This window comes from Mucilaginibacter sp. Mucisp73, from assembly GCF_059491465.1.
Genome location: NZ_CP168507.1, coordinates 4,036,868 through 4,152,210, shown reverse-complemented (window position 1 = coordinate 4,152,210; position 115,343 = coordinate 4,036,868). Strand labels below are relative to the sequence as shown.

General features: G+C 41.9%; 108 protein-coding genes and 4 tRNA genes (2 of these 112 running past the window's edge). 49 read left to right on the top strand and 63 right to left on the bottom strand.

The features are described from left to right. From ACEN82_RS17345 to ACEN82_RS17335, 3 genes are all read left to right on the top strand, one after another. Positions 1 to 830, top strand: the 3' portion of a protein-coding gene (locus ACEN82_RS17345; protein WP_413319297.1) for a glycoside hydrolase family 9 protein. Its footprint begins 1,576 nt before the window's first position; the window shows 830 of its 2,406 coding nt (coding positions 1,577–2,406); its start codon lies off the left edge, out of view; the stop codon is at positions 828 to 830. Positions 831 to 834: 4 nt separating this feature from the next. Then, entirely contained in the window at positions 835 to 2,421 is a 1,587-nt protein-coding gene (locus ACEN82_RS17340) for an AGE family epimerase/isomerase (RefSeq protein ID WP_413319295.1), read from the top strand. A 198-nt stretch (positions 2,422 to 2,619) separates the two neighbouring features. Further along, positions 2,620 to 2,985, top strand: coding sequence for a hypothetical protein (locus tag ACEN82_RS17335; protein WP_413319293.1), 366 nt, complete (start codon positions 2,620 to 2,622; stop codon positions 2,983 to 2,985). 152 nt (positions 2,986 to 3,137) lie between these two features. Here the strand turns inward: ACEN82_RS17335 and ACEN82_RS17330 are convergent, their stop codons facing one another. Further along, entirely contained in the window at positions 3,138 to 3,557 is a 420-nt protein-coding gene (locus ACEN82_RS17330) for an OsmC family peroxiredoxin (RefSeq protein WP_090523343.1), read from the bottom strand. A gap of 159 nt (positions 3,558 to 3,716) precedes the next feature. Further along, positions 3,717 to 4,787: an NADH:flavin oxidoreductase/NADH oxidase gene (locus tag ACEN82_RS17325; protein WP_413319291.1), complete on the bottom strand. Its 1,071-nt coding sequence runs from the start codon at positions 4,785 to 4,787 to the stop codon at positions 3,717 to 3,719. Positions 4,788 to 4,991: 204 nt separating this feature from the next. Here ACEN82_RS17325 and ACEN82_RS17320 point away from each other — a divergent pair, with 204 nt between their 5' ends. Then, a complete protein-coding gene (locus ACEN82_RS17320; RefSeq protein WP_413319289.1) occupies positions 4,992 to 5,528 on the top strand; it encodes a GNAT family N-acetyltransferase in 537 nt (178 codons plus the stop codon). 61 nt (positions 5,529 to 5,589) lie between these two features. Then, positions 5,590 to 6,159 (top strand): tetratricopeptide repeat protein, encoded by a 570-nt coding sequence (locus tag ACEN82_RS17315; RefSeq protein WP_413319287.1) that lies wholly within the window; start codon positions 5,590 to 5,592, stop codon positions 6,157 to 6,159. A 153-nt stretch (positions 6,160 to 6,312) separates the two neighbouring features. On the opposite strand, the gene ACEN82_RS17310 is transcribed toward ACEN82_RS17315, so the two are convergent. The 4 genes from ACEN82_RS17310 to ACEN82_RS17295 all read right to left on the bottom strand — a co-directional run bounded on the left by ACEN82_RS17310 (position 6,313) and on the right by ACEN82_RS17295 (position 10,572). Then, positions 6,313 to 7,200: an alpha/beta hydrolase gene (locus ACEN82_RS17310; RefSeq protein WP_413319285.1), complete on the bottom strand. Its 888-nt coding sequence runs from the start codon at positions 7,198 to 7,200 to the stop codon at positions 6,313 to 6,315. Positions 7,201 to 7,261: 61 nt separating this feature from the next. Next, the gene (locus tag ACEN82_RS17305; protein WP_413319283.1) at positions 7,262 to 8,146 is read right to left on the bottom strand and encodes an alpha/beta hydrolase; all 885 of its coding nucleotides are present in this window, start codon (positions 8,144 to 8,146) and stop codon (positions 7,262 to 7,264) included. A 19-nt stretch (positions 8,147 to 8,165) separates the two neighbouring features. Beyond that, entirely contained in the window at positions 8,166 to 9,128 is a 963-nt protein-coding gene (locus ACEN82_RS17300) for an MBL fold metallo-hydrolase (RefSeq protein WP_413319281.1), read from the bottom strand. A 349-nt stretch (positions 9,129 to 9,477) separates the two neighbouring features. Continuing rightward, a complete protein-coding gene (locus ACEN82_RS17295) occupies positions 9,478 to 10,572 on the bottom strand; it encodes an AI-2E family transporter (protein ID WP_413319280.1) in 1,095 nt (364 codons plus the stop codon). A gap of 327 nt (positions 10,573 to 10,899) precedes the next feature. Between ACEN82_RS17295 and ACEN82_RS17290 the strand changes: the two genes are divergently transcribed. Next, positions 10,900 to 11,076, top strand: a complete 177-nt coding sequence (locus ACEN82_RS17290) for a DUF6496 domain-containing protein (RefSeq protein WP_413319278.1) — start codon at positions 10,900 to 10,902, stop codon at positions 11,074 to 11,076. 90 nt (positions 11,077 to 11,166) lie between these two features. Here ACEN82_RS17290 and ACEN82_RS17285 read toward each other — a convergent pair whose 3' ends face one another. From ACEN82_RS17285 to ACEN82_RS17275, 3 genes are all read right to left on the bottom strand, one after another. Further along, entirely contained in the window at positions 11,167 to 12,138 is a 972-nt protein-coding gene (locus ACEN82_RS17285) for a Gfo/Idh/MocA family protein (RefSeq protein WP_413319276.1), read from the bottom strand. Positions 12,139 to 12,261: 123 nt separating this feature from the next. After that, entirely contained in the window at positions 12,262 to 13,254 is a 993-nt protein-coding gene (mgrA, locus tag ACEN82_RS17280; protein WP_413319274.1) for an L-glyceraldehyde 3-phosphate reductase, read from the bottom strand. A gap of 81 nt (positions 13,255 to 13,335) precedes the next feature. After that, entirely contained in the window at positions 13,336 to 13,683 is a 348-nt protein-coding gene (locus tag ACEN82_RS17275) for a winged helix-turn-helix transcriptional regulator (RefSeq protein ID WP_112652263.1), read from the bottom strand. Positions 13,684 to 13,789: 106 nt separating this feature from the next. Between ACEN82_RS17275 and ACEN82_RS17270 the strand changes: the two genes are divergently transcribed. Continuing rightward, complete coding sequence (locus ACEN82_RS17270; protein ID WP_413319272.1) at positions 13,790 to 14,308, top strand: lipocalin-like domain-containing protein; 519 nt, start codon at positions 13,790 to 13,792, stop codon at positions 14,306 to 14,308. 96 nt (positions 14,309 to 14,404) lie between these two features. Here ACEN82_RS17270 and ACEN82_RS17265 read toward each other — a convergent pair whose 3' ends face one another. The 7 genes from ACEN82_RS17265 to ACEN82_RS17235 all read right to left on the bottom strand — a co-directional run bounded on the left by ACEN82_RS17265 (position 14,405) and on the right by ACEN82_RS17235 (position 24,126). Continuing rightward, positions 14,405 to 15,742: a bifunctional folylpolyglutamate synthase/dihydrofolate synthase gene (locus ACEN82_RS17265; protein WP_413319270.1), complete on the bottom strand. Its 1,338-nt coding sequence runs from the start codon at positions 15,740 to 15,742 to the stop codon at positions 14,405 to 14,407. A gap of 133 nt (positions 15,743 to 15,875) precedes the next feature. Then, on the bottom strand, positions 15,876 to 16,694 hold the full coding sequence (locus ACEN82_RS17260; RefSeq protein WP_090523406.1) for an energy transducer TonB: 819 nt from the start codon (positions 16,692 to 16,694) through the stop codon (positions 15,876 to 15,878). A gap of 227 nt (positions 16,695 to 16,921) precedes the next feature. Next, positions 16,922 to 17,323, bottom strand: coding sequence for an ExbD/TolR family protein (locus ACEN82_RS17255; protein WP_090523411.1), 402 nt, complete (start codon positions 17,321 to 17,323; stop codon positions 16,922 to 16,924). Further along, on the bottom strand, positions 17,320 to 18,033 hold the full coding sequence (locus tag ACEN82_RS17250) for a MotA/TolQ/ExbB proton channel family protein (RefSeq protein WP_090523416.1): 714 nt from the start codon (positions 18,031 to 18,033) through the stop codon (positions 17,320 to 17,322). Before ACEN82_RS17250 ends, ACEN82_RS17255 begins: the two co-directional genes overlap by 4 nt. Continuing rightward, positions 18,030 to 19,097, bottom strand: coding sequence for an HU domain-containing protein (locus ACEN82_RS17245; RefSeq protein WP_413319267.1), 1,068 nt, complete (start codon positions 19,095 to 19,097; stop codon positions 18,030 to 18,032). The genes ACEN82_RS17250 and ACEN82_RS17245 overlap by 4 nt, the downstream gene beginning before the upstream one ends. Positions 19,098 to 19,137: 40 nt before the next feature. Next, positions 19,138 to 21,006: a porin family protein gene (locus ACEN82_RS17240; protein ID WP_413319265.1), complete on the bottom strand. Its 1,869-nt coding sequence runs from the start codon at positions 21,004 to 21,006 to the stop codon at positions 19,138 to 19,140. A gap of 27 nt (positions 21,007 to 21,033) precedes the next feature. Further along, positions 21,034 to 24,126, bottom strand: coding sequence for a tetratricopeptide repeat protein (locus ACEN82_RS17235; protein WP_413319263.1), 3,093 nt, complete (start codon positions 24,124 to 24,126; stop codon positions 21,034 to 21,036). Positions 24,127 to 24,397: 271 nt separating this feature from the next. On the opposite strand from ACEN82_RS17235, the gene ACEN82_RS17230 reads away from it, so the two are divergent. From ACEN82_RS17230 to ACEN82_RS17210, 5 genes are all read left to right on the top strand, one after another. Further along, positions 24,398 to 25,495 carry a hypothetical protein gene (locus ACEN82_RS17230; protein WP_413319262.1) on the top strand — a complete coding sequence of 366 codons (1,098 nt, stop codon included), beginning with the start codon at positions 24,398 to 24,400 and terminating at the stop codon, positions 25,493 to 25,495. Positions 25,496 to 25,682: 187 nt separating this feature from the next. Then, a complete protein-coding gene (locus tag ACEN82_RS17225; RefSeq protein WP_413319260.1) occupies positions 25,683 to 26,717 on the top strand; it encodes a LacI family DNA-binding transcriptional regulator in 1,035 nt (344 codons plus the stop codon). 108 nt (positions 26,718 to 26,825) lie between these two features. Next, a complete protein-coding gene (locus ACEN82_RS17220; RefSeq protein WP_413319258.1) occupies positions 26,826 to 27,875 on the top strand; it encodes a glycoside hydrolase family 43 protein in 1,050 nt (349 codons plus the stop codon). A gap of 228 nt (positions 27,876 to 28,103) precedes the next feature. Further along, entirely contained in the window at positions 28,104 to 28,961 is an 858-nt protein-coding gene (locus ACEN82_RS17215; protein ID WP_413319256.1) for an SDR family oxidoreductase, read from the top strand. Positions 28,962 to 29,028: 67 nt separating this feature from the next. After that, positions 29,029 to 29,610 carry a Crp/Fnr family transcriptional regulator gene (locus tag ACEN82_RS17210; RefSeq protein WP_413319254.1) on the top strand — a complete coding sequence of 194 codons (582 nt, stop codon included), beginning with the start codon at positions 29,029 to 29,031 and terminating at the stop codon, positions 29,608 to 29,610. Here the strand turns inward: ACEN82_RS17210 and ACEN82_RS17205 are convergent. Beyond that, the gene (locus tag ACEN82_RS17205; protein WP_413319252.1) at positions 29,607 to 30,197 is read right to left on the bottom strand and encodes an HD domain-containing protein; all 591 of its coding nucleotides are present in this window, start codon (positions 30,195 to 30,197) and stop codon (positions 29,607 to 29,609) included. The two genes, ACEN82_RS17210 and ACEN82_RS17205, sit on opposite strands and share 4 nt — an antisense overlap. A 167-nt stretch (positions 30,198 to 30,364) precedes the next feature. Here ACEN82_RS17205 and ACEN82_RS17200 point away from each other — a divergent pair, with 167 nt between their 5' ends. After that, entirely contained in the window at positions 30,365 to 30,805 is a 441-nt protein-coding gene (locus ACEN82_RS17200; protein ID WP_091163120.1) for a hypothetical protein, read from the top strand. A 23-nt stretch (positions 30,806 to 30,828) separates the two neighbouring features. Here the strand turns inward: ACEN82_RS17200 and ACEN82_RS17195 are convergent, their stop codons facing one another. The 3 genes from ACEN82_RS17195 to ACEN82_RS17185 are packed head-to-tail and all read right to left on the bottom strand — an operon-like array spanning position 30,829 to position 33,604. After that, the gene (locus ACEN82_RS17195; RefSeq protein ID WP_413319250.1) at positions 30,829 to 32,376 is read right to left on the bottom strand and encodes an FAD-dependent monooxygenase; all 1,548 of its coding nucleotides are present in this window, start codon (positions 32,374 to 32,376) and stop codon (positions 30,829 to 30,831) included. 57 nt (positions 32,377 to 32,433) lie between these two features. Beyond that, positions 32,434 to 32,673 carry a hexameric tyrosine-coordinated heme protein gene (locus tag ACEN82_RS17190; protein WP_176623248.1) on the bottom strand — a complete coding sequence of 80 codons (240 nt, stop codon included), beginning with the start codon at positions 32,671 to 32,673 and terminating at the stop codon, positions 32,434 to 32,436. Between the two features lie 58 nt (positions 32,674 to 32,731). Then, positions 32,732 to 33,604 (bottom strand): AraC family transcriptional regulator, encoded by an 873-nt coding sequence (locus ACEN82_RS17185; RefSeq protein ID WP_413319247.1) that lies wholly within the window; start codon positions 33,602 to 33,604, stop codon positions 32,732 to 32,734. A gap of 655 nt (positions 33,605 to 34,259) precedes the next feature. On the opposite strand from ACEN82_RS17185, the gene ACEN82_RS17180 reads away from it, so the two are divergent. From ACEN82_RS17180 to hmpA, 7 genes are all read left to right on the top strand, one after another. Next, positions 34,260 to 35,081, top strand: a complete 822-nt coding sequence (locus tag ACEN82_RS17180; protein WP_413319245.1) for a sensor histidine kinase — start codon at positions 34,260 to 34,262, stop codon at positions 35,079 to 35,081. A 256-nt stretch (positions 35,082 to 35,337) separates the two neighbouring features. After that, positions 35,338 to 35,652 (top strand): hypothetical protein, encoded by a 315-nt coding sequence (locus tag ACEN82_RS17175; RefSeq protein ID WP_495643988.1) that lies wholly within the window; start codon positions 35,338 to 35,340, stop codon positions 35,650 to 35,652. Positions 35,653 to 35,663: 11 nt separating this feature from the next. After that, positions 35,664 to 35,996, top strand: coding sequence for a hypothetical protein (locus ACEN82_RS17170; RefSeq protein WP_176623254.1), 333 nt, complete (start codon positions 35,664 to 35,666; stop codon positions 35,994 to 35,996). A 22-nt stretch (positions 35,997 to 36,018) separates the two neighbouring features. Continuing rightward, positions 36,019 to 37,137 (top strand): PAS domain-containing sensor histidine kinase, encoded by a 1,119-nt coding sequence (locus tag ACEN82_RS17165; RefSeq protein ID WP_413319241.1) that lies wholly within the window; start codon positions 36,019 to 36,021, stop codon positions 37,135 to 37,137. A gap of 86 nt (positions 37,138 to 37,223) precedes the next feature. After that, positions 37,224 to 37,661 (top strand): RrF2 family transcriptional regulator, encoded by a 438-nt coding sequence (locus tag ACEN82_RS17160; RefSeq protein WP_091163129.1) that lies wholly within the window; start codon positions 37,224 to 37,226, stop codon positions 37,659 to 37,661. 371 nt (positions 37,662 to 38,032) lie between these two features. Further along, positions 38,033 to 38,419, top strand: coding sequence for a group III truncated hemoglobin (locus tag ACEN82_RS17155; protein ID WP_413319239.1), 387 nt, complete (start codon positions 38,033 to 38,035; stop codon positions 38,417 to 38,419). Positions 38,420 to 38,461: 42 nt separating this feature from the next. Continuing rightward, entirely contained in the window at positions 38,462 to 39,676 is a 1,215-nt protein-coding gene (gene hmpA / locus ACEN82_RS17150; protein WP_413319237.1) for an NO-inducible flavohemoprotein, read from the top strand. A gap of 77 nt (positions 39,677 to 39,753) precedes the next feature. Here hmpA and ACEN82_RS17145 read toward each other — a convergent pair whose 3' ends face one another. From ACEN82_RS17145 to ACEN82_RS17115, 7 genes are all read right to left on the bottom strand, one after another. Further along, entirely contained in the window at positions 39,754 to 41,094 is a 1,341-nt protein-coding gene (locus tag ACEN82_RS17145; RefSeq protein WP_413319235.1) for a polysaccharide deacetylase family protein, read from the bottom strand. A 469-nt stretch (positions 41,095 to 41,563) separates the two neighbouring features. Next, entirely contained in the window at positions 41,564 to 42,118 is a 555-nt protein-coding gene (locus ACEN82_RS17140; RefSeq protein ID WP_413322373.1) for a carboxymuconolactone decarboxylase family protein, read from the bottom strand. Between the two features lie 17 nt (positions 42,119 to 42,135). Continuing rightward, on the bottom strand, positions 42,136 to 42,681 hold the full coding sequence (locus ACEN82_RS17135; RefSeq protein WP_413322374.1) for a carboxymuconolactone decarboxylase family protein: 546 nt from the start codon (positions 42,679 to 42,681) through the stop codon (positions 42,136 to 42,138). Between the two features lie 66 nt (positions 42,682 to 42,747). Continuing rightward, the gene (locus ACEN82_RS17130; protein WP_413322375.1) at positions 42,748 to 44,037 is read right to left on the bottom strand and encodes an MFS transporter; all 1,290 of its coding nucleotides are present in this window, start codon (positions 44,035 to 44,037) and stop codon (positions 42,748 to 42,750) included. Between the two features lie 6 nt (positions 44,038 to 44,043). Continuing rightward, positions 44,044 to 46,812, bottom strand: coding sequence for a TonB-dependent receptor (locus ACEN82_RS17125; protein ID WP_413322376.1), 2,769 nt, complete (start codon positions 46,810 to 46,812; stop codon positions 44,044 to 44,046). Between the two features lie 35 nt (positions 46,813 to 46,847). Further along, on the bottom strand, positions 46,848 to 47,408 hold the full coding sequence (locus ACEN82_RS17120) for a carboxymuconolactone decarboxylase family protein (protein WP_413322377.1): 561 nt from the start codon (positions 47,406 to 47,408) through the stop codon (positions 46,848 to 46,850). 189 nt (positions 47,409 to 47,597) lie between these two features. Continuing rightward, on the bottom strand, positions 47,598 to 48,146 hold the full coding sequence (locus tag ACEN82_RS17115; RefSeq protein WP_413322378.1) for a hypothetical protein: 549 nt from the start codon (positions 48,144 to 48,146) through the stop codon (positions 47,598 to 47,600). A gap of 279 nt (positions 48,147 to 48,425) precedes the next feature. Here ACEN82_RS17115 and ACEN82_RS17110 point away from each other — a divergent pair, with 279 nt between their 5' ends. Continuing rightward, entirely contained in the window at positions 48,426 to 48,902 is a 477-nt protein-coding gene (locus ACEN82_RS17110; protein WP_413322379.1) for an organic hydroperoxide resistance protein, read from the top strand. A 97-nt stretch (positions 48,903 to 48,999) separates the two neighbouring features. Here the strand turns inward: ACEN82_RS17110 and ACEN82_RS17105 are convergent, their stop codons facing one another. The 5 genes from ACEN82_RS17105 to ACEN82_RS17085 form a co-directional block, all read right to left on the bottom strand. Beyond that, positions 49,000 to 49,680, bottom strand: a complete 681-nt coding sequence (locus tag ACEN82_RS17105) for a metal-dependent hydrolase (protein WP_413322380.1) — start codon at positions 49,678 to 49,680, stop codon at positions 49,000 to 49,002. A gap of 26 nt (positions 49,681 to 49,706) precedes the next feature. Then, complete coding sequence (locus tag ACEN82_RS17100) at positions 49,707 to 50,129, bottom strand: hypothetical protein (RefSeq protein ID WP_413322381.1); 423 nt, start codon at positions 50,127 to 50,129, stop codon at positions 49,707 to 49,709. Between the two features lie 233 nt (positions 50,130 to 50,362). Beyond that, positions 50,363 to 51,163 (bottom strand): DUF1223 domain-containing protein, encoded by an 801-nt coding sequence (locus ACEN82_RS17095; RefSeq protein WP_090523536.1) that lies wholly within the window; start codon positions 51,161 to 51,163, stop codon positions 50,363 to 50,365. 285 nt (positions 51,164 to 51,448) lie between these two features. Further along, positions 51,449 to 52,210 (bottom strand): LytR/AlgR family response regulator transcription factor, encoded by a 762-nt coding sequence (locus tag ACEN82_RS17090; RefSeq protein WP_413322382.1) that lies wholly within the window; start codon positions 52,208 to 52,210, stop codon positions 51,449 to 51,451. Beyond that, on the bottom strand, positions 52,191 to 53,213 hold the full coding sequence (locus tag ACEN82_RS17085; protein ID WP_413322383.1) for a sensor histidine kinase: 1,023 nt from the start codon (positions 53,211 to 53,213) through the stop codon (positions 52,191 to 52,193). Before ACEN82_RS17085 ends, ACEN82_RS17090 begins: the two co-directional genes overlap by 20 nt. Before the next feature lie 391 nt (positions 53,214 to 53,604). On the opposite strand from ACEN82_RS17085, the gene ACEN82_RS17080 reads away from it, so the two are divergent. The 8 genes from ACEN82_RS17080 to ACEN82_RS17045 all read left to right on the top strand — a co-directional run bounded on the left by ACEN82_RS17080 (position 53,605) and on the right by ACEN82_RS17045 (position 70,465). Next, entirely contained in the window at positions 53,605 to 54,144 is a 540-nt protein-coding gene (locus tag ACEN82_RS17080; RefSeq protein WP_413322384.1) for an RNA polymerase sigma-70 factor, read from the top strand. 247 nt (positions 54,145 to 54,391) lie between these two features. After that, a complete protein-coding gene (locus ACEN82_RS17075; RefSeq protein ID WP_413322385.1) occupies positions 54,392 to 55,459 on the top strand; it encodes a FecR family protein in 1,068 nt (355 codons plus the stop codon). A gap of 195 nt (positions 55,460 to 55,654) precedes the next feature. Beyond that, positions 55,655 to 59,023, top strand: coding sequence for a TonB-dependent receptor (locus tag ACEN82_RS17070; RefSeq protein WP_413322386.1), 3,369 nt, complete (start codon positions 55,655 to 55,657; stop codon positions 59,021 to 59,023). Between the two features lie 7 nt (positions 59,024 to 59,030). Further along, a complete protein-coding gene (locus ACEN82_RS17065; protein ID WP_413322387.1) occupies positions 59,031 to 60,509 on the top strand; it encodes a RagB/SusD family nutrient uptake outer membrane protein in 1,479 nt (492 codons plus the stop codon). Positions 60,510 to 60,593: 84 nt separating this feature from the next. Further along, entirely contained in the window at positions 60,594 to 62,789 is a 2,196-nt protein-coding gene (locus ACEN82_RS17060; RefSeq protein WP_413322388.1) for an alpha-N-acetylglucosaminidase, read from the top strand. 238 nt (positions 62,790 to 63,027) lie between these two features. Next, complete coding sequence (locus ACEN82_RS17055; RefSeq protein ID WP_413322389.1) at positions 63,028 to 65,985, top strand: beta-galactosidase; 2,958 nt, start codon at positions 63,028 to 63,030, stop codon at positions 65,983 to 65,985. A gap of 13 nt (positions 65,986 to 65,998) precedes the next feature. Next, complete coding sequence (locus ACEN82_RS17050) at positions 65,999 to 67,126, top strand: acyltransferase family protein (RefSeq protein ID WP_413322390.1); 1,128 nt, start codon at positions 65,999 to 66,001, stop codon at positions 67,124 to 67,126. A 105-nt stretch (positions 67,127 to 67,231) separates the two neighbouring features. After that, positions 67,232 to 70,465, top strand: coding sequence for a GH92 family glycosyl hydrolase (locus tag ACEN82_RS17045; protein WP_413322391.1), 3,234 nt, complete (start codon positions 67,232 to 67,234; stop codon positions 70,463 to 70,465). Positions 70,466 to 70,508: 43 nt separating this feature from the next. Here the strand turns inward: ACEN82_RS17045 and ACEN82_RS17040 are convergent, their stop codons facing one another. From ACEN82_RS17040 to ACEN82_RS17025, 4 genes are all read right to left on the bottom strand, one after another. Continuing rightward, the gene (locus ACEN82_RS17040) at positions 70,509 to 71,537 is read right to left on the bottom strand and encodes a LacI family DNA-binding transcriptional regulator (protein WP_413322392.1); all 1,029 of its coding nucleotides are present in this window, start codon (positions 71,535 to 71,537) and stop codon (positions 70,509 to 70,511) included. Positions 71,538 to 71,695: 158 nt separating this feature from the next. Then, positions 71,696 to 71,768: transfer RNA gene (locus ACEN82_RS17035), tRNA-Lys, on the bottom strand. An 87-nt stretch (positions 71,769 to 71,855) separates the two neighbouring features. Then, a tRNA-Lys gene (locus tag ACEN82_RS17030) sits at positions 71,856 to 71,928 on the bottom strand. A gap of 133 nt (positions 71,929 to 72,061) precedes the next feature. Further along, a complete protein-coding gene (locus tag ACEN82_RS17025) occupies positions 72,062 to 73,084 on the bottom strand; it encodes a WD40/YVTN/BNR-like repeat-containing protein (protein ID WP_413322393.1) in 1,023 nt (340 codons plus the stop codon). A 140-nt stretch (positions 73,085 to 73,224) separates the two neighbouring features. Here ACEN82_RS17025 and ACEN82_RS17020 point away from each other — a divergent pair. Both ACEN82_RS17020 and ACEN82_RS17015 read left to right on the top strand, forming a co-directional pair. Further along, positions 73,225 to 73,308: transfer RNA gene (locus ACEN82_RS17020), tRNA-Leu, on the top strand. 63 nt (positions 73,309 to 73,371) lie between these two features. After that, positions 73,372 to 73,455, top strand: a tRNA-Leu gene (locus ACEN82_RS17015). 19 nt (positions 73,456 to 73,474) lie between these two features. On the opposite strand, the gene ACEN82_RS17010 is transcribed toward ACEN82_RS17015, so the two are convergent. The 14 genes from ACEN82_RS17010 to ACEN82_RS16945 all read right to left on the bottom strand — a co-directional run bounded on the left by ACEN82_RS17010 (position 73,475) and on the right by ACEN82_RS16945 (position 89,910). After that, a complete protein-coding gene (locus ACEN82_RS17010) occupies positions 73,475 to 73,726 on the bottom strand; it encodes a hypothetical protein (protein ID WP_413322394.1) in 252 nt (83 codons plus the stop codon). 517 nt (positions 73,727 to 74,243) lie between these two features. Further along, positions 74,244 to 76,796, bottom strand: a complete 2,553-nt coding sequence (locus ACEN82_RS17005) for a GDSL-type esterase/lipase family protein (RefSeq protein ID WP_413322395.1) — start codon at positions 76,794 to 76,796, stop codon at positions 74,244 to 74,246. Then, a complete protein-coding gene (locus ACEN82_RS17000) occupies positions 76,796 to 77,410 on the bottom strand; it encodes a DUF6712 family protein (RefSeq protein WP_188833088.1) in 615 nt (204 codons plus the stop codon). Before ACEN82_RS17000 ends, ACEN82_RS17005 begins: the two co-directional genes overlap by 1 nt. Positions 77,411 to 77,587: 177 nt before the next feature. Continuing rightward, positions 77,588 to 78,871, bottom strand: a complete 1,284-nt coding sequence (locus ACEN82_RS16995; RefSeq protein ID WP_413322396.1) for a hypothetical protein — start codon at positions 78,869 to 78,871, stop codon at positions 77,588 to 77,590. Then, positions 78,868 to 79,116: a hypothetical protein gene (locus tag ACEN82_RS16990; protein WP_413322397.1), complete on the bottom strand. Its 249-nt coding sequence runs from the start codon at positions 79,114 to 79,116 to the stop codon at positions 78,868 to 78,870. Before ACEN82_RS16990 ends, ACEN82_RS16995 begins: the two co-directional genes overlap by 4 nt. Positions 79,117 to 79,201: 85 nt before the next feature. Beyond that, the gene (locus ACEN82_RS16985; RefSeq protein ID WP_413322398.1) at positions 79,202 to 79,789 is read right to left on the bottom strand and encodes a hypothetical protein; all 588 of its coding nucleotides are present in this window, start codon (positions 79,787 to 79,789) and stop codon (positions 79,202 to 79,204) included. Positions 79,790 to 79,937: 148 nt separating this feature from the next. Beyond that, entirely contained in the window at positions 79,938 to 81,146 is a 1,209-nt protein-coding gene (locus ACEN82_RS16980) for a hypothetical protein (RefSeq protein WP_413322399.1), read from the bottom strand. A gap of 114 nt (positions 81,147 to 81,260) precedes the next feature. Further along, positions 81,261 to 81,857: a hypothetical protein gene (locus ACEN82_RS16975; protein WP_413322400.1), complete on the bottom strand. Its 597-nt coding sequence runs from the start codon at positions 81,855 to 81,857 to the stop codon at positions 81,261 to 81,263. A 73-nt stretch (positions 81,858 to 81,930) separates the two neighbouring features. Then, positions 81,931 to 82,461, bottom strand: a complete 531-nt coding sequence (locus ACEN82_RS16970) for a head maturation protease, ClpP-related (protein WP_413322401.1) — start codon at positions 82,459 to 82,461, stop codon at positions 81,931 to 81,933. A gap of 322 nt (positions 82,462 to 82,783) precedes the next feature. Continuing rightward, positions 82,784 to 83,023 carry a hypothetical protein gene (locus ACEN82_RS16965; protein ID WP_413322402.1) on the bottom strand — a complete coding sequence of 80 codons (240 nt, stop codon included), beginning with the start codon at positions 83,021 to 83,023 and terminating at the stop codon, positions 82,784 to 82,786. Between the two features lie 344 nt (positions 83,024 to 83,367). Continuing rightward, positions 83,368 to 85,926 (bottom strand): hypothetical protein, encoded by a 2,559-nt coding sequence (locus ACEN82_RS16960; protein ID WP_413323006.1) that lies wholly within the window; start codon positions 85,924 to 85,926, stop codon positions 83,368 to 83,370. A gap of 446 nt (positions 85,927 to 86,372) precedes the next feature. Next, a complete protein-coding gene (locus ACEN82_RS16955) occupies positions 86,373 to 86,939 on the bottom strand; it encodes a hypothetical protein (protein WP_413323007.1) in 567 nt (188 codons plus the stop codon). Between the two features lie 208 nt (positions 86,940 to 87,147). Continuing rightward, a complete protein-coding gene (locus ACEN82_RS16950; protein WP_413323008.1) occupies positions 87,148 to 87,717 on the bottom strand; it encodes a hypothetical protein in 570 nt (189 codons plus the stop codon). Between the two features lie 456 nt (positions 87,718 to 88,173). Next, positions 88,174 to 89,910, bottom strand: coding sequence for a hypothetical protein (locus ACEN82_RS16945; RefSeq protein WP_413323009.1), 1,737 nt, complete (start codon positions 89,908 to 89,910; stop codon positions 88,174 to 88,176). Positions 89,911 to 90,016: 106 nt separating this feature from the next. Between ACEN82_RS16945 and ACEN82_RS16940 the strand changes: the two genes are divergently transcribed. Beyond that, positions 90,017 to 90,466 carry a hypothetical protein gene (locus tag ACEN82_RS16940; protein ID WP_413323010.1) on the top strand — a complete coding sequence of 150 codons (450 nt, stop codon included), beginning with the start codon at positions 90,017 to 90,019 and terminating at the stop codon, positions 90,464 to 90,466. Positions 90,467 to 90,471: 5 nt separating this feature from the next. Here the strand turns inward: ACEN82_RS16940 and ACEN82_RS16935 are convergent, their stop codons facing one another. The 6 genes from ACEN82_RS16935 to ACEN82_RS16910 all read right to left on the bottom strand — a co-directional run bounded on the left by ACEN82_RS16935 (position 90,472) and on the right by ACEN82_RS16910 (position 95,796). Beyond that, a complete protein-coding gene (locus ACEN82_RS16935; protein ID WP_413323011.1) occupies positions 90,472 to 92,577 on the bottom strand; it encodes a hypothetical protein in 2,106 nt (701 codons plus the stop codon). 23 nt (positions 92,578 to 92,600) lie between these two features. Beyond that, on the bottom strand, positions 92,601 to 93,041 hold the full coding sequence (locus ACEN82_RS16930; RefSeq protein ID WP_413323012.1) for a hypothetical protein: 441 nt from the start codon (positions 93,039 to 93,041) through the stop codon (positions 92,601 to 92,603). Positions 93,042 to 93,110: 69 nt separating this feature from the next. Further along, positions 93,111 to 93,311, bottom strand: a complete 201-nt coding sequence (locus tag ACEN82_RS16925; protein WP_143020699.1) for a hypothetical protein — start codon at positions 93,309 to 93,311, stop codon at positions 93,111 to 93,113. Beyond that, a complete protein-coding gene (locus ACEN82_RS16920; protein WP_413323013.1) occupies positions 93,254 to 93,973 on the bottom strand; it encodes a hypothetical protein in 720 nt (239 codons plus the stop codon). The genes ACEN82_RS16925 and ACEN82_RS16920 overlap by 58 nt, the downstream gene beginning before the upstream one ends. Positions 93,974 to 94,019: 46 nt before the next feature. Then, the gene (locus tag ACEN82_RS16915; protein ID WP_413323014.1) at positions 94,020 to 95,279 is read right to left on the bottom strand and encodes a PBSX family phage terminase large subunit; all 1,260 of its coding nucleotides are present in this window, start codon (positions 95,277 to 95,279) and stop codon (positions 94,020 to 94,022) included. A gap of 49 nt (positions 95,280 to 95,328) precedes the next feature. Beyond that, complete coding sequence (locus tag ACEN82_RS16910) at positions 95,329 to 95,796, bottom strand: terminase small subunit (RefSeq protein ID WP_413323015.1); 468 nt, start codon at positions 95,794 to 95,796, stop codon at positions 95,329 to 95,331. A 176-nt stretch (positions 95,797 to 95,972) separates the two neighbouring features. On the opposite strand from ACEN82_RS16910, the gene ACEN82_RS16905 reads away from it, so the two are divergent. From ACEN82_RS16905 to ACEN82_RS16880, 6 genes are all read left to right on the top strand, one after another. Beyond that, positions 95,973 to 96,476 (top strand): Xre family toxin-antitoxin system antitoxin, encoded by a 504-nt coding sequence (locus ACEN82_RS16905; RefSeq protein WP_413323016.1) that lies wholly within the window; start codon positions 95,973 to 95,975, stop codon positions 96,474 to 96,476. 97 nt (positions 96,477 to 96,573) lie between these two features. Then, positions 96,574 to 97,038 (top strand): RES family NAD+ phosphorylase, encoded by a 465-nt coding sequence (locus ACEN82_RS16900; protein WP_167516197.1) that lies wholly within the window; start codon positions 96,574 to 96,576, stop codon positions 97,036 to 97,038. A gap of 83 nt (positions 97,039 to 97,121) precedes the next feature. Next, complete coding sequence (locus ACEN82_RS16895; protein WP_090523743.1) at positions 97,122 to 98,366, top strand: BamA/TamA family outer membrane protein; 1,245 nt, start codon at positions 97,122 to 97,124, stop codon at positions 98,364 to 98,366. A 274-nt stretch (positions 98,367 to 98,640) separates the two neighbouring features. Further along, the gene (locus ACEN82_RS16890; protein ID WP_090523746.1) at positions 98,641 to 99,237 is read left to right on the top strand and encodes a hypothetical protein; all 597 of its coding nucleotides are present in this window, start codon (positions 98,641 to 98,643) and stop codon (positions 99,235 to 99,237) included. Between the two features lie 145 nt (positions 99,238 to 99,382). Beyond that, positions 99,383 to 99,673 carry an RNA recognition motif domain-containing protein gene (locus tag ACEN82_RS16885; protein WP_090523751.1) on the top strand — a complete coding sequence of 97 codons (291 nt, stop codon included), beginning with the start codon at positions 99,383 to 99,385 and terminating at the stop codon, positions 99,671 to 99,673. Positions 99,674 to 99,990: 317 nt separating this feature from the next. Beyond that, positions 99,991 to 103,737 (top strand): T9SS type B sorting domain-containing protein, encoded by a 3,747-nt coding sequence (locus ACEN82_RS16880; protein ID WP_495643987.1) that lies wholly within the window; start codon positions 99,991 to 99,993, stop codon positions 103,735 to 103,737. Between the two features lie 35 nt (positions 103,738 to 103,772). Here ACEN82_RS16880 and ACEN82_RS16875 read toward each other — a convergent pair whose 3' ends face one another. The 3 genes from ACEN82_RS16875 to ACEN82_RS16865 all read right to left on the bottom strand — a co-directional run bounded on the left by ACEN82_RS16875 (position 103,773) and on the right by ACEN82_RS16865 (position 105,756). After that, positions 103,773 to 104,120, bottom strand: a complete 348-nt coding sequence (locus tag ACEN82_RS16875) for a hypothetical protein (RefSeq protein ID WP_413322404.1) — start codon at positions 104,118 to 104,120, stop codon at positions 103,773 to 103,775. A gap of 212 nt (positions 104,121 to 104,332) precedes the next feature. Further along, entirely contained in the window at positions 104,333 to 104,845 is a 513-nt protein-coding gene (locus tag ACEN82_RS16870) for a GNAT family N-acetyltransferase (RefSeq protein ID WP_413322405.1), read from the bottom strand. Positions 104,846 to 105,054: 209 nt separating this feature from the next. Then, a complete protein-coding gene (locus ACEN82_RS16865) occupies positions 105,055 to 105,756 on the bottom strand; it encodes a S24 family peptidase (protein ID WP_413322406.1) in 702 nt (233 codons plus the stop codon). A 206-nt stretch (positions 105,757 to 105,962) separates the two neighbouring features. Between ACEN82_RS16865 and ACEN82_RS16860 the strand changes: the two genes are divergently transcribed. Beyond that, on the top strand, positions 105,963 to 106,157 hold the full coding sequence (locus ACEN82_RS16860) for a hypothetical protein (RefSeq protein WP_090523764.1): 195 nt from the start codon (positions 105,963 to 105,965) through the stop codon (positions 106,155 to 106,157). Between the two features lie 67 nt (positions 106,158 to 106,224). Further along, positions 106,225 to 106,641: a hypothetical protein gene (locus ACEN82_RS16855; RefSeq protein WP_413322407.1), complete on the top strand. Its 417-nt coding sequence runs from the start codon at positions 106,225 to 106,227 to the stop codon at positions 106,639 to 106,641. A gap of 52 nt (positions 106,642 to 106,693) precedes the next feature. On the opposite strand, the gene ACEN82_RS16850 is transcribed toward ACEN82_RS16855, so the two are convergent. Together ACEN82_RS16850 and ACEN82_RS16845 are read right to left on the bottom strand one after the other, a co-directional pair. Next, positions 106,694 to 107,041: an alpha/beta fold hydrolase gene (locus ACEN82_RS16850; protein WP_413322408.1), complete on the bottom strand. Its 348-nt coding sequence runs from the start codon at positions 107,039 to 107,041 to the stop codon at positions 106,694 to 106,696. Positions 107,042 to 107,174: 133 nt separating this feature from the next. Beyond that, positions 107,175 to 107,513, bottom strand: coding sequence for a hypothetical protein (locus ACEN82_RS16845; RefSeq protein ID WP_091163246.1), 339 nt, complete (start codon positions 107,511 to 107,513; stop codon positions 107,175 to 107,177). Positions 107,514 to 107,710: 197 nt separating this feature from the next. On the opposite strand from ACEN82_RS16845, the gene ACEN82_RS16840 reads away from it, so the two are divergent. Together ACEN82_RS16840 and ACEN82_RS16835 are read left to right on the top strand one after the other, a co-directional pair. Beyond that, positions 107,711 to 108,046 carry a hypothetical protein gene (locus tag ACEN82_RS16840; RefSeq protein WP_413322409.1) on the top strand — a complete coding sequence of 112 codons (336 nt, stop codon included), beginning with the start codon at positions 107,711 to 107,713 and terminating at the stop codon, positions 108,044 to 108,046. A gap of 171 nt (positions 108,047 to 108,217) precedes the next feature. After that, positions 108,218 to 108,580, top strand: coding sequence for a helix-turn-helix domain-containing protein (locus ACEN82_RS16835; protein WP_090523778.1), 363 nt, complete (start codon positions 108,218 to 108,220; stop codon positions 108,578 to 108,580). 108 nt (positions 108,581 to 108,688) lie between these two features. Here ACEN82_RS16835 and ACEN82_RS16830 read toward each other — a convergent pair whose 3' ends face one another. Both ACEN82_RS16830 and ACEN82_RS16825 read right to left on the bottom strand, forming a co-directional pair. Next, a complete protein-coding gene (locus tag ACEN82_RS16830; protein WP_413322410.1) occupies positions 108,689 to 110,923 on the bottom strand; it encodes a tetratricopeptide repeat protein in 2,235 nt (744 codons plus the stop codon). A 204-nt stretch (positions 110,924 to 111,127) separates the two neighbouring features. Beyond that, entirely contained in the window at positions 111,128 to 111,349 is a 222-nt protein-coding gene (locus tag ACEN82_RS16825) for a hypothetical protein (protein ID WP_139159906.1), read from the bottom strand. A gap of 312 nt (positions 111,350 to 111,661) precedes the next feature. Between ACEN82_RS16825 and ACEN82_RS16820 the strand changes: the two genes are divergently transcribed. From ACEN82_RS16820 to ACEN82_RS16790, 7 genes are all read left to right on the top strand, one after another. Then, positions 111,662 to 112,252 carry a TetR/AcrR family transcriptional regulator gene (locus ACEN82_RS16820; RefSeq protein WP_188833106.1) on the top strand — a complete coding sequence of 197 codons (591 nt, stop codon included), beginning with the start codon at positions 111,662 to 111,664 and terminating at the stop codon, positions 112,250 to 112,252. A gap of 4 nt (positions 112,253 to 112,256) precedes the next feature. Continuing rightward, positions 112,257 to 112,640 carry a VOC family protein gene (locus tag ACEN82_RS16815; protein WP_413322411.1) on the top strand — a complete coding sequence of 128 codons (384 nt, stop codon included), beginning with the start codon at positions 112,257 to 112,259 and terminating at the stop codon, positions 112,638 to 112,640. A gap of 39 nt (positions 112,641 to 112,679) precedes the next feature. Next, positions 112,680 to 112,961 carry a YciI family protein gene (locus ACEN82_RS16810; RefSeq protein WP_413322412.1) on the top strand — a complete coding sequence of 94 codons (282 nt, stop codon included), beginning with the start codon at positions 112,680 to 112,682 and terminating at the stop codon, positions 112,959 to 112,961. Between the two features lie 106 nt (positions 112,962 to 113,067). Next, complete coding sequence (locus tag ACEN82_RS16805) at positions 113,068 to 113,283, top strand: hypothetical protein (RefSeq protein ID WP_090523792.1); 216 nt, start codon at positions 113,068 to 113,070, stop codon at positions 113,281 to 113,283. 654 nt (positions 113,284 to 113,937) lie between these two features. Next, positions 113,938 to 114,564 carry a porin family protein gene (locus tag ACEN82_RS16800; RefSeq protein ID WP_413322413.1) on the top strand — a complete coding sequence of 209 codons (627 nt, stop codon included), beginning with the start codon at positions 113,938 to 113,940 and terminating at the stop codon, positions 114,562 to 114,564. 85 nt (positions 114,565 to 114,649) lie between these two features. Continuing rightward, on the top strand, positions 114,650 to 115,021 hold the full coding sequence (locus tag ACEN82_RS16795; RefSeq protein ID WP_091163254.1) for a DMT family protein: 372 nt from the start codon (positions 114,650 to 114,652) through the stop codon (positions 115,019 to 115,021). Positions 115,022 to 115,188: 167 nt separating this feature from the next. After that, positions 115,189 to 115,343, top strand: the 5' end (the start) of a protein-coding gene (locus ACEN82_RS16790; protein WP_413322414.1) for a GNAT family N-acetyltransferase. Its footprint extends 244 nt past the window's final position; 155 of the gene's 399 nt are visible here — the first part of the coding sequence; its start codon is at positions 115,189 to 115,191; its stop codon lies off the right edge, out of view.

The window sequence follows — 115,343 nt, the reverse complement described above, 5'->3', positions numbered from 1 at the left end:
CTAACCCTGTATTGAAAACGCCCGCGGCGGCTGATGACCGCTGGGTGTTTACCGAGGAAAACCCTGGCCGTGCGTTAGAAACAGCCGCCGCCTTGGCTGCTGCAAGCCGTGTAATGAAGGGCTATAATGATACGCTTGCTACGCAATGCCTGCAAATAGCACAGGAAGTTTGGAAAAACACACCTGACCATACTTTGCGCCATCGCGTTGCTTTGGCGGTAGAATTACTCATCGCCACAAAAGATAAAACCTATGCCGATTACCTGGTAAACAATACCGATGCGATAGCCAATAGTATTGATAACACCGGCTGGCTGGTTGGCCGTACCATGGGGTTGATCAATGATGCAAATTATCATGATAAAATAACCGAAGCAGTAAAAAAACTATATGCTCAAATTCAGCAGCAGGGAACTAAAACCCCTTATGGAGTTCCGTACGAACCCAATATTTGGGGAGCGGGATGGGGTATCCAGAATTTTGGTTATAAACAATACTTTTTATACTCCGGTTTTCCGTCTGTTTTTAGCGACACCTATATGCTGCACGCCATTGATTTTGTGCTGGGCTGCCATCCAGGTTCTAATACGGCTTCGTTTGTATCGGGCGTAGGTTCAAAATCAATGACAACAGCCTACGGCTTTAACCGGGCCGACCGCTCATATATTCCCGGTGGTATTACCTCCGGCACGGCGCTTATCCGGCCTGATTTTCCCGAACTGCTTAACTGGCCTTACCTATGGCAACAGGGCGAATACGTTTTGGGCGGTGGCACAACCGACTACCTGTTTTTAGTTTTAGCGGCCGATCATGTTTTAAATAAAAAGTAAGCTTATGAAATTGAAGATCAGTTTGCTATCGGCTTTAACCAGCGCCGTGTCGATTGTATTTGCGCAAAATAATCAGAGCGAAAAGCAAAAGATAGCCCATGAAATGCAAATATCCATGGTTGATGAACTGCTTAAGCCCTGGTACCCGGCCGCTTTTGATACTGCCGATGGTGGCTTTTTAAGTGCTTTCACCTATGATTTCAAGCCAACAGGTAACCAGGATAAAATGATAGTAACCCAGGCACGCCACGTTTGGAGCAACAGCAAAGCCGCTGAGCTTTTCCCCGCAAAAAAATATTATATAGAGGGGGCCCGCCATGGCTATGAGTTTTTGCGGGATAAGCTGTGGGATAAGCAATACGGAGGCTTTTACATTTTTACGGATAGACAAGGCAACCCCAAACAGGGTGGTTTTGCTCCTAAAGAAGCTTATGGTAATTCTTTTGCAATTTACGCGCTTGCAGCATATTACCAGGCCTCGGGCGATACCAGTGCATTAAATTTGGCTAAGCAATGTTTTTGGTGGTTGGAAAAACACACTCACGATCCGGTTTATAAGGGTTACTATCAGCACATGCAGCGTGATGGAACACCAATTGTGAGGGATGCAACCATAAAATCTACTGCCGAAACGGGTTATAAAGATCAAAACTCATCCATCCATCTGCTGGAGGCGTTTACTGAATTATACAGCGTGTGGCCGGATGAATTGCTTAAAATCCGCCTGAAAGAAATGTTAATGCTGGTGCGTGATAAGATCACTAATGATAAGGGAAATCTTATCCTGTTTTTTCAACCCGATTGGACACCGGTATCTTACCACGATTCTACCCTCGCCGTTTATAAGCAGCATCATAGCCTTGACCATATTTCGTACGGACATAATGTAGAAACGGCTTATCTGATGCTCGAAGCTTCACATGCTTTAGGTATTGAAGGGGATGTCAAAACCTTGCAGGTGGGCAAAAAAATGGTTGATGATGCGTTGGATAATGGCTGGGATAATAAAGTGGGCGGTTTTTACGATGAGGGCTATTACTTTAAAGATAAGCCCGGACTTACCATTACTGAGGATACCAAGAACTGGTGGGCGCAGGCAGAAGGGCTCAACACGCTGCTCATTATGGCTGCCAGGTATCCGCAGGATAAGCACCAGTACTTTGAAAAGTTTAAAACCCTGTGGCAATACACGCAAACCTACCTCATTGACCATGAACATGGCGACTGGTACCAGGGCGGCATAGATAAACAACCACAGTATAAAACAGCTCTCAAAGGCCAGATCTGGAAGGGAACTTACCACACTTTCCGCGCGCTGATGAACTGTGTGACGCAACTTGACCCGGATAAAATACCACCCACTACCCCAAAGCAGGTAAAACTGGCTAAAGCTACCGGTACCTTAAAATGGCAGACATCTAAGGATAATAAGCGCGTGTTGGGTTATAATATTTACAATAATGGCAAACGGATAGGTTTTACGCCGTTAAATTATTTTATGGTGGATAGGAGTGCGGCTGGTAAAGGCAAGTTAACAGTGAGAGCGGTTGATTTAGAGGGTAATCAGTCTGCTTTGAATAAAGCTTTTTAATTTAGTAATCAATAGCTTATGGCAATGCTATTGTGAGTTGGTTAATGTTCAAATGTCTTAACCCGGTTTTTATTAGGGTCCACTTTTGCTGTTAGCCTTCAGCTTTTGAAAGTGACCACGATCATTTTTTTAACGCGCCATGGTCATGTTACAGGTAAGCGGTACCAGCCATCTTTGTATCATTAAAAGATAACAATCATGGCAACTTTAAAAATAAATGCTCCTGAATGGACCGCTGAAAATACCAATACCGTTAACACCGCTAATACTAAAGCCGGCAACAATGCCTGGAATAAGTTAATGGCCTTTGCCGATAGCCAGGCCCCTAATAAAACAGTTTGGTTCATGTTTTCACTTGTTTCACAAGGTGTGCTCTTTTTACCTGTACCTGCTTTCCTGCTGTATTATTACAACGCTCCGATAGCCGTGCTGGCAGTAACTCTTGTGTTATTCTTTGCCAACATTATAGCCGGCATGGGCGGCTCCGGTATCCGTACACTGCTTGGCTTTTTCGCATTCAGCGTTCTGGTCCATATTGCCATGTTGCTTGTGTTTATGCTGTAATATAATTTATTGACCCCCTAATTTAATATGTGCTGAAAAGTCGCCGGTTTGCCGGCGGCTTTGTTGTTTAAAAAAGGAGTGGATAGGGGATGAGTCAACAAAAAGGGGATTGTGCTGTGTACGATCCCCTTTTTGTATTTTGTAAAATGTAATTAAGCGTAAGTAACACTTAAAGTAATTGGCACGCTCAGTGCTTTTGAAATAATGCAGTTAGCTTTTGCGCCTTCGGCAATTTCTTTGAATTGTTCTTCAGAAACACCATCAATTGCTGATCCTTTTATTTCTAAATGGATGCCTGTAACTTCTAAGGCCTGCATATCAAGGTCAAGAATTGCATCGGTAGTTAAATCATTAGGAGTAAAGCCTGCCTGGGTTAAAGCAGCGCCAACGGCCATAGTAAAGCAGCCTGCATGAGCAGCAGCTAATAACTCTTCGGGGTTAGTACCGATGCCATCGGCAAAGCGGGTTTTAAATGAATACTGGGTTTTGTTTAATACAGTGCTCTGGGTAGTGATCTCTCCCTGGCCTGCCTGTAATGTACCGTTCCAATGGGCGTTTGCTGTACGTTTCATAGCGTGTGGTTTTTGTTTTTTGGTTATTTAGTCCATAGACCATGGTCTATAGTTTTATTATTATTTAGTCCATAGGTATGGTCAATGGTCTATAATTTATAGTCTTAATAAGTGCAGCTTCTATGGACCATCGACCATAGACTATCGACTATTGACCAATCAATGCCATTTAGCGCGTTCATACTGAACAGGCCATTTTATTTCCTCGCCAAGCTCATGTGCCGCGCGCAGGGCAAAATGTGGATCACGAAGCATTTCCCTTGCAAAAAACACAAGATCGGCACGTTCGTTTTCTATAATTTCATTAGCTTGGTCCGATTTGGTGATCAAACCTACCGTACCTGTAAGTATACCGCTTTCTTTTTTAACTTTTTCGGCAAATTCAACTTGATAACCCGGTGTTAACGGGATTTTAACATTTGGTATGTTGCCGCCTGTTGAGCAGTCAATCAGATCAACACCTTTTCCTTTTAAAATATTGGCTAATGCAACAGAATCACCTGCCGTCCAGCCGCCTTCTACCCATTCGGTTGCCGAAATCCGTACAAACAGCAGGTTCTCTTCAGGCCAAACTTCCTTAACACTTTCAATTATTTCGAGGAGTAAACGAATGCGGTTTTCAAAACTTCCGCCATATTCGTCTGTACGTTGGTTACTGAACGGTGAAAGAAATTGATTGATCAGGTATCCGTGTGCACCATGCAATTCTATCACTTGAAAACCGGCATCAACAGCCCGTTTAGCAGCGGCTTTGAAATCGGCTTTTACTTTTTCAATACCTGCTTTATCTAAAGCTATGGGTGGTTCTTCATTTTCAAAAAAGGAAATGGCACTTGCCGAAACACTTTGCCAGCCGTTTGGCTGATCGGCAGGGACCTGTTTGCCGCCGTTCCATGGTTCCTGGTGACTTGCTTTACGCCCTGCATGGGCCAGCTGTGTACCCGGAACAGCGCCCTGAGCCTTTATAAAATCAGTGATCTGTTTTAGTTTTTCAACATGTTCGTCTTTATATAAACCCAGGTCGGCGAAGGTAATGCGGCCTTCGGGTGATACTGCGGCGGCTTCGGTAATGATTAACCCTGCACCGCCTGTAGCAAAGCTTCCAAGGTGTACCAGGTGCCAGTCGTTGGCAAAACCATCCTGGCTTGAATACTCGCACATAGGCGATACTACGATGCGGTTTTTTAGTTCGATGTTTTTTATTTTAAGGGGAGAGAATAGTGTAGACATGTTTTTTGTTTTTGCAAATATGCGTACTAACAAGCAGTGTGTATGTACTGTTTTTGTAAAATGATATTGCAGTGAGAGGAAAGAGGCGTTTTGTGCCAGGCGGAATTGTCCGAATCAGAATTACAGAATTATTCAATTTTCAGAATAAGGTCATTCTTTAATAGTGCAGGTTGTGCTATTTACTAAAACGTTACATTTACCACCATGTCTGCCATTACAACCCGCTTAGCAACTTTTAATGATATCCCCGAATTGCAGGGGCTAATCGCTCTTTCTGTCCGCGGATTAAGCACTAATTATTATAATCAGCAGCAAATTGAAAGTGCTATTAAGTACATTTTTGGAGTGGATACCCAATTGGTTACCGATGGTACTTATTATGTAGCCGAAATAGACGGCGTTACCGTAGGCTGTGGCGGCTGGAGCAAACGCAATACTCTTTACGGTGGCGATCAGCATAAAGAAATTGAAGACCCATTGCTTGATCCCAATCATGATGCTGCCAGGATCAGGGCTTTCTTTGTTCATCCGGATTATGCCCGGAGGGGTATAGGTAGTTATATCATAAAGGTTTGCGAAACTGCTGCACAAAACAACGGCTTTAAAAGCCTGCAATTAGGAGCTACACTACCCGGCGTGCCGCTTTACGAAGCTATGGGGTACAAAGCCACGGAAAATATTGATCAGCCGATGCCTGACGGGGTAATATTGCCTTTGGTTAAGATGTTTAAGGTTTTATAGTTATGGGTTTCATATTAAACCCTCCGTTTCAGCGTTATAGCTTAGAACCAAGCCCGGAATCATGCCCAGGAAAATACTGACGGTAGTAATCTTATTAATGGCTGTTACCTTAACACAGGCCCAAACTGCTGAAGATACCTACAACAAATACCTCGACTTTAATTTGGCGCGTTTGCAGGGTGAACAGGATAAGGCAATGGAATTATCCCGGCAAATTATGCAGGATACGGCGAGGCTATCAGCCAAAGTTAAGATCAATTTTTTCAATTCACTGGCCAGGCTTTATGAAGATGACAATCAAAGTGTAAATGCAATACCCTTATACGAGCGCGTAGTTGCTGCCGAACCTGATTATTATGTGGCCCACCGGGCTTTGGGATACTTGTATCTCAAAAATATCCCCGATGCTGATAAGCCTTTGAATACCCCATCTACAGATGCCGAATACGTTAAGGCTGTAAAAAAAGCCCTGCCTCAATTGGAGAAGGCACAGGCCTGCGATGCTGACGACAATACTTTAGCCCTGATTAAAACGCTTTATAAAAACATAGGTGATGATGCCGGGTTGACTGGACTGAATAACCGGTTAAAGATTTTGAAAGGAAAGTGTGAGGATATTTTGGGTGATTAATATAATATATATCAATAGAGAGGAGCTTGCCGGGATAGTGCCATAGGCGCGACGCGGAAATCTCTTCGCTTGAAGGTGCTATGTGTTGAAGTATCTGTATAGCAAGCGATTGCCACGCCATCGCTTGCTATGACAAGGTTTGGTTAGCACACCCTACTTTTGCCTAAAGCTATCACCAATAAATGCTAATGCATCGGTGATGCCGGTGCGCCAGTAGGTCCAGTTGTGGGCTCCGTCGCGGATGCGGAATTCATGTGGCACTTTCTTTTCTGTAAGGGCTATATGCAGCAGGCTGTTCCCTTTGCTTAGCGCGTCATCATCACCGCAATCTATCCAGTAGCGCACATTTTTCAGATCCTCGGTTGTTTTGCTTTGTACCAATCCCAGTATGGAGTTAGCCTGCCAGGTAGCATTAAGGCGTTCTTTTCCTTTAAGATCGGGGCCAAATACCTTGCTATATACATCCTTCCAGCGCTCGTCGGGTATCGCCATAAAATCATCATCGCTACGTACCGCAGCACTCAAAGCCGCCGCTGCTGAGAACATATCAGGATGTTTAAGGCTATATACCAGTGTGCCAAAGCCTCCCATGGATAACCCCGCCACGCCGCGGTATTGTTTAATACCTTTTATACGGTATTCTTTTTCGATAGATGGTATAAACTCCTTGAAAAAGAAGTCCTCATAGTTTAGTTTGCCCTTGTATGCATTGATAAAGAAGCTTGTGCCCCCGTCGGGCATTACAATGATCATCGGTGGAATGGTACCATCGGCAATAGCTTTATCGGCATAGCGGTTAACTTCACCAAATTGCAGCCAGCCGGTATGGTCATCCCCATAACCATGCAACAGGTATACTACGGGGTAGGTCCGGTTTGATGTTTCATAATCAGCAGGGAGGTATACTGCGTATTTTACATTATGATTTAAAATATCGCTTTTTATATATTGCTCTTCAATCACCTTACCGGTAGTTTGCGGAAATACATTTGCCGAAATCAGCAATAAACAAACCAGCAAAATCCTTTTTATAATACTCATATTCTAATTGATTCAATTAATCGTCATTTACACATCCGCATATCTGAAAACAGCGCATCTGCTACTTTTGCCTGAAACTATCACCAATAAATTGCAGTGCGTTGGTGATCCCTGTGCGCCAGTAGGTCCAGGTGTGGGCGCCATCGCGCATGCGAAATTCATGCGGTACATTTTTTTCGGTAAGGGCAATATGCAACAGGCAGTTGCCTTTGCTCAGAAAGTCGTCGTCGCCGCAATCTATCCAGTATCTTACAGATTTTAACTCATCGGTAGTTTTGGTTTGCACCAGGTTTAAAACCGAATTATTTTGCCAGGCATTGTTAACCCTGTCTTTCCCCTTTAAGCCCCGGCCGTAAAGCTGTGCAAATATTTTTTCATAAGTATCATCAGGAGTGTTTACGAGTTGATCGTCGGGAAATACAGCGGCACTTAAGGCCGCACCGGCTGCAAACAGATCGGGATGTTTAAGTGTATAGATCAGCGTTCCATAACCGCCCATTGAAAGGCCTGCAATTCCCCGGTATTTTTTTTCAGCCTTGATGCGCAATGCCTTTTCAATATAAGGCATAAACTCTTTGATGAAAAAGTCTTCATATTTTTCCTTACTGTCATAAGAGTTGATGTACCAGCTCGAATCGGCATTTGGCATTACAATGATCATGGGCGGGATAGTGCCATCGCTAATAGCTTTATCGGCATAGCGGTTAACTTCGCCAAATTGCAGCCAGCCGGTATGGTCGTCGGTATAGCCGTGCAGGAGGTAAACTACAGGGTAGGTGCGGTTAGCCGTTTCATAATCCGGAGGTAGATAAACCGCGTAATTTACATTGCGCTTTAAAATTTTGCTTTTGAGGCTTTGCTCTTCAAGTACCTTGCCCTGCTGCGCAAATAAATTGAAGCCGCTTACCAGCAGCAGGAATAAAAAAACAGGTTTAAGTATTTTCATGGTAATGGATGTTTCAGGTTTAAAAATTAAGGGCCTTTCCCTGTTGCGGATATACCAGGTTTAGCTGTAATTTATTAGCAGCTTTTAACTGAGTTTTGATTTTGCTGATGCTGGTCATTGGCGGCTTTAAATGAGTTATTACAATGTTTAAGCCTTTTATAGCATCTGTGCCGGTAAACGAGGCCAGTTTATCCATCTCGGCCATTAACCATTTTGGCGTAAGGTGACCGAACAATGTTTTATCCGGCTGCTCATTTGGGAAAGATACCTCTATTAAAATAGCCTTTAATTTTTTACTTTTTATCAGCGGAGCAGCGGCCTGCCACAGGTTTTGCATGTTGCTGCTTTTTTCTATCTCGTCGGGGCCGGTATCACCTAAATAAAGCAAATAATTGTTATTGCTATTCACCAAAAAAGCAGTACTGGTTAAATTGGAGTGACTGAGTGGGAAAGCCCGGATCTTAAGGTCAGTATTTTCGATAGCTGTTTCGGTACCGGGTTCCAGTACTTTATAGTGATATTTTTTCAGTGCTGGTGTTTCGCCCTGGTCAGCAAAATTGGCCCAGCTTTTCCAGGTAAAATAGTGCGTTTTTATGGTTTCAATGCAATCATTAAGTGCATAGATGCTTTTGGTGCTGTCCTCGGGTGAATTAATGATGAGCCCGGCGATATGGTCAAGATGTGAATGGGATATAAAATAGCCTTTAATATATTGCCTGAGCACAGTATTGGCGGGCACCTTAAAGCTTTTACACGTTACAGCTTTTTCAATGCCGTAATGTATTGTGCCTGCATCAAGGCAGATATAGTTATTGCTGCCTTTGGGTGCAAGCATATAGGCCGATAGGTTGCTTTCATCAATCCCCCCCAGTACACCTAAGGGTACCAGCCTGAAAGTTGAGGCCTTTGGAGTTTGTGCAACCAAAATTACAGGGAAAAGGAAAATATATAAAAATGGCAGTAATTTATACTTGAGGTTCATTTTAGGCAGATTTAGCTTTAGTATGCTACGCTACTAAATTAAGGATATGCATAAATAATTAAAGTAAAATACTGCCTGTTTTTATGAACAGTTACATTACATAACGGGTTTTAAGGCATCGTTCACAAAAAAATTTGCGAACGGGAAGCCAAAACAGGGTGATTTTTAATGCAAGGCTACGCCTACGCCTGGTTTTTAAAGGCTCATTACATTTTTTACACCTGTAAATAGCACGTGGCGTATCTCTTACAATTTCCATTGTTAGGGGGGAGCAACAGTTTCTGCAAAATTAAAGTTCAGTATATTTAAACGAAAATTTACAGGTTTAGGTTTGCCTTTTTTTGCGAATTTATTCTGTTTTTATTGCCTTCGCAGCAGGTTTTTTATATTCATAATCGCCACCTAACAAATACCCCCATGGTTTAAGTGTTTCAATGCGGTCAAATATGATCTTGAATATGGCAATAACAGGAATAGAAAGGAACATGCCCGAAAGGCCCCAGATCATTTCGCCTAAAATAATGCCTATAAAAGAGATGAGGGCATTGAGCCTAACCTTTGAACCGACTATAGTGGGCAGCAAAAAATTAGCATCAACTGCGTGAATGCCTATAACACTAACAGCCACCGCTACAGTGTTACTGATACTGCCTGTAGCAAAAGTTATAACAGTACTTAAAAGCAAGGCAGTGAAGATCCCGATGTATGGAATAATATTGAAAAGACCGACTATAATGCCCAGCAAAGCGGCATATTTTATACCAATCATCCAAAAAACGGTAATGGCTACTCCGGCTACTATTACCATTTCTAACAGTAACCCCAATATATATTGCCTCAAAATACTTTGAATATTTTCAACAATATCCATTACCACGTGCTCATTTTCATCTCTGAAAACCCATACCATAAAGCGGATGAGCAAACGCCTGTATAACAGTATAAAAAAGGTGAAGATCAGGATGAACACATAAAACAGCATGATCGATGAGATGGCCCCAAAAGTAGTGCCCAGTACATCAGTGCCCGACTCCATGAGTTTTTTGGCGGTGTCATCAACATAAGCCATTTGCTTGGCAGCGTTAACATGAAACGCGTGTTGAATCCATTCCTGCAGGTCCCGTATGGATTGCGTAACCTGTTTTTTAAGCATTGGCCAGTCGTTAGCCATGTTTGAGATCTGTGACCCTACCAGGTAGAGGATCCCCCCAACAACACCAACCAATAATAATATAGAAACCAGCGATGCCATACTGCGGGGTAATCTCAGCTTATTTTCCAGAAAATTACAAACGGGAAGCAACAGTATGGCGAAAATAAAACCAAAGATCATGGGATCAAGCAGATCCTTGCCCATAATAATCAGGTAACCCAGGGCCATAAAACCAATAAGTACTAAAGCAAGACGTTCGTAAAATGGAGCGATGAGTTTTTTTGTTGGCATATGGGGCAAATGTAGGGGGATTTATGATGGCTTAACACGTAATTACTTCAGAAGTTTGAAGATAAGTAATAATCGGGAACAGACAGGATGAAAAATGCGAAAGGTTTAAATCATGCCGGATTGAGCAGCAGTTGCAGTTTTACTTAGCAGCAGGAACAGTTGGTGTACTTGCTATTACAGTCGTTAAAGCTGTTACTATATGCTGCAATTGCCGCTCAGTAACTGCTACTAAAATTGTCGCTGCTATTATTAAAAAACTACTACTGATTTTATGTTTTGGCAAATATTTTGCATTATAATATTATCATTTACTTAAAAAGTAACATTATGGCAAAGTATTCAGAAAAAGCCGGAGAGAAGGTTGAGAAAACCATGCACGAAATGAAGGAAGGCAAGCTGAAAAGCGGCAGCGGCAAAAAAGTAACCAGCAAAAAGCAGGCAGTAGCTATAGGCCTTTCAGAAGCGCGAAAAGACGGCGCCAAAGTGCCGAAGAAGAAAAGTTAATGGTTAGTTATAAACCGGAAAGAATTTCGGCACCTGTCGAAGTTTGATGAATTTAAACACCATGCTTCGACAGGTTTTGGCCTGATTTTTTTACTTCTTTAATGTAAACGCGTCGATGATATCCATCAGCGTTACAGCTTCATCAATGGAGCAGGGGTTGGGCCCTTCACCATTAAAGTAAGCTACTATTTTGGTTATGAAAGGCTGCTGGATATGCTCGGGATGAGTGAAAGTTATGGTGTCTTCTTCACTATCAGTTTTCCAATTGATGTAATTGCCAAAAAACGGGAAGGTGATTTTTCCTTTTGTGCCTATGATCTCGCAGGTATCGGTGGTTTCACTTTCGGCTACATTAAAACACCAGGAGCCATTTACTACCACCTTGTTTTTAAACAGGATCTGCCCGCAAACATGATCGTCGGCGGGTGTTGAGTTTGATTGATTGAGCGAAAAACCATGATACATTTCAGGCTCGCCGAAATAATACAGCATCAAATCGAGCTGATGCGGGGCAAGATCATGGAAGTAGCCGCCGCCTGATAATTCGGGCAGTACTCGCCAGTTGGTTTCCACGTCGGCAATCAAAGTTGGTTTGCGGCTTTGCCACATCCTGATCTGCACGGTACGGATCTCGCCAATCAACTGCGTGTCAATTAATTCTTTAACCTTTAAAAACATAGGTAAAGCCCGGCGGTAATGGGCAACCGTAAGTTTTGAACTGCTCCCCTTCACAGCCGCTGTCATAGCCCGTGCTTCGGTCGAATTACGGGTTACCGGTTTCTCGACATAAACGTTTAACCCTTTTTTTAATGCGGTAAGTGCATAATCGAGATGAGACGCGGGAGGGGTGGCTATGTAGATCGCGTTTAGCTCCTGGTCGTTCAGTAATTCACTGGCAGCGCTGTACCATTTACCTACGCCATGGCGTGCAGCATAATCGGCCGCTTTTTCTGCATCGCGGCGCATAACGGCCACAAGATTACTTCCCGCCACTTTTTTAAATGCAGGCCCGCTCTTTTTTTCAGTTACGTTGCCGCAACCTATAATACCCCAGTTTATCATTGTTAGCCCCTCTAAATCTCGCCTAAAGGGGAGACTTTAATTTTTATTTAAGGAAAGATATTAAAATTACTTGTCGAAAAGAATAGAAATTGGCGCTCCACCATAGTTCCCCCTTTAGGGGGGTTAGGGGGCCAAAATTTCTTCTATCCTTGCTAACTCCTCTGCCGAAAACCGCAGGTTATCCAAAGCTTTTAATGAATCGGATAATTGTTCGGGCCTGCTTGCGCCTATCAATACAGATGTTACGCGCTCATCTTTCAGGATCCAGGCCAGTGCCATTTGGGCCAGCGACTGTCCCCGTTGTATTGCCAAACTGTTTAAATCCCTGATCTGATTCAGGCGTTCGTCGGTGATGTGACTTTTTTGAAGGAAACCGGTTGGTCGAGCAGCCCTTGAATCTTCGGGGATGCCATGAAGGTATTTATCCGTCAATAAACCTTGCGCCAGTGGTGAAAAGGGGATACAGCCTACGCCTTCGGTACCTAAAACATTCAGCAGACCGCCTTCAACCCAACGTTCAAACATGGAATATTTGGGCTGATGAATAAGGCACGGTGTGCCAAGCTCTTTGAGTATTTTGATAGCTTTCGAGGCCAGCTCTGCCGGATAATTGGAAACACCAACATACAAAGCTTTTCCCTGGCGAACAATGAGGTCCAACGCAGCCATGCTTTCCTCAAGCGGCGTGTTTGGATCGGGGCGATGGTGGTAAAAAATATCCACGTAATCAAGCCCCATGCGTTTAAGGCTTTGATCAAGACTGGCTACCAGGTATTTCTTCGAGCCCCAGTCACCATATGGACCCGGCCACATGGTGTAACCGGCTTTGCTTGATATAATAAGTTCGTCGCGGTAATCGCGGAAATCTTCTTTCAGGATCTTTCCAAAATTCTCTTCGGCCGAGCCGGGAGGCGGGCCATAATTGTTGGCCAGGTCAAAATGGGTAATGCCGCTGTCGAAAGCGAGATGTAATATTTTGCGGTAATTATCGGCAACGTCAACATGACCGAAATTATGCCAAAGACCTAATGAAATAGCCGGAAGTTTGATGCCACTGTTACCGCAGCGGCGATATTGCATTGTTTGATACCTATCGGCAGATGCTATATATGTCATATTTTTAGGTGAGGATTGGGCCGTAAAAATAGAACTTTATGTAGATTAATAATGGTGTTTTTGACTTTACTGAAATTAAAATTATGGCATGGCCACTATATCATTAACCTGCATCTGATGTTTGGCCCAATCGCGGAGTAATTGTAAAAAAGGGAGTAATTCCCGGCCTGTATCGGTAAGGGTATATTCAACTCTTGGAGGTACTTCAACATGCACCTGCCGAAGGATGAGGCAATCATCCTCCAGCTCACGCAGGGCCTGGGTAAGCATTTTAGAGGTTACGCCTGTTACAGTGCGCCGTAACTCGCCATAACGCATGGTACCATTGCGTAAACGCCACAGTATACGACCTTTATATTTGCCGCCTATTCGCTGAAAAGCGTAGTCGATACCGCATCTTGGAGCCTCGTGTTTTGATTTTTTATCCATCAATTAAAAATAATATAACTGATTTACAGCATGGTAACTTTTTAGTAATCAGGCTACTTTTTTGTGCCTTATTGTTAATGGAATATAGCAAATATAACTTTGCTGCATGAAATATAAATTGCTTTTCATTCTAATACTGTTCACTACGTGTGCAGCATCGGCACAGAACAAACCCTCTGTTCATAATTTGACCGGAACCTATGAATTGGTAACAGTCGATAATATTGCCGCCGACGGCAGTCGCACCCATCTTTACGGGGATTCGCCGAAGGGGATCCTTGTAGTTGACGCTATCGGGCATTATGCTTTACAGATCTACAGTGAAGGCCGGCTAAAATTTGCATCGGGTGATAAAGCTAAGGGTACCGACGAAGAGAACCAAGCAGCGATAAAAGGGTGTAACGCTCATTATGGTACCTATAAAGTTGAAGAGAATAATATCATTTTCAATATAGAACATGCATCATTCCCAAACTGGGAGGGCACACAGCAAAAACGCCCTTTTACAATTTCGGGCGATATTTTTAAGTACACTGTACCTGCGCCAACTACCGGTGGAGCGATAACAGGGGAGGTGGTTTGGAAGAAACTGTCTGAATCAGAATTTACAGGATTTAAGAATTAACAGCGTGTTTTACTTCAAACCCAGATTTAAAGGGTTGAAGTAACAGGAACCTCGCCTATTTCTACATCAAAACTTTGAAAATCTTAAAATTCTGATTCAGACAACCTCAGCCACCACAAAAGTGCTGCCGCCTACAAAAACAAGATCATCATTAGCTGCATTTTTTTGTGCCGATAACAATGCTTCTTTTACAGAGAGGTAGGCCTCACCAATTAAACCATGAGCCCCCGCCTGTGCTTTCATGCTTTCAGCGTCCAGGCCTCTTGGAATGTCTGGTTTGCAGAAATAATAAGTAGCATCTTTAGGCAGCAGCGATAACACTTTGCCGGTGTCTTTATCATTTACCATCCCGATAACCATATGCAGGTGATTGGATTTAACAGATGCAATATTTTTCATCACTTCCTCAATGCCATCGGGGTTATGCCCTGTATCACAAATGGTAAGTGGGTTATGGCTTAAGGTTTCCCAGCGGCCATGTAAGCCGGTGAGGTTTTTGACCTGCCTTAAGGCTGTTTCGAGGTGCTCATCGGTAATTATAAAGCCCTGCCCGCGTAATTCATCAACGGCGGATAAAACGGTTTTTACATTTTTAAGCTGATAGGTACCTGTTAAATCAAGTCGGAAAGTCCGGAAGTCCGAAAGTCCGAATGAGATTTTTTGTATAGCAATCTCAAGTAATCCCGCTTTTTCTTTCGGACTTTCGGACTTTCCGACTTCCGGACTTGAAACAACCCACTCTTCTGATGCAAACCGAATGTTGCTGTTAGTTTGCGCAGCTTTATCGATAAACACGTTTGATACCTCCAGTTGTTGTTCACCAATGATCACCGGGATGCCCGGTTTGATGATGCCTGCCTTTTCGCCGGCTATTAGTTGCAGGGTATTCCCCAGCATATTCATGTGGTCCCAACCTATGTTGGTAATTACCGAGAGAAGGGGAGTGATCACATTGGTTGAATCCAGCCGACCGCCCAAACCCACCTCTATAACGGCGATATCCACCTTTTCTTTGGCGAAAACATCAAAAGCAAGAGCAACGGTCATCTCAAAAAAGGAGGGGGCTATTTCATCAAAATCAGCCCTATGAGCTTCAACAAAGTCAATTACGGTTTGCTCGCTGATCATTTGTCCGTTAATGCGAATCCGCTCGCGAAAATCTTTGAGATGGGGTGAGGTATAGAGCCCTGTTTTGTAACCGGCAGTTTGTAAAATAGCGGCCAGCATGTGCGATGTTGATCCTTTGCCATTAGTGCCGCCTACGTGCACACTTCTAAATTTATGCTGCGGATTATCCAACCGCCTGCAAAGCTCGAGCGTATTGGTAAGGTCTTTCTTAAATGCCGAAGCCCCGTCCCGTGTAAACATGGGAAGCTGGGTATAGAGGTATTGTAGGGTTTGATTATAGTCCATAGTCCATGGTCCATAGTCCATAGTTGATGGTCAATGGATTTTACCGCAAACTTATGGTTTATGCGTCATAGTGCATAATCATGGTCGATCCAATTTACCGTAGGTTAACAGATAAATGCTATGGTCTATCATCCATCGACTATGGACTAAGAAATCAATTTACCTTAAACACAAAAACAACGGTACCCTGTTGCTGATCGGGGGCATTATCAAGCGGGTTGAGTTTGGAATTTTTTACAGCATCTTCGCATTTTTGAAGCAAGCCGGCATCTGATATGGTGGTACCACGGGCACCAGCACGGGCATACGTAACGTTGCCATCTTTGTCAACCCTGATATCAACTACAATTTTACCGCTTTGGCGGTTGTCGTCACTTACAGAGGGGCGGCTCACAAAGTTACGCTGTGCCATATTTAGGCTGCCGCCATTGCCGGATCCTGTTCCATTATAGTTATTGGTGAGTGTAGTACCCGTAGTTTTACCCTGGTTGCCCGGAGTTTTGCCTGTGCCATCGCCTTCACCGGTACCGGTTGATGCTTTGCCTTTGTACAAAGCATTTTGGTTAACGGTAGGTTTTGCCGGCGGTGTTTTTACCGGTGGAGTAGGGGCAACATTTTGACTTGGTTTTTTAGTAGGCGCGGCCACTTCTGGGGCATCCTCGTTATTTTGGGTAACTACCGTTTTTTCGCTGCTTTCGGGCGTTGGTTTTTCTTCGGTGGGTTTACTTTCGGTAACTTTATCCGGCTTAGTATGATTGGCTTTTTCCGCTACCGAAGGTTCTTCGGTGCTCATGTAATCATCGCCCATACCTTCATCAACCGTACCGTAGTTTACCAATATGCCGCCTGTTCCGTTCTCCTCAACCGGCGGATTTTTGAATACTATAAAATAACATGCCGCTATCAGCACAGCCATAATAATGCCTGTTGCTATAAATGCTTTCGGATAGTTATTTTCTTCCCTGTACTCCATTTTTATAATTAGTGCAATTTTTTAATTAGCAGTATTTTCTTAATTGTAGTAGCAGTAGCGAGTAGCACGTTTTTCTATTGTTATCAGTAATCTGTTAAAACTGCCGCTAAAAACTGCAACTGCTACTTAAAGAACAACTGCTACTAAAAAAAGTGGCAGTTTGTTTAAACGATTACAGTAACTTACTGCAATAATCTACTATAAACTTTAAACTGCAACTGCCACTGTTATCCCTTAGGTTCTGTTGCCAAAACCAGTTTAATATTCAACTTTTGTGCCACGTCCATCACCTGTACCACATCCTGTATGGCTACAGTTTTGTCAACATACAAAACTATAGTAAGTTCGGTAGCCAGGGTTTTGTAACCCGCCAGTGTAGTTTGCAAAGCATCCACCGGGATCTCTTTTTTATCTACGTAGTACTTCAGGTCTTTGGTTACTGAAACGGTTATGGTTTTTTTAGATACCGACTGCCCTGTTGATGATTTAGGCAACACCAGCTTAATAACGTTAGGGTTGGTAACTGTTGAGGCTATGAGGAAAAACAGCAGCAGAAAGAACATAATATCGTTCATTGCCGATGTATGTACCTCTGCCGATGCACCCCTGTGTCGTTTTCTTAAATTCATTTGCTCGGCTCCTCTAACAGGTCAATAAATTCAATGGCATCGGTTTCCAGCTTCAGGATCACCTTATCAACCATCATATTTAAAATGTGGTAGCACACATAAGCTACGATGCCTACAAACAAACCTGCGGCTGATGTTACCATTTTTACGTATAAGCCGCCAGAGATTACCCCCATGCTGATGTTGTCGGTTTTTGAGATATCATAAAAGATCTTGATTACACCAGCAATGGTACCCAGGAAACCAAACATCGGCGCTATACCGGCTACGATACCTAAAATTCCAATATTTTTTTCCAGTTTGGATACTTCCAGCTTACCAACGTTTTCAATAGCCCCTTCGATATCTTTTATAGGGCGACCAATGCGCAATAAACCTTTTTGCAGCATGCGCCCAAGCGGCGTGTTATTGTTACGGCAAATAGCAATGGCCGATTCCAAATTGCCCGAGTGGATACTTGAACGTACCTGTACCATCAGGTTTGATTCATCACGAGATGCTTTACGGATAGTAAAGTAACGTTCAAAAAATATTACCAGCCCCAGTACAGCTAAAATACCTATCGGGATCATTACCCAGCCACCCTTGATCAGCAGGTCGCCAAAGCGAAGTTCTTCAGTTGGCAGTGCTGCGGTTGTTACGGCGTGGTTTGCGGTATCTGCCAGGTGTTTGGCGGTATCTGTAATTTGCTGAATTAATAATAAAGTCATTTCGTGGAATCAGTAATTTGTTTTGAGTATGTGTCTTTAGTTATTTTTCCTTGTGATATGAGTTTTTTTCTCATGGCTTCTGCTTCCTCAGATGAGGAAAACCCTCCAATTATGATCTTGATCCGCGGACCGGTTCCGGGGCCTTTCAGCAGGCGGGCGTCAATTCCCTTGCTTTTATAATCTTTAACGGCCTCATTGCTTTTGGTTAGGGTTTTAAACGATCCTAAAAATATCGCAAACTCCGGCTGTGCTACGGTATCTGTTTTGGCTGCCGGATTATTTAACGCTTCAACAGGTTTAGAAATTGCCTTTGCCGTATCAGCAACGGCTGGAGTGGAATCCTTTTGGATACTATCCGGCTTAATTATGGGAGCAGCTTTGGGCTTTTCAACCTTTGGTTGTTCTTTAGGGCTGTCATTGTTAAGATGTAATAGTGCGGGGTTATATTTATATACGCCAAAAGCTGCTGCGGCAAGTATAACCACTGCAATTGCTATTATAACCCAAATGCTGATACCCCGCTTAACTTCGGGTTCATCATCAATATACTCAGGCTGCTCAACAAGGGTTGCGTTTGCAGGCGGCGGTGTATAGGTTTGCTGTAGAGATATAGCCGTAGGCAAAGGCGGCGGCGGTGGCGGCGGGGGCACGTAGTTAACCTTGTTAATGGTTACCGGAGTAAGGCCAAAAAACAAAGGATCGCTGCCCGGCGCCTGTTCCTGCGGCCTGAAAGCGATTTTGCCTTCCTGCATATAAAACCAGCCTAATTGGGCAAAAGGTACTTCATGCAGCACCAGCTCCTGCTTAAGGCTGTTGATGTATTTTTCGGTGAAATATTTGGATGATGCCAGCGAGATTTTTTTCTTTTCGGCGATATGGCGTGTCAGGATCTCATCGTCTTTAGCCTCCTGATCAAAATGCAGCTTATGACCGGGCGGATAAAAAGTTGCCTGTACATCATCATAATAGCCATTTACGCGCAAGCGCGAAAAGCAGCCCAAGCCAGGTACACTTATTTCGGTGTACCGGCCGAGTAGTTCGCTTAAATAATTGGCTATATCCATCCGGTAAAAATACGGTTAATTTTAAAACATCAAACAGGACTTAAAACGAGTACCCTACGCCGCCAAAGATATTAAATCCGTAGTTAGGGTAGTATAACCAATTTTGATAGGAACTGCTCAGGATATTATTAGCCTGCGCAAATACCGAAAACTTGCTGTTTATCCTGTATTCTACGCTGCCGCTCAGGTCGCCAAAGCCCTTAATAGGCTGTTTAATCTGGTTGTAAACCGGGCTTCCCGGGGTAGAAGTTGGTGCCAATACCAATAACCTGTCGGTTGTTGAGCCGCGGATAAGCAACGAACCTGTAACAGTCAATTTGCTGTCGATATGTATTGCAGTACCTGCAGTTAATAAAAATTTAGGCAGGTTCCATGGCTCACTTTCTTTAGCCATTTGATAGTCTTTTATTTCAACGCGACCGAAAATGTTAAAATCGTCTGTTGCTTTAAAATCCAGCTCGCCGTTAAAGCCGTTTACGCGTGTTTTGCCATCATCATAAATAACAGCGAATTTGTTGCCCTCGGCGTTGAAGTTACTCACCATTAAAGGCATGTTTTTAATACTGTTGCGGTACACGGCAGCTTTGAAGCTTAAGCCGGGGGCCAGCGTACCTTTTAAACCGGCACTGATATCCAGCTGATCAACCGAGTTTTTGATGCTGATGTTTTGGCCAAGGAATGGATTGAACATGGCAAAATCGTGCAGTGAAGAGCGGTTAACATCACCTTTGGCTTCCACAAACAGCCGTACATATTTAGGTACCACCTGTACCTCAAGCTTTGCTGCCGGGAAAATGTAAAACTTGCCAAAGTCGCCAAACTCTTTCACAATGTTAACTCCCGCGTCTATCTTGTAGTTAGTACCCTGAAATTTGATGTAGGGGTTAACCCTTGCAATGTTATTACCAAGACTGTATAGACTGTCTTTCTGACTGGCCAGGTCTAACGAAGCGCTTAAGCCTGCATAAAACTGCTTAACAGTTTGATTTAGAAAGCCTGAAATAACTACATTGTTTTCACGTGCCTGGTAAGCATTGCTAAATGCGTATCCTTTTAACTTTACAGCATAGGTAAAGTCGTTTTCAACGTCTTTGTAATTCTTTGCCAGTTCAACCTCGCCGCTTATGGTATTGAAGTGCTGTTTTGTCGGCACAAAATTGTTGTCGGGAGCATCCTGGTTGTAACCGTAAAAATAGGTACCTAAACGATTGTAGTTGATGCGGCCTGAGATATTGTTATCGCCAATGATACTTTTGCCGAAAACACCAACGTCATCGCGGCTTTGGGTTTGTTTTTGCAGTGAGCCAGATTGCGACAAATGTTTTATGAAACCGCCAAATTGTAAAGCCTCATCCCGACCGTTGGCAAAATAGCCTTCGCCATAAATGGTTTTTAGGTTGCCAAAACCAACTTTAGCATAGTTGTTGGTTAAAACAGAATCCTGTTCTGCCGGCCTTTTCATTGGGTCAAGCTGCCTGATCTCGGAGTTTTGCTCCTGGCGTTTATCAAGCGGGGCATAGGTTAAAGGTGCTTTAAAGGGCGCTTTATCTTCCAAATCAGGGTTACGACGGATCTTTACCGCATCGGCCAGCACCGGTTTATAAGCAGTGGTCACTACAATTTCTTCTGATAAGCTACCGCCATTAGCAGCGTTGTTGGGATTATTGCCGCCGCCCTTCTTAGTAGTATCCTGCGCTGTTTTTGCGGCATCGCCCAAGCTTTTGCTGTCGGTAGCTTTTTTAGTTACAGGTTTGGGCGCGGCCTTTTTTGGTGCCGGTTTGGCGGCAGGCTTTTTAGTTGCAGTTTTTACTGTTGCTTTTTTGGTAGATTTCTTTGTTTGTGCCTGGGCAGGAACAAAGTATAATGCTATTATTAAGGTAAGCAGCGTATATGTGTATCTTGAGTTCATTGCTTGTCTTTTTTATATTACTCTTTGTTACTGTTTGTTAGTTGTATCGGGCTGGGCAGTTTCTTTAGTGCCTGTGGCAGGGGCTTTGGTTTTGCGGCCGCTCAGTTTATCCAGCTTCTCTTTAGCAGTAGGTAATATGTCGTCATCGGCTTTATAGTTATCAATGATACTTTGCAGGGTTGCCTTGGCCTGGAAGGTATCTTTTAAGCCCACATAGGTGTCAGATAACAAAATGTATGTTTTGGCCACCCAGTAATCGTAGTTTGGCATTTCCTTGGCCAGGTCAAAACACATTTTTTGTGCTGTTTTATAACGGCCTTTTTCATACTCAATAAGTGCAAGGTTGTAACGGGCTTCTGCAGCGGCAACGGTTTTGGTGTTGGTTGCAGTATAGGTGAACTGTTTAACAGCCAGGGTAGTATCGCCGGTTGAAAGATAAGCCTTGCCTTCGTATAAACCGGTTTTAAACTTGTCCTCCTGCGATGTTTTATCATTTGTTTTAACCAGCTCGGCGTATTTGATGGCATCATCGGTCATTTGCATTTCCGAATAGCAGTACATCAGGTTAGTAATGGCGAAGGTATAATCAGCTTTATATTCTGAATTGGTTTCCAAACGTTTCAGGAACACCACCGCTTCGTTATATTTCTTTTGCTGCATGTATAATTTAGCCATGCTGATCAACGCTTTTTCACTGTAGGCGCTGGTCCAGTCGTTCAGGATCACGTTATAATCAACCACGGCTTCGTCTGTGCGGCCCAAGGCTGCTAAGCCTTGCGCGCGGATAAAGCGTGCCTGTTTTTCGTAAATCTGTTTGCCCGGGAACTTATCAAAATAAGCGTTCACCGCGCTCACAGTACCCTGCCAGTCGCCTTTAAGGTAAAGGTTGTTGGCTGCGGTGATCATGATGCTTTCCTGATCGGAGGTGGTATAATTACCGATAGGGGTGGTGCCTGCATAGTTAATAAATGTTTGGGCGTCACCTTTATCAGTGTAGATCTTTTCGATCTGTTTTAAAGATTGTTTGGCCTCATCGGTTGACGAGTAATCCTGTACTACTTTTTTGAATGATTCAATAGCAAGGTCATCGTTGCCCGCGTTGTAATCAATCAAACCGATAGTAACCAGTGCGCGTGGCACATAGCTGCTGCGCGGATATTTCTGGATCATGGCCTGCAGATCGGCTTTGGCTTTATCACCGTCTGTTTTCAGGAAGTAGGTATAAGCTATCTCGAATGAAGCGTCATCTGCATAATTAGAGTTAGGGAATTTGTTCAGTACATCATTCAATGTACTGATCTTGGTATCCAATGAACCCTGTAAACCCTGGATCATACCACGTTGAAACAACGCATAATCTTCGCCCTGATTGTGCATGGCTATGATGCGGTTATAGTAGGTCATCGCACTGCCGTAACTCTTCATCACAAAATAGCTATCGGCAAGGCGGGTGATGGCATCATTCTGGGTGTTGGCGTCTTTTACATCGCCTTGTAAAAACTTCTCGAAGTAATTGGCTGCTTTTTTGTACTGCTCGTCGCCAAAGGCCGCGTAAGCCAAAGCATAGTTGGCATAATTGGCTACATCAGTTTCCTTAGCCTCGGGCATGCTCAGGAATTTCTCGAAATTCTCTACCGATTCGCCGTATTTACGAACCTCGAACATGGCCTCTGCCATCCAGTAAGTAGTTAAGGCTTCAGTTTTGCTATCAACCGGATCTTTCAGCGAACGCAGGAAGATACCAATCGCATTCTCAAATGCACGCTCGTTATAAAATTCCAATCCCCGGTAGTAAGTAACTTTTTGATAAGCTAAACGTGCACTCTGGCTTTTATTAGGGATGGGCTCCAGGATCTCCACAGCTTCTTTATAGCTGCGTGAGTTTAGTAATTCTTCACCCAATAATACCTTAACCTCGTCAATACGTTTTGAACGTGGGTATGTAGCCAGGTATAACCTTGTGGCACCTAAAGCCTGCAGGTTAAAGTCGAGCTCGTATGATAGTTTGGCGTACTCATAAAGGGCATCTTCCTGTAATTGCTTGTCATAATCAAGCTTGGAGGCGTTGAGGAACGCATTACGTGCGCTCTGTTTATTGTTCATTTTCAGGAACACATCGCCCAGGGTATAGTTACCGCTTTGGCTGTAAACATCGTGTTGCTCAACCAATTTTTCCAATTCGCTGGCAGCTTTGGCATAGTTGCCTACCTTATAATAGGTATAACCCATCTGGTAGCTGTCCTGCGTGTTTTGGGTACGGCCCTGATCCCGGTCTTCAAAACGGCCATAATACTTCACCGCGTTGTCATAATCGGCTTTGGCAAAGTACGATGCGGCGATGATACGCAGCATTTCAGTTTCGTTTTGCTGATGGGTTTTATTTACAATAGGCACAGCGTAGTTAAGCACATCGTCATAACGCTTATCTAAAAAGTAAACTGCCGAGATATAGTAAGGATAGCTGTTTTCGTATTTCTTTGAGTTTTTAAGCTTTTCAAAGTTTACCAAGGCAAGATGATAATCCTTGTTCAGGTAAGCGATGTAGGCAAAGTAATAAGTAGCATCTTCGGTAAACTCGGTGCGTTTGTTTTTAACCTCGCCAAAAAGCAATTGGGCATTTTTGTAGTCTTTTAACTCAAAATAGGCATAACCCTTACGGAATTTATACTCGGTATTGTCATGGCCGTTAAGCTCGCCTGCCTCAACCTTGTTAAACCAACGGATAGCGTCTTCATATTTACCTTGTTTAAAATACGATTTACCAATCTGGAAAAAAGCCTGTTTGGTAAGCGGATTTTCAGGGTGTTCTTTTATAAAACGGAGAAACATGCTTTCGGCATCATCATTGCCCAGGTTAAGGGCGCAGAATGCTTCATAATACTGGCAGTTTTCTTTAGTGAGCGATAGCTCAGTTTCAAACTGTGGCTGGGTGCTTGTTTTAATTTTGTAAGCTTCAACCAGGCGAAATTGTTCGGCCGCCGAAGCAAATTTTCCTTTGTCCATCAAATCAATAGCCGCGTGATAAGTGCGGTAAATTTGAGTGGAAGGATTTTGCTGGGCTCGTGCTGTTGTAACTAAAAATACGGGAATGAGCAGGGTGATGTATCTTGTTTTGATCATAAAGCGCATACTAACGATAGTGCGAAAATAGCTAAACCAAAAAGAGGCTTTTCACATTAGAAATTAACAATTGTGGATAACACTTCTTTTAACGAAGGTAATACTTAAGATAATATCCATGTGGAAAACTTTAAAATTGTTGAGTACTGCCGTGGTGCCGGCTATGAATAATCAAAAATAATAATTACACGTTAAACAGTGCAATTTATTTGTATTTTGAGCATTATAATACCCTGGGGGCGGCGTGCCCCATCCATTATTTTTACCCATTATGAATAGCGTTCTTAACAGAGGGGGGGGGTGGTTGCCGGTTATTTTGTACATGTTGGTGTTTTGTCCGTTAAATTCAAAAGCACAAAAAACAAATGCCGAAATTGTTTTAACAAACAGGCAGTTAAATGATAAACCGAACGAATTTTATATCGCAAATGTTACTGATGAACGGCCCGACCGGAGTGCCGTCGCCTGGTTATTATCAGCCACAGGTAATTTGCCGGCAGTAAAACATGAAGTTGATTTACAGGGAGGCACAGCAACAGCTGTTAAACAATTTGCTGATTATGCTATCCCTGTTAATAAGATGTTACGCCCGGTGGTCATCCGCATTAAGAAGTTAAAGCTTACTGAAACGGCAATGGCCGATGGCAGGATAGAAGGCCGGCTGGAGATACAATTATGGTTTGAATTGAAAAAAGCTGAGGACAATGTGCATTTGATCGATTACCCGGCAGCTACAACATACTATCGCGGCGCGGGGCAACAGTACGATACCGGGGTGCTGATAAGCCGGGCCCTTGAAGCAGGACTGGTGTATTTTAACAGATGGATGAATCGTGAAGCGGGCACTAATATCAAACTGGCTAAGGGAGTAAAATTAATCTTTACCGATTATTCGGAACAGCCGGAAGGCGATACCATCTACTACTCGGCTAAACGGCCTTTAACCTGGAATGACTTTCAGGATAAAGCCCGGGGCGAAAAATATGTTGCCGAGGTGCAGCCAAGTTTTGGTTACACAGAACAGGTAGAAGTAGTGAAGTCGATAGTGGTAGTGAAGATAAGCATGCGCGTGTTTTTGCCTAAAAGTGCCGCCTGGGTAAAACCGGAAGGACGTACAGGGTATGCTCTAAATCATGAGCAGCGGCATTTTGATATTGTAGCGATAGTAGCCCGGCATTTTAAGAAGGCCCTTATGACTATGAAACTCCCGGTTGATAACTATGATGGCTATATTAATGTACAATACCTTGACTCGTACCGTGAAATGAACCAGCTACAAGATCAGTATGATAACGGAACCAGTCACGGTACAAACCAATACTACCAACAGGAATGGAATATGAAGATAGATGGATTTTTAAGAGATTAAGGCAGGATACTCAACACGCCCGAGCCCGGGGGATAAATAGCACATATATGAATTTAAATTCGTGGATGTCAGCATAATGTTACATGGCATAATACATCCTTATACTGTGCAGGACTTATTTTTCTTATGTTTACTCTCCTTTATATAATTGGATTGTTAATTTTAGGATCATAAGCAAGGGGGCGAAATGAATTTTGGCGGAGTTACCATAAAGGATATTGCTAAAGAGTTAGGGATCTCACCGTCAGCGGTTTCCAAGGCGCTTAAAGACAGTCATGAAATTGGCGAAAAAACTAAGGCGCTTGTACTGGAGTGTGCTAAAAGGCTTAACTATCAGCCCAATCTTAACGCTCAAAGCCTAAAACGGGGCAACAGCAAATCTATCGGCATTGTGGTTTCAACTATTGAGAACCAGTTTTTTTCGCAGGTGATCAATGGCATCGAATCAGTAGCACACAGTAAGGGATATAATGTGTTTATTACACAAACGCATGAATCGTATGAGCTTGAAATGCAAAATGTACGTCACCTGACTTTTCGCTCCATTGATGGTTTGCTGATCTCCCTCTCAACCGAAACCCAAAATATTGATCACCTGAAAAACCTGCATGAAAAAGGTTTGCCTATTGTTTTCTTTGATAGGGTAAGCGATGAAATTGATACGCATAAAGTAGTAGCCGATAATTTTGCCGGGGCATATAAAGCCACAACACAATTGCTTGAAGCAGGATACCGTAAAATAGCTCATATTACCAGTTCGGTAAACGTATCCATTACCGCCGAACGCTTGAGGGGATACAAAGATGCACTTGAACAACATGATATAATACCTGATGAAAAACTGATCAAGTACTGCCCACATGGTGGTAAAGACCTTGCCGAGATCGAAAACGCGCTAAGTGAATTGTTTTCTGAAAGTAAACCTGATGCCATCTTTACAGCCTCCGACAGGATCACGACTACTACCTTGTCCCTTCTTCATAAATTAGGCTTCCGGATCCCTGCTGATATCGCTTTGCTCGGCTTCACCAATACCCAACTGGCCGAAGTTTTAAACCCGCCGCTAAGTGCTGTTTATCAGCCCGGTTTTGAAATGGGAAAAAAGGCAACCGAAATGCTGATCAGCATTATCGAGAGCAAGCGGCCTGTTACAGAGTTTGAAACTACCGTATTGCCTACCCGGGTTTTTATCCGCAGTTCCTCTCAACCGGTAAAAGCTTAATATTAAATACCTGATTGGTAATAAATGTATGCTTAACATTTGTTGTTTTTGTGGAAACTTTTACAGATTTTTAGCGCATTATAAACTACGCTAAAACCTTTCAGCTCTATGAAAAAAATGTTCACTGCCTGTTTGCTGCTGCTTTTATTTTCCAGCGCGGCAATTGCACAAAATACCGGCTATAAAACTTTTACCAACCCGTTGCTGCCATCAGGCGCCGATCCCTGGGTGATCTGTAAAAACGGGTTTTACTACTATACCAATTCAACAGGGAGCAATATTGTTATCTGGAAAACAAAAGATATTACCAAGCTGAGCACTGCACCTAAGAAAGCTGTTTGGGCGCCGCCGCCTGGCACCGCTTATTCCCAAGACCTATGGGCGCCCGAACTCCATTTTATAAAGGGCAAATGGTATGTATATTTTGCCGCGGATAATGGCGATAACAATAACCATCGCATATATTTACTGGAAAATAGCTCGGCCGACCCAATGGAAGGTACCTGGGAGTTTAAAGGAAAAATAGCAGATAGCACCAATAAATGGGCTATTGACGCTTCGGTATTTGAAAATAACGGTGGTTGGTATATGATCTGGTCGGGCTGGGAAGGAGACCATAACGGTCAACAGAATATTTACATTGCTAAAATGAAAGACGCAATGACCATCGGCAGCGAACGCGTGAAAATATCGAGCCCGGCTTATCAATGGGAAACCAATGGTGATCTGCATGATGCCGGTAACCCGGCACATGTAAGCGTAAATGAAGGACCAGAAATTTTGAAACATAAAGATAAGTTATTCCTGATCTATTCTGCCAGTGGCTGCTGGACTGACTTTTATGCATTGGGCATGCTTACCGCTTCTAAAAATAGTGATCTGTTGAACCCTGCCTCATGGATCAAAACAGAGGAGCCGGTATTTAAGCAATCGCCGGAAAACAGGGTTTACGCGCCCGGTCATAACTCATTCTTTAAATCGCCAGATGGAAGGGAAGACTGGATCCTGTACCATGCCAACTCAAACCCTAACGAAGGCTGCGGTAATAAACGTTCGCCACGCGCGCAAAAATTTACCTGGAATAAGGATGGTTCGCCAAATTTTGGTGTGCCGCTTAAAGATGGGCAACCTTTGACTGTGCCATCAGGAACTAAGTAAAGGGAGACTGCTTTAAGATACAATTAAAAAAATCGTCGTTATAAGGAACGAAGCAATCCCCGATAGGCAGAGCCGCTCTCTATAGTTCGCGATTGCTCCGTACCTCCTATGACGTTCTTGTTATAAGCACACAATTTTCTTGACAAATATCAATTTCCTTCTTATCAAATGTCAATGTACAGGTTATAGCATCGCGGTAGATTTGTATCAACAAAAGAACGATACAAAATGTCAAAAACAATTTTTATAACCGGAACAAGTACAGGATTTGGTAAATTAACCACTATAACCCTTGCAAATGCAGGCCATACCGTAATAGCAGGTATGCGCGGAATAAATGGCAAAAATGAAACTGTAGCCAAAGAGCTTTCAGCCTTGCCAAATGTTGAAGTAGTTGAGGTAGATATTACTGATGATAATTCAGTTAAAGCAGCTTTTGAATATACATTAACCAAATACGGCCATATTGATGTGTTGGTGAACAATGCCGCAGTTTCAGGCTTTGGCGTACTGGAAGCTTACTCGCTCGACCAGATCAGGCAGATGTTTGAAGTGAATTTTTATGGAACCCTGCGCACCATCTTTGCGGTTTTGCCGGGGATGCGTAAAGCTAAAAATGGCCTTATCATCAACATTACATCGGGTGCAAGTGGTCATACCCTGCCGTTCATGATCCCTTATCTTGCATCAAAATTTGGGGTAGAAAGTATTACCGAAGGTTTAAAGGATGAGCTTGCGCAGTTCAACATCGAGAGCGTTAGTATCCAGCCGGGCGTTTATCCAACCGAAATGAATAATGGCAGCAAAACAGGTATCCATGCCGATAAACCGGAAGTTGTGGCCGAATACGGCGAGGCCTCAGCACAGCAATTTAACGCTATGGGCACCGCGCTTTTCAGCAAAATGGCCGAGTTTAACATGGACCCGCAAACTATTGCCGATGGGATATTGAGGCTGGTTGAAATGGAAAAGGGTACCCGCCCGCTGCGTTATCCGCTTGATGCCGTAGCGCAGGGTACCGACCAGGAATTTATTGATGCCCGCGCCGCTATCAAAACAAAATGGTTAAGCAAATACACCGCATAATCTAATTATAAAAAGATTACCCGAACAAAAGCAAATATCCCCGGATAAAGGAGATATTTGCTTTTATATGTTTGAGCAATTTAAAGAGTACATTGGCCAGAAAGCAGCACTCACCGAAGCCGACTATGCTAAAATTGAAGCAGTTTGTATTTTTAAAAAACTCCGTAAAAAGCAGTATTTATTGCAGGAAGGCGATGTTTGGAAGTATAACGCTTTTATAACCAAGGGCTTGGTTCGATTTTACAGCGTTGATGAAAATGGCCGCGAAAACATTGTAAGCTTTGCCAAAGAAAACTGGTGGACAGGCGACCGTGCCAGCCTGCTTACCGGCGAGCCTTCTAAAAATAATATTGATGCTATTGAGGATACAGAACTGATATTGATTACCAAAACAAACTTCGACAGGCTTTGCCATGATATACCGGCTTTTAACGATATGGTTAATGCCATCCTTAACAAAAGTTTCATTACCAGTCAAAACCGCATCCACTCGGCTATTGCTTTTACTGCCGAGCAAAAATACCTTGATTTTGTGCAGAAATATCCCGATCTGTCACTAAGGGTGCCACAGGCGATGATTGCATCTTACTTAGGCATTACACCCGAAACCTTAAGCCGTGTACGAAAAGAAACTGTAAAGAAACATTAACCCTGAAACTTCATCAGTTCAATGTTTTTCTTCTTCATGGCTTGCAATACCGTTTTACCGTATTCTGTAAAATATTGGTGCTGTTGTAACAGGCTTAAATTAAGGGTATGCCATTCTTTGTCGTTATACTGCTTATCCAGATGTACTTCCCATTCCTGTTTTAAATCATGGGCAAAATCCAGGTAGTTTACAGATGCCAGGTGGCGCATATCGGCATCGCAAATAATTTGCTGGATAAGGTTTTGGGGCGATTGCGGTACTTTGGTTGCTTCAATACAATCCCATACCTGTTGTATAAAATCATTATTATAGTGATGCTGCATTAAAAAAGTACCGGCAATAACCATGCTGGTATCTTCATGTCCCTTGTAATGGTAAAGATAGCCGGTGTCATGAAACCAGGCGGCCACTGTTAAGATAGTTAATTCCTCTCTTTTTAATTTATTGTGCCCGGCAATTTCAATGGCGGCGTTTACCACCCTTTGTGTATGTTCCAAATTATGAAAATACATAGTTGCCGGAAGGTTTTCTTCCATTAAGGAGGTAACGTAGGCAGCGGCCCTTTTAACAATACTTATGGCAGGCATGTGAGTGATGCGATACTACCCTCACATTCTGTAGAAATTCTGGATAAATGATAGCCTGCATGCCTCTCAACAAAAAGATGACACTTTTATCTTATTTGTGTAAACATGGATTTTGCGTTTTTAAGCGGGATTTTAAACCTGTATTTTAGATGCATAAATGTTGATGGATGAAAAATACACTTCAAATAGCACAACTTTATTTGCGCTTTGCTTTAGCGATTGGTTTTTTGCTGCCCGTGGCAGATCGCTTGGGTTTCATGGGGCCGGCAGGGCAAAATTCAGTAAGCTGGGGTAGTTGGGATAATTTTGTGGTTTATACCAATACGTTGATGCCATATTTGAGCCGGTGGATGGCAGGTGTCATGGGTTTTTTAGCAACAGTGGCCGAGGTTTCAATAGCCATCATGTTTATTGTAGGTTTTAAGATCCGTACGGCGGCTTATGCAAGTTTTGCCCTTACGCTTACTTTTGCCCTTTGCATGACCATATTTTCAGGAATCAAGGCTCCTTTTAACTATTCGGTTTGGGCCGATAGCGCGGGTAGTTTATTACTGGCAAGTATAGCTACTTATCGCTGGAGCATTGATTTTATATATGATGAAGCTTAGTGCTTGTTAAGGTCTTTTAGTATTCATTTACCTTTGAAGGTATCAAAATAACCGCGTATCAAACCTGGGCTTATTTCATCGCTAAGCAGGCCTATATAATTGTCGGGCCGTATTAGCAGGTATAAACCCGATTGTACCCCTAATTTTTGCCAGCTTTCATTAAGGGGTAAATTAACTACTTTGATATAATTTATTAAGTGATCAGGAATTAGGCCGTCGTACCCAATGCTGCCAATACATAACAGGTGAAATTTGGGCTCCATGAGCAAATGATAGATGCTTTGTAGTTTGCCGTCAATAGTGGCCATAACGTAGGGGCACCTGTCGCCGGCACTAAATTTTAGCTTCTGTTTAATAAACTGCAGGGAAAGCGGGCTTTCTCTGTACGAATACCAAATTTGGGACAAGATCCTGAAAATGCGTTTTGAGATGCATTGGGTTGACAGTACGAGGCGTAAAATATTGGGCATAACGTAGGTGCGTAACTGATATAAAAACCAGTTGCAGCTTGTCATAAAAGCAAATATTTTATCGGTAAATTTCATGAGCCATTTGGCAAAAGGGTACCGCTCGTCATGATAGGTATCAATAAGTTTATCGTCCGCAACACCTTGTAGCACCAGGGCCAGTTTCCAGGCCAGGTTATGTGCATCCTGCAAGCCTGTATTCATGCCCTGTCCACCTGCGGGACTATGAATATGTGCGGCATCGCCCAATAAAAAACATCGATTTATCCTGAAACTGTTAACACAGCGGTGATGTAGTTTATAAACTGAAAACCAGTTTAATTTTTCTATGTTCAGCGACAGCTTAATGTTGGCCGTGATCACATCTTTAAGATCATCAAAACTAACATTTTCTTTGCCTGCAAAACCTTCGGGGAGGGTACCTAAAATGCGGTAATTACCGTTGCCATACATGGGGAAAAAGGCGCAGAAATTAACACGCGACAGTGATGCGATGAGCTTGTTTGCTGGTTGCAGCCAGCTAAGCTTTACATCGGCCACAAAAAATTTATTTTGGTAGGTACCTCCTTCAAAACTTAATCCCAGTTGCTGCCTTACCGGGCTCGATGAACCGTCGCAAGCCAGCAAGTAGGAGGCTTGAATACTTATTTTCCTGAACGGATCACTTTTATCGTAAAGACTGGCCACAACGTGATCATCATGCTGTTCAAAACTAACCAAACTGGTTCGCCACAAAACGTCACGGCCTGTAGCTTTTAATTGCTCGTAAAGCAGTTCCTCGTTTTTAAACTGTTCAAATGCCTGCAGGTTGGGGAAATCGGTGAGTCCGTTGCCTGCGTTGGCTGTTTCAAGTACTGCTTTTTCCCGGCCATTCAGGTAAATTGCAAATTTGCCAATCACCTGACCCTGTTCCAAAACAGTATCAGCCAAGCCCATTTGCTGGTAAATTTCCATGCTGCGTGCCGTAACCAGCATAGCCCGCGACTCATGGGTAGGTGCCGGCTTGGTATCGATAATAATAAAATCAACGTTAAAGCGGGCCAGCTGGCAGGCGGCCATTAAACCGGTTGGCCCGGCACCGATAATAATTACTTGTGTATGCACGATGTATTACCGGGCTTAAAATATGAAATTAATTGGCAAAGCTCGGCCATTGTTGCACTATCGCCAGTAATTATTAGCTGCAGCTATTGTAGCAAATTCGGTTGCCACTGTTTGCCCTACGGCAATGAGCATCGCTGCGTCTTCGGCATAAACACCTCTTAGCTTACCACGAATTTCGGCATCGGGCTGAGTTACTTTGATGATGAGCCTTGCCATTTTAATAGCAAGTTCACGGCCTTCCTGTGGAGTTGCTGTGATTAAGGAGTTGCCCGGGATTAATTGTACTTCTTCTGACATGATGATAAATTTAATTAATTGGTTATTAGGTTGATTAAATAAGATTGTGAATAGCTTATTAAAAAACAGGTTGCAATACAGTGCCCCTTTTCTTAAAATCAGAAAAGCTGATCCCGGTAGCATTTTTAAAGAATTTACTGAAATGGGCCATGTCGCAAAAACCCAGGTCATACGCTATTTTTTTCATGCAGTTGTCGGGGTGTATAGCTTGTTTTTTAGCTTCGGCTGCAACTCTTTGCCTGATGTGATGGCCGGCCGATTGTCCGGTCAATTTTTTCACCACTTCGTTAAGGTAATTGGGGGTTACAGATAATCTGTCGGCGTAATCGGCCACCATTTTATACTCCCTGAAGTTTTTATCGAGCAAGCTTATGAAGTTTTGTAATATGGAGGTATTGCGCGACTGTTTCGGCGCTTGTTCCATTGGTTCCAACTGGCGTGAAAGATAGATGAGGAAGATCTTAAAATATCGTTTTAATATTTCGGCACGGTAAAGATTATGCCGGCTATATTCTTTCATCATTATTTCGGTAATATCATTCATATCATCGGCCAGTTCGCTGTTAATGGTAACGATTGGTGTTTGATTAAATATTTGATGGATAGGGCTGTATATAAGGTCGCGGCCATAATCATCTACATCCAAAAACGAATCGGTGAACGATATTACGTAACCGTGCAGGCCATTGCTAAATTTAAGATCGTGCAGCTGGCCGGGTTTTATCAGCAGCAACTGATTGGTGTTAACCGCCTCCTTTTGCAAATTGAGCCTGTAATAGCCGTTGCCTGAAACTATCCATATCAGCATGAAATAATTGTTGGGAAGATCGACGCCGTTTTCTTTGATCCATTCGATAGTATGGATTTTGAAAGGGAGGCAATAAGATGCTTTCTCAAAATGTAGCGGTGCAAAATCGTTAAATTGTTTCATGGCTGCGAAGTTTAAAGCTTGTAAGGCATGTGCCTTCTCTCTATTTTCGTGCCGATGTTTTTATTTTATTGATAGTCAGTTATTTGTATTGTGTTTTGAATGATGGAGCTTAACGAAATATCATCATATTGCTACTTAAGGAACGAAATATCGCATCTTTTTTATGTCACTAAACACATGTTCGCCGGCCATCACTTGTCAACAGAACGGGTTGTTAAATGGTATCAGGAAAAACAATTTTACCGTTTATAACGACATGAACCCGGCTTGAGGTTGGAGTATAATATATAATATCGTGGGGTATTAATTATACAAATTAATATTGGTTTTATTGCAGGCAGGTAAATGCAATATGTAATTTATACATCAAAATCCATGTTTAATACATCGGCCGGTTTTATGAAGTATATTATTTTTATAAGTTGAATTTGAGTACAGGTTTATGTGTGTAGAGTTATGTGTAGCGAACAAGAACCTGTTAGTTTTAGGCTGACCATAAAAATAATATCAAGTGAATATCAATAAAAACTTATCCCGGTTTTATTGCAAGCTGACACTAACGGGCTTTTTGCTTTTGATATCCACAAACTCGCCGGCGCAGCGTCACGATCATATCTTCCAGGCTGTTTTGTGGGGAAAAAGTAGTGCGTTTTTTATGAGATGGGATCTTATAATTGTCGGCATTGTGGCGTTGCTTTTCGTTTTTGGGGGGGCTTATGTTGGTTATTGGCAAAAGCAAATAAACAGTAAACGGTTGCAGCTAAAGGAGAAGGAGATCAGTGAGCAAAGTCAAATGCTGCAGCTTTTAACTGCGGATAAAAACCGCCTGCTTGATGAAAAGGACTGGTTACTGAAAGAGGTGCATCACCGGGTAAAAAATAACCTGCAAATAGTGATGAGCCTGCTTAACACCCAATCGGCATTTTTAAAAAATAACGCGGCGCTTGCCGCCATCCGTGAAAGTCAGAACCGGGTACAGGCTATAGCGCTTATCCATCAAAAATTATACAGCAGCTCAAACGTAGCCTTTATTGATATTGCTGTTTACATCAACGAACTGGTTAATTATCTTGCCGATTGTTACGACGCTCATGAACGGGGAATCAGGTTTGAACAGCAAATTGAACGTGTTAAAATAGACGTTGCCCAGGCCGTACCTGTTGGCCTTATGCTCAATGAAGCTATTACCAATGCTATTAAGTATGCTTTTCCGCACAAGCGTGGCTTTATAAACATCTCGCTTGGTACACTTGATGATAATAATATCATGTTGAGCATTGCCGATAATGGTATTGGCCTGCCGCAAGATTTTGATATTAAAGAAGCGTCGTCATTGGGTATGGAAATGATGAAGGCCCTGAGCAAGCAGCTTGGCGGGAATTTTAAAATGGAAAATAGCGAGGGCGTGTCAATAACCCTGGTTTTCCGTGCCGAAAAGAATTTCGGAAATATCGAAAATGAATACTATCCTATATAATATTGACGTCCTATTTGTCTTGGGTCATATGTAATTTGTACTACTGAAACCATAATTAGTACATTGATTTCGGGTATTTCCGGCCCGAACTTTACATTGTTAAATAACAGTTAATAATTAAGCATTAATTAATTGTGCAATAAAAGTGTAAAGCCCTCATGCTATGAGAAAGTTTGTTTGTTTGGCAGTTGCCTTCTTTACAAGTGTGTTGATGTTTATAGCAACAGGTTTATTTATTAAGCTTAACACATGTTTGATGGAACAACTGGTGCCCGCCAGGTTTTTCATAATCGTGCTTTATAGTATATGTTCATTGAAATTTGCTTTGCTGGTTATTATGCTTATGCCGGACAAACCCGTGCTTAAGCAAATAAGCATTGGTTTTATATCGGCCGATATGTTTTTACTGCTATCGGGCAGCGTCACCGATTTGGCAATAAGTGTACCTGTGCCGCTTATTGCAATACAAGCATTACTCCTGCTTTTTTACATGGCTTTGCAAGGCCGTTTATGGCTTTATAAGGCCAATGCAAACACTATTGAAAATGAATTGATGGCATCACCTATTTAATGAATGGCAATATGCATCATTATGATGAACAATTGATTAACCTCATTATTGATCTGCAGGAGCGGGGCTTTAATCACGATTTTGTAATTGAGAATGAATATATCAGGTGCTTACAATACAACGAGCTGATTTCGCCCGATGATTTTGATATCCTGGAAACCTATCACTGCAAATCATCGGGAAAGAATAATGATTGTAGTTTGGTGTATGCCATTCGGTTAATTAACCATGACATGAAGGGCATATTAATGAGCGATTACGGGGTGTACATTAAAGGGATGTCATTAAGCTTATGGTCAAAATTTAATAATGTAATCAGGTTAAATCTATCAGTAATAAAATAAAATTTAAGAAAAACATATCCAAATGAACAGGGAAATCAGAAATATGGAAAGCCGGGCGGGGCTAATGCCCGAACATACCATAGGAGCAGCATACATAGGCAATTGGAAAATCCAGCTCCGGTCAAATAAGGTATCCTTTTGCCCGCGGATGCGCAAGATGCTTGAGCTATCAAAGGGATATGATGAAAATATCGAACAACTTTTTGGGCTGGTTAAACCCGGGCAGCTGAGCGGACTTATCCATGAGTTTAAGGTTGCCTCCTTTAATGGTACCAAATTTGAAAAGCAGGTGCAAATTGTAACTCCATCCGGTACCGAAAAATGGATCCGGCTTACAGGTGTTTTATACTCACGCAGGTGGGGTACTGCCGAACAAATGATTGGTACTATTGAAGATGTTACTCAGAAAGTTAACGAGGAATGCCTGAGCATGGCTATTGTAAATCATGAACTGCGTGCGCCGTTAACTATTATAAAGCTCAATACCCAGTTTTTAATTAACCATCTTGCACTCAGCATCAATAAACAACCGGTGAGGTTGCTGAACATGGTTGATCAGCACATTAACGGGATGACCAAACTGATTGATGAATATTTGTCCCCATCAACCGGCGAGGACAGAACGGCACAGCTCAATTATAGCCTGTTTGATATTAGCGAGCTGGTTGATACAGTGCTTGGTGAAATGAGGATCCTTTATCCCGGACATCGCTTTTGTAAATATCCCACTGCCGATAGCATTTTGGTTAGGGGAGATAAATACATGATCATCCAGGTGCTGATCAATTATTTAACCAACGCTGCCAAGTTTTCGCCACCATGCTCACACATTAACATTAATATAGACTGTAACGAAAATCATGTTGAAGTATCGGTGCATGATGAGGGGGTAGGGATTAATGAGGAAAGCAGCCAGACGCTGTTCCAGAAGTTTTACAAGTGCAATCAAAAATCGATAAGGCAAAAAAACAGCAAAGGCCTGGGTTTGTATATTGTGAAAAGCATTATCCAAAAACATGGCGGTACAGTGAAGGCCGAAAACGGAAAGAATGGAGGTGCTGTATTTTCTTTTAGCTTGCCGCTTCACCAGCAAAATAAATTTAACACCACCAGCCAGGAAGCAATAAAACTAATGGCATAAACTGTCAGGTTTAAGTAAACGAAGCAATAAAAGATATTTATATCTTTTATTGTTGATTTAAATAATTACTTTTGCTTTATAAAGCAATGGGAATATTTTCAAAAACATGCGAGTATGCGGTAAGGGCGGTATTTTTTATAGCCCAGCGCACCGCCGACGGCAGTAGGGTTGGCATAAAGGAAATAGCCGTAAACATTGATTCGCCCGAGCATTTTCTGGCTAAAATACTTCAGGATTTAAGTAGAAGAGGTATTATTCAATCGGTAAAAGGGCCCAACGGCGGTTTTTATCTTGATGCACAAAGCCTGGCCCGCCCGCTATCAGATGTAATAGAAGCAGTTGACGGCGGAGGCATATTCAGGGATTGTGGTTTAGGATTGAAAGAGTGTTCATCAAAAAATCCATGCCCCTTACACCATGATTTTTTAGATGTAAGGAACCGTTTACAAAACATGCTTGAATCTATCACCATAAGCCAGTTCAACGAAGACCTGAACCTGGGAATTGTAGTACTGAAAAAATAAACCGGCCCGCCAAAAAGGTTACAGGCGGGGGGCAAAGCATCAAGTTTGGTAAATTAAATAAAATATGATGTTGAATAGCTAATTAGAGGATAAAAAGGTATTAATATATTATATGAAAACTAAATTAATGCCCCAAAGAAATCCGATGGACTTTGAGGTGATATGAAAAAGTACAAGACTTACGAAATTTCAAAAACTTCGTAAGTCTGGGTTCTGCAACTTGTCGCGAATAGCTGGTTGAAATACAGTAAATGGTCCCTTTACGCGCGATTCTTAGACCGGTTAGCACTGGCAAGGTGGTTCGGCTCAATGGAATAATAATTGTGATGGTTACTGCTAAATAGCGTGTATTTCAACAAAATAAACAACCAATGAACGATATACAAGACATAACGTCAATCAAGCTACTGGTTGATGAATTTTATACCAGGGTGCGGCTCGACGGATTATTGGGACCCGTTTTTGCCGAAGTTATAAAAAACGACTGGCAGCCGCACCTTGATAAAATGTACGCTTTCTGGAATGCTGCATTGTTTGGCGTTGCTGGTTTCAGAGGCAATCCCTTTGCCAAACATGCACCGTTGCCTATAAATGACGAGCATTTTAACCGTTGGCTGGAGCTGTTTACCCAAACGGTTGATACGCACTTTGCCGGGCCCATGGCTGATGATGCCAAGAGCAGGGCGGGCCTGATGGCGGTAATGTTTCAGAGCAAACTCGCTAATATGAAGGGTGGGACCGGCAGGACTATTGTGTAATCCCCGTAGCCGCGTAATTAATTATAAATATATACTGTTAAAATGATGATTACTAAAGAACAAAAAGAGCTGGTTAAAGCCACAGTGCCTGTATTGAAAGAGCATGGAGTATTATTAACAACTCATTTTTACAACCGGATGTTTACTCATAACCCCGAACTTAAAAATGTGTTTAACATGGGCAATCAGCAAAACAGCAAACAACAAACCGCTCTTGCCATGGCTGTACTGGCTTATGCCGAGTATATAGAAAATCCGGGCGTGTTAATGCCCGTGCTTGATGGCATTGGTCAAAAACATACAAGTCTTGATATCAGGCCCGAGCATTATGCTATTGTTGGCGGTCACCTGATTGCCTCAATCAGCGAAGTATTGGGCGATGCCGCTACACCCGAGCTGCTCGAAGCATGGACTGTTGCTTACAATCAGCTGGCGGCCATTATGACTGGCCATGAACAAAACCTTTACAGTAAACAAGTGGCTAAAAAAGGTGGCTGGACAGGCTGGAGGCCATTTGTGGTAAAACAGAAAGTAAAAGAATCGGCAGAAATCACTTCCTTTTACCTTTATCCTACGCACGGCGGAGCGGTACCGGATTTTACGCCCGGTCAGTTTTTAAGCGTGCGTTTGTTTTTGCCCGAGCTTAATTTGTTGCAGCCACGTCAGTACAGTATTTCAAGTGCGCCCAATGGCGAGTATTACCGGATTTCGGTTAAACGCGAAGCTGGAACAGCTTTGCTTGCCGATGGCATGATCAGCAACCGCCTGCATAATTTTGTTAATGAAGGTGATATCATCGAGGTATCTGCGCCGGCAGGTGGCTTTGTGTTAAATGGCGATGGTGACCACCCGATAGTTTTTATAAGCGGAGGTGTTGGCCAAACCCCATTAATGAGCATGATGGAAAGCTTGATCAAAAGCGGCAGTAAACGACCAAAAACATGGGTTCACGGCTGCCGCGATAAAAATGTGCATGCTTTTAAAGAAGTTATTGAACACTGGGAAGGCAAAAACGAAGCGGTTAAAAAACATATTTTTTATAATGAGGTTGAGGAAGGAACCTCTGACGACTTATATGAAGGCTGGGTTGACCTGAACCAACTGGGCGATGAGATCTTTGAGCCCAATACCGAATATTACATTTGTGGACCGGCAGGTTTTATTGAACTGCATTACCGCGAATTGGTCAAAAAAGGGATCGATAAGCAACTGATCCATTTTGAAGAGTTCGGCCCGCAAACTTTGCAGTTGAACTAAAAGTAATTGTTAATTGGTGCTGAAGCAGGTTATTTTATCAAAAACTACTTCAGCACCAATTAAACTATCCAATATAATTATCCATTCTTTAGCGTTACTATGCCTTCATTTGGCTGAGCCTGGTATAGTACATAAGTACCTTGTTCATCTTTCGCTGTACTAATCTTTTTGCTTTTTGAACCCTGGGTCACTGTTGCATTTGTCCAGCTTGGTGATACGTAGGTTTTGAGTGTTAATGGCAGATAATACAATTTGCTGTCGAGGTCATGGCTTACATTTACCTGTATAGTGTTTCCTTTAGTTGAAGCATCGGCCTTACCGTGCTTACGTTCGCGCATGTAACGGGTTACATCGCCAAAGGTGGCTACCCAAAGTTTATCGTTTTTGTTTTTGATGTACTGGAAATATTCATCAAGTAATGTGCTGGGCAGGGCTTCGTAACCCATACCGTCAATACCATGGAAAACCAGTACCAGCCAGGTATTGGTATGGTTAAGTGTGGTATCAACCCAAAGCTTCATCATAGGTAGCGGTGTTTTTGTAGTTGCGCCGCGCTGCCATTGAATATAATCTTTATCTGTTGAGCCGGGTGTTTGTTTGCTGGCGCGGTCAATTTCCTTTAACCATGGTTCGGGCATGCGATTGCGCAGGGCTGGATAAATTTTGAGTGCGTAGCCCATCACACGGTCGTTTTCAAAACCGTACGGACACTCGGCCGAAAAGGTATGTTTAGGGCCAAGCTGGGCCAGGATATCGGCCTTACTTTTTTCCAGTTCCCAAAGCAGGTTTGGCTCATCAAGTCCGGGCATACTGGGGTGGGTGATAGAATGACTGGCAAACTCGTAACCTTTGGCTGCATCTTTTCTGAAATCATTCCAGGTTGAACCTATGGATTGTTTAAACTCGTCATTAGGTTCGTAACCCGGTTTCAATTCGCCGTTGCGGGCTTTGGCATAGATATCATCAAGTACCTTAAAAGCTTTTTCCTTTTTGCCGCTATCGTACAAACTTCCGGCCTGCGTATGCGAAGCGATGGTACCCTTGTAACCTAAATACCCTGTGGCAGAGCACCGCTCAAAAAAGTTCTGATCGTTGGTTGGTACAGTTGCCGATTCTTTGATGATATCCTTTACCGGGCGGCCAATAAATCTCCCATGGTATTTGGATCCGGGGATGGATCCGGTAATGATGAAAAATGTGGCCGGCATTTTTAGGCGTTCCATCACAGGGAGGGCTTTTCTGAACTGGTTCATGGAGCCGTCATCATAAGTAAGGGAAACAGCCCCAGTTTTGCCGTATTGCCATTTAGTTATTTCGGTTGTGCCCGGTTTGGTTTGGGCGTTGATTTGTAAGCCTCGTATGCCAATGAGTGCAGTGAGCAAGAGGGCTTTAATTGGTTTATGATTGGTGGTGAGCATGATTAAAATTAACTTTTTAAATTAATTTACAAAGTAATATTGCTGTTTCAATTGGCTGGATATGAGGTGCCATTTTAAATTATATGCTATAATAAAAAAGAGGTTGTATCATAAACCAATTGACCGCCCTTGGTGTTATGCTATCGATAAATTGAAATTAGCCGATAATATTTATACAAAAGGGGGGGTAACACTTTTTTGTATAAAAAACGATTAATTATCTGATTGTTAAATATATATGTAAGTTTTAATCCTGAATTCTGTTAACCCTGTTAACCCCCTTTGTTAGTAAATACAAGCCAAACTATATATCGCTTATTAACTGAACAAGTAAAAAAATGAGGCTGATTCTGATTGGTGATACACCCTCATAATGTATTCTAAGTAAGAGGATAGAATTGCGATTAATAACAAAAAAACAGCCCGAAGTTAAAAACTCCGGGCTGTGGGCGTGATAAAGCAGTAGGTATTAAGCTTTTTTAAAAATGCTTGATGTATAGCCAATTTCGGCACGTTCAGGTGCCCGGTCGATATAGATCTGGCGGTCTTGCGGTGCCCAGGTTCCCAATCCATCAACATAGCGGTTGAACATGCAAAATGCAGCAGCGATCAATACCGTATCGTGGATCTCCTTATCATCGGCACCTTCCGCGCGGGCCGCTTCAATTTGTTCAGTAGTTACATGTTTACCTCCTTTTTGTACGCTACCTGCAATGGCCAATAGTGCTTTCATTTTCGGTGAAAGATCAGCTGTAGAAAAATTAGCTTTGATGGCATCTATCTCGTCAATAGTGCAGCCGAGGTAATGCCCGGCTACTGCGCCGTGCACATTCTGGCAAAAGAAACAATCGTTGAGGTAAGATACATAGGTTGCTATCAGCTCTCGTTCGCCGCGCGATAATGAATTGTTATCATCGCGAAGTAACTGCTCGGCGAGAGCGTTTAACGGGGCCTCTGTTTCCGGGCTATAAAACATCAACCCACGAATGCCGGGCAGATCGTTATTTAATTCTATATGTGCCATATTTGTTTGGTTAAAAATTAATGCTGCGGTTGTGGTAATACATAGCCTTTAGCCATACGTTTGCCCATTTCGGCATAAGCTTCCGGGTCGGTAGGGGTAAGGCTGGCAAGCCCGTCAACATAGCGGTTAAACAAGCTGAACGCGGCTGCTATCAATACCGCGTCGTGAATTTCGCGATCAGTAGCGCCTTCTGCACGGGCTGCGTCAACGTCTTTCTGTTTTACTTCTTTACCCAGGATTTGTACTTTGCCCGCAATATTTAGCAGGGCTTTTAGTTTAGCGCTGATGGGCGCTTCGGTCATATCGCATAAAACTTCGTCAACAATGAGGGCGTCATCCTCATATAAACAACGGGCAGCGGCGGCATGACTGCTGTAACAAAATGTGCAGTTGTTACGGTATGATACATAGGTGGCTATGAGCTCACGGTCGGCCGCACTTAAGGTTGATTCTCCGCGTAATAATACTTCAGCCAGTTCATACAAATACTGACCGGTTTCGGGCCTGAACATTACCAGCGAACGGACGCCCGGAACACCTTCGGGTACATTGATGTGTGCCATATTTTTAATTAGTGAATTAGTGAGTTATTGAATTAGTGATTTTTTTAATTTTCTAAGCTTTCGGCTTTAAGCCTTCAGCTTTTTGCTTTTTGCTTTTTTCTCGCCTTCGGCTTTCTCCTGTACAAATAATACCACCAGCAAGCCTATTATAAATACCAGTGAAAAGATGAATAACGAGTTACCGTAGCCTCCCAGGGTTGATACCAGCACGCCTACAAATAAAACCGCGGTAGCTGTAAAAATACGCCCGATGTTGAAGCAAAAGCCTGTTGCAGTTGCTTTGATGCCGGTTGAAAATAATTGGGGGATATAGGCTGATAATACGCCCTGGCTCGCCCCAAAGAATAAAGCCAGTATTATTATCTCGACATAAACTGCCGTACTGAATGTAGTATTAGTTTTAAACAGGATGAATGACATACCTGCGCAAACCGCAAAACAGATCACCATGGAGCGCCTTATAGATAGTAAATTAACAAGCCATCCTGAAAAGAAACCACCGGTTAACCCACCCATGCCCATACACATCATGCTCAGGCCGCGTTCTTTTGCGGCATCATGGTCGGTAATCAGGCTTTGCACCCAGGTAGGTAGCCACGAAAATATGGCCCATAAACCTATCAGCATTGTACCGAAGGTTAAGGAGCCAACAATAAGCTCGCGGCGATGGCTTTTAGAGAGGAGCTTGTTCAAGGGATTTTCGCGGTTGGCGATATCGTTACGGTAGTTGAGCCAGTTTTCAGATTCATTCAAAACCAGAGCGCCTATCAATGCCAATGCAAGAGGGATTACCCCGACTAAAAAGCCCGACCGCCATGACGATACAATAAAGTTGATTAGCCCTGCAGAGAAAATACCTACCGGGAAAGCTATGGAAAGAATGCCTATGATCACTGCTTTGCTTTTAGCCGGCCAGACTTCGCTCACCAGCGTTATGGATGTTACCAAAACGCCGCCTACGCCAAAACCGCTGAAAAAGCGGCAACACAGCACGCCCCACCAGGTTGGCATTAACCCGGTTAAAATGGTAAATACGCCATAGCTGCCAATGGCGAGCAGCAAGGCTTTTTTCCGACCCATTTTATCGCTGATTACCCCCCAGGTAAAACCACCAAAGGCCCAGCCGAATATAAAAATGGCATTGATATACCCGCTGATAGCGTTGATTTCATTGGCCGGAACGGCACCCTGTAGATCCTTTACCACAACAGGTAAGTAAACCGACATCAGCGTGGAAACCGAACCGCCCAGGGCAGTACTAAAAAAACAGATCACAAACAGCACCACCCTATAGGCGGCACTGAGGTTTGTTTGAGGTTTTGCAAGCTGCTGTTCTTCAATTGCTAAAGTGCTCATGTTGTTCTATTTTAAAAGGTCATCAAATACTATTGAAACATAATAAATGGCGCCAATTGCCGGCGAACCATACGATTGGTAAATGCGATTGTTGAAGATATTGCTGCCACCAACTTTAATTGTTGATTTAAATTTTGGCAGTTTTTTGTTGAACTGCAGATCAACAACTGAATAAGCATCAACGCGACCGGGACGGGTACCGTTAAATGTGCCATACCAGTCGTAAGCAGTTTGCCAGTGCCATGCCGCGTTAAAACCGAAATCATTGATTACGTTGCTGTTGCCAAATGTTGCATTGGTGCTCCATTTTGGTGTATTGAAAGCCGCAATATTGTTAGGATTAGCGTTGCGAAGGTTAAATACTGATAAAGTTGCGTTACCACCCAAAGCGTAACCGCCGTTAAGCAGGTATGTTAAACCGGCGCTTGCTCCCTGTGCCGATACTTTATCTGGCGCGTTGGTATACAACTGGAAGGCGTGAACCTTACCGTTAGGAATATCAGTTGCGGAGGCTGTGGTAACTTGGCCGTCAGAACCAAGAATAGGATTGCTGGGCTGGATAACCACGGTATTCAGAATAAAGTTGGTGTAGCTGCTGTAATAGTAGTTTACGTCAATCAGTAATTTATCCATCATCAAACCTTTGTAGCCCAGCTCAAACGCTTTCTGTTGCTCTGGTTTGATATACGCTACACTTGCTTTTTGTAGGAGGCCTTTGTTTTGTTCAATGGCCTGTGGGAATGGCGTACCGCTTTGTACCGCCTTGCCAAACGCAGCGCCAAAAGCGCTTACCGATGACGAGGTGAACGAGTTTTCATAAACGTTTAAGCCCTTGCTGTTATTAGGCGCACCACCCAAAATAGTGATAGGACCTACGTTAAGGTGGATAAACTGATCAACCGGGGTAGGGTTTCTGAAGCCGGTTTGGTATGATGCCCTGAAGTTTGAGGTTTTATCAACCGTGTAAACTGCCGAAAAACGAGGGGTGAAGCTGCCTTTAAAGTTTTCGTTTTTATCGTAACGGATAGAGGCTGTCAGTTTCAAATTATCATCAAACAGCTTTTTAGCAGCCTGTAAAAACGAACCGTACTCTTTAATGGTTACACGATTTACCTTGTCATCAAACAAACTGCCATTGGTAAACATCCTGTAATTGCGGAAACTGCCGCCTGCCAAAAGCTCAAACACTTTTATGGCGCTGGTAAAATCATACTGGCCTTCGGCATGGTAAAATTTACTGTTACTGAAAACACCCGCTCCGCTCAAGCCATAATTGTGGATAGAAGCATTTTTGGCATTGTTAAATTCAGCAGTACCCGGTAAAAAACGACCCTGGTCAGCAAAAGTCCTTGCGGCGGAATTGCTGTTTGGCGTAACACCACTTACCGAACCGTTAAACGCAGCCGCATAACGGGTAAACCAGGTATCATCGGCTTTATCAGGTGTTACTGTGTTTCCGTTCAGGTCTTTTACCCAGTCGCGGTTGATGAATTGGGCCAGGGAGCGGGTATTGTATGAGTCGTGCGAATTTTCTTCAACCGAGTAGCCGCGGACGAAGAAGTTGCTGCCTTTTAACTCAATCCTGTGTGTTTGCAAAACAAAGTTATTCAGGTCGAAACGGCTGCTGCCGGTATAGCTTGCAGTACCCCGACCGTAGTTGTATTGATAGATTGCCTCCAGGTTATTGCTGAAACGGTACTGTAATGCTCCGTTAAGTTTAAGGCTGTAAACGTTGTAGTTCATCAGGTCTTTTTCCTCATAACCTGTCCTTGAAACTAGGCCAATGCCGGGTAAGGTTTTGGTAACCTCATCGCCATAAATGTTAAGCGCGTCGCGGCCAGGGTTATTGGGACCACGCTGGGCGGCTGGAGTTGATGCGCTTACGTCGGTATAGTTATCGGCATACCAGTCGCGCCCGGTAAGGTATGAGGCATTGATTTTAAACGCGAATTTATCATTGAATGCTTTGGCATAGCGGGCTGCAAAGTCATATAAGCCCTGTGGCTTAACAACCGATTCGCCGAAGTGATTAAGGCCTGTTTTTACCTGCACGGTTAAGCCCTGGTATTTGAAAGGATCTTTGGTTTTAAGTGAAAGTAAGCCGTTAAAAGCCACCGGGCCATACAAAGCTGAAGCCGCACCTGGAATAACTTCCACGCTTTCGATATCAATATCCGAAGCGCCAAAAAGGTTACCAACTGAAAAGTTTAAGCCTGGTGTTTGATTGTCCACGCCGTCAACCAACTGCAAAAAGCGACTGTTACCCGTGCTGTTAAAGCCGCGGGTGTTGATCTGTTTATAGGTTAAACTGCTGGTAACCGCTTCAAGGCCTTTTAAGCTTTGCAAGCCATCATAAAAAGTAAACGAAGGGTTGTCCTTAATGGCTTTAAGGCTCATTTTTTCGATACTTACCGGCGATTGCAAAATGCTTTGGTTGATACGCGTTGCAGATGATACCACCTCGTTGAGCACAATTGCCTTTTGGGTTAGCTTTATGCTGATATCATTATTGGCAGAGGTTACCTGGCTTTCCTGCACTTCAAAGCCTACTGCCGATATAATGATAGTAAAGGGCAGCTTTAATTTATTGGCGATTAAAGTATAGTTACCTTTTGAGTCGGTGGTGGTGCCGGTAAGTTTTCCTTTAACAGAGATACTTGCGCCGGATACAGGTTTGCCTGTAGCTGCGTCGGTAATGTTGCCCGTGATTTTAATTTCTTGTGCAAACAGGTTTATTGAGCAGAGCAATAATATGATGAATAAAAGTTTTTTCATTGTGATTGGGTTTTACTTTAAATGAGGATTAGGGGTTATTTTTTTAAATGATCATAGCCTTGTGGCAAACGGGTATAGCCATGGTTAACTAATCGCTCGGCCAGCACGTTATAATAGCCAGCATCAGCAGGTAAGGCAGTGGCCAATCCGTCAACATAGCGGTTATAATAGCAAAACAGGGCAGCTATGAGCACGGTATCATGGATCTCAATGTCGGTAGCTCCGGCAGCTTTGGCGCGGTCAATAGCTTCGGTTGTTACATTCCGGCCGTTTTGTGCGGTTAGTTTGGCAATTGTAAGCAGGGCTTTCATTTTCTCGGTAACCGGAGCGGTTTCGATGTTTTCCTTTACCTTTTGTGCTGTTTCGGCTTCACCGGCCAGCAGGTCGGCGGCGGCGGTGTGGGCTGTAGTACAAAACGTGCATTGATTGTTGTGTGATACCACAGTGGCAATCAGCTCACGGTCAGCTTCAGACAGCGTTGACGGCCCGCGCAATAAAAACTGTGTAAGGTTACGGATAGGTTGTGCCGGTTCTTTGGCATACTCCAATAGGCCGGTAATGCCCGGCAAATGGCTTTCAAGGGTAATATAAGGCATAAATAATTTTTGAATGTTTGTAGGTTGTTGGGAGAGGATGTGCCTGCCCGTAGATTATTAATGCTATCGATATATAGCTATTCTCGTGGCTTTTGCACTACGAGTAAACTATCGGCAGAAATAAATAATAACACAGCAGTAGAGTGGCACAACCACTACCCTAAAAAATGAATTAAAACATGGAGAAGATTAGCAAACGGCCTTAGGCGGTCGCTCCGGGATATCCTGATGAGCAGGAATTAACTGTTGAACCGGGTGAACAACAATTTGTTGAGTATATTTCACAGGGCAGTTAAACTCAAAGTGCACAAAGGCAAAATTGAAATTGTCCTGCATAACTATCTTACCAAATGGTACATGCTCTTTTTGCGGTACAGGGTTCTCTTTTACATCCCTGGCGTCGATGATATTTTTATCTGCAAGGCGGGTGGTTTCATAATTAGGAACGCACATTAAATAAATGGCATGCCTCGTTATCCGCATTTTTTGATAATTATAATTATTGCTGCCAAACTGGATCTGGCCATGAATGTTCTCATAGCTTTTCCAATCGGTTATGCCCGGCATATTTACAGGGATAACCACTTCGGTAAGATCTTTCACGTTGTAAAAGCCTTTGGCTGTTTGTTGGGCGAAGTACTTGTTGCTTTTGTAAACCATAAACTGATGCAATGCCAATTGCCCGCCTATATTAAGCAGGTGAATGCTAAGCAACATCAGGGCAATAAATTTTTTCAATTGGTTTACGTGCAAAGGGTTTCTTAAAATTGCTGTTTATAAACGTAGTATCCAAATTTATTTAGAATAATTATGCGTATGCATGGCTCATTTTCTTTATTCGTTATCGATTGTAATTAAAAGTTTCAAGAGCCCTTTTTGTAGGTGACTTTTCAGTTTAAAGATTGTCCGGTTCGGCATATGCAATGTCCGGTTCACATAGTTAGTGATAGGGCACCGGGCGATATCAGGGTATCTTTGAGCATACAAAAAACAAAAATTAATTAAATAAATAACACAATGGAAACTATTCAAGAATCAGGTATCAGTAAGATCAAGGTTATCGACGCTATCTCAGCTAATAAAATCGACAAAGTATTATATACCGGTAAAGTTCGTACAGTTGGCGGTCGTGACGGTGGTTCATCTGTCAGTACCGATGGCCAGTTGGATATCAAACATTCAACTCCCGGAACCCCTAAACCAGGCACTAACCCCGAGCAATTATTTGCAGCAGGGTGGTCAGCATGTTTTGAAGGCGCCATCGGTATTGCTGCCGCTAAAAAAAGGATTGCACTCCCTGCGGAACTGGCTATTGATGCAGAAGTGGATTTGGGTATCACTACCGGCGCTTATTTCCTTCAAGCCCGTTTAAATGTAAGTTTGCCGGGTTTGGATGTTGAAGTAGCCAAAGCATTGATTGAAGAAGCACACCAAACATGTCCTTATTCAAAATTGACTTACGGTAATATCAATGTTGAGATCAATTTAGTATAAACCCCCTCCGCCCCCTGAAGGGGGTACTTTAAAAGTCATAAAAAGGCCTGCTCCTGTTAAAGAGAGCAGGCCTTTTTATGTATGGAAAATCACAGATTTAAATCTCTATACTTTCGCCAATGGCTGGTAAAAACAATTTTATCCCTGCCTGTTCAAATTGTTTAAAAGCTTTGTCCTTATCTATTTTAATAAAGCCAAAGGTATCATAGTGAACCCCCAAAACCTTATTGGCCTTAACAAGCTTTGCCGCTTCAATGGCATCTTCAACGCCCATCGTTAACATGTCCCCGATAGGGAAAACCGCGAAATCGAGATCAACCCATTTGGCCACCAATTCCATATCTAAGGTGAGACCGGTATCGCCGCTGTAATACAGATTGCCATCATCAGTCTTTAATGCATAACCACAGGCTACACCGGCATAGCTACCATCTGGAAAGCTGGCCGAGTGTTGGGCAATAAATGATTTGGCAGTGCCAAAATCAAAAGTCACCTTGCCGCCCGGGTTTAACGGATGCACATTTTTAACGCCTTTTTTGCTGAAGTAATCATACACCTCATAAATACCCACAACCATAGCGCCTGTACGGTTGGCTATAGTTTCTACATCCAAAATATGATCGTAATGCCCGTGCGATACAAAAATGTAATCAGCTTTAATTTCATCAATGTTAATTTCTTTTGCCAATTCGTTACCTGTAATAAAGGGATCAAACAAAATGTGTTTACCTCCGGCTACTACCGAGAAGCATGAGTGACCGTAATAGTTGAGTTTCATTGGTTTGTTTTTTATGTTAATGATGATTAGTTTAAGAGCGGAGTTAAGGCGTTTAAGACAGGCATTGGCAATAGCTTAAAATGATCGTAGGCTGTGTAGGTAAATTTACCTGTTACATTGTTTATTTTAGGATGTAGAAATGTCATCTTTTTAAACATGATGGTATCGGCCGAAGAATAAGTCGTGTGCGGATCTGGTCTTTTGTCAATGCCGGCAGGAAGCATGTTATCCGCTTGATTTTGTTTACCGGAATTATGTCCCGGTAGCCTAAACTCCGGTGCTATTTGCGAAGCATCAAAGCGGCCTATTTGTGAGGATGAGTTGCGCCCACCCGCCGGCAGGTTTATTTTTAAAGTAAATGCCTGCTCGGTGCAATTTAGTTCGTTTGCCTGGGCATAAACTCCAATGCTTAAAAATGTTGCTATGGCAATAAGCAATAATGTTTTCATGATAGTATTTATTAAAAACAGGATCGACCCTGCGAAGGACCGATCCTGTTTATGTTAGATTTAGTTATTTTCCGCCGGTTTTTTCCTCTTTCCCGTAACGCAGATCAATTCACAATCCTGCGGGTTACGTTCAAACGGTGCCCTTGTCAGGAATGATAAAGAGAATAGTGACAAGAATCCCATTAATAACCGGCCTTGTTTCAACTTGCTCATGATTTTTGAATTTATGGTGGTTATATTTTGGCTACGGCTTCGCTGGTTAAAACAGCTTTTGTTGCAGTTAAAACCTCACCATTATCTTTGTTTTGTATAAAGCCTACTACTTCCCATTCTTGCTGGTTAAATTCTTTAGGAACGCTAATAATGGTTTGGCCTGTTTTTACCTGGCTTAGGGCAACTGTTTTTAAGTCGCGTACAATTTGGGCGTGCGATAAAGTTCTGCCTTCGTTTTCGCCGCGGGCAACTTTGCTAATGGCTGTTTTTTGCACAACGGCTATCAGCAATTGCTGGTTATCAGTGTTGCCTGATAGTTCGTAATTTACAGCAAGCTTATCGCCGGTTTGTTGTGCTTTTAAGGAAACCTGAGCAGTTTGTGCGGTTGTTAATGCATTCGAAATCGCTTCACGAAGTGCCGGCTCATCCGAGCCAACCATCTCAGTTTTACCATTAACTATAACTTGGGGTGTATAAACCTGGGCATTTAAATAGTAACTATATTCTTTTTGACGTTTTGAAAACATGGCATTGCTGAATACATCTTTCCAGCCGAGGTTATTCCAATAATCAACATGGTAAGCTAATATGTAAACAGGCTTTTCCTGTGACTCTTTTTGGATCCTCGCCAGCAATTCATCAGCAGGAGGACAGCTTGAGCATCCCTCTGAAGTAAACAATTCTACCAAAGCAAAACCTTTTCCGGGAGTAGTGTTGTTTTCGGTTTTAGGCGCATTTATTTTACGATTAGCGTAAGCTGCGGTAGCAAGTGCCAGTGCCACGGTACCAACACAAAAGCTAAAAATTTTTAAGGTTTTCATATTTCTTGATTTTTTATTTACTTCAAAATTAGCCTCGAAATGGCCGCCAAAACAGCGTAAAAAAGCCCAACCGGACATATTGTAAGCTCAGTTGGGCATTGTTTGAGTCGGAAGTCTTTAGTCTTAAGTTCTCAGTTGTTTTTAATTGTAGAGACGCATAATTGCGTCCACCGTATGCAAATTACTTTAGCAAATGATCTGCAAAGTCGCCTGTCCGGCGGGAGACGCAATTATGCGTCTCTACTTGAAAAAATTATATAGCTTTTTAGAACTTCTGACTCAACACTATCTATTCTCGAGCCAGCTTAAAAATACCGGCGCTTTTTCTTTATTGATGAGTAATTTCTCGGGAGTTGGAATTGTTAGTTTCACAAACAGCTTACGCATAAAATAATGCTCCACCTCTTTTATCGCACTGAAGTTAACTATGTATTGCCTGTTGAGCCTGAAGAACTGATCGGGCGAGAGCTGACCGCTGATCTGATCAAGCGACTGGTTAACCACATATTCCTGCTGATCAAAAGTCATGATGGTCGAAAGTTCATTGCGGATGTAGAAGAAGGCTATATTATTGGACGCTACGGTGATATACTTATTATTTTTAAATACCAGGAAGCTTTTTTTACCGGCAGGGGGCGTAACCTGCGATAGCAGGCTGCTGATATCAGGAGATGAACCCTGCTGAAAGAAATTCCGCAACTCGTCTACTTTTTTAAAGGCATCGGCAATATCTGTTTTTGAGAAAGGCTTGAGTACATAATCAACACTGTTGGCCTTAAATGCCTCTAACGAATATTCATCAAACGCGGTGCAGAAAATAATAGGGCAGGACACCTTTACCGATTTAAAGATCTCAAAACACAACCCATCCGACAGTTGGATATCCATAAAAATAAGATCGGGCTGCTTGTTCTCTGAAAGATAGGCAACCGAACTTTCAACACTCTGTAGCTTGGTGACAATTTTTGAGTGTGGCCTTAATTCTAATATGATCGTTTCAAGCGAACGGGCCGCCTTTAATTCGTCTTCAATGATGATAATGTTCATGTATAATAGGTAGTTTAACTTTGAATATTTTATCTTCAGATATGATCTCTATATGTTTATCAAGCAGGTGATCGTAACGCAAATTGATATTCTTAAGCCCAACACCTGTTGATGGTTCTTCAAAGCGCTTTGGTTTTATTTCGTTTTCCATAACGATGTTTTCACCTTCAGCATAAAGCTTAATATGCAACGGATGATCCAGCGATACCACATTGTGTTTAATACAGTTTTCTATCAATAGCTGCAGTGTGAATGGGGGAATTAGCGTACCGCGATATTGTTCATGTATAGTATTAGTGAAAATAAAACCGTCTTCAAACCTGGCTTTAAGTAAAAAATTGTAAGCTTCTACAATTTCCAGTTCTTCGGATAAATGAATAAGGTCCAACTTGCGGCTTTCAAGCGTAAAACGATAAAAATTAGAGAGTTTCAGGATGAAATCTACCGAGTGTTGGTCATTGGTCTCAACCATCGCCTTCAAGGTATTGAGACTGTTAAACAGAAAATGCGGGTTGATCTGCTGTTTCAACAGTTCATATTGTGCGCCAAGGTTATCGGCCTTAATGCGTTCCAACTCAACGCTAACCTGCTGGTTTTGGTAGTTCTGGTACAACAGGTTTATCAGCATATAAAATACCAGGTTAATAAGTATGCCCCTTACTTCGATCATCAGCATTACCGGGCCAAAATTCAAATGCGTTAGTATCAGTTGCTGTATGTAGGCTAAGGCCAGCATTACCCCCATACCTATCAGCAGTGTTGTAAGGAGCCGGGAATACGAGATGCTTTTATTCAGTTGTTTATTGCCCGATTGCTTTGGCAGCGTATAGATATTATAGTACCATACAAACAATGAAAATGCTGCCGTAACCGCCGAGTTCACTGCTGCTTCGGCAGGCTTGAAGTGGCGTTCAGCTATCTGGGGAACAGACGCCAACAGGCCAAGGAAAATTGAACTGCTCCATATAATTCCGGGAGAGATTTTAAATGTTGTGTCTTTCATTTATTGCAAAGGTTTGCGGAAATAAAATGGTCGCCGGGCAAATATAAAGTTAATTATGGCCTATAGGCCAAATCTGCTGTTGTGTTACTAAAACCACCGTCAAACTTTAATCTATTTTGACCAAACGCCCCTATTATTTCCGTTTACTGCTAAAATATAATAGGTTTCAATATGGAAATATGGGTTTATGGTACAAACGGACATCTTATCACCTGAATTAGACATTTTAAACCGCGAATATTGCGACAATATAATTGCAGACAATCGGTTTTGGGCGATGAGCAGATAGGGGCTTCTTAAATCAACCTAAAATAGCTTTGATCAAGATTTTTTACTTAAAATTGTACATTATTTCAGTTAACTGTTCCCGTTAAAAGCAAGCCGCTCAACATTGGAGATTAAAGAACTTATAGATTCTATTCATTATAACAATGATGAATCTGCCTTTAACGAACTATATAAGCTGCTGATCAATAACCTGAATCAGTTTGCCTGGTCCTTTTTGGGCGATAAGGAAGCTTGCGAGGAGATTATCAACGACCTTTTTGTAAATATCTGGACTGGCCGCCACAAGCTTAACAAGATCTCGAACCCTAAAGTATACTTTTATGTGGCTATAAAAAATGCCTGTCTTAACCATATCCGAAGCAACACCTCAAAAAGAAACCGCGACGCTCAACTTGCCGAAACCTATTATTTTCATTTATCAGTTGATCCCGCACAATTGCTCATTAGCAAAGAGCTGCAGGCCGGAGTTTTAAACGCTGTAAACAGTTTGCCGCCCCGTTGTAAGCTCATTTTTAAAATGGTTAAGGAAGATGAACTCTCCTGTAATGAAGTGGCCGATATCCTTGGCCTGTCGAACAAAACGGTTTTTGCGCAACTGGCTATTGCCCTGAAGAAACTTGATGAGGCACTTGGGAATGGTTAGTATCAAATTTTCGATACTGCTCCCAATATCAAAGCTCGCGCTCGTTTGAAACGAGTGCGTAACTTGGGTTTGCGTTTATAACGCAAAGGCGATACAATTGCCATTCCAAATTAAGCGCTCGTTGCAAACGAGCGCAAGAAGGTTTTTATTGGTATCGGAATCTTTTGAATCGCCCTCAAAAAATATTTTAATTTCTTTTAGGAAAAATCTGGGGTAGCCGTGTCCTTAATGCAGAATACCAATTACTATGAGCAAATCCAGGTTTATTGAGTTAATGGCCAAAAGCATGGGCAAAACTGCCAGTGCTGAAGAATTGACCGAACTCGACATGTTTCTTGAACAATTTCCCGACTATAAAAAAACTTACAATATTACCAATGCTTTAAAAGGGAACGGCACTGAAGTAACAGAAACGAAACCGGAAGAGATTAACGAAAACCTGGAGGAAATCTGGAACCGAATTAAAAGCTTGAACGAAAATTCGGCGAATGATACTAAGATAAAACCAATGTTCGGGTGGCAATGGGTTGCTGCAGCGGTACTGGTGCTTGTTACTACAGGGGTTTTATTTTATAACAGAGCGGTACAGCAGGATACTTTAACCGCCGAAAACATATTACATGAAATTCATGTGCCTTACGGTAAAACCGAAAAGCTCAAACTGCCCGACGGAACACTGGTTACCCTGAATGCAGGCAGTACTTTTTCGTATCCCGAAGCTTTTGAAAAAAACAGCCGGGATGTAAGCCTTACCGGCGAAGGTTTTTTTGAGGTAACTAAAAATTCTAAGAGACCTTTTCTGGTACATACGGCCAGGCTTGTTGTAAAGGTATTAGGAACGGTGTTTAATGTTAAGGCTTATAATAATGATAAAACAGTTGAAACTACGCTGTTAAAAGGTAAGGTACAGGTTGAATTAAAAAACAATCCCGAAAAAAAGATTATCCTGTTGCCTAATGAAAAGCTGATTGTTGTTAATAACCGGGAGCCTAAAAGTGTAAAGAGCAAGGAAGGTAAAATTGAATACCAGGTAACCGAATTGCCTGATGTTAAGCCGGATGAAGTGAAAGAAACAGCCTGGGTTGATAACCGCATCCTGTTCACCAACGAAATGTTTGAAGATGTAGCGGCGCAAATTGAACGCAAATACAACGTGCAGGTTGTGTTTGAAGATCGGGCGCTTCGTACCGAGCAGATAAGCGGTTTACTTGATAAAGAAACGTTGAAGGAAGCTTTAGGCATTATTGAACTGACCACGCCGTTCAATTTTAGGATTGATGGACAAACGGTGTACCTGTCAAAGAAAGATAAATAAAAACAAAATAAACTAACTAACCACTTAATTAACAGCTTATGATATTGAAAACTTACCTGTCAGATTCCTGAAACATCCTCAAATAAACAAGGGAAGAGCTGCCACTCCTCCCCGCAAACAAATAGGATTTTATTAACGGAGTAAGCTATTGTAACACAGCACTTACTCCATCCATTTATTTTCAAAACAAATGTAATGAAAAAAACAAGAAGGGTGTTCCCGCTTCGTGGCGCGCCCGTATGTCTCAAAGTTATTTTGCTGATGAAAGCAGTATTTTTATTGGTCATGGTTACCTGTGTGCAAGTTTCTGCAAAAGTGTACTCACAGCAGAAATTTACGCTTAACCTAAAGCAGGCCGAAGTAAGCAGTGTCCTTACCAAAATTCAAAAACAAAGTGATTACCGTTTCTTTTACAACTATGCCAGTGTTAAAAAGTTGGGCAGGGTTGATGTGGATGTAAAAGACGCAACTATTGATGAGCTGCTTGCCGTTATCATTGATGATAAGCTCTCCTATAAAATGAGTGATGATCATGTAGTGATCATTGCCAACCAGGAGGATGCCAAAAACCTTGCCCTTATAAAAGGAAAAGTTGTTGATGCCAAAGGTGAACCGCTTATTGGTGTAAACATTAGGCTTCAAGGGACTAACCAAGGCACCACTACCGATGCAAATGGTAATTTCAGTATCGATGCCCCTGTAAACGGTGTGTTGGAAATCTCTTATATCGGGTATGAAAAGAAGGTTGTTACTATAACCGGAAGCCAAACTTTAAATATCACCCTCGTTGCCTTGCCATCTGCCTTGACCGAAGTTGTAGTGGTAGGTTACGGCACCACCAAAAAGATAGATGTTACCGGTGCAGTAGCCAGCGTAAAAGGTACCGATATTCAAAATCTTCCTGTAGCATCTGCAACGCAAGCTTTAGATGGGCGTGCAAGCGGTGTTAACATTGTGCGTAATGATGGTTCGCCGGGTGCGGCTTCAAGTATCCGTATCCGTGGTACAGGTACGCTTAATGATGCTAACCCGCTTATTGTTGTTGACGGTGTGCCTACCAGTGATCCGGACGCTTTAAGCGATATCAATCCAAATGATATTGCTTCTGTTGATATCTTGAAAGATGCATCGGCAGCTGCAATATATGGTACACGTGCAGCCAACGGCGTTGTATTGGTTACCACTAAAAGAGGTACTTATAACCAGAAATTAGCTACTACTGTCAATTTTTACAACGGTTTTTCTAATACAACCAAATATCTTAAACTGTTAACCGCCCCCGATTTATATACATTGAAAAGGGAACGCTATACCAATGATGGTGTTGCTATAGATGCACCGTGGAACGACAGCTATTACGCCACTCAAAGAACCGACTGGCAACGTGCTATCATGAAAACAGGCCATGTAATTAATGGCGATGTTAACCTGCAGGGCGGAAATGATGTATCCAACTATTACTGGTCCACCTCGGTTTATAACGAAGATGGTATAATTGATAAAACCAATTTTAAACGCTTTAGCACCCGTTTTAACTCGGAGCATAAAGTAACCGATTGGTTAAAATTGGGTGAAAATATCCAGTTGAGCTATGCTAATAACGTTGGGTTCGATAATAACAACTCGCAAACGGGTTTAATTTTCTCTGCGCTACGCTTTAACCCTGCAATACCATTGGTTAATCCTGATGGTACTTACGGTACTTCTAAGGCTTTCGCTAACCAGTTAGGGGATATCAACAGTCCTTATGCTACCATACAGGAAGCAGACAGGTTTAATAAAAAGTACCGTGCGCTGGCCAATGCTTTTGCCGAAATCTCGTTCCTGAAAGAGCTAAAACTTCGTGTTAACTACGCTTTTGACGGTACTTTAAACCGTATTTATAATTTCAATATAGCAGATGTTAACCAGGCCAGGCAAAATACCGTCTCTCAGCTAACCCAAACCGAAGGTGAAACATCATCGCAATTACTTGAGTCATTCCTTACCTATGATAAAGTGTTTGGCAAAAGCCATGTAACTTTTACAGGTGGTTATTCATACCAAAATTATAAAACTTACGGCTTTAGCGCATGGAGGGTTGGATACGATGATACTTCGGTCGATCAGCGCGTGCTTGGCACGGGTAATAGCCAGTTTAACAGTAGCGTGATACCCGATCAGTGGTCGTTACAGTCAGCATTCGGAAGGCTATTTTACGACTATAATGGAAGGTTCCTGGCCACTGTGACTTTCCGTGCAGACGGTTCTTCCAGGTTTGCACCATCAAAAAGGTGGGCTTATTTCCCTGCATTCTCTGTGGGGTGGAGATTATCTAACGAGCAATTTATTAAGAACATAAGCTGGATAAGCAACCTGAAATTATCAGGCGGTTATGGAGAGCTTGGTAACCAAAACATAGGCACATTTCAATATGCCAGCTTAATAAAACTGGGCAGTACCTATGAAAATAACGGCTATACTTTTGGTGGTGTTGGTTATACAGGTGCGGCGGTTGCCACACTTGCAAACACTGTTATTGCCTGGGAACGGACAGCCATGACCAACGTCAGCTTAGATGCAGGCTTTTTGAATAATCAGTTAACCACTACGTTAGCCTGGTTTAATAAAGATACCAAGGATATGCTTCTGGTTCCTCCAGTTGTAGGTTCTGCGGGTTCTGTAGGTATTCCTTTGCAAAATATTGGTACAATGAACAACCATGGTGTGGAGGTTGAGGTTAATTACCATGGCGGCGATAAAGTAAAATACTCCGTTGGCGCTAATGCTTCATTCATTAAAAATAAGGTGACCAGGCTTAACGGCGAAGGCACATTCGTAACGTCAGCTGTTTACGGTCGCTCAAGTCAGGAAATTTCCCGCACTTATCAAGGGCAGCCTATAGCTTCTTTTTATGGTTGGAAAACCAATGGGTTATATCAAACGCAAGCCGATATTGATAACGATCCGGCACTTAAAAATGATTCGCGCAAGTCAAGTATCAGGCCGGGTGACGTTCGTTTCCTTGACTTAAATGGTGATGGTTTAATTGACGGTAACGACCGTACAATATTAGGCAATCCTAATCCTAATGTTACCGCGGGTTTACAAGGCAGCATATCTTATAAAGGCTTCGACTTTTCTGCAAATTTTACCGGTGTATTTGGTGTGAGCCTTTACAACGCCGATAGGATGCAGGGTATCGACCCAACTTATCCGTTTAATCTTTATGCTGAAACTTTAGGCCGCTGGACAGGTCCGGGTACCAGCAACACTATTCCTCGTTTATCTCTTGATCGTGCTAACGATAATTACCGCACATCTGATCTGTTTGTTGAAAATGGAAGTTATGTAAGCCTGAAAAATGCCACGTTAGGATATACTCTACCAACAAGCTGGTCAAAAAAGGCAACGTTAAAAAGTGTAAGGTTATATGCTTCCGGGCAAAACCTGTTTTTTATAACCGGTTACAAGGGTTATACACCTGAGTTGGGTTATACTAACGGCAATTTGCAAAGAGGGGTTGACGTAGCTCAATATCCATCGGTAAGGACAATAACATTTGGTGTAACAGTTAAATTATAACATCATCATGAAATCAAACAAACTAATATATACGCTTGTATCACTGGCCCTGATGGGCAGCGGCTGTAAAAAAGCGCTTGATTTAAAGCAACAGGGTGTTTACAGCTCAACCAATTATTTTCGCAATGAGACTGATGCGGTTAATGCAGTAACCGGGATTTACAGCATTTTACCTGAGGAGGATTACATAGGCCATGCTGAATCAACATTTGATACCCCATCTGATGATTACTGGCGCTCGGGTGACCACGGCGAAGACGAAGGAATCGAAAACTTAACTTATGATGCTTCAAATGCGGCTATCAGGTACCCCTGGAAATGGCGGTACGAGGAAATTAACCGTGCCACCAACTGTATCATTAATATTCCTAAAATAACTGCCATATCTGCCGCAGTAAAAAACCGCAGCATGGGCGAAGCCTATTTTTTAAGGGCTTTCGGCTACTGGCGTTTGATGATCATTCAGGGAGATGTGCCCATTATTACAGAAGCTGATTATACGTCGCTGAATTTTAACGTACCTAAATCGCCTATCGAAGAAGTTCGTAAGCAGATAGAAAGCGATTTACTTAAAGCGGTTGATTTGCTGCCGGAAAGTTATGGCGCTGCTGATCGCGGAAGGGTAAGCAAAGGAACGGCGTTGGGCTTACTAACCAAGCTTTACATGTACTGGGAAAAATTGCCAGAAGCCATTACAACCGGACAAAAAGTGGTCTCTAATCCGGCTTATGCACTTGCGCCCAATTATACTGATAACTTTACCCGTGCAAATGAGAATAGTACTGAAATGCTTTTCTCAATCCAGGCAGTACAAAACGTAGTGCAAAACGACTTTACTGTTTACTACATTCCGCGTCCATGGGGGGGCTATGGTTTTAGTCAGCCATTACAGGGACTTGCCAATGAGTTTGAGGCAGGTGATCCACGTAAACAGGCTACTTTATTAAGTGTTGGCGACAAGGTTGATCTGGGTGATGGCAAGGGCTTGACAACGTTTACCGCCGATCTTTCTGCTACTGGTTATGCATTTAAAAAGTACGCTGTATTTAATACTGAAGCTGATGGCGGTGGAGTTGACCACAGTTATGCTGTGCCTCTAATGCGTTCTGCAGATATTTATTTATTAGTTGCCGAAGCCTTGATCCGTACACAAGGTGCCGGAGCTGGTGACGCTTTGATCAACCAGATCAGGCATAGGGCTTCTCCACTGTTAAAACCTGTTTCAGGAGCTGGCATGAAAGAACTGATCCATGAGCGCCGTGTTGAACTGGCAGGTGAAGACCAACGCCATCAAGACCTGATGCGCTGGGACAAAGCTAAAATTGTGGATATAGCGGCAATTTATAACCTTGCTGTTTCCAAAGCTCCACTTGATCAAAACAAAACGGTAACCTTTGTACGCCCTAAAAACTATTACTTCCCAATCCCCCAGGTTGAGATTGATAAGAGTAAAGGTGTGTTAGTACAGAACCCTAATTTTAAATAATTATATCCTTATACCGGCAATAGGGGAGAGCCTCCTGTTGCCGGTATTTATTCCCGGCATTGGCCGGTGTTTAACTATCTGTTGATGAGAAAGTGTTTACTTGTTGTTGCTATTATTTCATTGGGTTTTAAAGCCAGTGCTCAGGTTGATCAGAAAGCCTCGTACGATTTTATTGAAAGAGTAATTCCCGGCAAAGGTAATTTGTTTGTTGTTGAGGCTATCCCGCAACAAAACGGCAAAGATGTATTTGAATTGGAAAGCCGTAATGGTAAAATTGTGCTGAGAGGTAATAATGGCCTTTCTATAGCATCAGCACTAAATTACTATCTTAAAAATTATTGCTTTTGCGATATCGGCTGGAATGGCACAAACCTTAATTTGCCTGCTACTTTGCCGTCAGTTAAAGGCCTCATCCATAAAACCACGCCTTACCAATATCGCTACTACTTAAATTACTGCACGTTTAATTACACCATGGCCTGGTGGGGTTGGGAACGCTGGCAAAAAGAAATTGACTGGATGGCCCTGAACGGTATCAATATGCCGCTGGCCATAACCGGCGAAGAAGCCGTTTGGCAAACCGTTTACAAAGACATGGGGTTTACTGATAAACAACTATATGAGTTTTTTAGCGGCCCTGCTTATTTTTCATGGTTTTGGATGGGGAACATTGATGCCTGGGGCGGCCCGCTGCCGCAGCATTGGATGGACTCGCATAAAGCATTACAAAAAAAGATTTTAGAGCGCGAGCGCTCATTTGGGATGACGCCTGTATTGTCGTCATTTACCGGCCATGTGCCGCCGTCATTTAAAGATAAATTCCCCGGTGCTAAGGTTAAAAGAACCAACTGGGATGCCGGGTTTCCAGATGTTTTTATACTTGATCCCGACGATCCGATGTTTGAAACAATCGGTAAAAAATATATAGAGGCACAAACAAAAGAGTTTGGTACCGATCACCTGTACTCGGCCGATACTTTTAACGAAAACGTGCCGCCAACCAACGACTCTACCTATCTGGATGGTATGAGTAAGAAAGTATTCAACTCTATGGCTGCTGCCGATCCCAAAGCTATTTGGGTAATGCAGGGTTGGATGTTTCACTATAATAACAAATTCTGGCAGCCGCAACAGATTAAAGCGCTGCTTAACGCTGTGCCAAACGAACAGATGATCGTGCTTGATTTGTACAGCGATGCCCACCCGGTTTGGAACCGTACGGAAGCTTACTATGGTAAACCATGGATTTGGAGCATGCTGCAAAACTTTGGCGGTAATATCAGCTTGTTTGGTCGTATGCGCCACGTAGCTGCCGATCCGTCCATCGCCCTGCATGATCCTGAATCAAAAAATATGCGTGGTATTGGTGTTACACCCGAAGGTATTGAACAAAACCCAGCGCTGTTTGCCCTGATGCTGGAAAACGTTTGGAACGATACCCCGATTGATGCCGATAAATGGGTAGCTAACTATGCGAAGCGCCGTTACGGACAAGCTAACAATCAGGCAGATGAAGCATGGCATGTCCTGTTAAATTCGGTTTATTCGGGTGGCCTCACTGAAGGCGGACCAGAGTCGATCATTGTGGCAAGGCCAACGCAAAAAAAGTATATCGACAGGGTATTGACCAAACTGGATTACGACCCGATGCTATTGGTTAAAGCCTGGACGCTACTCATAAATGCTGCCGACAGCCTAAAACAAAGTGATGGTTTTCAGTATGATCTGGTTGATGTTACCCGGCAGGTATTGGCCAATTATGCAAGTCCGCTACAGCAGAAAATGGCTCAGGCTTATCAAAATAAGGATCAGCAACAATTTAAATTATATAGCAGCCAGTTTTTGGAACTGATGGATGATATGGATGCTTTGCTAAGTACCCGTAAAGATTTCCTGTTAGGTAAATGGATTAACGAAGCAAGGGCTAACGGCGTAACCGATAAAGAGAAAAACCTGTATGAGTTAAACGCCCGTGACCTGGTTACCCTTTGGGGTGACAAAGAAAGTGGCCTGCGCGAATACTCAAACCGTCAATGGGCTGGTTTAATCAAAGGCTATTACAAACCACGTTGGTCAATGTACTTCGGTTTGCTGGATAAGTCGTTATCAACCAAAACCGACTTTAATGCCGAAGCTTTTGACAAACAAGTAAAAGATTGGGAATGGCAATGGGTAAACAAGCATGATAATGCTTACACCGACGCTTCAAAAGGCGATGCCGTTGAAAAATCAAAGCAATTGTTTGCGAAGTATAATGCGATGATTTTGGGGACGCGATAAGAAGTTTAATAAAAACGATGTCATTTCGATAGAGCAGGGGAGGAATCGAGAACTGGGGCGAAAGAGAAATCCTATACGCCCTACAAGGCACAGCATAGTTTAATGGAATGGTGTATAAGATTTCTCCTAACGCTACGCTTAGGCCATCACAAGTTCGTCGAAATGACAGGAGTAAAAACATACAGATAAAGACTTACGAAGTTTTCAAAACGTCGTAAGTCTGGATTTTTGAAGAATCATGAGAATACGCTACGCTATATTTACATTTATCTTACTACTAACCGCTTTTACATCAGCCCACAGCCAGGGCTCAAACGATTATATCTTCCCAACTACGGCAGTTGCTAAGCCTTATATTGATTTTGACAGCAAAGGCTTTATTGTTCAGGGTAAACGCACATTTATCGCATCGGCCGGGTTGGAGTACGCCCGTATCCCGCATGAACTTTGGTATGATAGATTACTGCGGATTAAACGGGCAGGTTTTAACTGTATCGAAATTTACACCATCTGGAACTTTCATGAAGAACAGGAAGGTAAATTCAACTTTACAGGCGACCGTGACCTTGGGGAATTCCTGGATATAGTAAAGCAGCTTGGCATGTACGCCATTGTGCGCGTTGGCCCATATTACTGTGCTGAGTGGGATAATGGTGGCTACCCAATATGGCTTAAATTTAAAAAAGGGCTGAGGGTACGCGAAGACAATAAGCCTTTTGAACGATATGTAGATCGCTTTTTCGATCATCTGTTGCCGGTTGTTTTTCAAAGGCAGATTAATAAAGGAGGAGCGGTTATACTGGTTCAGTTGGAAAACGAGCATCCCAACGGTTGGGGAACCGTAATGCCCGATGGTTATTTTAAACATCTGCAGGCTAAAGCTTTGGATCTGGGTATGCAGGTACCATATTTCTTCAGCGGATTACATCACGCCAGCGATCCGGCCGGTGATGGAAAACTGGATGACGATAGGCGGCCAAACCCATGGTTCTCTACCGAATTCTGGGCTGTTTGGTATTCACAATATGGAGCCAAGCCGGGAGATGCTGAGCTTTACGACAGGCGCACCTGGAAAATCATTGCTCATGGTGGCAATGGTTATAATTACTACATGGCCCATGGCGGTTCAAATTTTGGCTATACCAATAATGATGAGGACGCAGCTTCATACGATTATGGCACTGGTATAGGCCAGGCCGGTGATTTGCGACCAATCTATTACACTTTTAAACGCGCCGCATGGTTCTCCCGCAGTTTTCAGAATGTATTGGAGAACAGCACTAACGCTGCGGAAACATACAAAGGCATTGCAGTTGACACAACGGTTAAAATATCTGCCCGTACAAGCCCGGCCGGTGATCTGATATTCCTGGATAATCCGGGTACATCTAAGGTAAGTTCATCATTAAATATCAAGGGTAACGAGAACCTGTTTGCGGGAAAAAAGATCAGCCTGCATCCCAAAGAGATTTATCCGTTGGTACACAATTATAAACTTAACGATGAGGTTACGCTTGATTGGGCACTTACCCGCGTGTTTGCTATTGTTAAGCAGGCTAATACCACAACTATAATTGTTGATGCTGAAGTCGGTGAGTCGCTGTTGCTTCGTTTTAATACAAAAGTGAAAGCCTCGTCGGTATTGTCTTCGGTAAAAACAGACAATAATAATGTGCTTATCGATGAGCAAATGCCGGCAATCGCGGAAAAGGTTGTTGAATATAGTTTTAACGTTGGTTCGCAAACTATAAGGATTTTAGCCATGAATCGTGCTTTAACCAATAAAACGTGGATTATCGAAAGCGAAGACAAAAACTATATCATCACTGGGTTGAACTATGTTGGTGATGTATCAGCTAAAAATGGACAGTTAAAAGTTACGGCAGAAACGCCTTTAACCGAGAACATAATTCAGAAAGCGGTATTGTATACTGATAGCAAGGAGATACCATTCAGCCTTGATGCGCAGAAAGGCAATCAGCAGTCAACTATCAGCTTAGCTAACTGGCAATATAAAAACGCGGCCATTAACGCGGCAATAAATGTAAACACAAGCAGCTGGCTTAAATCAAAAGATCCGCAGCCGATGGGGGCAGATGCTGATGTTACCGCGGATGCCTGGTATAGGACTACTATCAATATACCATCCAACGGAAAATATACCCTACAGGTGAAAGGCGGTGGCCGGGGACAAGCTTTTATTGACAGCAAACCTGCTGCTAATTGGAAACTGAACGATAATGAATTAACGCTTAACCTTACAAAAGGGAAGCATACACTGGCCGTTTTTGCCGCGCACGATGGCAGGGACAAGTTAGCTGCTTACCTTGGGCCAATAGATGAGGTAGATAGCAAAGGGCTTTTCGGTAAGGTCTTGATCAAAAAAGGCGGACCGTTCATTTCTGAGCTTAGCGACTGGTATTTTACCAGAGCCAATAAAAAGGATGATGTAAAACAAGGACCACCGGCGTTTGATACATCGGTATACAAAAAGTATAAAATAGGCAATGATGTTTTCAACCTGAAAGAGGGTTATGCCTGGTTTCACACAACTATTCCGCAGCAGCTGGCGGGGACTTCAAAATTAGCAGTGCTGTTTAAAAGCGTTGACGAAAACGCCACCGTATTTATTAACGGTAAACAAGTAGCCCATCACGATGGCTGGAACCAACCATTCGAGGTAAATATTACCGATGCCGAAACTTTAAAACGCCCAATTGAACTTTCGGTCTTTATCGAAAATTATTCAAATGAGGGAGGTATAGACCAACCTATAAAGATCAATGCTATTGGCGATGCTACAGCAGTAATTAACTGGCAATTGAAAGGTGGTCCGGGTGATGTACAAGCTGTTAATGGCTGGACAAAGCTTGGTGCGGCCAAGCAAACGAAAAATGCTCCGGTCTTTTATCGTACAACTTTCAATTTACCACCATCGACAGGAAATACGTTCATTTGGCGTTTTGATCCGGTAGGATTAGGACATGGCTCCGTTTGGGTTAATGGTCACAACTTAGGCAGGTACCCTGAAAAACTGGATATGAAAAGCCTTTATATCCCCGAATGCTGGCTTAAACCGGGTGTAAACCAGGTGGTGGTTTATGACGAAGACGGCAATAGTATCAATAAAACCCGTATTGTGGCCGAAGAAGCCGCAGGCCGGTTAATCAAAGAAATTTCAATACCCCTTAATTAATATAATTGCAAAAATGGCTGCAACAACCGAAAGATTTACCGCGCTCGATGTTTTCCGTGGTATGACCATTTGCTTCATGATCATCGTTAATGCCCCCGGTTCGGGGGCAAACGTATGGTCGCCGCTTGATCATGCACCCTGGATTGGTTTTACACCCACTGACCTAGTTTTTCCTTCTTTCCTTTTCGCATTAGGTAATGCGCTTAGTTTCTCCAAAAAGAAATTTGAAACTGATGCCGCTTTTATAGGTAAGATCTTTAAGCGTACTGTCATCATTTTCTTGTTGGGATACCTCATGTATTGGTTTCCGTTTTTTCATCGGGAAGCGGGTGTTTGGATATTTAATCCGCTAAGTCATACCCGTATTATGGGGGTGTTACAACGGATTGCTTTGTGTTACTTTTTTTGCGCGTTGATCGTCCACTATTGTTCACAAAAAATGGCCATCATCATCTCTGCTGTGCTTTTATTGGGCTACTGGGCATTCCTGATCTTCTGCGGCGAACCGGGTAAAGAGTATACTATGCTTGGCAACGCTGGCACCCGATTGGATATCGTGTTGATGGGCAATGATCATTTATATCATGATAAAGGTGGCCCCATAGCTTTTGACCCGGAGGGCTTGCTCAGCACCATGACTGCCATTGTGAATGTAATTGGCGGTTACCTGGCCGGAGCATTTATACAGCGTAAGGGTAAAAACTATGAGTCGGTTGCCCGTTTGTTCATGTGCGGTGTTTTACTGATTGCTATTTCCTTATTCTGGGCGCAATTTTTCCCGGTTGCTAAAAAACTATGGACGAGCTCATTTACACTACTTACTATCGGTATTGATCTTTTACTGTTAGGCTTCATGGTATTTGCCATCGAAATAAAAAAGATTAAAAACGGAACGAACTTCTTCCTTGTTTTCGGTCGAAATTCATTGGCTATATATCTGTTGTCGGAGTTGCTGTTAACAGTTTTTCAAACCATTTGGGTAAAACCACAGCTAAGCTTTTACGACTGGATAAACCAGGTGCTTTATCAAAAGATCTTCCCCGGCGCATTTGGTACACTGGTATTTGCACTATGTTATATGATGCTTTGCTGGCTGGTGGCTTGGGTGCTTGATAAAAAGAAGATCTATATAAAAATATAATATCTACGTAAAGACGCATCACATGCGTCTCCAACCAAAAGGTCAACGTTGTATTATCAGATGCTGAAGACGCATGTGATGCATCTCTACAAAACATAATTTAAATTGAAGTCATTATCCCGTATCGTTTTCGCCTTAGCCGCAGTTTTATTGGGCAGCAACCTCTATGCCCAGCATACAGACCATCTGCAATATGTTGATCCGTTTATCGGTACATCACTTAGCAATGTGCTTACCAAATGGGGTAATAATGGAGGTTGTTATCCGGGAGCAGTTGCGCCGTCGGGCAGCGTACAACTAAGTCCCGAAACAAGGACTACAGGGGCAAGGGGATATAACTACACCGATAGCTCAATTTATTATTTCAGTTGTTTTGGCCACATGAGCGGCTTTCCTGAAGGATCATCAGGCCACTTTTTTGTGTTGCCGTTTAGTGGTAGTGAAAGTTTTGAACCGGGAAAGTCAAGCCTGCATTTTTCGCACAAAAAAGAAACTGCCGTACCGGGCTATTATAAAGTGAATTTTGATAACCAGCGGATTACCGCCGAAGCTACAGCTACTACGAGAACAGGCATGTTTCGGTTTATGTTCAATGGAAGCACTAATCCACAAATTTTCGTTGGAAATGCCGGTGAAATCCAGGCGATATCAAGTAGAGTGATCCATACTTCAGTTGCAAACGCTGTGATAAACTTTAGCGAAGGGTATACGGAAAAAAAGGAAGTTAAAGGGGGCTGGGTTTTCACTTTCCCGAAGACTAAAGTGATTACTTTGCGCTTAAGTAAATCATCAGTTAGCTATCTCAATGCACAGCATAATATTGATCAGGAAATCGGTAGCTTAACTTTTGATGAGGTTCGCGCGAAAACCGGCAGCGAATGGGCTAAAGTATTATCGGTAGCTGATATAATCGACGGTAACGAGCAAAACAAAACAGTATTTTATACGGCGCTTTACCATTCGCTGTTATTGCCTTGGGTTGTTGATGATGCTGATGGCAATTATCGGGGAAATGATGGCGAGGTTCATCAAAAAACAGGGCAAAATCAGTACGGGGCTTTCTCTCCATGGGATACTTTCCGGTCGCTGCACCCATTACTTACGCTGCTTTATCCACAGAAGCAGCAGGATGTGATCTTATCCATGCTTGATGTTTACAAGCAAAGCGGGCATCTGCCAACAGAAAGCATGACGGGCAATCATGCTATTCCTATCATTGTTGACTCATACTTAAAAGGCATTATTGGTTTCGATAAAGAGCTTGCTTACAAGGCTATGAAGAAGGATTTGGTTGATGGCCCATTCGTGCAATCGGACATGGAAGTGTACCATCAAAAAGGCTACGTTCCATTCACCAAACCTGAGTCGGTTACCCGCACTGTAGAATATGCTTATGATGATTGGGCTTTATCGGAATTTGCCGAAAAGGCGATGGGGGATAAACAAACCGTTCAATTATTAGCAAACAGGGGATTTAGTTACCGTAATCTTTTAAATAAAGATGAACTCTTTATGCTTCCGCGTAATGGTGATGAGTTTAAACTGCAGCCCGGTACATCAGGATATAAAGAGGGCGATAAATGGGTGTACTCGTACTTTGTACCTCAAAACGGTAAAGACCTTATTAACATGACCGGCGGCAATGAACAATTCTCCGCCCGGCTTGACCCTGCCCTGCGCAATAATGTTATTCTATTTGATAACGAAACTGTTTTCCATTTGCCTTATATGTTCAATCAGGCAGGTAAGCCTCAGCTAACACAAAAATGGGTGAGGGATATTATGCTCAACAGGTTCAGCGCCACACCCGGTGGTTTACCCGGTAATGATGACTTGGGTTCAACATCGAGCTGGTATGTCTTTAGCTCGCTCGGGATATATCCGGTATGTCCTGGTAATCCGCTTTACGCTACCGGTGCGCCTTTATTCAAATCTGTAACGCTTCATTTACCCAATGGCAAAAAGTTCATCATCGGCAGTAATAATTCATCTGCAAAAAATAATTACGTACAGGCTCTGCATGTGAATGGCAAAGCCTGGCAGCAATTGGCCCTGCCACATTCGGTGTTGGTTAACGGTGGTGCAATGACTTTTGATATGGGGAAAGCCCCAGGTAACTGGCCAACCGATAAAGATCCGATTGAGCTATCGGCCACACAAAAAAATACTGCCTTTAGTATAGCGAGTTATTCGGTCGATAAAAAAAATGCAGTGCCTGACGAGCCGCTTGTGATAAGGTTTAAACTTAAAAATACAGGTAGCAAGGGCATTAAAACCATAAAGCTGTTGGTTAACGGAAAGCCATATAGTTATAAAAACTGCCTGGTTGAGCCGGGACAAACTGTTCAGGATTCTATTGAGTTTCGCCTTTACCCTGTGGGAAAAACGGTACTGAAGCTTGATAATACACTACCGTTGATTGTTGAAGTGAATCTGCCTGCAAAACCGCAGGAGCAAGCTTTTAAAATATCGGGGCTGGAAGTAAAACCGATGATCAGGTTGAATGAAAGCCAGGAAATAAAATACCGGATAAAAAATACTGGCGGATTAAAGCAAACCTTTATTATACCTGTAATCCAGAATGATTCGGTTGTTTTTACCGATAATATTAAACTTGATGCCGGTGAAGTTAAAACCATTAGTCATCATATAAAAGCTTCCAAAAACGGATTTGAATATGTGAGGGTCGATACGGCGAAAACTATCTACAAGGTTTATGAAAATGCTACAGAATCATTATTACTTGATTTCGCATCGATAGTCCGTGGTAAGATTGTTGCTGATAGTTCGGGCTTTCATAACAACGGAAATGTTATTTCATCTTCAGTAATAACTACTAATGATAAACTGTTATTTAGCGATAGTACTTATGTGGAAGTCCCAAACTCACCATCTTTGGACAATATGGATGAATCCATTACTATGATGGGATGGGTTTACCTGATGGGCAATGAGAAAGGTCTGGTTGATATCATTACCAAAGGCGATAACCATGTATTGCAAATGACCGATAACAGAACCCTGACTTTTTTTGCGGGCGGATGGGGCAGGGGCGACTGTACTGTAAACCTCCCTGCCGACTGGCAACAACACTGGCACCACATTGCGGGCGTGTGCAACGGCAAAAAGCTGTATGTTTATATCGATAGTGTTTTGGCCGGAACCACGCTGTTAGAGGTAACCGCTGATCTGTCGGTAAATAACAAATGGACGTTAGGCCGAAACGAAGAGTTTCCATCGGAACGCGTGTTTCACGGCTTTATGGACAGAGTGAAAGTATTCAAAGCCGCATTATCTGCTGATGATATCAAAAATATAGTGTCGTCAGAAAAAAAGTAAGCTGGTAGTGTCTCCTACGTTTAAGAACGATATTTAACAATCTCTAACTGGCTGTTGATGCTCTTGCTATTAATTGCGATGGCATTATCAGTTCCTGCTTGGCTTCATTAAGCCGCCCGGACAAGCGGCCGAAAAGGATTTCCGCTGCTTGCTTCCCCATATCATATGCAGGTTGTAAAATAGTAGTAAGCGATGGATTAAGTATGGCCGCGGTAATTTGATTGGTAAAACAAACAACTTTTACATCGCAAGGGATCTGTAGTTTCAGTTCATCGCAAGCCAGATAAGTTGCGGTAGCCAGCTGTTCAACGGTAGCTATAATACCATCGGGTTTAACGGTTGCCAAATGCGCTTTGATTATATTTATATTTTCGTCGGTATATTTGTTGGAGCAGGTTACTATTCCTACATCTTTAACTACAAACCCATTGTCACTTACAGCATCACGATATCCTTGTTCGCGGGCGGTTAAAATAGAAGGATAGCCGCTGATGGTAACCAGTGAGATGTTTTTACATCCGGCTTGCAATAAGTGTGTGGCTGCGTTGTAAGCGCTATTATAGTCGTCGGTTACTATTTTATCCGCAGTAATATCCTCGCACACCCTGTCAAAAAAAACTATGGGGATGCCTGTTTCCTGTAATGTTTTAATATGCCCGGTATCCTGGGTGCTGCTGGCTACCGACATAATGAGGCCATCAACGCGTCCGCTGGCCAGGTCGTTAAACATGGATGCTTCTCGTTCATAACTGTCATGGGTAAGGTAGATCAGCGCATGGTATTTTTTTGGCGCGACAATACTTTCAATGCCGTTAATGGCCTGGCTAAAAAAGCTGTCGGCAATTTCGGGTATAATGATGGCTATAGTATTGCTGCTTTGTTTGCGGAGACTGCTGGCATAAGCGTTAGGTACGTAATTTAAACGCCTGGCGGCTTCCATTACCCTCAGTTTGGTTTCAGGACTTATATCATAGCTATCGCGCAGCGCTTTGGATATGGTTGCGGTTGAAAGGTTAAGCTCTTTCGCAAGCGTTTTCATATTCACCTTATCGTTCTTATTACCGCCGGTCATTTTTAGTATTGGTTGTGCTTAATTGTGGAGCAATATAACGAAAAAGATGTTCAGTAGTTTCGACGCGACTCAACCTGAACGGAAGAAGGGCGTTTATATGTTAAAACAATGCTGGGTACGGTTTAAATAAGAAAAGGCACAATTTCTTGCGCCTTACGTGATCCCGCTGGGACTCGAACCCAGGACCCCAACATTAAAAGTGTTATGCTCTACCGGCTGAGCTACGGAATCATTCTTTAAATTTTTCGCTTACTAAGGCGTGGCTGTTTAAAGGCAGCTTTTGTTTTTAAATAAAAAAGCCTCTTTTCAAAGGCTTTGTGATCCCGCTGGGACTCGAACCCAGGACCCCAACATTAAAAGTGTTATGCTCTACCGGCTGAGCTACGGAATCATACTTTTCAACTTCTTGGTTCGGTTAACCGTTTCCGTTTAAAGTGGTGCAAATATAGGGTTCTTAATTATTCCCTGCAAGCTATTTTTTAAATTAATGTTAAGGTTTTTTTAAGCCGTTAAAAACCAGTAAACTACAATTTTAGAACGGCTATTTTACCACTATTCCCGGCTAATAATACAAGCTTACCATGTTTTGCCTTGCGGCAAACATTAAAACTTGTGCTATCTATTTGTTTCCATGTTTGGCCGCCGTCAGTAGTAATATTACTCCCGGGCGTGCCTGTGGAAAGAAATATCCCGGATTTTATGTGCTCAACACTTGATTGAAAACCTGCCGGCCCTGTTTGGGATGGTGTAAATGTGAGGACAGGGTGAACCGCCAGGATAGTCGCCACTGAATCTGTTTTTTTATCACTGGCATAATCACCTCCGACAATAATACCGGCATTTTGCCCTATCGATATTGAAAAAGCGCCTTCACTGCTTTTTCCATGTGTAAGTGGAAGGTTTGAATACTGCCATTGATCATTGTGAGGCTGTAAGGAAATAAGCCTGGCGTTACTACCTCCTGAAACGATGTATATCGCCTCTTTGCCCGATACTCTGAGGCATGTGCCACTTGCGGCAAACGATGCCTCTCCCGGCAGCGCATTTGGGGTATTATTCGACTCGTTCCAGGTTTCACCGCCGTCTTTGGTTTCCAGTAATAAAAATTTATTGTTGATCGGGTCGCCTAAGATGTAGCCATGAAGGTTATCGGCAAAATCCATAGCGTCTAAAAAATAGGTGGTATCCGTTTTTCGATATTTTTCATGCCAGGTTTGTCCGCCATCAATTGTTTTCAAGATGAGGGACGGCGTGCCCGAACTCATGATTACAGCCTCTTTGTCGTTGAAAGCTTCAATATCCCGAAAGTCGGATTTTTCATAACCCTTTATTTGTTGCCAACTCCAGGTTTTGCCGCCGTCGTTTGTTTTGGCGATGTATCCTTTGCTGCCGCTTATCCATGCTGTATTATCATCAACTACAGATAAACCACGGACGCTTGTTGGCTTATCCTGTTGTAAAATGGTAATAGTTTGGGCTTTCAGGACAGAATTGAACCACAAAGAAAAAAGTAGGGTACCTGAAATAAAAATGCGGTTTAGTTTCATTACGTTTGATATAAAGAGTTTTATGAAACCTAAGTTAGATTTTCAAAGGCCGTTAAACAACATAATATTGATTTTTTAATTTATTAAGTTGCAATTTGCCGGAAACGATTATATTTGCACGCTTGTTAATAAAACGATAAGCCCGGATGGCGAAATTGGTAAACGTTGCGGTCTCAGAAGCCGTTGAGAATTGTCTCTTGAGAGTTCGAGTCTCTCTTCGGGCACGCCTTTTTTAAAGTAAGAAAAATTAGAATGTGAGAATTGAAAGATTCTCACATTTTTTAAAAGCCCAGGTGGCGAAATTGGTAGACGCACCATCTTGAGGGGGTGGCATTCGTAAGGATGTACGAGTTCGAATCTCGTTCTGGGCACACCTCTTAAACAATGTATTTAAGATCTCTTCCCCTCTTTTAATCCGCGGACTTCCTGCTGTAATACATTAACTTGTCCTTCAAGTACCTTTAATCTGATCTCGTTGATCCTGCTTTGTGTTTCCTGCGATGAACGGATATCTTTAATGTCGCCTTTCAATTGGAAGTAGCCTGTCATTACCGAAACAACAATACTTATGGTGCTGGCTATGGTGACTATCATATTCTTTATGGTAATGCCCCTGATCTCTCTGTGTTCAAATGTTGTCATGATGTAGATATTATAAATTGGTTGGGAAATGCGCTGGTATTTAATTGCTTGCGCTATAATGGTGGTGGGTAAAATCGCAAAATCCCCATTTAAAAAATAAAACGAATGGTATATTTTTTACGCGATTTTGATATGCATGGTAAATCCTAAAGTCCCTAAAAAAGATTTAATCGGGCTTTAAGATTCAGAGAAATTTAATTAACAAAGCCTTTTATAAGCCTCCGCCAATTAAAATACCCTGCTTGGCTATGATAAAGCAAACAAGAAAAAAGGTAATTTTGTTAATAGTTTTAAATTGGGTATATTACAGTATAAATGAATGGTTTTAATAGCTAAGGCATGTTATTTTATATTAAAAATCTTATTTGTAGGTATAATATTCATTACTGGATATACAAACCAAATGAGCGTACTTGCAAATGGTGTGGCAAAAAAATGATTGCGCTTGACGAAGGCCCCTCAACAGGTTGGGATCAATCGTGTAGCTGGATAGAACCATCTGAACATCCATCAACGATCAAAGAAACGCTGTCCACGCGAAAGTAGACCCTACTACTGCCGGAGCAGATGAACTATAATTTAACCGAATATTAACCCCACTGACAACTGATATACTTGCTATAATGGCTGAACGAGCATCTGAATTCATTGGAGTAACACTAAACCCTTTAAGCGTCTGATCACTTGAAAGGCCTGTTGAAATAGTGTTTGTAAAATCATAATGATCAGTAGTGTAAATTCCTGATGCAATAGTATTACCATCTAATAATCTTATAAAAGGAAACCATCCATCACTTGTGCTACCTGATCGATACCAAAACTGATTTCCATAAAAGCCCCGGCCATGTACATACTGATTTATTGTGCCATTGCTACCTTTTGACCTGAATGTTATTACTTGTCCTTGAACCGGAAATGTTGAGCTTGCCTCGAATTGGCTTAACCCTAAGGGATAATCGGAAGGTGGTTGAGTAGCTGTGAACACATTCGCAGGCACAAAATTGTTATTAATGACTGGTCTGAAAATTGACGGGAAAATAACATTGAAAAGCTTATCGGCCTGCCATGCATAAAATACAGACTGTGGGTGTAAACGATCTCCCATATAATCAGAGGCGTTTCTTGCATCTTGCCACATAGCATAAGTGTCAAAAAATACACATTGATATTTACGTGCTAATGATTTTAAGCCTTTTCGATAATCTTCTATCCAAATCTCACCGCTATAACTTCCACTTATGTGGTCTTGATGGGTATTTGGGGTACATAAAATAATTGATAGTTTATCTTTAGTAAAATTAGAATTTGCCCTAATTATTGCTAAACCACTTTCTACAAGATCGATGGATTGCTTAGCGGTTTTTCCGTCTTGTGCATCGTTAATACCATATCTAAGAATATATAAATCCATCGGAGTAGACATAGATAAATCAGAGGGCAAAACGGTGTTAACCCAACTAACGTTTGATAAACCAAGAGCACTACTTGAAGACCATGTTACGTTGGTGAAATTGCTCCTAATAGTTAAGTTCTGTAAGAGGCTAAATATATCATATCCAGCAGTACCTCCGTCAAATACAGAAGTACTATCCCCTGATAATTGACATTTCACACCCGTACCTGCTATTAATTTTTTGTGAAAGCTCGATAGATATTCTAAGCCAAATATGTGTTGATATTTATCAGCATCGCTATTTAGCTGAACTGGTTGACCAAAATCTCCTGTTTTTATTATCCGAATGTCGCCATTTATTGGCGTACCGTATGTATTAGTTGGATTGGTTGAAACATGAAAGTCCCCGGTATCTTCTATAACACGCTCCAATGCTAACGCTGTATTTATAACCGCCGTATCATCAGCAACACCATCCCCAACAGCTCCATAATCAACCCTGAAAGATTTAATCTGCCCCGATGGTTCAGACGAGCCGCCCCCGCCACTACCAGAAGGCGCATTAATCCAATGCAAATCACCATCAGTATTGCTATTTTTTGCTAAGATCTGCCCGCTTATCCCTCCCGAAGGAATCTTAAATAAACCGGTAATTTGAGCCTGCAGCTTCCCTAATGCCTGTAAAATGCTATCGGTTGCTGATATTGCCGAGGCGCTTCCGAATCCGATACCTGTAAGTACAGCGTTTAAAACCCTCGATACCGTGAAATATTTGTTTGTCGAGCCTTCGGGTACAGCATCGGTAGTACCGGGCGACGCGACAATTTGGATGTATGCCGATCCGCCCCACCTGTATTCATTGTTGGTATCGGTAGTAATATAGATTTTTCCGGTTTCTCCGATCGCCGGCAGGGATGCATAATTGGCAATCTCCAGTACATCATCAACATAGCCGGGGAGTTGGGCTGCCGAAATCTTTCCGCTGCCATCTAAACCCGCATAGCCGTTGGGTGTATTTTTGTTTTCAATTTCCTCAAATTGTGCGCCTGAAACTATCAATGAAATTCCGCTGCCCCAGATACCGGCGGTCTTGGGGCCGAAGAAGTAATAAGAGGAGGTATTGATATAAAAATCGCCGTCGGTACCCAGGTTGTTTGCCGGATTGGTTGTTCCGTTTAATATGGTTTTGCCGTTTGTACCATTGGTACCATCCGTTCCGCTTGCTCCTTGTGGTCCCTGCGGGCCTGTTTGCATGGAGAATACCTGGTTCCATGCTCCGGCGGTCTTTTTGTAAAATATGCCGCTTACGGTGTTTATAAATGTGTCGCCATTATTACCGGTTGAGGTACCGGGGCTGGTTGTGCCGTATAGCACGGTGGTATCGCCGCTGCTTCCGGTGGCTATGGTGTAAACAATTGTCCAAACACCTGCTATTTTTTGTGCAAAGGAGCCTGCTGCAGTGTTTATAAATACGTCCCCGTTTTTACCGCTTGTGTTTTGCGGAAGCACCGGGCCGAAGGTTAGGTTAGCTCCCGCGTTTAGCCCTGAATTGATAAATTGAAGCAGGGTGGCAAAATCGAATTGATAATCGGCATTGTTGCTGATCAGGATTGATCTGTCTTCGGTATTTATAGTGTCTGCTATCGGGAGCTCGCTTATTTTTTTATCGTTCGCCATCAGTTTAAAAATTCGGTTATTGGTAAATTGTAATTGTTAATTGTGCCCGGATAGTTGAAATCATTTTTGTCGATACCACGAATCCGCGGACCGGACTGGCGGCTGCTTTTATTCTTTTCGTTGTAGCGCCAAAGCGGAAAGTTTTCCTGGTTATCTCTTAAAAATTTTTCTATATCATTGGCATAAGCATTGGCTATACTGCGCTGCTGCTGCACCAGTTTTACAATCTCGGGCGATGAAAGGGCATTGCCGTTATCGTGGCGTTTGATAACTGGTCCAGTTGCAGTGTAGTGTACAGCGTCGTTTTCAATAAAGCGGGCAAAGGTGAAATAAACCAGGGCGGGAGCGAGGCCTTCGTATAATACGATGCGGCCATACTCGTCAAGATATTCGCTGCCGTTTAACAGATCTTTATAAGCCTGCGGCGCATCATCTTTTATAGTGCCGTCATCATTGCAATAGGTTATTAGCTGGTAGTACAAAGCATATCCTAAAAATGGTTTTAGGTCAAGCTCCTGGGCCTTTTTGATAAATACTTTGAGCCGTTCGGGTTTAATATTTATGTTAATGTCTTCGTATTGCTGAAATATGGTTTGATTGATTAAATAGATCATAGCGTGGCCTCCTAACTCCCGTTACGGGATTTGAAAATGTTGTTTATGATTGTGTTTAAGTCTTAGTTCTAAGTCTTGAGTCGGAAGTCTTAAGTCGTTTTTTGTTTAAATTAGAATGATGAAAATGATAAGGCTTAAGCAGCTTTTAGAACTTACGACTAAAGACTGATGACTTAATTAAGCGCACATTGCTTCGGCTTCGGCTTGTTTAAAACCATAAGCGTATATCAACGCAGCTATTTTGTTTTTTTGAGGAATGGCCGATTGCAGGAGCCCGTTGATGGCGTTTCCGGCCTTGATACCTGGGCTATCATCGGCTGCTATCGCTGTTACGGGTACGATGTTCCAGTTATTACCGGGAATTATATTTCTGTAAAAACGATTGAAAATTTCAGCTAAAGTTTCTGACAGGTCAAGCCTGTCGGCCGCGGTATTGTCATTGAACTCAAGAATAGCCTGCTTCTTTTCGCTGCCGTTGCTTAACCCTGATGATTTTTCGGCGTTGATCAATTCTTTTGGCACCGAAAAGCCTTTAATGATGCGGGCTTCCACAGATCGTTCCGTCGTTTCAAACAGTTTATCGTTATTCTGAATAGGGTAGGCTTTGAATTCCGGTTTTGAGTTTTCATCTTCATATTCAATTACGATGATCTTTTGCGCGCTTTTTGCACCCTGAAATGCGCCGAGGTCTTTTTCAAGCTGCGATGGGATATTGGCCGCTGAGTACTCATCGGCATCAGGCCTGGTGTTTTCGGCCTCCTCGCGGCGCGACTGCATAAAAAGCATGGTTGATGGCAGAAACCCGGTGGTTACCTCCCTGTTGTTGAAAATCTTGATCCCGGCCTCGGTTTCAAAATCTTCCCATACCGAATCTGCTTCAATTAACGGGTAATCATCAACTTCCGGATTAAAATAAAACAACTGTCCTTTGTAATGTTCCCATCCGCCGGCCCGGGATACCTGTTCCCGGATCATCTGCGGATCAGGGTTATACCTGTCTAAAAAAGTGATCTTGCTGCGCATGATGTTTTTCCAGGTTTTGCGGCCCCAATCCGAGTATAGCGCGTATTTATCGGCTGTTTCCGGGGTATCAGTATCACCCATGCGGATATCCTCGAATTTTACGTAACTCACCGATACGATCTTGAAATCAGCATTGTAATTTACGTGAATGCCGAAACCCATAAAAAGTGCTTTATCAGTTGCCAATCCTTTTAATAGCTTGGCAAGGGTCAAGCCTTTAGAGTTAATTACCTGTTTGCCGAGGTCTCTTTCTTCAAACCCGTTACCGGCAATGAATTTTGTTCGTTTGTTCCAGCAGTCTTTTGCTGTAGGTGATCCGGCTACCAACTCGAGCATGCGCTGCGGATAAGCATTATCCAGGTCATAGTTAAGAATACCATAGGTTTGGTTTGGTCTTACCAGTATTCGCCGTTCAATTTGCGGAAGGTAGGTTTTCATTTTGAACCTCCTTTGTTTGAATCTTTATTAGCCATTGATTTGCGCCTATTCTTAGATTGGATTATAACTCCCCCTTCAGGGTGACGGGAGGCAAACAGCGCTTCTATATGTGGATATCGTTGTAAGTACCATTCTGCTTCTTCATCGCTCAGGTTTTCATTGCAATGTATTGCTGCCGAACCAGGTACAAATTGATGAAAGCCGGGTTTAAGCATGTATTTCTTTGTTATTGCGTCATTAGTCATTTGGTCATTAGTTTTAGGTTAGAAAAATTAGATCTTAATGGTCATTAGCCATTATACAATGACTAATGACCTCATGACACAATGATTATGCTGTAACCAGCGCCTCGAGGGCCGCTAAAGTGCTGGCATAAGTGGCACTGCCGGTGCCGGGAGCAATAGATACCGCGCGGGGAGGGTAGGGCTCTTTCATTTTATCAGGATTGGTAAGCTTCAGTTTGTAACCACCGTCAAGTGATTCGTCTGCGGCATTACGTTCGGCATCGGTTAGTATCAATCCGTTTACCGCGCCAAAAAGTTCAATAGCTGAATCACTCGTTTTGTAATTGTTAACCGCTATGGCGCGTACACGGCCATATCCCATGGCCATAAGCTGGCCTTTGATATCAACAGATAAACCTGCTATGTTGAAATCTATCTCTTCGGTATAACGCGGGCCTACCTGTGTTTTTGTTTGTTTGGAAGTAGTATTGAAACTGTTATTTGTTCCTTCAAATTTGTAAACTTTGGCATTGCTCACAGCGGTTAATCCTTTAACAATAAGCGGGTTGGTTGTGTCATAAGTGAGCACAACATCATCCGCATTGAAAATATAGATCACATCCTCAATACCCGAGGTAATAGGTTCATCAGTGCCCAGGCTAAAACCTGCGTTTATTTTATTATAAATTGACATGGAGATTAATTAGTTAGTGAATTAGTGAATTAGTGATTTAGTGAATTAGTGGATCAAGGAGTTGCTGAATTAATGATTTAGTGAATTATACATTTAATATGAAAGGCAAATTCACTAAATCGCTAATTCAATAACTCAATAATTGATTCTAAGCAGAGAGGTAGAACAGTTCGTTGGCAAATTTGAAATTTACGGCCGCTTTCATACGGGCTTTCATGCGTACCACGTTATCGTTGGTGTAAGGCTTCAGATAAACGGTTGATAGCTCAGAAGCATCACCTAACAGGTCGACACCAAGGAACAGGTTTGACGACCTTGCACCTAAAATGGTATTAGCCTGCCAGTGGTTCATGATCTGGAGCGGAATACCCAGGTAGTCCATCTTTTTCATATCAGTAAAAGCGTTGATAACGTTTAATGCCTTGTTTGCCTGCGCCTGGGCATACGCATAACCCACATGTAAAGGAATCTGTAAGTTAAAATCTTCCTGGATCCTGTCGGCAGGGTCAAGTTGGGCATAAACACTGCCTAGCACCTGCAATACATTGCTTACGTTAATGTAGTTTACTGTAGCCGCGGTGGCTGTGCCGCTAAAAGTTGCAGGCCTACGGCTGTTAACTTCATTGTAGTTACGCACCAGCTTAAACGAGGTGGCGCTCGCTACCTGAATAAAGTAAGATTGGCCCTGAACAGCGATACCTGGCGCGCCATTGGTAGTATCCTTGCTGGTGCCGGTTACCGCGGTGATTGTAACAACATCGCCATCAGCGAGGGTTGAGGTATCGGCCACGGTTACAATGCCGTTTGCATCAATTGCGGTGGCTGCTAATGAGGTGGCAGGTTTGCTTAAACCTACCTTATAAACGCCTGAAGCCGCAGCTATTGATGGGAGCAGGCCGGGGAAATCGGCGGTGAAGGCTGCTTCTTTGGTGGCACCTTTGCCAAGCCAGTACAAGCGTTCGTTAGCAATCTGGATTTTTGTTAAATAACGCTGCACCATAAAGTCCGACAGGTCAACCACACCTTCGTAATCCATAAAGGCACCGGGTTTAAGGGCCTGAGCTTCCCAGCTTTGGGCCAGCTTATCCCATTGTTCTTGTTTCATAAATTCGTAAACCACGGGGTCAAGATAGCTTTCGGTTTGGTGAGCGGTTGTACCCTGATCGGTAAAGATACCCGAAGGGTTTTGCAGTACAACGTCGTCATCAACATCAAGGATCACCTTGCGGGCTTTTACGTCGTTAATTACGGTGAGCAGGCCACGCTTAACTGAATCTGCTTCGAGTAATGTGCTTGCCATAAATCCTGCCAGCGCTTCGCCGGCGTAGGTGTTGTTTGTAAATGTAAATTGAGCCATAAAGTTTAGCCCCCCGGCCCCCTAAAGGGAGAGCTTTTGATTGTTTTAAACGTATAGGGATAGTGAGAATGGGTTAATTAGATATGAGAAGGATAAGGTAATGTGGTGGTAGTTTTAGGAAGCTATTGCTTTTTTAACCGCGTTTTTCGCGATTTCAGTTTGCGGGGCAAAAAACGGAGCGGGCTCTGAGTGGGTTTTATTGCTGCGCTTTGAGCTTTCGGGTATAAAGGTTGATTTGATTTCGTTCTTTACTTCAGTACGTGTTTTCTGCAGGCGGTTGTTGGCTTCCTCAAGCGCGCTACGGGCTTCTGTTAACAGTGCGTTTTGCGCGTGTAAGCGGGCTTTTAATTGTTGCATACGGTTTTGCACATCGGCAGGCTTTTTAGCTGATTTAGATTTGCTTTCCGGCAGATCCTCGTCTTCGTCTTCTGCTTCCGGTGCATTTTCGGGATCGGCAGGTGTTACTGTCTGAATCTTTCCCTGTTTAACGTCCAGTTGTTTGCCATCGGCGCAGGTATAAGTATCACTTATGGCAGGTGTAGTCATGTCTTCGTCCTGATAAACCTCGGCACCTTCTTCAATTTGGCCGGCGTGGTGCAGCGTCCCCTTATCGGTGATGGTTTGCTTGTTTACCACTTTTTTAAAAAAGTTCATGATCTTGTCTAATACCGAGGTGGTTTTTTCGATGAGTTCTTTGTTTTCGGTGTTCATGTTGTTGTTTTTTATGTTTAAGATTTTGTTAATGCATCGCTGGTAAACTGCGGGGGCGGTGCTTGTATAGTTTTTAATAAGCGCTGTTGGTGATCTCTGTTTGATAATCTTCTATTTGGTCGATAAAACCGAGATCCAGTGCCTGATCAGCAGTCATCCAGGTTACGGAGTTGATCATGCTGTTTACGGTAATTCCGTCCAGCCCGGATTTGTCCATGTAGATCTGTGCCAGGCGCTCCTGAACTACATTTAACATTTGTACATCTTTTAAGAGTTCATCGGCGTTGCCGCCTGTGCCAACCATAGGTTTGTGAATCATAAGCAATGCGTATTTGCTCATGATCACTTTTCTGCCGCCCATTGCAACAACTGAAGCTGCCGAGGCGGCCAGCGCGTCGATATAGGTAGTAACTTTACCGGGATACTTTTTAAACAGATCATAAATAGCGATGGCATCAAATGCACTGCCGCCTACCGAACTGATGTGTACTTCAACGTCATCGCCCGCTGCCGCCTCAAGTTGGGTTTGTATGTAAACTGATGATAAATTACCCGAACCAATGCAGTCGGTTTCGGTATCGTATAAATAAATTTTGTAGCTCATATTGGTATTGTTTTTGTCCGAAAGTAGGGAAGTCAGAAAGTCCTGAAGATGGACTGGGGATTGTTAATTAGCTTGTAATAGCGGCCGTTTTTTTTACGTCTTATAATGCCGGCTGGCATGTATCAAAGGTCGTTGTTATTTTTTGTTTGGATGGTGACAGTGTTTTGTCAGTTGTTTATCTGACCCCGAATTTTTTGAATGAATTGAATTTGCTTCGGCTGATTCTGGGTATGGGCTATTTTTTGTTTAGCTGATTGACATAACAAATGTCGATACAAATTTCTTTTAATCTGGTGATAGTGTTTTGTCAGTGGAAGAATTTTTAAGCTGCTTTTTCAGAAAAACAGTTGAGTGCACGCCAAATAGTGCGTTCGTCCTTATTAAACTTGATTTCTGCCTCAAGCACAGCCTGATTTTTATTAATACCACGGGTTTGCTGCTGGGCGTTCACCCATAAATAAATTTCGCGGTACACAAATACTTTAGTGCTTATAAAGCCTGCTTTATACATGGCCGAGAAAATGCCTTCATCAAACAGGGTGTTTGCGATTTGAATATCCATAGAGGTTAGAGGTTAGAGGTTAGAGGTAAGAGGTAAGAGGTAAGAGGTAAGAGGTAAGAGGTAAGAGGTAAGAGGTAAGAGGTAAGAGGTAAGAGGTAAGAGGTAAGAGGTAAGAGGTAAGAGGTAAGAGGTAAGAGGTAAGAGGTAAGAGGTAAGAGGTAAGAGGTAAGAGGTAAGAGGTAAGAGGTAAGAGGTAAGAGGTAAGAGGTAAGAGGTAAGAGGTAAGAGGTAAGAGGTAAGAGGTAAGAGGTAAGAGGTAAGAGGTAAGAGGTAAGAGGTAAGAGGTAAGAGGTAAGAGGTAAGAGGTAAGAGGTATGTTTATTGTGATGATTGGCATAGTTCATTTAAAGGTTTACACGGTTGATAGTTTGAGCCAATATATTTTGTTGGTTATTTATGTCCTTAACATCCACATAAACAGGAGGAAAGTTATTGATCATTTGGTAGGCAAGCGTATTGGCCAGGTCCTTCACATCATTGACCGGTTGATTATAATACCTGTTGGTATTACCTCCATCGGTGAATATACCGCCGATAGCGTAACCCCGGCCTGGATTGGGTATAGAAAAATCACGGCCACCGTGAGCCACATTGATAGCGCTAACCAGGTTGCGGGCCCATGGATTACGCATGGCTTCGGATACTACAACTGCTTCACCTGAGCGAAGGTAGGCGTTGGTATTATCTGTACGGCTATAACCAGGGAGTAATGCTCCGCGGCCATCTGATTGATAGTGTAAACCACCTTTAGCATATTGCGGAGGCTTTTGCCCTACTATGGTAGCAACCTGTATTGCTGTAGAAGCTATGATGCCCGGTATAACAAACGGTGCAAGTATCCCGGTTTGAGATGTTGCTTTGGTAATCGCCAATGCACCATTGATGACGGCCTGTAATATCGACGCTTTTTGTTCGGCTTTGAACGCTTTGACTTTTTCGGCAGCTTCCTTTTTTTGATATTTATCCTCAATGGCCTTTTTCTGTGTGTTTGTCAGGTTTTTATTGCTCAGTTCAGCTGTTTTGTCGTTTTCTAATCCTCTGATTTTGGCATCACTTTGATTTTTAATATTGTTTTGTATGATAGAAAAAGCTTTGTCAGATACCTGTTGTGCGCTTTGCAATGCGAATTCTTTGCGTTGTTGCTCGTATTGTTGGGTTAAAGCTGTAATGTCTTTTTGCTTTTGATCTTCCAGCGCTTTGATTTTTTCGGCGTTACCGGTAGCGAGCCATATCTCATAGGCATACTTATCATTAATAAGTTGTTTCTCGACATCTAATTTTTGGCCGGGCAGTAATGCTTTATCAACCTTTTTTTGATCCTTTGCCATAGTATCCTCATGTTGTTGAGCATCAATCATGGCCTGCATTTGCTTTTTGGCTTCATTAAAATCATTTTTATTGAAAAACTGAATTTTATCACCAATACCAAGATGAAACTTCTGCTGAAGTTCTTCGCTCTTTTTGTTGTAATCTTCCTGGCTGATCAGCTTTTTACTAAACACATCATTTAATGCAACAAGCTCAATGTCGTAGCTTTGTTTATCAAGTTCAATTTGTTTGGCAAAGTCAATTGCTTTAGCTTGCAATAAATCGGCGCCTCTTTTTTCATGAGCAATATTTTGTTTATGATCTACATGCGAAGAACCTATAGCGTCAGATGTCTTTTTTAATTGCGCAAGTCTTTGGTTTAATCTTGCTAATCTGTTGCTTGTTTCGCTGCCATTGGTCTTGGCATCAGGCATTTTCAAAAGCTCGGCAACACGTTGTTTAATGGCCTTTATTGTGATAAATTTATCATCAGAAGCAAAATCTTTCAGCTCTTTTAGCTTGTGTCCTAAATTTACCAGTCGGTTGCTTGTATTGGCATCGGACTTATTTTTCTCAATTTTTTTTGATAAGCGGGATATACGATTTTCTATGTCATCTATTGTTTTAAGCGCATTGTCGGGGACTTCAAATTTCTCAGCATAACTTTCGGCTTGTTTGTCTAACTGCTGATATAAACTTGCCGTTGCTTCTGACAGGTTTTTGCTTTTATTCTTTGCTATGGCAAGTTCTTTATCTGCATTTTGCTGTTGTATAGTTAAGAATATTTTCGCCCTTGCGGTAGACGCGGCACCATATTTCTCTTTTCTGTCGGCTTCCACTTTTTCAAAGTTTGATAATGCGTTATGAGATTCTATGCTCTTTTCTTCTGCAGCTTGAATCTCTTTTTGCGACTCTATAATTTGATCCGTGTTGTTATTTAATAATGCAGTTGCTGCGGCCCGGTAGTACATCATTTGGATATAATCTTTACCGTGTTTTACAATATTTCTCTCAGCGAAATCCAGATTATTCGTTTTACCGAGTGTTTCGCCTAAAGTTTCGTTATATTTTGCCAAAACCTCTTTTTTTTCTGCATATCCATTCTTCGCTAATTTTATTTTCGCTGTGAGCTCCATAACATCAGAAATAGCTTTTTTATACCCCGAACCTTTAAAAGCTTCTCCCATTGCCTGTTGTTTTATTTTAAGCTCATCTATAGCGTCGCCGCCTTTGAATAATGCCGACACCCAATCAATGATCACTCCACTGTAGTTTGCCAACAAAGTAATGCCTACAGAAATAAGTGAGTTCCAGGATAGCATTGATGAGGCTAATTCCTTTAATATGTTCTTAGGCTTTTGCCCTGATGCTGCGAGCTCCTTATTTTGCTCATTCAGTTTTTGCATAGCGTCTACAACCTCTGGTAGTTTTTCGCCAAGTGCTTTAAGTCCATCCTTTATGCCATCAGCAAATTCAGGTAGTTTGCTATTTACGCCAATTATTGAGGTCTTTAGTGCATCTAAGGCATTTTTATATGCTTCAGCCTTCTTGATGTCATCGTCGGTTATACCCGCGTTGTTGTTTTGATTTATCATGGTATGTTTTGTTGAAGTTTATATTATAAACAGATTTTGATGTCCTGTACCTCCGTTCTCTGAGCTTTTTGGATATTGTAATTTACAATATGCCAATTGGCGTATTGTAAATGGGTTTAACAATAATTCAGTTAATACAATCCTGTTTAACAACGAGGAATGATTTCTTGATTACAATTTCTTAGCGCCCCGTGGGGAATTCAAAATATAGTTACTACATTAAAATCCTGGGCAGGATCAGCAGCAGGCACTGCTGTTGTCGACATGATGTTAAACGACAGTGGGAAAGGAGTTGTTTAACACCAATGCTCCGTAGAATGTCTGTATCTTGCGGACTTCAATGGAAAACGAAGAAAATAATCGCTGACAACATTTTTTAAGTAAATAACGCTATCATTTCACACACAGGCTGACTTTTAAAAGTCCACCTGTATGTGAATTCAATACTATTTGTCTGCTTTCGAGCTTACTCGCGTAAGATCAACTTGAATTTCCGGGTTATTAAAGAGGAATTCCGGGGGAGAACTACTGATATCAATTTGATCAGTATCCCTTTTTGAAAAATTGCCACTTATCCAAACTTTATCTCCGTTATATAAATTTGCTAAAGAGTCTTTAACGGAGATTTGATCAAATGTTACAGCTGCATGGATGAGAATGGAATAATTTTGCGGGTTTTTATCGTCAAGAACCTTTCCCAAAGGAGTTATAAACGTTACATCGATATATTTTGAGGGCCAATCTTCTACTTTCAGTTTATAAATGGTTACCGGCCATTTGTGAAATGAACTTTTAAGAGAATCAAGGATGAAGCTATTCAATTTTTCTTTCTCTGCATCAAATAATTCAGACTTTTTTATTTCATTATATTCAGAGTTGTAAAGAGAATCGTACATAGATAGGCGCTTAACCAGGGACAATTGTTGTACAGTACGATCGTCCTTAACGCGTTCCGACACCGGTTGGCAGCTGTAAAAGAGAAGAGACAGTAAAAAGATTTTTGAATATTTCATCGCGTAAGGTTGTTGACTAATTTTTTTAGTAAAAATATATATATAAACAATTGTGGCAAATTTTTAATCAGCTTTAATTTAGTTGCCGTTGCTAAAATAATTGAATTGACCCCGTAAATCTGGTACCGAACCATTATTAATTTCGATAGGTAAAGCTTAAACGCTATGATTATTAAAACAGCTTTAGCCAAGTATGCTTATTTAAAATTTATTTCTTGATTGCTCTAAAGGTATGAAGTTCTTTATCCCCTATTTCAAATAGTGTCACATAAAGTGGGCCTTCGTCAAACTCGTATCCTGCAGGTAGTGCATCCACATAATCTTTAACTAATGCTTTTTTGTTTGTCGTTATCGAAAGGAAAGTCATAGGATGATATTTATTCTCTGTATTCGCCATGCCATATATTTCATACCCGGTATAATTGCCTATATAGGCAGTTTTATACTTACACAAACTATCGCTGTTTATGGACCAGGCGCATCGCATCATAAAAGGTCTGCCTGATGAATTACTATTTACAGGTTTGATTTTTCTATACAAGGAAATATTGTACGGTCCATAAGTTGAGGTATTATTAATGAGCCGGTTTTTAGCATAAAGTTTATCATTTACTTTAAAGTGATTGTATTTTAGGGTCAGATAATAAAGTATCAGATAGCTTTTGTTATACCAAAATGTGGCAGACCCCGCTGTTACTATGAAAAGGATACTTATTAACCAGATAATTTTTTTTTTCGTTTTTTTATTGCATTGCTCCGGTCTTTCGATTTTAAACATGATAATGTAGGTTTGCTAATTTTATTGGTAAATATAAGCGGCTGTTTCTATAAAAAAAATTATTGGGGCTAAATATTTTAACATTTTAACATTTTAATATTACAATAATTTATTGAAGAATTGTTTTTTTACAGTCTTAAAGAGGTTATCCCAATTTCACCAATTCTACTTTTGTCGGTTGCCCCTTACGCCAACTGTCAATCTTGTTGATGTAATAATAACAACTATCCTGCGCAAGATAAACGGGAATGAGTAAATCAAGCTCAAGGATATCGCGGGACGTAAGCAAAAAATATCTGACTACCTTTTTGGTTTGCGTAAGTATTTTTTCGAGCTGCGGATAATACTTCGTTTTTAAGCCAGACTGTATGCTACCGTTAACTCCCGGTTTATCGCTAAAACAGAGGTTAAATTCACCGTCGGGTTTATAAAAATAGGGCACCGATACCACGTCATTTACCCCAACAGTCTTTCGCCGTCAGTAAATTTTACCGTAGGATAATCTTTAAGATTGAGCAGGTTTAACTTTTGATCAATCAATATTCTTGGTGATGTACTGATGCTGAAATCGTTGGTATCACTGTCAGGATCGAGCTTTTTGATTTGAGCTATTGTTCCGCCGGTGAAAGCCCGGTTAAGGGTAGGAGCAAACTGGCTTTCGAACAGGTCGACACTTGCCGGCAGGGTCTTATCTTTAACTATAATTTCAGAATCGGCCAGTTTTTTGGGTAATACGTTATCGTCATCCTTGTATTTCATGTAATTAACCTGTGCATATCCGCCGAGTTGAAAACTTATGGTTTTACCCTGATCAATACACTTGCTTGTCCAGTTTTTTGCAATTGGAATATTGGCAACGATATCTGCAAATGAATTAAAGGATACGGTGCGGGTACTGTTATCAGTTTGGCATACTATCCCAAATCGTTGCAACGTATCCTTCAATAAATCCTTCTGACTAATATCCGGAAAAATACGTTCGCATTGAACCTGTTGACCGTATAAAATTGGTTTCTGGTCAACATCAAACCTAAATGCAGCACCTTTGTGAATGAATACCGTTGTATTGTAACGGTGCAGGTGATAAGAGATAAAAACCGAATCCCCTTTATTAAGTTCAAAATCGTATGTGAGTTTTAAGTTCTTAACCGGTTCTGTGCGCTCCCTGGTGTTAGGCGGATAGGCCTTGTCGGTAAAGTTTATCGTTTGTTTTGTTGAAACACTTTCATGCCCATTTGCATCACGATAGTTTATGATGAGTTCAAAATACCCGTTATCGCCGGTATTGGCCACGCCATGCATGTCTAAGTCGAGAATGAGGCTTGCTATGCCGTTAACCCGCTCTGTTGCGTGGTATTCCTGAAAGCCAATTGGTAATGTTCTGTCCGTATTATCATTGGCGTGCATACCTAACTGCCCGCCATCAATTACAAGCTCGTTATTTGTAACGTACAACATCGATGCTGATTTACTCAAACCTTCAACTGAGTTCTGAAAATCGGTACCATGTTCAAACTCGTCATTGGCAAACTGACAAATAAGTTTAGGGTATAACTCATTTTTAAGCAAGGAGCCTGTTGCTTTATAACCTGTGTTTTTGATCATTAGTTCGATTGCAGTTTTAATGAAAAAGCCGGGGCGCATGGTGTACACATCTAAAGGTTTATCAAAATCAACTTCGTTTATCGATCCATAGTCCACAACGGGCCATATCCAGCCGTCTGTCTTTTTTTGTGAGGCGATAATAGTATCCAGATTCCAGGGGTGGTCAAAAGCCTGCCACGGCAGGTTTTTACCCAAATTGGATGTTGGGCTGCTGCTATCGCCCATGTCATAGATTTTTCCCTCCAACGCATCAAAAAAATCAACGTTACCGCTTAGTATGGTGATGTTGGCCATATCCTGTTCAATGCTGTTAAGTACAGCCAGCCCGTAAGGAATAATCTCCAGCCCATCCTGGATGATTTTTGCCTGGTAATTATCATAAGGGAGCATAGTAGTAAAAGCTATATCATCCGGGAAACCCAGGATTTGACGGTTACGCTGTGTTAGCGGGATCTTAAACTGGTTGCTGGTATTGCCCTGCTGGTTTTTAACTTCGGCCAGGTTATTGATCTGGAAGGTAAGCGCAATAGGGCTGTCATCAGTTAAATCAACCAGTTGGTCATTAATATAAAGTTGTATCTGATTCATGAAATTAGCAAATGTTAGTTGTTGATCGTTGTTTAAAACAATTGGTTTATTATCAATAATTTATTTAAGTTTATGATCCCGACCAATTAACCTGAAACAGCATTCAATGCATGTAAAGTATCTTTTGATAATTGCCATATTGGTATGTTGCCTGGTATCATGCAAAAAAGATGATAAGGCTGCTAACCCTGTAGTTACTATTACAGGTAAATGGTACCTGAAAAAATATCATACCCGCAGTTATAAAAACAATGTACTGTTGAGAGATACTGCCCGTACAGATTACTCGGCTGCTGATTTTGAAATTTTTAATAATGATGGTTCAGGTTATACGTCAAACCGCACTCCGTCGGGCGAAACGGCGCTTATTAAATATCAATACACTTTGAAGGATAAAGTATTAACCATAAGTAAAACAACACCGGCATTTTATGAAGGCACTTATACCGTTAATACACTTAGCGAAAATGCACTTGAAGTAAGTTATGAAAGTAGTATAACTGTTGATGGTGATTATTACTATGGGATTGATAACATTAGTTTTATGAAAGAATAGGGCGGTTACTGGCTTTGAATATTTATCGACGGCATGTTGAATGTTACGCTAAACGGGGCCTGCCCGTTGCGGGTTTCATATTCGCTGTAGGTAGCCGTATTTATCACAATGGTTTGCCACCTGACAGGATTTTTATTTACCAGCATTTGTACCTTTGGCGAATATTTAATTGACTGCAGCCCGCGGATATCATTTACAGAAAGGTCTTCGGCCATAACCTTCATTTTTTGCCCTGCACTTTTGCTGATCACTTCTTCAATTCCTTCCTGGGTTTGCCAGTTTTGTACAAAGTTTTTAATTATAACAGCATTTTGAACATCCAGGCTTATTTCCTGGTTAAATACAAAACGATAGTAATTCCAGGAACCACTAAGTCCGATCCATCTCAGGTATACTGAATTATCATCAACAGCATCATCTATCCGTATAGTTTGTGCTTTGGTTAACGAATGCGAGCTATTTTCATCATCATACCTGATCTGGATATTGAAGTAATAGGCCACGGCCGGGAAGTTTGCATTAACCATAAGCCGGTGCAGGCCGGCGGGACCTGTTAAAGGCATGATAAAAGATGTCTGGTTCCCAATACTAAATTTGCTGCCATCTTCATTCAGGATCCATGAATCATCCTCATTTTGCAAATAATCGGATTGTGAACCACCGGGTAGCGGGTTCCGGTTAATATCAAGCAAAGTAAGCAGGCAATAGGGTTGTAAACTGGCCATCTCATCGGTGCAGATGAACCCAATATCGAATGGGTATCCGGCGGAATACGCAGGTTCTTTAAAATCTGTTATCCATTGTGCAGGTGAGTAAACGTTTGGCACATAAGCTGCGAGGTTGCCGCCATATTTATCCCCGAGCTGTTTGGCCGCGTAAACCACGTAGTACGGATATTGAATTTGACTGAAGCTGCTTGTAAATCCTTCGTTTGAGCCATCATCATAATGCTGGGCGTACTCAACCGTATAAGCGGCACAGAGATTGGTATCGCGATAATCAACATAGTTGTAATCGCTGCCACCGGCCGGGCGCAGCAAACTTTGTAAAAAGTTTGAGAGGTCCGCTTTTACTAAGCCGGTATTATCCGGCCGGTTTACTGATTTTATAGCGGATAGGTTATTGGTAAGCGGATCGTCATAGGTAATGCGGGTATGTAGCTCATAATACGGGTACATGCTGTTGATATTAATAAAACCGGTAGTGTCACCGTTTATAAAGGAAGTATCAATCACTATGCTATTGGTGCCGGTTACTTTTTCAATGGTATAAACTCCTTTATAAGCGTTCGTATTCAGATAGATTTTATCCCCTTCCTTGACTTTAACCAACCCTGTATTGGTGTCTTTAAAATTGGCGTTAACACTGATGCAGGCATGCCCTTTTTCGCCGTCGGCTGTTATGTTGTTAATCGTGAAATCTTTTCTTTGATAGGTAAACACGATAGGATTGAACGCCGCGCTCCAGCGTGATATATATCCATCGGGGAGCATTACCGAAGGGTCACCGGTTAACAGATTGGTGGATGTTGAAATACTAACCTCCACGGTGTCTGTACAGCCTAAGGGATTACTGTCTTTTACAAGTATGTGTTTTAACCCTCCGCTTAGGTTTGTGAAAACAGGAGACGCCTGCCAGTTTGCACCCAGATCGATACTATACAATATGGATGCAAAACTTGAGGTCGCGTTAACTGTAATCTGAGCGTCGGCAGCTCCCGGGGCCGACTCGATCTTATTGATAGCTATATAATTTATCTTCAGATCACAAACAGAGGGATTGGGGGAAGGATTGTCACCGGCTTTGACAGCAATTATGCTGAACGATACATAATTACTCCGGATCATGTCGCCCTGGGGACTATATTCGTAATCCCTGATGATACCTGAATAAAGTGGGAATGATTGCCCGGCTACAATAACGGTGAAGGTGCTTGTATACCCGTTTTCGTTACGCTGATAGGTGACTTCGCAGTTATTGCCATTGGTAGGCTGCCTGGTATCAGCATCAATAATGCTGATGAATACATCGCCCTGATCGATTTGTCCCCCGTTTTGGTCGGGGTAGGTTGTTGAGCTGATGGTTTCATTAATAGTGGCTGTTATATTCATTTTTTATTGGTTAGAATGAGGGTTTAAAAAGCATCAAAATACATGGCCGATAACGCTATGGTTAAACCAATACCGGTGGTGTTAACATCAAACTTGTTATAAACCGGCACACATTTGGCTTTTTGCCCTGCTTTGACCCTGAAGTACCGGCCTTCGCCTTCCCTGTATTTTGAGGCTTTTACCACAAATTGGTTAGCCATTTGCAGTGCCTGCGATATATAGGTTTCATTTTCGGCCGTGAACTGTCCAAAATCTGTTTTGAACAGAAACTCCATATAAACGGTGAACGTATTATCAACCGAGCCATTAACCTGCGGACTTACCTCAATAGGCTGAAGGGGGTAAAGAAATACGCAGGGAAAGCTGATATCATCTGCAAGGGTATTCAGTTCGGCCTGGGTGCCATAGGCAAAAGCCGGGTTGCCATTAAGTGTTTGTACAATAGCTTCTATTTGGTTACGCATAATAATTCAGGCCCCGATCCCTGGGTTGGGGTGGTTTGGTATTTAATAGCCTTGCAGGGATAAGGCGCTTTAAGTTGTAGTTTGAGATAGCTCGCTATATCGTTTTTGATATTCAGCTTCAGTTTTGTTAAGCAGCAGTTTGGTAAGCAAGCGCTCATATGGCATACTCATGATCAAGTCCCATTTGGTAATATCGCCACCTGCTAATGAGTTTACAGTGTTGATGTATTTAAATTTTTCGAACGACTGGATTCCTGCCCTTTTTTCCAATACGGTAGGAACCGATGCCAAAAGCTTATTCTCGGCATCGATAAGCTGGGATAACAGGTAAAAAAATGCTTTGAGATGGGCAGTGCCTCCGTTACCCGTAGCTTTTTAACTTCATCCATAAAGCTCTCTACCTCATATTCGGCATATTTTTTACCTGTTGCCCGGCAATAGAAGTATTGCGCCAATACCTGACAGCAGGCGTTTAATGAAGGATTAAAATGTTCCTGCCAATCATCTTCGCCATGGATTTTTATATGGGTATTTATTTCTTCGGCTATGATATCGCGGGCTGCCATAAATGCGCCGGCAGGCTCAACCGAAAGGTTTTGCATTACTTTTACCTTTGTTTTTTGGAATGGTGCCCCGCTGTCCCCAGATAGCATAAAAATTACCTCTTTGGGGATCTCATTACTGTTGTACAGGTGTTTAATCTGGTGGGATAAAGAAAGCAAGGCATCGCCAAACTGGTGCAGATCATCATAGTTTTTGATGTTATGAAGCTCAATAACCGGGATGCCCGAAAGTATGCTGATGGCCTCCAAATCTGTTATATCGGGCCGGGCTTGCAAATCCATTAGTTGGCCCAGGGTTACTTCATTTAATTGCGTTGGTATCCGGACTCGCAACTTGCCCTGGGTTGTTTTTAATATTTGTTCTGTCATATCTATTAAGCCTGTATCGGTTTTGTGGTTTTTTGATTATGGATGTTTAGATCAGCCCGTGTAAAACCCCTGCCTGTTGAATGCTTTGCCTGTGCGGCAGGCGTGATTGAAGTTTTCCGGTGCCGTTTATTTTTAATTTATTAAGGGCGATATATCTTAAGGGATCTATCAAATGATTCCATGAGTCAACCGGTTCATTGATGGTTTTGCCTGTTACATCTACGCGCCATTTATAACGGTTAAGCTCGTTGCGCAGGTTTGTACTATTGCAGGTTATATTTATTTTGTAGCGTTTAAGGATATCAATAGAGTTTTTAACACTATCGGCACCTTTTTTTGCAGCTGTAACACGCCACCCCAGGCGTTTTAATTCTTCGATTGATTTGGGTTCTGCACTATCTGCAATAATTTCGCAGTTAAAACCTACACTGGCCTCTTTTAATTTTGAGGAAATATCTGTGTTGGTGAGGCCTGTTTTGTAGAGTAACTCGTTTACCCACAATTCGCCGTTTTGCTGGTATACTTCAATGCATCCGGTTTCATCATTGGTAAAACCAAAATCTAAGCCCAGGGCTATCAAACGGGCATCGGCCGGGATAGATTCGCAGATATACCAGTTGTCAAATATAAGCCCGTTTATTTTGCCGGTTAAACCACGGGCGTATACTTTCCATAGTTCAATATCAACAGTTTTTAACGCTTCTATTTTGTCACGTACTTCCTGACCTAAAAACGGGTTATGCCGATGGTCGGACACGATAAGTTGTACCCCTGGTTTACCAATTAAGTGCTCATGTACCCAAAAGCCGGTATTGGGGTTGTAGTCAATAAAAATGCGCTTTTTGGTACGCAGGGCCAATTCTGTATATACATCCCATGTAAGGCCATTGGCTTCGTTGATAAACAGGTAGTCGCGCTTTCCGGATTTTGCGTCCTGTCCGTTGTCGTAGCTTTTAAACTCAATTATGCTACCGTTGAGAAACTCGAAAATACGGTCGCTTTTATTATAGCTTTTAATTTTTGCCTGTAATACCGGCGAAGAGCTATATATATTTAGAGCATCGCGCAGGGCGCCTGCTTTAAGGTTAGGGATATCCTGCCCAACTATGGTGATCACCTGTTTGGGGTTTTCGCAGGCAAGGCAAAACAGCGCCTGCTCAATGGCAAATGTTTTACCGCTGCTGGTGCCTCCCTGGTTAATTACCACATGCGCGGTTGAGAGATAATTTTTTTTGAACAGGACAGAACAGTGAAAACCTTCCGGTTCTTTAAATGGAGTGTCGGTAATTATTTCTTCATCGGTCATTATTGCTGATTTTTAATCTGATAGCTGAAGTTGCAAACGGGTACCGGAGTTATAGTTTTACATCTTTTTCGCTACCGGCAGGGGGAGGCCCGGAGCTAAAGACCTTTACTGTTAAAATGTTCCCCGCTTCTGTATTTGGTAATGGATCATGTTTTTCGTTCCACCCCATATTTTTTAGCGCGAACATTGCCCCGGTTGCGTTTTGGTGCAGATGGGCTTCATAACAAGCTTCTACGCGTAAAACGCCCTGTTTAACTGCCTGTGAAAACGGGCCGTTCTGTACATAAGTATAAAACTCGTGCCGGCTGCTAAAGCCAAGGGCAAGGGCCAGCCCTGATAATGTTGCAGGTTCGGGTTCACGGTCCCAAACCTTTTGTTCAATAGTTTCTGCATTGTCTTTACTGTTTTTTACCGGTTTTTGTTCAATATGATATTTCCCCTTTATATAGGCGAAATATTTGTCAATAAGCCGCTCAACCTGGGCGGCGTTATCAAAGGAAGATATATCGGGTTTCATTATGTTGTAAATGCCGATTGGCATAAAATAATAATCAAATGTCGGGAATATTTTTTACAATTGCTAATTTTATTGGTAATTTTTTATTTAAGCAGATATAAGTGGATAGGCATAGGCGGTGGAATAAATAAAATGTAAATATTTTCTTTTTTAATAGAAAATATTTACATTTGTGTATGAGCAAAGCAATTAAACGTAATACAGCTATTGAAGGCAGGCAAGGGCAGGCTGCATCCCGCCCGTATGTATTTACCGATGCGCCTATGCAGGTTTTTAATGATCTGCTGATGCCTTATGAAACCTATTTTAAATCGCCTTTGGCCAAGCTTGGGGCTATAAAACAAGGGTTGCGTTCAAATTCCATCACTGATTTAGTAAAGGTAACCGGTGCTACTCAAAGTGATATTGCCAAATGGTTGCATATAACCGAGCCTACTTTGCGTAAGCATTTACAAAGCACACATGAGCTAAACCAGGGGCTGAGTGAGCACATCATTCAACTGTTTGAGCTTTTTGACAAGGGCCTGGATACCTTTGGCTCCCTTGATGAGTTTAAAGGCTGGCTAAAACATTATAATCCGGGTATTGATGCTATCCCATTTGATTTACTCGATACCATAACAGGCATTGATATTGTAATAAGTCAGCTTATCCGTATTGATTACGGTGTGCTTGCCTAAAAATAATTATTGAATTAATGATTTAGTGAATTATTGATTGCATTTTTAACGCAAATTTATGATCACTAAATAGGTTATTAATCTTTCCTTCTATCTTTTGAACGTTTACCGGATAAGTCAAACCAAATATGCCCATGACCGCAAAGGCTCAGGAATTGACGGCCGATGGAATTCATTGGGACAATATATGATCTATACAGGCGGTTCATTGGCTCTTTCATGCCTTGAAAAACTGGCGCACTCGCCTGGCACTGCTTTATATGCAGGTGATTTTTCGGTTATTATATTTCAGATACCGGATAACCTGCCTGTTTTTGAAATCACTGTAAACAAACTCCAAAAACTTAATGCCAATTGGCACAAGGTAATTAACTACCCGGTTACTCAATTGCTTGGCGATACCTGGCTTCGTAAAATGGAAACGGCCGTATTAAAAGTACCATCGGCAATTATTGACCTGGAATATAATTACCTGCTTAATCCGGCCCATCCCGATTATAACAAAATAACTATCAGCAGTGTAAATAAGTTCACTTTTGATCCGCGGCTTAAAGCTCAATAAAATCTTGTACAAACAAATAACTTAAATAATTATTTTATAATTGCACGGATAAACCTTTACTTTTCCTGCATCGAATAATTATAATGGGTATTAATAAAACAAGCATTTTAATTTTTGCAGGCCTGCTCATAAGTATCAGAGTACACGCCCAGGATAAAAGATACATCCCGATAGGGCACACTAAATATAAAGATACAATACTGGTTACCCATCCCGATACCACTTTTGAAAAAGATATATTTGACGTTATAGGATCCATTTTTGGTGAAAGCAAGAAGCCCGGCAAAGTTGATTCTGTAACTTCAAAACCGGTAATATCAATTATTCCGGCTATAGGTTACACTTTACAAACAGGGCTGGCGGGTACTATATCAGGCAATGTGATTTTCAGATTAGCACCCGATACCCGGATCTCCACCATAACAGTAAACCCTGCCTACACTCAAAATAAGCAGGTGATCGTCCCCATCCAATCAAACATATGGTCGAAAAATAATAAATATGATTTTATAGGCGATTTCAGGTTTTACAAATATCCGCAAAGCAGTTTTGGCTTAGGCAGTAATTCTGACAGGGATAATGAAAATCCCCTGGTTTATAGTTTTTTTCGTTTTCATGAAACTGTTTTGCGCAATATAACCGGAAATTTTTACGCCGGTTTGGGATATATTTTTGATGACAGGTGGAATATGTACGAGAAAGGGCAGTTAAACGGAAAAACGTCCGACTATGAAAGGTACGGCCCTGTTAGCCGCGCTATATCAACCGGGATAACGTTTAGCGGGCTCTATGACAGTCGCGATAACCCGATCAATGCGTCGCGCGGATTTTACACCTCGTTACAGTACCGGGATAATTATACTTTTTTAGGTAGTACAACTGCCTGGCGCTCTTTAATTGTTGATGTGCGCAAATACTTCAGGTTTCCGGAAAGCTCGGATAACGTGCTGGCCTTTTGGTCATATAATTGGCTGGTAATTAATGGACGGCCGGCATATCTCGATCTGCCCGCTACAGGGCACGACCCAGGCTTTACTACCGGGCGCGGATACATACAGGGCAGGTTTAGAGGGGCGCAAATGGTTTACCTTGAAAGCGAATACCGGTTTAAAATAACCCGTAATGGTTTACTTGGAGGGGTAGCTTTTGTAAACGGCGAGTCGTTTTCGGCGGCACCGGGTACGGCTTTGCAAACTGTGCAACCCGGTTTTGGGGCCGGTTTAAGGGTTAAACTAAATAAGGTATCCAAAACAAACATAGCCATTGATTATGGTTTCGGGCGCGAAGGGTCAAAAGGCTTGTTTATTAATGTGGGCGAAGTGTTTTAATTGGCCGATATTGATTTGATTAACAGCATGTTGCCTGTAATTTGTATTTTAATTTTTACATTTTGGATGGTGAAAATTCCTGAAAATAGGCCGTAGCTTGTCTGTTTTTTGCATTTTTATTAAAAGTGCATTACCGCGCGTAAACCGGCAACTTTAGCATGACTATTGACGTATATTCATATAAAAGTTAAAAAAAGTTAAAAAATTAATTCGTTTAACCATATTTAATGAAATTTGTAATTATTTATTGCTATGTTTATTTGCCAATAAGCCTATGATACGTACCAGTTTTACTAAATGGTTTGTTTTACTAAGTTTATCCATCTCGGTGGCTTTAACTTCCTGCCAAAAAGACGAGGAAGTGAAAGATATCAGCGCGGTTAAAACATCAGGCAGTAAGGACAGCGTATCGTCAGTAAACATTATCAATACTCCGGGTAATTTTCTTGCAGGCAAAGGTACTTTAAAAGTTACCATCGAAGATTCAACTTACACTTTCGATGCCAGCCAGGATTCAATTGCATTCATAAACGTGCATAATGGCGATAACAAATACTTTGGCATCACAGCGATCAATAAAGCGCATAACATGAGTTTTGGCATCAGCTCGTTAGGATTGGCTTCTGTGAAAACCAGCAGCGACGTAGCCGGAAGTCAGTTTTTGTTTAAGGTTGATGAAAAAAAACCTTTGCTTCAATATACCCTGACCAAATATGCCGGACAACAGGATTTTGGTAAGATTGATATAGATCAGTATAATCACGAAAATATGATTGCTAAAGGTACTTTCTTTACCTTTTTAGCTAAAGACGATAAGTCTGACTCTCCTTTTTACCGCGTTGAGGGAAGCTTCGAGCTACAACTCAAATAAAATCCGGTTCTGTTTTTAACATTGGTTTGGAAATTTTACTCAGTAATATGAAGGTAAAAAAGCCATTACCTAATCATCATTAGTGCCGGGCGAGGCAGGAATCCGGCTCTTTTTTTGTACCTTTACGCAAATTTTAAAAACATTGATGAAAGTATTTATTGCAGGTCTTCCTTTAGAAGTAGATGAGGCCGAATTAACAGCTGTTTTTGGTGATTTTGGGCCGGTTAAATCGCTCAGGATCATTAAAGATCGCGAAACAAAAGAGAGTAAGGGTTTTGGTTTTGTGGAGATGGTTAACGAGGATGAAGCGAAAGAAGCGATACGTTGCATGAATGGAGCAAGTTATTATGGCCGCAGGATCACGGTTAACGTAGCCGAAGATAAAGGTCCTGGCTTTAACGGCGGTGGCCAAAAAGGTGGCTTCAGACGTAATTAATACCAACTAAAACATTATTCTTCTTTTTTAAAAATATTAGCCGGCTTAGTCCGGCTTTTTTGTTTTTGGTGATGCGGGATTTTATAATTTAAATCATTTAAAATTAGTTGATTAAGAGTTATCAAAAAAGCTTATTTTAGTATGGATATCAGTAATTGATAAACCAACGAGATAAACAGATACTATAACCTTACCTGCAATTTAATGGCCAGTTATATTTACTCCTGCTATCTTCCTGATCTCCGGATAACCGCACCTGCTTACAATTTAAAATAATTGCAGTGTGTGCTTCTCCAAAACCGGTAATTACAGCACTTGTGCTTTGGCTTGTAGTTTTTTCTGCTTTTGGCCAGGCGCCCGATATCACCTATACTACTCCCAACGTTTATATTATAGGCAATGAAATAACGCCGCTAAGCCCTGCAAATAAGGGTGGCGCTGTTCCGGCTACCGTTTATGGCGATACTAAGGTTATTGCGGGCACAGGGCAGTTTGGCAATGTGAACGGTAATGCGGCTGCCGCGCAATTCAAATTGCCATATGGTATAAATATTGACGCCGATGGGAATATATATATAGCCGAAAGCGGTGGCGGGATCCGTATGATAAGTGCCGCGGGGCAGGTTTCTTCAATAGGTACCGACGCATTGCCAGGGCCGCCTTTTAATGTGCCCAAGCTTAATAATCCTCGCGGAGTGGTTAAGGATAAAAGTGGCAATTTGTTTGTGGCAAACTATAGTAATCATAATATATTAAAAATTACCCCTGCGGGTACAGTTACTGTTTTTGCCGGTATAAATCAAAGCGGTACGGCCGATGGCCCGGGCGATGTAGCAAACATTATCAATCCCAACGGTATTGCTATTGATAAGGATGATAACCTGTATGTGTCTGATGGTAATAATGCGATCCGTAAAATATCTCCGTCGGGGTATGTATATACACTTGCCGGCCAGCCTGCTGCAGGTACTTTAGATGGAATTGGGCCTGCCGCTCAGTTTAATAGGCCAGCCGGGCTCGCAGTTGATAAAAACGGGAACATCTACGTTGCAGACCAGGGCGGTTTTGTAATCCGGAAGATAACCCCCAATGGCCTGGTTTCAACAATAGCCGGTAGCGGTAACTTTGGATCGGGTGACGGAATCGGAGCCGCTGCTAACTTTCAATTTCCTGTGGGGATAACAGTTGACGCATCGGGTAATTTATATGTAACTGATGGTGGGGCGGGTACTGTGCGGCGAATCTCGCCTGATCGTGAAGTTAAAACTATAGCGGGCGGAGGCCTGGTAGGAGCCGATAGCGGGGTTGGCAATGAAGTCCATTTTAGCAGTCCGAGCGGTATAACAATTGGTCCTGATGGTAATTTATATGTGGCCGAATATGGTAAAAATTCTATCAAACGGGTTATAGCAACCGGATATACGATAGATAAAGCTTTACCCCCCGGCTTAACCTTTGATCCACGCACGGGAATCATCACCGGTACCCCAACTGTACTCTGGCCCGCTACTAATTATACCGTCACTGCATATAATGCCGGCGGCAGCAGTAAGTTTATTTTGAGTATAGAGGTTGCTGATGTGGCAAGGCCTGTTATTAGTAGCAGCAATGTTAGTGGTATAATTACCACCTGCTTTGGCTCGGCATCTGCAAATTATCAGCAATTTACAGTGTCGGGAGTTAGCCTTACCAATGATGGGATTATTATCGCCCCCGCCAATTTTGAAGTGTCATTAGCACCTGGTGGAGGCTACGGCAGCACTATTATTATACCACTTGCCGATTTAGAACTGTCACCTGATGGAGACGGAATTGCAGTGTATGTTCGTTCCGCAGCGACCGCACCTGCCGGGGACCTGGCAGGCGATGTGTTGCTTAAATCAACAGGGGCTGTAGATGTTCATGTGCCGGTAAATGGGGTAGTAAAACCGATTGTGACGCCGGAGGTAAGCATTAATCAACAGATTTTAAGTTGCCCCGGCGAACAGGTAATACTTGTGGCCTTATCAACAAACGGTGGTGACCATACCAATTATCAGTGGTATGTAAACGGAAGTCCTCAGGGTGCCAACAGTGTAAATTTTATAAGTTCTGAAATCAGCAGTAGTGATGTAATAACGGTTACGCTTACCAATACCACTGATTGTACAAGTACGCCATCTGTTACTTCGGCTCCGGCATCACCTATGTATATACCATTGACACTCCCAATGGTGACGGTGGAGCAGCCAGATTTGGCTTGTCAGGGTCGGTTGGTCACATTTGTGGCAAATACCCATGGCACTGAAGTCCCTAATTCTGTTTACCGCTGGGAGATTAATAATGTCGATCAGCATAATAACAATAAAACATTGCCGGCGCCTGCTAATATCACGACGGCTGATAAAGTAACTGTTACGCTGACAAATGCAAGCGATTGCGGTCCTCTGAGTGCGACTTCAGATCCGGTCTCGCCCGTATATAAGCCATTGGTAACCCCAACGGTAACAGTGGAACAACCTGATCTGGTTTGTCGGGGCCAGTCTGTAACTTTTGTGGCCAATACCAATGGGAGCGAAGGTGTTAACCCTGTTTATCGCTGGTTGGTTAACGGTATCGATCAAAATAATAATGGAAAAACGTTTCCGGCACCTGCAACTATCACTGCTACCGATAACGTAACAGTTACCCTCATCAACACCAGTGATTGTACCGATAACCCCGCCGGTGTGACTTCTCTTTCGGTCTCGCCTGTATATAAGCCATTAGTAACACCAACGGTAGCAATAGAGCAACGTGATATAGTTTGTCGGGGCCAGTCTGTAACTTTTGTGGCCAATACCAATGGGAGCGAAGGTGTTAACCCTGTTTATCGCTGGTTGGTTAACGGTATCGATCAAAATAATAATGGAAAAACGTTTCCGGCACCTGCAACTATCACCGCTGCCGATAAAGTAACGGTTACCCTCATCAATACCAGTGATTGTACCGATAACCCCGCTGGTGTAACTTCTCTTTCGGTATCGCCTGTATATAAGCCATTGATAACGCCCACAGTAACAGTGGAGCAACCTGATCTGGTTTGTCCGGGCCAGTCTGTAACTTTTGTGGCCAACACTAATGGGAGCGAGGGTATTAACCCAGTATATCGCTGGCTGGTTAACGGCATCGCTCAAAATAATAGTGAAAAAACGTTTCCGGCACCTGCAACTATTACTGCTGCCGATAAAGTAACTGTTACCCTCATCAATACCAGCGATTGTACCGATAACCCCGCCGGTGTGACTTCTCTTTCGGTATCGCCTGTATATAAGCCTCGGATAACTCCGGTTGTAACTATTTTAACATCAGCTGTTTATCCGGCTTGCGAGGGGGCAGATCAAATCTTTACAGCCACATCGCCTAATGCGGGTAGTAACCCAAGTTATCAGTGGCAATTGAATCATGTTAACGTTGGCGAAAACAGCGATAAGTTTACAAGTAATACTCTGAAAAACGGTGATGTGTTAACCTGCACAATAAGCAGCGCTGCACAATGTACCATGCCGGGTATCAGCAATGAGCTTTCCATTGAAACTAAAGCATTGCCCACTGTGGCATTTAACGGCGAGCTTACTATAAAACGGGGTGAAAGTATTGCCTTGTCCCCAATTAAATCAGGTGATATTATAGATTATAGCTGGTCGCCTTCAGTTGGATTAAATAATTCAGTTATCTCAAGCCCAACTGCGTCGCCAACGGTAACCACTGTTTATAGGTTAACCGTAACAACGGCAGGCGGATGTCAGGCATCCGCCACCATCAAAGTTAACGTGCTTGAACAAATGGTTATCCCGAATGCTTTTACCCCTAATGGGGATGGTATTAACGATACCTGGAGTATAGCCGGACTTGCCGCATATCCAAATTGCACGGTGAATGTGTTTAACAGATATGGCGCCGGAATATTCCATTCGGTAGGTTATGCTAAAAATTGGAATGGATCTTTCAATGGGTATGTGCTGCCGGCTGGGACTTATTATTACGTGGTTGATCTTAAAGATGGTAAGAAACCGCTGTCGGGGTATGTAACACTTTTAAAGTGATATATGCGAGCCGGCGCAATTAAGTAACTTATTGTTTATGATGCTTGTGCCAGTGGATTGTTAACATCGAGGTTACTAAGTAAGTTGTCAAGCCTGAGGTTAAATTCTTTTAATTTGATATCGCCTTTTTCAAAAGCCCCTGTTAAGCGTGTTAACTCCTGTTCAATACTTGTTACAATGGTATTGTTGGTATTGGCAGCATTCTTTTGCAAATCTTCAATTACTTCTATTTTATGTTCTGCAGCTTTAAGCAGGTATAGCTGTTGCACATCGGCGGTTATATGACTACTATCGCCAGCTTTTGTGTTTTGCCGTTTGTTAAATTCAACTAAAATTATGGCAGCAATAATAGCCGCGATTACCAGTATCATGATAGGTTCCATCTTCTTCTCTTTTTATTACAACTTTATCACTCCGGCAGAGGCCTGCGGTTTATAATTACTATAAATATAATTGAATAAAAAATAAACTAAAAAGGCATTGTTGATAAAATGCCCATTTGTGAATAACTATTGAGAAATGGTTGTGAGTTTTGTGTAAATATGTGAAGCTTTAAGGAAACAGGTTAGCTATACCGGATAGCTGTTGTAATTTGTTATTGTTTGCTATTGAGCCGCTTTTCGTAGCACAAAAAACTTAAACCCGGCCTTATATCCAGGCTAATTTCGCCGGCCAAAACATAGCCCAGCTTTGGGAATAGCTTTTGCGTTGCCATGTTCGCAATATTGGTGTCAATTCGTAATGTATTTATTCCTCGCTGTATAGCTTCATGTTCGGCCTGCTTGAGAAGTGCTGTGGCGACGCCCCGGCCCTGGTAGTTAATGTTTACAGCAAGCCGATGCGTAACTATAGCGGCTTCACCGATATCAAGCCCGGCCTGCGCATATTCTGCATCCTGATCGGTAGTTAGGGCAGCCACACCCGCAATTGCTCCTGTAACTTCGGCCACCCAAAGTTGGTTAAGGTTAATGTCCTCTGTAAATACTTGTTTATTGGGATAGTCGTCATTCCATTGAAAATTACCTGCTGCCTTCATGGCAGGTATTACTTCAGCTACAAAAGCTAATATCTGCGGTATATCATTGATGGTAGCCAGCCGGATTGTCATTTTATCTGTCAAATAAATTGTAATTAAAAATTAGGGAAGTGTTTAAGATATGATAGCTTGCCTTTTGTAATAATGATCAGCTTATTTCGCCGTAGGGTTTTTATACGGTTTTCGGTATTCATTTTATAAGTATGATAACTGCTCACCGGGCAGGTAATAATGGGGGTAGAATTTGTTTTTCTTTTAACAAATTTCTACCACCATGCGGGTTAATGGTTATGCTTTTTGTGGATATCTTTAACAAGGCAAAGTTTTTTGATGTCGGCTACTTTTATAATAAATGGGGCATATTTAAGCCGGTTGCCAACCATCTCGGTTGTATTATCTGAATGTGCAATTACTTCATCAGGGCTATCCCCTGCAAGCAGGCGTTTATACATGCGGTAATCTCCCCACTCAATGTAATAAACCTCGCCGGGTAGGATCTTTTTGTCATGAATTATTTTTAGCGCAACCCAGCAGCCGTTTTCAAGGTATGGATACATGCTGTGCCCCCAAACCGGAAGTGCGAAATCGCAGTCCTCAATGCCCGGGAAATTCATATGACCAACAGGCTGTGAATCATTAATGTCGTTATATACTTCTACGCCTGAAGCGGTTGCAGAAATTTCATACATAGGTATGCCCTCACTGTGTTTGGATACAGGCTTTGATTCAGGAAAATTCTGTGTTTTATCTCCTGCTATGTAGTCTTTGTATTTTTCTTTGAAAATACGGAGTTTTTCTGGATCTATGTTCTGTCGGCTCTTTATTATTTCAGTGATCGAGCTTGGTGAATTAAAGCCTAACGCTTCAGCTAATTGAGCATTTCCGTTAAAAGCTTTTCCCTTAAGCTGATTATAAAGTATGATGAACTCCAATGTTTCGGGGCGTACAATCTTTATTTTGTTTGGTTTTATCTCGTCTTCCATGGATGAAAATAATTTAAAGATTTTTCTTGATTGTAATAAAGATTATTCTGTATATTTGTTTCGTTGATAATTGCTAATGTAAGTCAAATTATTCATAAATCAAAATGTTCGGTTCGTTTTATAAAGAGTATTCTTTTAGTGAAATACAATGTTCTGTAATTTAAAATCAAGAAATAATATCAATAAATAATCAATATCATACTACCATGCATATAGCATTTTCGGCCTTGCGGCAATTGACAGGAGGTAATAACAATCAAGATAGTCGGGATACTTTGAATGAACATGAGGCTTTGCAGCGCTTTGAGGGTTACAAAACTGCATGTGAAAAATATAGAGATGAAATTGCTGCTATCCAAAAGTATATGCCGGGATGGATGCCCGCTTTTAAACGATCATAACCTGGTTGCAGGTATTACGGTCTAAAATGCTCAATTAAAATAATACGAAATCAATACACTAATTATCATGATAAAAATTTCTCAAAAACTTAAAAGCCAGCTTTGGTGGCTTATTATATCGGTTGATTATGATTACAGCCGGATAACTATTGCCGAACACGATATTACCGATGAAGTGCTTACTTTGTGGCTGGAAGATAAACAGGATTTTAAAAACTCAATTGATGAATGCCTTCAGGTAGATATCCGGATCCGCGACCTTGCCCGGGTCATTAAAGCCGAAAATCTGAATAGTTACGAGGGTACCAAATTACACCCAACCAAAAACTTTGCCTACAAGGCCCGCATCGAAATTAACACCCCCTTGCAATGGTATAAAGAGGATGCCTCGTCACCCGAACAGCAATGGACCCGCGAAGCTGTATTGAAAGCTTTGCTTACACAACTTGTAGAAGAGGGTGCAGCAAGCGATTATACTTATTAAATTAGCTATAAAATATGCTATTTGGCATTTGTTACATAATTTACCGTCGTTGTTAAAATTGCTTTAAATACTGTTTAACAGGCTTGAAATCATTCACCGTCCATGAGTTGCGGTTTTTACTTGATTGGCCATAACCAGGCAAATCAATCGTTACAACCCGGTATTTATTACCAAAGTATTTTACCTGATTGTAAAAGTAGCTTTTGTTAATGCGCCATCCATGTACAAAAAGCAATGTGGTATCACCTTTACCCGTATCTGTGTAAGCGATGTTAACTTCATGGTTGCTGATTTTTACGGCAGACTTATCAATTGCGTTTTTGTTTTGCGGGTGCTGGGTGCAGGCATACCACAATCCAATTGAGGTTGCCAGTGAAAACAATGCGGGTAACTTTTTCATACAGACAGATAATTATATGCAGCAGTTTCGCTATATAAATATCCGCTTATGAATAGGTTGTGGCCAAATGTTTAACTTATTTTAACAAAGTAATATTGTTGCCTGATGGAGGGCCGGGATGCAGGTATCGGCGCTATTTTACTTTTACCAGCTGTTGTTCTTTTTCAATATGCTCAACAAGCTCCAAATCTTCGCTAACAGCTTCGGCTTCCGGACTTGCGTAGTTTAGTTTACGGAAACGCCACTGGGCAAAAGCAGGTTCCTGGAAACGGTTTATCAGTTTAAAAAATTTGGGGAAATTGTGTACTTCTTCCAACAACAGGCCGGTTACAATACCATTGTTATCAAGTATTTCGCGTATGGTGTATTCCTTATCTTTGGTGATCCAAATCTCAAAGTCCTGCCGTATTTCAGCCATCTTTTCAGGATCTATTTTGTCATTTATACAAATTACCTTATCGCCCGGTTTCATAATGATCGCAATTTTATGTGTCTCTTTTGTTAAGAGATTGTGAATGTAAAGGTCGGCTTTTTATGCATATTTTAAAATTTGTGCAGAAGGATTTTTGTCGTAGAGAAATATTTGAAAAAAGTTTTTAATATTATGCAACCTTATTTTATTGGCTTCGTATTAAAATGTATAATGAATGTTTAATATCAGTGCTTTATATGGATTATTTTTATTTGTTTATGATAGCGGGGCTCGGACTGGTATTTGTTATTTTACAGTTTGATAAGCAACAACGCAGCAGGGTTAATTTATTGCTGAAAAACGCGAATGATGTGCAGCCGTTACTGATGAAACGATGCATGGATCAAAAAATAAGTAAAATTAATGCGGGGCTCAGTGCTGATACCTGTCATATGAATATTCGTAACGATGCGAAGCAAAAAATAGGGGCAAACCTGCAACAGATAGCAGATGAGTACCATGCAGGAAAGATCAGTTTGCCGGTTTATAATGATAAGCTTGGCGAGCTACTTGAAAATTTAGGAAATAAATAATTTATGGTTTAACCTGAGTTTATTTTATTGTCATATATAGTTTTTGTTGGTTAGTTTTACTTTAAGGTCATTTGCTGTTGGGGCATTTGACCTTTTTTGTTTTGGGTGCTTGTTCAATAAAGCAATTATATATTGCATGGATAAACAAAATGATTATTATTGCAGTCACTTATGTCTGACGAAGCGATTATAAAACGGTTAAAGGTAGTTGTAAAAGAGCACGGCGGCCAGCTGGGGCTTGCCGGGGCCATTGGTGTTGATCAGGGTTTCATTAGTAAGGTGATCAACAAAAAGCAGGATATTAGCTATTATCTTATCCGGAAGCTCTGTTTCCAGCTTAAATACTCGCCCGAATGGCTTATTCTTGGTACGGGCGAAAAAATGATCAACAAACCCGAATCGGCCAAGCTTATTACCGAAATACAAATGATGCGTACCGAGGTTGATATTTTACAGGCCCGTATGCGCGCCTACGAAATGGAATTGAAAGAGCTGCGCGCGCAATTACATATAGAAGATAAGAAGGCGGTATAGTCACTCCAAATCCGCGTAAATGTAAAAGCCCCTTTCGGGGCTTGATTGTTATTTATAGATCAGTTAATAGTTACTTATTATACGAGTATTGTAAATGAAAAGTTATTGTTATTTGCAATATTTTATAATAAAATCAGATGCTTCTTTTACGCCCATACTTAAAGCTTTATTCATATCGGAGCAACCGCCCGTTCTATCATCAAGGGCTATTTTTGCAAGCCCCCTTTGTAAATAGGCCCGGCCATTTTTCGCATCAAGGCTTATAGCGGTATTACAGTCCAAAATTGCTCCGTTCAGATCTTTTAAATTTATTTTGGCGACAGCCCTGTCAATATATAGATCAGGATTGTTAGGGGCAAGTTTAACCACGGCTGCAAAATCTTCTTTCACTCCCTGGGCATCCCCGAGATTACTTTTAGCAATACCGCTATGTGAGTAAGCTTTTACATTGGTATCGTTCATATAAATGGCATTATGGTAATCATCGGCAGCGCCGGCATAATCCTTCATAGCCATTTTAGTATCGCCCCTAATTAAAAAGGTTTCGTCGTTTGAGTAAATTGACACGGCACGGTCGAGATCTGCCAGGGCGCCCTTATAGTTTTTGAGTTTGGCTTTTACAAAACCGCGCGCTTGCCATACTAAAGCCGTTGAATCTGATAATGAGTCAATTTTTAGTGCGTTGCTCAAATCGGCTATGGCGCCGTTGTTGTCTTCAGCGTCTGCTTTGGCCAGGCCCCGCCTCAACAATAGCGTTATATTTTTAGGGGCTTTTAGTACACCGGTATTATAATCGGCCATAGCCCCTTTGGCATCGCCGGTGGCTGCTTTTGCTTCACCCCGATAAAGGTAAAAATCAGCATTTGCAGGGTTAAGTGCTATAGCCTTGTTAAATATTTGTACGCCATTGTTAGTGTATTTATAAAAATTATTGATTTTACCCAATCGTGAATAACCATTTTGTTGTTGTGGGGCAATACTGATCAGTTTTTCGAGGTCAGTTACAGCCGCGGCATAATCGCCCAGTTTGGTTTTTTCAATGGCCCGGTTTAAAAAGGCATAAGTATAAACCGGGTTTATAGCAATCGCCTTGGTATAGTCGTTAATAGCAGCTAAGGGAACTCCTAAATCGCGATAAGCATCGCCGCGCGACAGGTAAGCTTCATCGCTTTTACTGTTCAGGCTGATTGCTTTTGTTAAATCAATAATCACTCCCGCGGTATCCTTCATGGCCATTTTAGCTTTGCTCAAGGTTACGTAAGCACTTATGCTGTTGGGGTTTATTTTAATTGCCGAATCGGCATCGGCTCTGGCGCCTTCGTAATTGCCTAATGCCAGCTTTGAAAATGAACGGCTTTGGTATGCATCGCCGTTTTTGGGGTCAAGGGCAATAGCTTTGTTAAAATCTTCCAAAGCGGCCTGATTATCTTTTTTGTCGCTTTTAATAATTCCACGATACAGGTACAGATTTGAATTCCGGGGGAATTGCGCAATTGCCTTGTTGAAATAATCAAGAGCGCCATTGGAATCGCCCAGTCTGCTTTGGGCATTGGCCATATAAAGCAAAAGATTTTTAAGGTTGGGGTTGATAGCGGCCGCTTTTTTATAATCATCAACCGCGCCTTTAAAATCATTTAGTTTTGCCCTGGTATTTGCCCGATAAAAATATGCTTCAGCGTTATCGGGATTAAGCGATAGTGTTTTGGTATAATCAGCAATAGCACCATTATAATCATTTATGCTGGCCTTGCTGCCTGCCATGTACTGATAGATTTCGCCGCTGTTAGGGCTTAGTTTAACAGCCATATTATAATCAGCAATGGCCCCGGTAAAATCGTTATTATTGTTTTTGGCCAGGCCCCGGTACTTGTAAAGATCGGCGTTGTTTGGTGTAAATTGAAGTGCTGTGGTAAAATCGGCAATAGCGCCGGTATAATCGCTCATGTTACTTTTAGCATTGCCTCTGTAGTGGAACATGTCTGGAGTTTTTGGTCCCAACGCTATCGCGCGGTCAAAATCAATAATGGCCGCCTGATAGTCTTGCATGGCAGCCTCTGCATTGGCTTTATACAGGTAGGCGTTGGTCAAATCGGCTTTCAGGGCAATGGCCTGAGCATAATCATTAATAGCTGCTTTATAGTCTTTGAGGTTGCCATATGCATTGGCCCTGTAATAAAAAACGTCCGCGTTTTTGTTGTTTAATTCTATAGCACGTGTAAAATCTTGTATGGCATCTTTGTAATTCCCTACATTGGCTTTTGAGTTTCCCTCCTGAATATACTTACTTGCTGTTTGGGCAAGTGAACATAGCGGCAAAAAAAGCAGAAATAGAATTTTTTTCATGAACACAGTAGCGGTTTATCAAATATCAATAAAAAACTGTTATTGACTATGGCAAAACTTATACCATCATGAAATATCTAATAACTAATAAGAAAGGAGCGGGGGCGGTGGGCATTGAGGGTAAAGTTGGGGCGTAAAAGCCCCAATTTTAAAGAGTTTAATTACAACCGGACAGGAATATTCCTTTATTTTTTAATCAATGGATCAGGAAAAAGAAGCTTCGTTCGTTCTGTCCTGATTCCGTTTTTTTCCATATGCTATTGCGGCTGTACAAAGCGCAATGCACACCAATAATGCTACCTCAATTACAATGTGAATTACCGGAACCTTGCCAGGGAAGTTTGACAACAAAATACCTGCATCCGGAACCAACAGACCAACAAGCGGGAAGCAAAAGAACATTCTTAATATTATTAATTTTTCCATAATTATTAACATTTAGTATGACAATGCTAAGGTACGTATTATTTCTTTGTAATTTAAATAAAATTGCATTCATTTAATTGAAACCTTCAAAACCAGCCAGGTAACTATTTTGAAGGCATCTTTATAAAATGCCTCTTTAATTTTTAGTAATTATTAATTAAGTGATGATAGAACATTGCATTCCCGGTTATTGTTTTAACGTTCGTGTTTTTTATAGATTTTTTTTAGGATGATACAAGTTTTTAGCCTATATACGAAAGGAATAAAAATAAATTTTTAAATAAGCGAACGCTCACTTATCTTTGTATTGAAATGAGGCCACGTGACGAACATAAAGAATACCAAATACGCCAGAAGGCGATAGAATTGATAGTGGCTGAAGGTCTTGACGGTTTTGGGGTGAATAAGCTTGCGCGGTCGGCAGGAGTGTCACCAGCTACCATCTATATCTATTATAAGGATAAAGAAGAATTAATAAGCAGTATTTGCGTTGGTGTAGCCGAAAAGATGATGACTTTTAGTCTTCAAAATTTTTCGCCTGATATGGATTTTGCAGATGGGCTGAGGGTACAATGGCGCAACCGCCTCGAGTATTTCATGCAATGTCCGTTAGATATGGAGTTTATTGAAATTATGCGCTATACCCATTTTTATGAAAAGGTAACCGCCATGCTTACCGTCAATTTTGGACAGGTACTGGGCGCATTTATGCGTAATGCAGAAGAAAAGCAGCAACTGATACCACTGCCTTTTGAGGTTTATTGGGCGGTAGCATATGCGCCTCTTTATCAGCTTATCAAATTTCATAACCAAGGCAACAGCTATGTGAACAGCAGTTTTAAATTGGATGATAAACTGATGGAACAAGCACTGGGGTTGGTTTTAAAAGCATTAAAGCCTTAATAATATGTCGGCAACAACTATTAAACTTAATCATGTTAATTTGCCGGTGACCGATGTTGCCGCCTGCTCCGAATTTTTTGAGCAATATTTTAATTTTAAATGTACTGGCGTAAAAGGTAATAATATGCTGGCCGTAATGGAAGGCAAGGATGGTTTTATCCTGGTGCTTATGGCTGATACCTTTAACCGGAATGGCAATAACAGTTACCCCGATGCTTTTCATATCGGTTTTTTGGTTGACAGCCATGAACAGGTTGCCGAAGTTTATGACCGGCTAAAAAAAGGGGGAGTAGCTGTAACGCAAGCTCCGGCACCTTTGCGTGGTGGTTTTGGGTTTTATTTTAATGCTCCGGGTAATATATTAACAGAGGTTACTTGTTTAACTTAATCAGTTTAATAATTAAGTATTAAATAAAATAGTCAACTTATGGTACATGCATCAGCCTATAAAGACCCGCATCACGTGATGCTTTTTTTTGAAGAGATTGGCAGCCTTGCGGATAACGAACAATGTTTAGTTGATAGAAATGGTTATTACGCTGACCTTAAAAGCAATGGCAAAGTTGTTATAAGCGGTAGTTTCTGGAACCAGGGTGAAAACTTTGTAATTGTTTCTGTGTCAGACGATAATGAGCTTGTTCAGATTATTGAAAACGATCCTGCAATAAAACAAAATGTACTTGAATTGGTAAAAGCAATGCCTTTTTAACCCTTTTTTAGGGTGAAAATACGTAGTGTAAAATGGGTTAAAATACGGGGTGCGTCACGCTTGTATATCCGTATACTGCACAATATTTTTGTGTAAACGGATGCCCATGGAGCCTTTTGAACTAAGAGTTAATAAGCGGACTTATAAAATTATACCTTCGGTTGTTAATGAAACTACCTTCAGTGTATTAAACTACTCGGCTTTTTACACCATAACCCGGTTAACAAAAGGTTACTGGGAAATTATTGAGCATCGTTTTGGAGATCATCTGATCCCGCTGCAGGAAATAGGCCGCTCAATTGAGGAATATTATAAACTCTGATGCTGTTTAAATCCATAAAAACTTACATTAACCATATCGAAAATATTTATTTCTTTTTAATAAATATTATTTTTTTATTGCTCTCTAAAGTGTTAAATTAGACGTATTAACTGATACCTTAAAATATTATGGAAAAATTAGCAATTTTAAGAATGTTTGCCGGCTTTCCATTGTTCGGCTTATTACTGCCTGATATTTCTACTTTTATAATTGGCCGTTTTCAAGATATTTCGCCGTTTCATATATACATTGAATGCTTTTTATTTCTTTTTATAATTGCTTGTACATTGGGCATAGCCTATATCCGGAAATTTGGTGACAGGCCTGGTTCGCAGTTGCAATAATAAATTACGGGCCTCTGCCATTTTACCCGTAGTTTTTAACATTAATCATTATAAACCAAATATATTGTTTAGTATTCTTAAAGCCCTGTTGCCCGGTTTATTTAAGCCGGGCTTTTTTGTGGCTTTACATGTTATGAAATTAATTTAGTATTCCGGGTTAACTTTATTTTTTTATTTTTACGGGTAAATGAACCCTAAACACCATTATCTAACTTCTCCCCGTAAGGCGTACTTACTCCTCATGAAAAAATCAGCTGTCTGTTTTAAGATATTTTTAATAGTTATACTGTTTTGTTGTTTTAATGCTGCTATGGCCCAGCATCATTCAAGCCGGGCATTAACGTATGGTGGGGGAGGCAGCGGCGCTGTTAATTTTAGCGATGGCTGGGGCATAGCCGCAGGTGCAGGTGTCGATATTCCGCAAGGTAACTTTAATTATACCTTTAAGCCTGCCAATAGTTTTAATGCCAGCGTTTACAGGTTTTTAGGGCCTTTTACCGCAAGTATAAGCTTAGGGTATATGAATTTTAAGCCGGATGAATATTCAATTTCAGAAGAAGTTGAAGGTACCGGCTCAACTGCAAATACGTATTATGCGGATATGCCCGTAATTGCCGCGTATGGCGGTGCTGCTTATAATATTGATATAGCCGATAACTTCAGGGTATATGGCGGTGTTAACTTAGGGGTATATTTTACTGATTTTGCTGTGGGTTATGAAATTGACGGCGTAGATCCATTTGTTTATGATAAATGGTCGCAATCATTATATTATGCTCCTAAAGTAGGTGTAATATTTCCGATAACCCCTAAATTAGGGATCAGCATCGAATCAAAATATAATTTCTTTTCCCAGAAACTAACTTTGGGCGATGTTTCGGGAAAGCAAAACTGGAACTCTCTTTCGCTTGGTGCCGAACTGGTTTTTAAATTTTGAATTGTTATAAACAATAGCATAACAATTTACAGCCGCCGGTGTTATCAATCTCAATTTATTGATATTTGCACAAAAAATTGTATTGATGAAAGGCTTGCGTACTGTTACATTTCTGTTTATATCCAACACCTTTATGACATTTGCCTGGTATGGGCACCTTAAGTTTAAGGAGTACGAATGGGGCAAAAATCTAAGCTTAATAGCCATTATACTTATAAGCTGGGGATTGGCGTTTTTTGAATACCTGTTCCAGGTACCTGCTAACGAAGGAGGCTTTAAGGAAAACGGCGGCCCTTTTACCCTGGTAGAATTAAAAACCATTCAGGAAGCCATTACACTTACGGTATTTATGATATTCACAACCCTGCTTTTCAAAAATGAAAAACTGGGCTGGAACCATTTGGTAGGCTTCGGGCTAATTGTGCTGGCGGTATTTGTTATTTTTAAAAAATGGTAATTAACTAACACTTAGGTAAAGCGGTCTGAATGATACGCTGTGAAATTTGCTGCCCGCTTACCGTTTTCATATTTGCTGGACTACCTGCTTTCTTAATCCTGGCTTATTGGGATAATGCGGATGCTGTTTACATTTGATTAAAAGCTTGTAAACAACTCAATAACAATATGGAAATAACTTATAAAACCGGTACAATACCATTCGCCCGGCAAGTGATAGAACTTTATGATACAGCAGGACTGAAACGCCCAACCCATGACGAGCAGCGGATTGCCAGGATGTACCAAAACTCAAACCTTGTGGTAAGCGCCTGGGATGGTGA

Coding starts and splice junctions, on each gene's coding strand:
- ACEN82_RS17340 (WP_413319295.1), top strand. CDS start 835: ATGAAATTGAAGATCAGTTTGCTATCGGCTTTAACCAGCGCCGTGTCG.
- ACEN82_RS17335 (WP_413319293.1), top strand. CDS start 2,620: ATGGCAACTTTAAAAATAAATGCTCCTGAATGGACCGCTGAAAATACC.
- ACEN82_RS17330 (WP_090523343.1), bottom strand. CDS start 3,557: ATGAAACGTACAGCAAACGCCCATTGGAACGGTACATTACAGGCAGGC.
- ACEN82_RS17325 (WP_413319291.1), bottom strand. CDS start 4,787: ATGTCTACACTATTCTCTCCCCTTAAAATAAAAAACATCGAACTAAAA.
- ACEN82_RS17320 (WP_413319289.1), top strand. CDS start 4,992: ATGTCTGCCATTACAACCCGCTTAGCAACTTTTAATGATATCCCCGAA.
- ACEN82_RS17315 (WP_413319287.1), top strand. CDS start 5,590: ATGCCCAGGAAAATACTGACGGTAGTAATCTTATTAATGGCTGTTACC.
- ACEN82_RS17310 (WP_413319285.1), bottom strand. CDS start 7,200: ATGAGTATTATAAAAAGGATTTTGCTGGTTTGTTTATTGCTGATTTCG.
- ACEN82_RS17305 (WP_413319283.1), bottom strand. CDS start 8,146: ATGAAAATACTTAAACCTGTTTTTTTATTCCTGCTGCTGGTAAGCGGC.
- ACEN82_RS17300 (WP_413319281.1), bottom strand. CDS start 9,128: ATGAACCTCAAGTATAAATTACTGCCATTTTTATATATTTTCCTTTTC.
- ACEN82_RS17295 (WP_413319280.1), bottom strand. CDS start 10,572: ATGCCAACAAAAAAACTCATCGCTCCATTTTACGAACGTCTTGCTTTA.
- ACEN82_RS17290 (WP_413319278.1), top strand. CDS start 10,900: ATGGCAAAGTATTCAGAAAAAGCCGGAGAGAAGGTTGAGAAAACCATG.
- ACEN82_RS17285 (WP_413319276.1), bottom strand. CDS start 12,138: ATGATAAACTGGGGTATTATAGGTTGCGGCAACGTAACTGAAAAAAAG.
- mgrA (WP_413319274.1), bottom strand. CDS start 13,254: ATGACATATATAGCATCTGCCGATAGGTATCAAACAATGCAATATCGC.
- ACEN82_RS17275 (WP_112652263.1), bottom strand. CDS start 13,683: ATGGATAAAAAATCAAAACACGAGGCTCCAAGATGCGGTATCGACTAC.
- ACEN82_RS17270 (WP_413319272.1), top strand. CDS start 13,790: ATGAAATATAAATTGCTTTTCATTCTAATACTGTTCACTACGTGTGCA.
- ACEN82_RS17265 (WP_413319270.1), bottom strand. CDS start 15,742: ATGGACTATGGACCATGGACTATGGACTATAATCAAACCCTACAATAC.
- ACEN82_RS17260 (WP_090523406.1), bottom strand. CDS start 16,694: ATGGAGTACAGGGAAGAAAATAACTATCCGAAAGCATTTATAGCAACA.
- ACEN82_RS17255 (WP_090523411.1), bottom strand. CDS start 17,323: ATGAATTTAAGAAAACGACACAGGGGTGCATCGGCAGAGGTACATACA.
- ACEN82_RS17250 (WP_090523416.1), bottom strand. CDS start 18,033: ATGACTTTATTATTAATTCAGCAAATTACAGATACCGCCAAACACCTG.
- ACEN82_RS17245 (WP_413319267.1), bottom strand. CDS start 19,097: ATGGATATAGCCAATTATTTAAGCGAACTACTCGGCCGGTACACCGAA.
- ACEN82_RS17240 (WP_413319265.1), bottom strand. CDS start 21,006: ATGAACTCAAGATACACATATACGCTGCTTACCTTAATAATAGCATTA.
- ACEN82_RS17235 (WP_413319263.1), bottom strand. CDS start 24,126: ATGATCAAAACAAGATACATCACCCTGCTCATTCCCGTATTTTTAGTT.
- ACEN82_RS17230 (WP_413319262.1), top strand. CDS start 24,398: ATGAATAGCGTTCTTAACAGAGGGGGGGGGTGGTTGCCGGTTATTTTG.
- ACEN82_RS17225 (WP_413319260.1), top strand. CDS start 25,683: ATGAATTTTGGCGGAGTTACCATAAAGGATATTGCTAAAGAGTTAGGG.
- ACEN82_RS17220 (WP_413319258.1), top strand. CDS start 26,826: ATGAAAAAAATGTTCACTGCCTGTTTGCTGCTGCTTTTATTTTCCAGC.
- ACEN82_RS17215 (WP_413319256.1), top strand. CDS start 28,104: ATGTCAAAAACAATTTTTATAACCGGAACAAGTACAGGATTTGGTAAA.
- ACEN82_RS17210 (WP_413319254.1), top strand. CDS start 29,029: ATGTTTGAGCAATTTAAAGAGTACATTGGCCAGAAAGCAGCACTCACC.
- ACEN82_RS17205 (WP_413319252.1), bottom strand. CDS start 30,197: ATGCCTGCCATAAGTATTGTTAAAAGGGCCGCTGCCTACGTTACCTCC.
- ACEN82_RS17200 (WP_091163120.1), top strand. CDS start 30,365: ATGAAAAATACACTTCAAATAGCACAACTTTATTTGCGCTTTGCTTTA.
- ACEN82_RS17190 (WP_176623248.1), bottom strand. CDS start 32,673: ATGTCAGAAGAAGTACAATTAATCCCGGGCAACTCCTTAATCACAGCA.
- ACEN82_RS17185 (WP_413319247.1), bottom strand. CDS start 33,604: ATGAAACAATTTAACGATTTTGCACCGCTACATTTTGAGAAAGCATCT.
- ACEN82_RS17180 (WP_413319245.1), top strand. CDS start 34,260: ATGAGATGGGATCTTATAATTGTCGGCATTGTGGCGTTGCTTTTCGTT.
- ACEN82_RS17175 (WP_495643988.1), top strand. CDS start 35,338: ATGGAACAACTGGTGCCCGCCAGGTTTTTCATAATCGTGCTTTATAGT.
- ACEN82_RS17170 (WP_176623254.1), top strand. CDS start 35,664: ATGCATCATTATGATGAACAATTGATTAACCTCATTATTGATCTGCAG.
- ACEN82_RS17165 (WP_413319241.1), top strand. CDS start 36,019: ATGAACAGGGAAATCAGAAATATGGAAAGCCGGGCGGGGCTAATGCCC.
- ACEN82_RS17160 (WP_091163129.1), top strand. CDS start 37,224: ATGGGAATATTTTCAAAAACATGCGAGTATGCGGTAAGGGCGGTATTT.
- ACEN82_RS17155 (WP_413319239.1), top strand. CDS start 38,033: ATGAACGATATACAAGACATAACGTCAATCAAGCTACTGGTTGATGAA.
- hmpA (WP_413319237.1), top strand. CDS start 38,462: ATGATGATTACTAAAGAACAAAAAGAGCTGGTTAAAGCCACAGTGCCT.
- ACEN82_RS17145 (WP_413319235.1), bottom strand. CDS start 41,094: ATGCTCACCACCAATCATAAACCAATTAAAGCCCTCTTGCTCACTGCA.
- ACEN82_RS17140 (WP_413322373.1), bottom strand. CDS start 42,118: ATGGCACATATAGAATTAAATAACGATCTGCCCGGCATTCGTGGGTTG.
- ACEN82_RS17135 (WP_413322374.1), bottom strand. CDS start 42,681: ATGGCACACATCAATGTACCCGAAGGTGTTCCGGGCGTCCGTTCGCTG.
- ACEN82_RS17130 (WP_413322375.1), bottom strand. CDS start 44,037: ATGAGCACTTTAGCAATTGAAGAACAGCAGCTTGCAAAACCTCAAACA.
- ACEN82_RS17125 (WP_413322376.1), bottom strand. CDS start 46,812: ATGAAAAAACTTTTATTCATCATATTATTGCTCTGCTCAATAAACCTG.
- ACEN82_RS17120 (WP_413322377.1), bottom strand. CDS start 47,408: ATGCCTTATATTACCCTTGAAAGCCATTTGCCGGGCATTACCGGCCTA.
- ACEN82_RS17110 (WP_413322379.1), top strand. CDS start 48,426: ATGGAAACTATTCAAGAATCAGGTATCAGTAAGATCAAGGTTATCGAC.
- ACEN82_RS17105 (WP_413322380.1), bottom strand. CDS start 49,680: ATGAAACTCAACTATTACGGTCACTCATGCTTCTCGGTAGTAGCCGGA.
- ACEN82_RS17100 (WP_413322381.1), bottom strand. CDS start 50,129: ATGAAAACATTATTGCTTATTGCCATAGCAACATTTTTAAGCATTGGA.
- ACEN82_RS17095 (WP_090523536.1), bottom strand. CDS start 51,163: ATGAAAACCTTAAAAATTTTTAGCTTTTGTGTTGGTACCGTGGCACTG.
- ACEN82_RS17090 (WP_413322382.1), bottom strand. CDS start 52,210: ATGAACATTATCATCATTGAAGACGAATTAAAGGCGGCCCGTTCGCTT.
- ACEN82_RS17085 (WP_413322383.1), bottom strand. CDS start 53,213: ATGAAAGACACAACATTTAAAATCTCTCCCGGAATTATATGGAGCAGT.
- ACEN82_RS17075 (WP_413322385.1), top strand. CDS start 54,392: ATGAGCAAATCCAGGTTTATTGAGTTAATGGCCAAAAGCATGGGCAAA.
- ACEN82_RS17070 (WP_413322386.1), top strand. CDS start 55,655: ATGAAAAAAACAAGAAGGGTGTTCCCGCTTCGTGGCGCGCCCGTATGT.
- ACEN82_RS17065 (WP_413322387.1), top strand. CDS start 59,031: ATGAAATCAAACAAACTAATATATACGCTTGTATCACTGGCCCTGATG.
- ACEN82_RS17060 (WP_413322388.1), top strand. CDS start 60,594: ATGAGAAAGTGTTTACTTGTTGTTGCTATTATTTCATTGGGTTTTAAA.
- ACEN82_RS17055 (WP_413322389.1), top strand. CDS start 63,028: ATGAGAATACGCTACGCTATATTTACATTTATCTTACTACTAACCGCT.
- ACEN82_RS17050 (WP_413322390.1), top strand. CDS start 65,999: ATGGCTGCAACAACCGAAAGATTTACCGCGCTCGATGTTTTCCGTGGT.
- ACEN82_RS17040 (WP_413322392.1), bottom strand. CDS start 71,537: ATGACCGGCGGTAATAAGAACGATAAGGTGAATATGAAAACGCTTGCG.
- ACEN82_RS17025 (WP_413322393.1), bottom strand. CDS start 73,084: ATGAAACTAAACCGCATTTTTATTTCAGGTACCCTACTTTTTTCTTTG.
- ACEN82_RS17010 (WP_413322394.1), bottom strand. CDS start 73,726: ATGACAACATTTGAACACAGAGAGATCAGGGGCATTACCATAAAGAAT.
- ACEN82_RS17005 (WP_413322395.1), bottom strand. CDS start 76,796: ATGGCGAACGATAAAAAAATAAGCGAGCTCCCGATAGCAGACACTATA.
- ACEN82_RS17000 (WP_188833088.1), bottom strand. CDS start 77,410: ATGATCTATTTAATCAATCAAACCATATTTCAGCAATACGAAGACATT.
- ACEN82_RS16995 (WP_413322396.1), bottom strand. CDS start 78,871: ATGAAAACCTACCTTCCGCAAATTGAACGGCGAATACTGGTAAGACCA.
- ACEN82_RS16990 (WP_413322397.1), bottom strand. CDS start 79,116: ATGACTAATGACGCAATAACAAAGAAATACATGCTTAAACCCGGCTTT.
- ACEN82_RS16985 (WP_413322398.1), bottom strand. CDS start 79,789: ATGTCAATTTATAATAAAATAAACGCAGGTTTTAGCCTGGGCACTGAT.
- ACEN82_RS16980 (WP_413322399.1), bottom strand. CDS start 81,146: ATGGCTCAATTTACATTTACAAACAACACCTACGCCGGCGAAGCGCTG.
- ACEN82_RS16975 (WP_413322400.1), bottom strand. CDS start 81,857: ATGAACACCGAAAACAAAGAACTCATCGAAAAAACCACCTCGGTATTA.
- ACEN82_RS16970 (WP_413322401.1), bottom strand. CDS start 82,461: ATGAGCTACAAAATTTATTTATACGATACCGAAACCGACTGCATTGGT.
- ACEN82_RS16965 (WP_413322402.1), bottom strand. CDS start 83,023: ATGGATATTCAAATCGCAAACACCCTGTTTGATGAAGGCATTTTCTCG.
- ACEN82_RS16960 (WP_413323006.1), bottom strand. CDS start 85,926: ATGATAAATCAAAACAACAACGCGGGTATAACCGACGATGACATCAAG.
- ACEN82_RS16955 (WP_413323007.1), bottom strand. CDS start 86,939: ATGAAATATTCAAAAATCTTTTTACTGTCTCTTCTCTTTTACAGCTGC.
- ACEN82_RS16950 (WP_413323008.1), bottom strand. CDS start 87,717: ATGTTTAAAATCGAAAGACCGGAGCAATGCAATAAAAAAACGAAAAAA.
- ACEN82_RS16945 (WP_413323009.1), bottom strand. CDS start 89,910: ATGAATCAGATACAACTTTATATTAATGACCAACTGGTTGATTTAACT.
- ACEN82_RS16940 (WP_413323010.1), top strand. CDS start 90,017: ATGCATGTAAAGTATCTTTTGATAATTGCCATATTGGTATGTTGCCTG.
- ACEN82_RS16935 (WP_413323011.1), bottom strand. CDS start 92,577: ATGAATATAACAGCCACTATTAATGAAACCATCAGCTCAACAACCTAC.
- ACEN82_RS16930 (WP_413323012.1), bottom strand. CDS start 93,041: ATGCGTAACCAAATAGAAGCTATTGTACAAACACTTAATGGCAACCCG.
- ACEN82_RS16920 (WP_413323013.1), bottom strand. CDS start 93,973: ATGACAGAACAAATATTAAAAACAACCCAGGGCAAGTTGCGAGTCCGG.
- ACEN82_RS16915 (WP_413323014.1), bottom strand. CDS start 95,279: ATGACCGATGAAGAAATAATTACCGACACTCCATTTAAAGAACCGGAA.
- ACEN82_RS16910 (WP_413323015.1), bottom strand. CDS start 95,796: ATGAAACCCGATATATCTTCCTTTGATAACGCCGCCCAGGTTGAGCGG.
- ACEN82_RS16905 (WP_413323016.1), top strand. CDS start 95,973: ATGAGCAAAGCAATTAAACGTAATACAGCTATTGAAGGCAGGCAAGGG.
- ACEN82_RS16895 (WP_090523743.1), top strand. CDS start 97,122: ATGGGTATTAATAAAACAAGCATTTTAATTTTTGCAGGCCTGCTCATA.
- ACEN82_RS16890 (WP_090523746.1), top strand. CDS start 98,641: ATGATACGTACCAGTTTTACTAAATGGTTTGTTTTACTAAGTTTATCC.
- ACEN82_RS16885 (WP_090523751.1), top strand. CDS start 99,383: ATGAAAGTATTTATTGCAGGTCTTCCTTTAGAAGTAGATGAGGCCGAA.
- ACEN82_RS16875 (WP_413322404.1), bottom strand. CDS start 104,120: ATGGAACCTATCATGATACTGGTAATCGCGGCTATTATTGCTGCCATA.
- ACEN82_RS16870 (WP_413322405.1), bottom strand. CDS start 104,845: ATGACAATCCGGCTGGCTACCATCAATGATATACCGCAGATATTAGCT.
- ACEN82_RS16865 (WP_413322406.1), bottom strand. CDS start 105,756: ATGGAAGACGAGATAAAACCAAACAAAATAAAGATTGTACGCCCCGAA.
- ACEN82_RS16860 (WP_090523764.1), top strand. CDS start 105,963: ATGCATATAGCATTTTCGGCCTTGCGGCAATTGACAGGAGGTAATAAC.
- ACEN82_RS16855 (WP_413322407.1), top strand. CDS start 106,225: ATGATAAAAATTTCTCAAAAACTTAAAAGCCAGCTTTGGTGGCTTATT.
- ACEN82_RS16850 (WP_413322408.1), bottom strand. CDS start 107,041: ATGAAAAAGTTACCCGCATTGTTTTCACTGGCAACCTCAATTGGATTG.
- ACEN82_RS16845 (WP_091163246.1), bottom strand. CDS start 107,513: ATGAAACCGGGCGATAAGGTAATTTGTATAAATGACAAAATAGATCCT.
- ACEN82_RS16840 (WP_413322409.1), top strand. CDS start 107,711: ATGGATTATTTTTATTTGTTTATGATAGCGGGGCTCGGACTGGTATTT.
- ACEN82_RS16835 (WP_090523778.1), top strand. CDS start 108,218: ATGTCTGACGAAGCGATTATAAAACGGTTAAAGGTAGTTGTAAAAGAG.
- ACEN82_RS16830 (WP_413322410.1), bottom strand. CDS start 110,923: ATGAAAAAAATTCTATTTCTGCTTTTTTTGCCGCTATGTTCACTTGCC.
- ACEN82_RS16825 (WP_139159906.1), bottom strand. CDS start 111,349: ATGGAAAAATTAATAATATTAAGAATGTTCTTTTGCTTCCCGCTTGTT.
- ACEN82_RS16820 (WP_188833106.1), top strand. CDS start 111,662: ATGAGGCCACGTGACGAACATAAAGAATACCAAATACGCCAGAAGGCG.
- ACEN82_RS16815 (WP_413322411.1), top strand. CDS start 112,257: ATGTCGGCAACAACTATTAAACTTAATCATGTTAATTTGCCGGTGACC.
- ACEN82_RS16810 (WP_413322412.1), top strand. CDS start 112,680: ATGGTACATGCATCAGCCTATAAAGACCCGCATCACGTGATGCTTTTT.
- ACEN82_RS16805 (WP_090523792.1), top strand. CDS start 113,068: ATGGAGCCTTTTGAACTAAGAGTTAATAAGCGGACTTATAAAATTATA.
- ACEN82_RS16800 (WP_413322413.1), top strand. CDS start 113,938: ATGGCCCAGCATCATTCAAGCCGGGCATTAACGTATGGTGGGGGAGGC.
- ACEN82_RS16795 (WP_091163254.1), top strand. CDS start 114,650: ATGAAAGGCTTGCGTACTGTTACATTTCTGTTTATATCCAACACCTTT.